Here is a 114,826-nt window from a genome sequence, read left to right on the forward strand (position 1 = left end):
GCAGGGGATTCCATCTATGACCGCACCCGAACCCGGTACGGACCGGCGCGAACGCCTGAAGGCACTGCGTGAAGCCGCTCTGCACCGCCCGGTGCTGGCACGTCATATTTCCGATGGATTCAATGGTCGTTGGTCGCGCCGCCAGTGGGTGCAGGCCAGCCTGTTCGCGACCATGGGCATGCTGGTGCTGGCGATCGTGCCGGGCTTCAGCCCGAGCAACGCCAAGCCGCTGCACGCCGCGCGCCAGTCGCTGGCGCTGGCCCTGCCGCCGCTGCCGATGGCGCGCGCGAAGGGCCAGATCGGCGACAGCTGGCAGCTGATCCGCGTCGACCGCGGCCAGACCCTGGGCGCGGTGTTCAAGCAGTTGAACATCCCGTCCTCGACCATGCAGCAGATTCTCGACCAGCCCGGCGCCAAGCAGGCGCTGACCCGGATGAAGCCGGGCACCGAGCTGGCCTTCGACATGCCGGTCAACGGCTCGCTGCGCAGCTTCCGCTACGACCGCGACGACAGCCATCAGGTCGAACTGAAGCTGGACGGCGGCAAGATCTACCAGAAGGTGATCGCGCGCCCGAGCGAAACCCGCACCGTGGTGCTCAGCGGCAAGGTCGGCTCTTCGTTGTTCCGTTCGGCGCGCAAGGTCGGCCTGACCCCGAACAACATCCGCACCCTCACCGACGACATCTTCAAATACGACATCGACTTCAACGAAGACGTCGGCGCCAACGACCGTTTCAGCGTGGTGGTCGAACAGACCTGGCGCGAAGGCGAGCTGGTCAACACCGGCCCGGTGCTGGCGGCCACCTTCACCAGCGACGGCAAACTGCACACCGGTTTCCGCTTCGAGCGCGACGGCAAGGCCGAGTACTTCACCGGCGACGGCCGCCCGCTGAAAAAGAGCTTCATCCGCATGCCGATTCCATACGCGCGCCTGAGCTCGGGCTTCGGCGCGCGCCGCCACCCGGTGCTGGGCCGCATGCGCATGCATAAGGGTGTGGACTATGCGGCCGGCAGCGGCACCCCGATCATGGCTGCCGGCGACGCGCGGGTGAAATCGGCCGGCTGGATGGGCGGCTACGGCAACGCGGTGGTGCTGGACCACGGCCGCGGCTACACCACGCTGTACGGGCACATGTCGCGCATCGGCAAGATCCGGCCGGGCCAGCGCATCGCCCAGGGCACAGTGATCGGCTATGTCGGCAGCACCGGCATGTCGACCGGCCCGCACCTGCACTACGAATTCCGCGTCAACGGCGTGCACCGCAACCCGCTGTCGATCACGATGCCGCCGCCGGAGCCGCTGAGCGGCGCCCCGCTGGCGCAGTTCCGCTCGCAGACCGGTGTGGCGCTGGCGCGCATCCGCCAAGTCGAGAACATCATCTACGCCGACGCCACTCCGACGGTCTCGCCGATGTCGCGCGCGCTGGCGCCCAAGAAGAAGACCAAGGCCTGAGGCCTGCAGTGCCCGAACCCGCCCACGCCCCCGCCGCGGGGCTGTTCGTCGGTTTGATCTCCGGTACCAGCGCCGACGGCATCGACGCCGCGCTGGTCCGCTTCGACGCTGACCGATCGCCGCATTGCGAGCTCGTGCTCGGGCGCACATACGCCTGGGCCGACGCGCTGCGCGCGCGCCTGGTGGTGCTGGGCCAGGGCGGCGACGCGCAGTCGCTGGAAGAGCTGGGAACCCTGGACGTGCAGATCGCCGAGGCCTTCGCCGAGGCGACGCTGGCGCTGTTGGCCGAGGCCGGGGTCGGCGCGGCCGATATCAACGCGATCGGCTCGCACGGCCAGACCGTGCGCCATCGTCCCGAGGGCGCCTACTACGACGGCCGCCATCCCTTCACCTGGCAGCTCGGCGACGGCCACGGCATCGCCGAGCGCTGCGGCATCGCCACGGTCGCGGACTTCCGCCGCCGCGACGTCGCCGCCGGCGGCCACGGCGCGCCGCTGGTGCCGGCCTTCCACGCGGCCCTGCTGCATTCGTCCGACGAGGACCGCGCGGTCCTGAATCTGGGCGGCATCGCCAACTACACCCTGCTGCCGGCGCACGGGCCGGTGCGCGGGTTCGACACCGGCCCGGCCAACTGCCTGATGGACGCCTGGCACCTGCTGCACCGCGGCGGCGCCTACGACGCCGACGGCGAGTACGCGGCCCAGGGCGAGCTGGACCCGGAGCTGCTGACGCGCCTGCTGGACGAGCCCTGGTTCGCGCTGGCGCCGCCCAAGAGCACCGGCCGCGAGCATTTCCACCTCGACTGGGTGCGCTCGCGCCTGAGCGGCGGCGAGCGCCCCGAGGACGTGCAGGCGACCCTGCTGGAACTGAGCGCGATCACCATCGCCGATGCCCTGCGCGCGCAGCAGCCCAACACCCGGCGGGTGCTGGTCTGCGGCGGCGGGGTACGCAATGCGCAGCTGCTGCGCGCGATCGGCGCGCAACTGCCCAATACGGTGATCGAATCGACCGCGGGCTACGGGCTGGATCCGGACTTCGTCGAAGCCATGGCCTTCGCCTGGCTGGCGCGGCAGACCCTGGCCGGGCTGCCCGGCAATGTGCCCAGCGTGACCGGCGCGCGCGGCCCGCGCGTGCTCGGGGTGGTTTACCCGCCCTGATTCTTGCCGGCCGGGACCTGGTCGATCAGCTGCTGCAGGTCGGCGTCGATCTGGCTGACGCCCCGGTGGCCCCACTCGCCCTCGTCGACCGGGCGCGGCGCACGCCCGATCAGCGAATACCCCGGATCGCTGGGCACGCTTTCCAAGGCCGCGATCGCGGCCTGCAGGGCATTGGCGTCGGTATCGCTGAAGCGCGCGGCCAGTTCGGTCTCGCAGGCGAACAGACCGTGCTCGAGCAGGTGCATCAGGGTCTGGTCCGGGGCCCAGTTGCGGGCCTCGGCGACCCGGCGGATGCGTTCGGCCAGCACCGGATCGATGTTGTGCAGGACGATATCGGTCATTTCCGCACTCTACCTCAGCAAACCCCCGCTTTTGTGCATGAACGTCGGCGAATCGTGAGCGCCGTCGCTCATGTTCAGGCCGCCGCCGGCGCCGCGACCGGACGCCGCATGACCAGTATCAGGCACAGCAGCAAGGCCGGGATGCCGATCAGAGCGGTGCCGATGAAGAACAGCGAATAGGCTTCCAGCAGGGTGCGCCCGGTTTCCAGGTGCTCCACCGCGACGCCGGACAGTCCCTTGAGGAATTTGCCGGGCATGGCATAGAAGGAACTGAGCAGGGCGTATTGGGTGGCGGTGTAGCCGACGCTGGTCAGGCTGGACATGTAGCCCACCAGGGCCACGCCGGCGTAGCCGTTGCTGAAGTTGTCGATCGCCATGACGATCGCGAACACGGTCGGATCGCTGCCGTGCATGGCCAGGTAGGCGTAGGCCAGATTGGAGCCGGGGCCTAACACCGCGCCCACCAGCAGGGTCGGCACGAAACCGAAGCGGATCGCGCTCAGGCCGGCGGCGGCGATGCCGACGATGGTGGCGACGGTGCCGACCGAACCGCGCACCGCGCCGACGGTTTCCTTGGCCAGGCCCAGGTCGGCGTAGAACGGGTTGGCCATCGGCCCGAACACGAAGTCGGGCAGCCGGTACAGGCTGATCGCCAGCAGCATCAGCAGCGCCCACTGCCCGTGGGTGCGCAGGAACATCAGCAAGGGCCCGACCACCGCGTCGAAGAAACGCAGCAGCGGCCCCACCAACGGCCGGGTCCAGGTCGCCTCGGGCACCGGCCTGCCGTCCTTGGGGCGGCGCATCAACAGCCATAGCGCCAGGGTCACGCCGACGGCGAACGCGGCGTCCTGATAGCCCCATGCGGCGTCCCAGAAATTGTGTTTGGCGACTTCGTACGCCACCGCGAGCACGCCGATCGCCAGCGCCGCGACCCAGCGCAGCACCATCGCGTCCGACACACCGAGCTTGGCCTGCTCGGGATCGACGATCTCCAGCACGGGCTGGGCGACCGAGCGGGTCGATTCGCGCGCCAGGAACACCGCGGCCATGCCCACGCCCAACAGCAGGGCCATGATCTCGTAGGACACCGCCCAGCCCACGCGCGCGGCCAGGATCAGGATCAGCGAATCGGTGACCAACAGCGCGGTGCGGTAGCCCAGCGCGCCGCTGGCGGTCAGCAGGCCCTGCTCCTCGTTGTTGTCGGCGCTCTCGATGCGCCAGGCGTCGATCACGATGTCCTGGGTCGCCGAGGCGAACGCCACCACCAGCGCCAGCACCCCGAATACCAGCAGGTGGTTCAGGGCCACCCCGCCCAGCATCAGCTGCCCTTTGTGCGGCTCGACCAGGGCCATGCCCAGCAGCGCGGCACTGGCGACGATCTGGGTCAGCAGCATCCAGCCGCGGCGACGGCCGAGCCAGCGCCCGAACAGCGGCGCGTCGGTCTTGTCGACCAGCGGCGCCCACAGGAATTTCAGCGAATAGGCCAGGCCGACCCAGGACAGGAAGCCGATCGTCGACAGCTCGATCGCGTTCTCGCGCATCCAGAACCCGAGCGTGTTGCCGACCAGGTAGATCGGAATGCCCGAGCTGAAGCCCAACAACAGCATCGCCAGCACCTTGGGCTCGCGCAGGCTTTTCAGCACCTGCCGCCAGCCGGGGCGCGGCTTCGCCGCTGCGGCCTCAGAGCTCATAGTCGACGATGAACGGCGCGTGGTCGGAGAAACGCGGTTCCTTCTGGATCGCGCAGGCGCGCAGGCGCTCGCGCAGGCCCGGCGTGGCCAGCTGGTAATCGATGCGCCAACCCACGTCGTTGCCGCGCGCGCCGCCGCGGTTGCTCCACCAGGTGTAGTCCTGGCCCTCGGGGCGCAGCGCGCGGTAGGTGTCGACCCAGCCGTCGTCGTCGGCGCACACGCCGTTCAGCCATTCGCGCTCGGGCGGCAGGCAGCCGGAATTCTTCTGGTTGCTGGTCCAGTTCTTGATGTCCAGGCGGCTGCGCACGATGTTCCAGTCACCGCACAGCACGTACTCGCGGCCGCTGCGCAGCCATTCGTCGAGCTTGGGCTTGAGCCAGTCCATCACCTCGAACTTGAAGCCCTGGCGCAGCTCGCCCGAGGAACCGGACGGGATGTAGAACGAGACCACGCTGAGGTTGCCGTAACGGGCCTCGATGTAGCGGCCTTCGTCGTCGAACGGCGCCCAACCCATCGCGGTGCGGACCTCGTCGGGCTCGCGCTTGGAATAGATGGCGACGCCGCTGTAGCCCTTCTTGGTGATCGCGTCGCGGAAATAGGCGCGGTAACCCTCGGGCAGAAAAGCCGGGCCGGTGAGCTGGTGCTCCTGGGCCTTGGTTTCCTGGATGCACAGCACGTCCGCGTTCTGGGTGCGGAACCAGTCGAAGAAACCCTTGGTGACCGCCGATCGCAGGCCGTTGGCGTTGAAGCTGATGATGCGCATGCGCACTCCCGAGCGTGATGCGGGCGATCATAGCAATGGCCCGGGCGCCGGTGGCCTATCATGCCGGCATGCCTCAAGCCCCTGCCGCGCCCGCGATCGTCCGCGTCGTCCCCGTCGACGACCGCCTGGCCGATGCGGTGCGCGCGCTGCAGGTGGCGCCCGAGCAACTGCAGTTCGTCGGCGACACCGCCTTCAACCTCGACGACACCCGCCGCGACCCCGACAGCGAGGCCATGGCGGTGCTGGCCGACGACGAGGTGGTCGGCTTCTACCGCCTGGATTTCCGTCCTGGCTCGGTCGGCGGGCGCGCCTTCGACGAGCCCAGCGTGGGCTTGCGCGCGGTGGTGATCGACCGCGAGCGCCAGGGTCGCGGCTACGGCGCGCGCGCCATGGACGCCTGCTGCGAGGACCTGCGCCAGCGCCACCCGCAACGCCGGCTGCTGGCGCTGACGGTCAACTGCCGCAACCTGGCCGCGATCGCCGCCTACCGGCGCTCGGGCTTCGTCGACACCGGCGAACTGTTCCTGGGCGGCGCCGCCGGCCCGCAGCACCTGATGCTGCGCCGGCTGCAGCCGCCCGTCACCGACTGAATCCAACGCCCCCACAAGCACGCCCCATGACCGACCACCGCACCCGCTTCCTCCAGCTCGCCCTGCGCGCCGACGCCCTGCGTTTCGGCGAGTTCACCCTCAAATCGGGGCGCAGCAGCCCGTATTTCTTCAACGCCGGCCGCTTCGACTCCGGCGCCGCGCTGGCCGAACTGGCCGGGTGCTACGCCGACGCCATCGACGCGCACGGCCTGGGCTTCGACCTGCTGTTCGGGCCGGCCTACAAGGGCATCCCGCTGGCGACCGCGCTGGCCTGCGAGTACGCCCGCCGCGGCCGCGACCTGCCGCTGGCGTTCAACCGCAAGGAAGCCAAGACCCATGGCGAGGGCGGCAGCCTGATCGGCTCGCCGCTGGCCGGGCGCCGGGTGCTGATCGTCGACGACGTGATCACCGCCGGCACCGCGATCCGCGAAGCGCTGGCGATCATCGCCGAAGCCGGCGGCAGCGCGGCCGGCATCGTGATCGCGCTGGACCGCCAGGAAGCCGTCGACCCGGCCACATCGCGACGCTCGGCGGCAGAAACTGTCGCAATCGAACAAGGCCTGCCGGTGATCGCGGTGGCCAGCCTGGCCGATCTGCTCGCCTTCACCGGCGAAAGCGCCGAATTCGGCGCCCAGCGCGCGCGTTTGCTCGACTACCGCGAGCGCTATGGCAGCCACGCCGGCGCCTGAATCCCGCCGATGCGCGTCTGGCCGGGTCCGCCCGGCCGGATGCGTTGATGAAATCGTGACGCCGGTTGCACGCGCGAGGTGCTGATATGGCCCAACTCTTGCGTCAGTTCTGTCCCATGACCCATGCATCGCGATGGCAGGGAGCCGACATGAACAAGATCCACTCGCTGCTGACCGGCGCCGTGCTGCTGGCGCTGACCGCCACCGTCGCGGTCGCCCAGGACGCGCCGAAGAAGAAGCTCTACTGCTGGAACGAAAACGGCCGCAAGGTCTGCGGCGACGCCCTGCCCGCCAGCGCGGTCGACAGCGCGCGCACCGAGTTCAGCGCCAAGAGCGGCCTGGCCACCGCCCAGGTCGGTCGCGCCCTGACCGCCGAGGAGCGTGCCGCCGCCGCCGCCCAGGCCGAGGCCGCGCGCATCGCCGCGATGGCCGACGAGGCCAAGGCCCGCCGCGACATCGCCATGGCCCAGTCCTACGCCACCGAGGCCGACCTGCGGCGCGCGTTCCAGGAACGCATCGCGGTGATGGACGAGACCGTGAAAGCCTCGCAGTTGGGCGTCGAAGGCCGCCGCCAGAGTCTGCTCAGCCTGCTGCGCAAAGCCGGCGAGCACGAACTCAGCGGCAAGCCCGTCGGTAGCGGCCTGTCCGAGAACATCCGCAACCAGCACGCCGAACTGCTGCGCCAGCAGAGCATCCTGGCCCAGCAGAAAGCCGAGCGCGCGACGATCGACGAGGATCTCAACGCGGCGCTGCAGCGCTACAACAGCATGAAGGCCGCCGAGGCGGCGCGCGCGGGCGGCTGACGTCTTCGATCCACATCGCATACACATACGGCCGGCGCAATGCCGGCCGTTTGGTTTTTGGCGCGGCAATTGAGACTCGTGAGGCCTAGGATTTGGCGACCACCGGAGCGTCAGGAGTCGCCCATGTCGCACAGCATCGATTCGACCACGAGCCCCCGGCGCCGCTCGCGTCGCCATGCCCTGGCAGCCGCGCTATTGCTGGCCTGCATCAGCCCGATGGCGATGGCCGCCGGCAACGACACGCCTGGGTTCGGCTTCAACTATTGGCCGCAGGACTACAAAGGCTGTGAGGATTTGACGGATGCCAATTGGCCGGTTGCGCAGCAGAAGATCGCTGCCGACCTCGATCTGATGAAAAGTCTGGGAGCGGACACGCTCCGGCTGAGCCTGTACATGGAAACAAGCGGCTACAAGCCAGGCATCAACGCAGTCACGGCACGGGATACTTGCAAGCACCTGCCCGACCTGCTGGACCTCATTGAGAGCGCCGGATTCAAGATCATAATCGCGTTCTCGAATACCTATCTGTACAGACACCAGAACGGCCAATACGACAACTGGGAGGACCCAACACTGGGCTACAACGCTCAGTCCGACGGCTATTTTTGGTTTGTGATGCGCTCCAAGGAATGGATCGACCGAATGGTCGACCTGGCAGGCAGGACTCGCAACTCGATTCTGTACTACGACATACAGAACGAGTACGACTCTCGGTCGGCGAATATCGACTATTACTTCCGCACGATCTACTCCGAGAGCACGATTCCGGATACCAAGCGCGGCATCTCGATACTGGAGATTAGCAAGGACGTCGATCCAACTCACTGGCCCAGCATCCCCAGCCAGCTGCAGGTACTGAATGGCTCGTTGGCCTACGTCGATTTCCACAGTTATCCGGTGATGCCTTCGCATCGGTGCCCACTACACTGGGACATCGAGTATGTGTACGACCACATCCGCAGCCGTTTCGCCGCGGGCACCACCGTATTGCTAGGGGAATTCGGGCGTGCGGCCATCGCGCAAAACGATCCTACCGACGACAGCGCCAATTACCCGGGAAATTGCCCGCGCCTGCCGTCGGAGCTGTCGCCCGAACGTTATTGGGACGAGCCCAGACAGCAAGCGACCGAGCTGGATCTGATCGGCCGATCCGGAACCAAGGGTATCCCCTACTACCTGCATTGGATGCTGTGGGACAACACCCCCAAACGTGCCGATTTCGCTCCGACCGATCCCGACCATCAGGTCTATGCCTATGGCTACTCGCCCCACGCCCCCAAGGACGTGCTCGGCGCCCTCGCCGAGCAGCGCGGCCTGATTCCGAACGCCGATTTCGAGAACGCGCCGCAGGTCGGCCAACTGCCGCAACTGTGGGACAAGGGCAGCTGGGGGCCGTCCAACAACGCGCCGCCCGTGTCGCTGTTCGTGTCCGGCGGCGCGAACACCGGCGAGGCGGCGACGCGCGATCACTATGCGCGCCTGCAAGCGCAGCAGGCCTGCGCGACCTGTGTGATCTGGATGCAGGCCGACGCCTTCGACATCGGCCCCGGCAAGCGCCTGCATTTCAACGCCTACCTGCGCTCCAATCTGGATCAGGTGCAGATGAAGCTGGTGCAGTACGACGCCAACTGGAATGTATTGGCCACCTATGCCGCGCCCGCGGTGACGCTGACAGGCTGGTCGTGGAACAACTACATGGTGCGCGCGCACGCGCTGGATCCTCCCAACGCGTCGGCCAGCCTCAGCACGACCACGGTGGCGGGAACGGCGCGGGTGATCCTGACCATCGGCGGCACGCCGGCCGCGGCGCCGGCCATTCTCGACGTCGATACGGTGTCGGTGGCCGCCGACTGAGGGCCGGTCGGCGCAAGCGGCCTGACGGTATCGTCGCGCCCAAACAAAACGACCGGCCTGGGCCGGTCGTTTTGCGTTTCAGGCTCGGCTGACGCCGCCCCTCATCAGAACGGCAGGTTGAGCGTGGGGTCCACCGCCAGCAGCTGCGAACGGAACGCCGCCTGGATGCGGCCCAGCGATTCGCGCGAGTCGGCGTCGAAGCGCAGCACCAGCACCGGGGTGGTGTTGGAGGCGCGCACCAGGCCCCAGCCGTCGGCGTAGTCCACGCGCAGGCCGTCGATGGTCGACAGGCGCGCGCCCTCGAACTGGGCCTGCTGCAGGAAACGGTCGACGAAGGTGTGCGGGTCGCCGTCGGGCGCGTCGACCTTGATCTCCGGCGTGGACACGCCGTCGGGCAGCGCGGACAGGGTTTCGCTGGCGCTTTGCGGACGCGCGGCCAGAATTTCGAGCAGGCGCGCGGCGGCGTAGATGCCGTCGTCGAAGCCGAACCAGCGCTCCTTGAAGAAGAAGTGGCCGCTCATCTCGCCGGCCAGCTCGGCGTCGGTCTCGCGCATCTTGGCCTTGATCAGCGAATGCCCGGTCTTCCACATCAGCGGGCTGCCGCCGTGGCGCAGGATCTGGCCGGGCAGGCGGCCGGTGCACTTGACGTCGTAGATGATCATCGCGCCGGGGTTGCGTTCCAGCACGTCGGCGGCGAACAGCATCAGCAGGCGGTCGGGGAAGATGTTCTGGCCGTCGCGGGTGACCACGCCCAGGCGGTCGCCGTCGCCGTCGAAGGCCACGCCCAGGTCGGCGTCCAGGCGCTGCACCATCTTGATCAGGTCGGCCAGGTTGTGCGGCTCGCTCGGGTCCGGATGGTGGTTGGGGAAGGTGCCGTCGATGTCGCAGTACAGCGGCGTGACCTCGGCGCCGATCGCGGTGAGCACGCGCGGGCCGATGTCGCCGGCCACGCCGTTGCCGGCGTCGACCACGACCTTGAGCGGGCGGTCGATCTGCACGTCGGAGGCGATGCGCTGGACGTAGTCCTCGCCGATGTCGCGCTCGGACAGCGAGCCCAGATCGCCCAGGTGCAGGCGGTCGTCGGCGATGCGCGCGTACAGATCGGTGATCGCGTCGCCGGACAGGGTTTCGCCGCCGACCACGATCTTGAAGCCGTTGTAGTCGGGCGGGTTGTGGCTGCCGGTGACCGAGATGCAGGAACCGGCGCGCAGGTGGTAGGCGCCGAAGTAGATCACCGGCGTCGGCGCCATGCCGATGTCGATCACGTTGCGGCCGGCCTTGCGCAGGCCGGCGATCAGGCCTTCGACCATGGCCGGGCCGGACAGGCGGCCGTCGCGGCCGACCACGATGTCGGTCAGGCCCTGCTCGTGCATCAGCGAACCGACCGAGTGGCCGATCAGCTCGGCGACGCCGGCGTCCAGGGTTTTGCCGACGATGCCGCGCACGTCGTAGGCGCGGAAGATGCTGCGGTCGATCGCGACCGCCTTGGTCGGCAGCGGCGATTTGACGTCGACCGGCAGTTCGATCGGCGGCGGCGCCGGCTGGTGCTCCATCGCTTCGGACAGGGTCTGCGACGGACCTTCTTCTTCGGCGACGACCGCGGCGCCGCGGCGCAGCTTGGGCGCGCGCCAGGCCAGCAGCGCCAACAGCGCCAGGATGGCGGCGGCGCCGAAGCAGCCGATCGCGCCCAGGCCCAGCGGGCCGCCGGCGATGTCGGGAATGGCGGCGGCGACGCGCAGGTCGCTGTCGGGAATCTTGGCCGCGAGCGCCTCGGCGCCGTCGGCGAGCGAGGCGTCGCCGCGCTCGATCACGCTATAGCCGCCCTGGCGCAGGGCGAGGTAGCTGTCGCTGGAGACCGAGGCGCCTTCGATGCCCTGGCTCACACGCTGCAGCGGCAGGCGCAGGAAGGCCACGCCGACCGCCTGCTGCCCGGCGCGCGCCGGCGCGGCCAGGGCCAGGCTGGGCTGGGCGCCGTCGCGCGCGATCCAGGCCACCGGCTTGTCGTTGGCGATCGCCGCTTCCATCGCGGCCAGACGGCCGTAGCCGCCCTTGGGCAGCGCGGCGTACTCGGCCGCCAGATCGCTGCGCAGGACCACCGCATCGCTGGCGCCAGGCCAGTCTTTTGCGAGTTCGCGCGCGGCCGCGGCCAGATCGCCCGCGCTCAGCGCGGTCTGCACCGGCGCCGAGGCCAGGCGTTCGTCCAGGCGCTTGAGTTCGCCGGCCAGGCCGGTCTTGGCCGCTTCGATCGCAGCGTCGCGCGCGCGCTCGATCCCGCTGCGGCGCGCGTTGTCGCGATGCTGCTGCCAGCCGCTCCAGGCGAACCAGGCCGCCAGCAGCGCGCACAGCACGATCGCGACCGAGCGCAGCGGTTTGAGTTGCTCGGCCGACAGCTTGGGCCGTTCCATCTTCAGATCCACCATCGTCCCGTCCCTTTGATCAGCGCACGCCGGTGTGGCCGAAGCCGCCGGCCCCGCGCGCACTGGATTCGAATTCGTCGACCACCTGCAGCGTCGCCCGTACGATCGGAAGCACGACCAACTGCGCGATGCGATCCCCCGGCTGCATCGTAAAAGCCTCGCGCCCGCGATTCCACACGCTGATCAGCAAAGGCCCCTGATAGTCCGCGTCGATCAGGCCGGTGCCGTTGCCCAGCACGATCCCGTTTTTGTGACCCAGGCCCGATCGCGGCAGGATCACCGCGCACAAGGTCGGGTCGCCAAGGTGGATGGCCAGGCCCGAGGGCACCAGCGCGGTATCGCCCGGATGCAGCACCAGCGACTGATCCAGCGCCGCGCGCAGGTCCAGGCCGGCGCTGGCGGCGGTGGCGTATTGCGGCAACGGCCATTCGTCGCCGAAGCGCGGGTCGAGGATCTTGAGTTCGAGAGTGTGGTTCATGCGGTCCGCAGGCGTTGCGCGATCAGGTCCAGCAGCTCGTCGGCCAGCCGGGTCTTGGGGGCGGGACCGAGCGCGCGTTCGCCGCCGGTCCAGTACACGGTCAGGGCGTTGTCGTCGCTCTCGAAGCCGCTGCCGGGCACGCCGACGCGATTGGCGGCGATCAGGTCCAGCTTTTTCTTTTCCAGCTTGCCGCGCGCGTAGCGTTCGACGTCGTCGGTCTCGGCGGCGAAGCCCACCACCAGGCGCGGGCGCGCGGCATGCACGGCGACCTCGGCCAGGATGTCGGGCGTGCGCACCAGTTCCAGCGCGAAGCGCGCTTCGTTCTTCTTGATCTTGCCCGGCGCGACCTGCGCAGGGGTGTAGTCGGCGACTGCGGCGGCGCCGACGTAGGCGTCGACCGGCAGGCCCGCCAGCACCGCCTCGCGCATCTGCGCAGCCGAACGCACGTCGGTGCGCGCGACCCCGGCGGGGGTGGGCAACGACACCGGGCCGGCGATCAGACTGACCTGCGCGCCGCGCCGCGCCGCGGCCTCGGCGATCGCGAAGCCCATCTTGCCGCTGCTGCGGTTGCCGATGAAACGCACCGGATCGATGTCCTCGTAGGTCGGACCGGCGCTGATCAGCAGGCGCAGGCCCTGCAGGCTGGCCGCGCTCATGCCGTCACCTGCGCTAGCGCGGCGACGATGTCGTCGGGCTCCATCAGGCGGCCGGGGCCGGATTCGGGCTCGGCCATCGGGCCGTCCATCGGCCCGAGCAGACGCACCCCGCGTTCGCGCAGGGTGGCGACGTTGGCCTGGGTGGCCGGATGCGCCCACATGCGGTGGTTCATCGCCGGCGCCACCGTCAGCGGCGCATCGGTGGCCAGGCACAGGGTGGTGATCAGGTCGTCGGCGAAGCCGTGCGCGAGCTTGGCGATCATGTCGGCGGTGGCCGGCGCGATCAGCACCCGCTGCGCCCAGCGCGCCAGTTCGATATGGCCCATCGAGGCTTCCGCCTGCGCGTCCCACAAGGAGGTACGCACCGGCTGGCCGGACAGGGCCTGGAAGGTCGCGGTACCGACGAAGCGGGTCGCGTTCTCGGTCATGGCCACGCGCACGTCGGCGCCGGCATCGCGCAGGCGGCGCACCAGCTCGGCGGCCTTGTAGGCGGCGATGCCGCCGCAGACGCAAAGCAGCACGTGCTGGCCTTGCAGGGTGGGTGGCGCGTCTAGTGCCATGTTCGGCTGAATGTCCTGGTGCGGCGGTGCGGCCCCGGCGTGGGCGGCGGCCCGTAAGGGAATTCCCACGCCGGAACGGGGCCCTAGCTTACCCGATGCATCCGTAACGCCCGATCGGCAGGCATCACGCTACGGAGCAAGCTGCGGCCATGCGTATCCAAGACTGGCCCAGCGCGGAACGGCCCCGCGAAAAACTCCTGGCACGAGGCGCCCGCTCGCTTTCGGACGCCGAACTGCTGGCGATCTTCCTCGGCTCGGGCCTGCGCGGCCACGACGCGGTCGCCACCGCGCGCGGCTTGCTGAACGCGCACGGCCCGCTGCGCGCCCTGCTCGAATGCAGCCCCACCCAGTTGCTGCAGCTGCCCGGCCTGGGCCCGGCACGCGCCTGCACCCTGGCGGCCGTGCTGGAGCTGGCCAACCGGCATCTGTCGGCCCAGCTGGAGCGCGGCGAGGCCCTGGCCGACCCCGGTGCGGCCGGCCGCTACTTCGCCCAGCGCCTGCGCGGGCTGTCGCACGAGGTGTTCGCGGCCCTGTTCCTGGACGCCAGCCACCGCGCGATCGCGTTCGAGGAGCTGTTCCGCGGCACCATCGACGGCGCCGAGGTGCACCCGCGCGAGGTGGTCCGGCGCGCGCTGGCGCACAACGCCGCGGCGGTGATCGTCGGCCACAACCACCCCAGCGGCAATCCCGAACCCAGCGGCGCCGACCGCGCCGTGACCGCGCGCCTGCGCCACGCCCTGGACCTGGTCGATATCCGCCTGCTCGACCACTTCGTGATCGCCGACGGGCCGCCGGTGTCGATGGCGGCGCGCGGCATGCTCTGAGGCCGCGCCGCAGCCGGCGCCGGCGGGCCGCGGCCGCGAACCTCGCGCCGGCGCGACGAGCTGCGTCGCGGCGGCGTTCGCGGCCCGCCCGCGGGGTCGCCCTCGCGTACAATGGCCGATCCGCAGCACCCCGCAGAATCCCCGTGAAAACCCATCTCCGCGCGCTGGTCGCGCAGGCCATCGATGCGTTGCGCGCCGCCGGCACCCTGCCGGCCGAGCTGGCGACGCCCGATTTCGTGATCGAACGTCCCAAGACCCGCGCCCAAGGCGACTTCTCGACCAACGCCGCGATGCTGTTGTCCAAGCCCGCGCGTGCCAATCCGCGCGAGATCGCGCAGAAGCTGGTCGATGCCCTGCCGGCCAACGGCGACATCGCCCGCGTCGAGATCGCCGGCCCCGGCTTCATCAACTTCCATGTCGCCGAGTCGGCCTGGCGTCGCCTGCTGGGCGAAGCGCTGGCCGCCGGCGCGAACTACGGCCGCAACGACAGCGGCGCCGGCCATCGCGCCGGCGTCGAGTACGTCTCGGCCAACCCGACCGGTCCGCTGCACGTCGGCCACGGTCGCGCCGCGGTGATCGGCGACTGCATCGCGCGCGTACTCGCCGCCAACGGCTGGAACGTGGCGCGCGAGTTCTACTACAACGACGCCGGCGTGCAGATCAACAACCTGGCGATCTCGACCCAGGCGCGCGCGCGCGGCATCGCCCCGGGCGAGCCAGGCTGGCCGGAAGACGGCTACCGCGGCGACTACATCGCCGATGTGGCCCGCGCCTATCTCGACGGCGCCACGGTCGAAGTCGACGGCCAGTCCGTGATCGGCGTCGGCGACATCGACAACCTCGACGCGATCCGCCGTTTCGCGGTGGCCTACCTGCGCCGCGAGCAGAACGGCGATCTCGCCGCCTATGGCGTCGGCTTCGACGTGTACTTCCTGGAAAGCTCGCTGTACGCCGACGACAAGGTCGAGGAGACCGTGCGCGAACTGATCGCGCACGGTCACACCTACGAAGAGGGCGGCGCGCTGTGGCTGCGCAGCACCGACTTCGGCGACGACAAGGACCGCGTGATGCGCAAGTCCGACGGCACCTACACCTACTTCGTGCCCGACGTCGCCTATCACCTCAGCAAGTGGCAACGCGGCTACGAGCGCGCGATCACCGAACTGGGCGCCGATCACCACGGCTCGCTCGCGCGCGTGCGCGCCGGCCTGCAGGCGCTGGACGCTGGCATTCCGCAAGGCTGGCCCGAATACGTGCTGCACCAGATGGTCACGGTGATGCGCGGCGGCGAGGAAGTGAAGTTGTCCAAACGCGCCGGCAGCTACCTGACCTTGCGCGATCTCATCGACGAGGCCGGCTGCGACGCGGTGCGCTGGTTCCTGATCGCGCGCAAGCCCGATTCGCAGCTGACCTTCGACATCGACCTGGCGCGCTCGCAGTCGATGGACAACCCGGTCTACTACGTGCAGGTCTCGCATGCGCGCATGTGCGGCCTGATGCGCCAGCTCAAGGAGCGCGGCTTGTCCTTCGACCTGACGCAGGGCCTGGCTCAGCCGCTGGATCTGGACGACGAGGCCGCGCACGAACTGGTGACGACCCTGTTGCGCTACCCCGATGTGGTGGCCGCGGCCGGGCGCGACCTCGAGCCGCACCAGATCGCGGTCTATCTGCTGGAATTGGCGCAGACCTTCCAGACGTATTACAACGACCACCAGTTCCTGGTCGACGACGACGCCGTGCGCAACGCGCGCCTGGCGCTGGCGACGGCGACGCGCCAGGTGCTGGCGAACGGTCTGGATCTGTTGGGCGTCAGCGCCCCCGAGGTGATGTAAGTGGCAGCACGACGTGGCAAATCGCAAGCGAAGCGCAACCAGGGCAACGGCGGCGGCCTGCCCGGCTGGGCCTGGGGCGTCATGGGCGTCCTGTTGGGCGTGGTGCTGATCCTGTCGGCGCCGAAATTCCTGAAGTCCGACGGCGACGGTTTCTTCCGACCCAAGCCCAATCCCGACGCCCAGCCCGCACCGGTCGCGGTGGCCGAGGACGAGACCGTCGCGCCCGACAACGACGCCGGTCCGGCCCAGGCCAAGCCCGCCGCCGACGCGCCCAAGCAAGGCCCCGAATACGACTTCTACACCCTGCTGCCGGGCAAGGAAGTGCCGCTGACCGACGCCGAGCTGGCCGCGACCGAGCGCGCCGAAGCCGCGCGCTTGGCCCAGCAGCAAAAGCAGGCCGCGCAGGCCGCCGCTGCCGCGCAGAACGGCACGGCGCCGGCCACGGCCGTCACGCCGGCCAACGCCACTGCCGCCAACAACGCCAGCGCCGCGCTGCCCAAGCCGGTCGATGCCGGCACCAGCGCGCCGGCCGCCAACAACGCCGCGGCCGCCACGACGCCGGCCGCGGCCACCGCCACCGCCAGCGCGGCCCCGGCGGTCGACGACGGCACGCGCTATCTGCTTCAGGCCGGCGCCTTCCAGGCCTCCGGCCAGGCCGAGGAAATGAAGGCCAAGATCGCCCTGCTGGGCCTGGGCGCACGCGTGGAATCGGCGCAGATCAGCGGCAAGACCGTGTACCGCGTGCGCATGGGGCCTTACGGCACCGCCAGCGATCTGGCCGAAGCCAAGCGCAAGCTCGCCAGTGGCGGCCTGCCGGGCATGGCCATCAAGGTCAAGTAAGCCGAATCGGCCGGCCGCCCAAGCGCGGCCGAATCGGCCTCTCGTCCCGCCCACGCGGGGACGACACCTCTGCCTCTTAGGATGCGGTGAGCCAAAGGCGAACCGCATCGTCGCGTAGCTGCGACCGACGACCGCGCCGCCCGCCCCGGCTTGTCTTCCCCTGCTTGTCCTCCCCCTTTGAAAAAGGGGGATCGAGAGGGATTTGCTCTTGACCGCCGCAGCCTCCCCACACGCACTCCGGCCCGCCTACCGCGACGACTCGGAAAAACGCACGCGCAGTAGCTGCGACCGACACCCGCTCCGCCGCCCCTGCTTGTCTTCCCCCTTTGAAAAAGGGGGATCGAGAGGGATTTGCTCTTGACCGCCGCAGCCTCCCCGCACGCACTCCAACCCACCCACCACGACGACTCGGAAAAACGCACGCGCAGTAGCTGCGACCGACACCCGCTCCGCCGCCCCTGCTTGTCTTCCCCCTTTGAAAAAGGGGGGACCGAGGGTGATTTGCTCTTGACCGCCGCAGCCTCCCCACACGCACTCCGACCCGCCCACCGCGACGACTCGGAAAAACGCACGCGCAGGCCACCGACCCGTCGGCAAGCGCGAGCGCGGTCACAGCCCGAACAGCGCGCGCTTTGCCTTGCATGCAGCCGAGGTAGACTCGCCCGGTTCCTGGCAGGGTGAAGCATGGACAAACGCGTACTTTTGGGCTGCATCGCCGCACTGTCGGTGCTGCTGCTGGGCGGTCTGGCCGCGCAATTGGCCGGTGCCAACAGCGAAGGCGGACAGATCCTGCACACGCCTCTGGGCCGGGTGCCGGTCGGCGACGTCTTGATGGTGCTGCTGGCGATGACGGTGGGCGGCGCGATCGCGCGGCGCAAATTCCGTGCGGTCGCGGTGCTGATGGTGTTGATCGTGTGGCTGTCGATCCTGACCGTGCTGGTGGCGATGATCGCCCCCGACAGCCCGCCGCCGATGGCCTCGCTGCCGGCGATGCTGAAGTACAACGGCGCGGCGATCGTGCTGAGTCTGTTGGCGGCCTGGCTGGGCGCCACGATCGGTGAGACCCTGGCCAATCGGCGCACCAAGGCCGCTGCGTCCTGAGCGTGGCGCCGCTGCCTCCTGTGGGAGTCGGCGCAACGCGCGCGACCGGTTTAGCCGTGCGATCCGCCGCGCTTGATCGCGATCAGCGCCGAAGTGTCGGACTCGCCCATTCCGCGTTCGATCAGCTCGGCGTAGTCGGCCAGGGCCTGGTCGATGACGGTGGTGCGGATGCCGCTGTCGCGCGCGATGCCTTGCACGATGCGCAGGTCCTTGAGCATGTGCGCGCACTTGAAGCCGGGCGCGAACTCGTCGCGCAGCATGGTCGCGCCGCGCTTGTCGAGGAACCAGTTGTTGGCCGCGCCGGCCAGCAGGGTCGGCAGCAGGCGCTCCGGGTCCAGGCCCAGCTTCTCGCCCAGCGCCAGGCCTTCGCAGACCGCCTCGTTGATGCCCGCGACCAATACCTGGTTGACCGCCTTGGTGGCCTGACCCGCGCCGGTGCCGCCCATGTGGCTGATGCGCGCGGCATAGGCCTCGATCGCCGGGCGCGCGCGCTCCAACACCTCGGCGTCGCCGCCGGCCATCACCGACAGCTTGCCGTTGCGCGCGCCTTCGACGCCGCCGGACACCGGCGCGTCGATGAAACCGATGTTGTGCGTGGCCAGCATCGCCGCGCAGCGACGCGCGGTTTCCACCGCCACCGTCGAATGGTCGACCACGATCGCACCGGCCTTGAGCACTTCGGCCAACGCGGCCACGTTCTCCAGCACGTCCGCGTCCAGCGATACGCACAGGGTGACCACGTCGCAATCGGCGAAGTTGGCCGCCGAGCGTGCCGCGCGCACGTCCAACTCCGCCGCCAATGCGTCGGCCTTGGCCTGGGTACGATTGCCGACCGCGGTCAGCAGCCCACGGTTGTGCACGTAACGCGCCATCGGCGCGCCCATCGCGCCCAGGCCTATGAATCCGACTTTCATTTCAACCTTCCGTCCCGTGAGGGTGTTCAGACCTGCCATTCGTAAATCGTGAGCCGCGACGCACCGGTCAGGTGCAGCGGATCGGTATGCGCTAGCGCGGTCGCCGCGTCCAGGTCCGGCGCCAGCAGCACGTAGGCGCCGCCGCTCTTGTCCGAGAACGCGCCCGAGCGCTCCAGCCGGCCTTGCGCGCGCAGCGCGGCGATGAACTCGCGGTGCGGCTCGATCGCGCCCGCATCGAAGCTAGGCCCACGCATCGCCAACACCAGATACTGCTTCATGTCCGCGCTCCCGCCGTCGTCACGCCAGCGGCGCGTCGCTGAGATAGGTGTAACCGGTCAAGCCGGTTTCCAGCGCCTCGTTCAGACGCTCGGACTCCTCGTCCGACAACCCGGCCGCGGCGACCTTGTCGCGGTAGGCCTGGCGCAGGTCGGACAACTGGTAGCCCACGTAATCCAGCATCACGTCGGTGGTGTCGCCGCGGCGCTGCTGGGCGATCCGGTAGCCGTCGCCGTCGACGCGCACTTCCATCGCGTCGGTATCGCCGAACAAGTTATGGATGTCGCCCAGGATCTCCTGATAGGCGCCGACCAGGAAGAAACCCAGCCGGTAGCTTTCGCCATGCTTGAGGCGATGCAGCGGCAGCGAGGTGTCCAGGCCTTCGTTCTCGACGTAGGTCTTGACCGTGCCGTCGGAGTCGCAGGTCATGTCGGCGAGGATGCCGCGGCGCTCCGGCGTTTCGTCCAGGCGCTCGATCGGCACGATCGGGAACACCTGGTCGATCGCCCACACGTCCGGAATCGACTCGAACACGGAGAAGTTGACGAAGTACTTGTCGACCAGGCGGTCGTTAAGCTCGTCCAACAGCTCGCGATGGCTTTTCTCGTCGTAGTTCAGGCGCTGCCGCACCGCATGCGCGATCGCGTAGAACAAGTCGTCGATGCGCGCGCGCTGGGTCAGATCGATCTGGCCCAGGGCGTACAGCGACAAGCCTTCGCTATGGTGGTGCTGAGCCTCGTGGAACAACTCCACGGCCGGGCGCCGATCGAGTTCGTCGTGGATCTCGCGCAGATGGCGCACCACCGCCGGCTCGTCGTCGTGCGAATCGGGGATGCGGCCTTCCGGCGCCTCCTCGACTTCCGACACGTTGGCCACCAGCACCGCATGGTGCGCGGTCATCGCGCGTCCGCATTCGGTGACCACCCGCGGCGGGGTCAGGCCGTGCTCGACGCAGGCCTCGGCCAGCGGCTGCACGATGCTGTTGGCGTACTGGCCGATGCCGTAGTTGATCGAGCAGTAGCCGCGCGAACGCGTGCCTTCGTAGTCGATGCCCAGGCCGCCGCCGACGTCCATGTAGCGCACCTTGGCGCCCAGCTTGGACAGCTCGACGAAGTAGCGCGTGGCCTCGCGCATGCCGTTGGCGATGTCGCGCACGTTGGAGATCTGCGAGCCCATGTGGAAATGCAGCAGCTGCAGGCAGTCGCTCATGCCGGCGTCGCGCAGCTTCTTCCACAGGTCCAGCACCTGCCGCGGCGACAGCCCGAACTTGGCCTTGTCGCCGCCGCTGTTCTGCCACTTGCCCGCGCCCAGCGAGGCCAGGCGCATGCGCACGCCCAGGCCGGGCTGCACGCCCAGGGCCTTGGCTTCCTCGATCACCAGCGCCAGCTCGGACGGCTTCTCGACCACGATGTAGGTCTCCAGCCCGAGCTTGCGGCCGATCAGGGCCAGGCGGATGTACTCGCGGTCCTTGTAGCCGTTGCACACGATCAAGCCGCCGGGTCGGCTCAGCGCCAGCACCGCCATCAGCTCGGGCTTGCTGCCCGCTTCCAGGCCGAAGCCTTCGCCGTGGTGCGAGGCCAGGGTGCCGGCCACGCCGCGGTGCTGGTTGACCTTGATCGGATAGACCGCGGTGTAGCCGCCGGCATAGTCCCACTCGGCCTGGGCTTGGGCGAAGGCGGCCTGCAGCTTGCCCAGGCGGTCGCCCAGGATGTCGGGGAAGCGCACCAGCACCGGCAGCTTGGCGCCGTTGGCGCGCGCGGCGTCGACCACGTCGGGCAGCGGAATCGCCGGCCCGCGCTCGCCGTGCGGCCGCACCACGATCCGCCCGGCCGTATCGACGTCGAAGTAGCCTTCGGACCAATGCGGGATCGAGTAGGTCTTGCGGGCCTGATCGAGCGACCAGTCGGACATCGGCGTGGCACCAGTGGGACGGAGAGGACGCGCATTCTACCGTCCCCATGCCTCGATCCCGGCCATCGCTGCCTGAACGGCCGCGAGGCGCCGCCAGCGGCTCAGGCGCGCAGGCCTCAAGCCCGCGTGTACACCAGCGTGCCCGGCATGGCCTTGATCCGCTTGGCCAGCGCGCGATGGCTGGATTCGTGCAGGGCGACGATGCTGCCGGGCAGCTCCAGGCCGTCGAGCACCTTCTGCAGCATCCCGCCCTCGGTCCAGGCCACGCCGCGCAGCGCCAGCAACACCAGGTAGTGCGGGATGCCGCTGTCGTCGCCCGCGATCTCCTTGCGCACGATCCAGGCCTGCTTGACCTTGCCCGAAGCCTGCAGGCCCACCGTGGCGATCCGCAGGGCCTCGGCATCCAGGCCGTGCTCGAGCAGGCGGTCCTTCTTGGGATCGACCTCCTCGCGCGCGAGCAAGGCGCCGTCGCGGCGCTGGTATAGCGCGCGCAGCCGCTTCGCCGCGGCCTCGAACGCAGCCTCGTCGCCGGCGCGGTGGTGGTGCTGCATCAGCACCTGCAGGCCCTGCTCGGTCAGGTCCGGGTCCAGCTCGATCGCGCGCTCCAGCAGGCCCACGCCTTCCGCGTCCTGGCGGTCGACCAATTGCGCGCCCAGGCGCGCCAGCACCAGGGCATCGTCCGGGCGCGCGGCCAGGGCGGCGCGATACAGCGGCACGGCGTCGGCGTCGGGGCGCAGGCGGTCGACCAGGACGGCGTACTCGCCCAGCTCGGCGCCGGCCAGCGCGTCGGCGCGCGCCTCCAGCTCGGCCAGGCGCGCATGGTCCTGGCCCAGCGCCTGGTGGCGCTGCTGCCAGGTCTCGGCGACGTGCTCGTGCCATTCGCGGCTGAAGCGCTCCTCCAGGGTCTGACACAGCGGCCCCAGCAGGGCCTCGGCGGCCGACTGCGCCGGCGCCGGCACCGCGGCCGGCGACTGGCCCAGGGCCTGCAAGCGCTGGGCCAGGGTCGGGTGGGTGTCCTCCAGACCGGGTTGTTCGTCCAGCAGCTCCTGCAGGATCGGCGCGTCGTCGGCGCCGACCGCGGCGAAGCTGCCGGCCATGTCGCGGTACAGCGCCTGCGGCGGCCGCGGCTGGGTCTCGACGCTGCGCTCCACGTCCGCCCAAAAATCGCGTTGCAGGCGCACGCTGCCCAGCCCCACGCGCTGCAGGGCCTGGGCCATGGTCGGCGCGCCGGTCACGCGCGCGGCGGTGGCGTCGGCGTCGTACTCCTGCGCGCGCGCCAGCACGAAGCTGTAGGCGTCGAAATAGGGCGCATACCAATTGAAGAAGCGCAGGAACAGCGCGCCCATGCGCGAACGGCGTTGCGACAACTCGCCCAGGAACCGGTTCCAACTGGCGCGCACCCGGTAGATCCAGCCGGCGAAACGGCCGTGGCCGCCGCCGAAATGGCCGAACTCGTGGGCGACCACCGCGGCGAACTGCTCGCGACTGAGCAACTGCATCAGCGGCAGGCCCAGCACCAGGTAATGGGTATGCCCGAACAGGCCCAGCGCGCGCGGCACACTGGCCGCGCCGGCGTTGAGATTGGGATCGATCAGGATCTGCTTGAGCGGCGGCGCCCCGGTCTGCGCGCGCAGGCGCTCGATCTCGGCGCGCAGCTCCGGCGCCTCGTTCGGGCCCAGGACGTAGCCGGTGGGCGGCTCGAACTTCACCCACAGCGCCTTGAGCACGAACCAGCCGAACGCGACCGGTATCCAGATCACCTTCAACAGCTTGAGCAGCAGGATCGGGCTGATCGCCAGCAAGGCCAGCACCAGGCCGAGCGACATGCCCAGCGCCAGCAGCACCGTGCCGCCCAGCACCGCGAACCCCAGGCCCGCCAACAGGGCCAACTTGAACTTGTAGCGTCCCGGCGCCTGCTGCGCCTCCCGCTCCAGGCGCTCGACCAGCCCCTGGTACCGCGCGACCGATGCCATCCTTGCAGCCCCCTGCTCCGCCCCCGTGTCTGCGGCCATTTTAGGCCAGGCCGGGCGCCTCACGCCCGGTCCGTTACAATGCCGCCCCCCGCCCTGGCGCAGCGCCCGCACGTCGTGGCGCAGCGCAGCCGTCATCCGCGACGGCTACCTTGGCAGGCGCGCCCCACTTCTTTTGGAATCACCCGCATGAGCAGCTCCGACACCTGGCATTACGAGAACTTCGAGCGCGCCGGCTCGGCCATCGGCTACCGCATCACCCGCAAGCTCGACGAGGTCCAATCACAGTTCCAGAAGATCGAGATCTTCGAGAGCACCGACTGGGGCAACCTCATGCTGATCGACGGCGCGATGATGCTGACCACGCGCGACAACTTCCTCTATCACGAGATGATGTCGCACCCGGCGCTGTTCACCCACGCCGCGCCCAAGAACGTGGTCATCATCGGCGGCGGCGACTGCGGCACCCTGCGCGAAGTGCTCAAGCACCCCGGCGTGGAAGAAGCCGTGCAGTGCGATATCGACGAGCAGGTCACGCGCATGGCCGAGAAGTGGTTCCCGGAACTGTGCGAGCGCAACGGCGACGCGCGCGCGCAGCTGTTGTTCGACGACGGCATCGCCTACATGGCCAACCGCGCGCCGGCCAGCGTCGACATCATCATCGTCGACTCCACCGACCCGGTCGGCCCGGCCGAGGGCCTGTTCAACAAGGCGTTCTACGAAAGCTGCTTCCGCGCGCTCAAGGACGACGGCATCCTGGTCCAGCAGTCGGAATCGCCGCTGGTCCTGCTGGACCTGATCAAGGAAATGCGCGCCGAGATGGGCAAGGCCGGCTTCTCCAGCTTCCAGACCCTGCCGTTCCCGCAGCCGTGCTACCCCACCGGCTGGTGGAGTTGCACCCTGGCGCGCAAACACGCCGACCAAGAGCGGGGCGGCTTCGCTTTCCGCGATGCCGACGCGCGCGGCAAGGGCTTCGACACCCTGTACTACAGCGCCGACATCCACCGCGGCGCGCAGAGCCTGCCGCCGTTCGTGGCCGCGGCCCTGGGCGAGGGCTGATCCGGCATCGGACGCGGCCCAGGCGAATGCCCGGCGCCGCGCCCGACACGCGACTGCACGGCGGCCTTCACGGCCGCCGCTTCGTTTCCGCTGGCCTCAGCGGAAGGCCGCCATCGTCGCCGCACGCGTGCGCATGACCCGCTCGTTGTCGCGGGTGCTGGTGCCCAGCGCCCGCGCCACGCCACCCACCGTGTAGGTCTGGTCGATCGTGGAGAAGTAGCCGATGCGCGGCTGCGGGTTCGAGTTCACCGCCATGATGGTGCGGAAGTTGCCGCTGCTATTGACGTAGCCATGGCCGTAGGAGAACGGCGTGGTGTTCGGATCGTTGTCGTGACGCGCGCCGAACAAGTGCGCCGCCTCGTGCACGAAGGTGTAGGTGCTGCAGGATTGGTTCTGCACGAAGAAGGCGGTGCTCGCGGTTGCGCCGATCGCGTCGGCCTGGCCGCACAGGCCGCCACCGGAGCCGTTGTTCAGACCGTCGCGGGTGACCAGCGCCACGATGTCCGCGGCGGTGTTGTTGCGCTCGGTGGTCGCATAGGTGTCGAACCAGCCGTCGCTGGTGTTTCGGATGCGCGCCACCAGCGTACCGGCCACGTCGCTGGACTGCGCCTGCGAGGTGAAGCGGACGCCGGCGCTTTCGAAGCGCAGCGCCAAGGCGTTGTTGGCGAATGCCGTGTTCGACTGGGCGATGAAGAAGGCCGCGCGATCGTTGGCCGAGTTCTGGCCGCCCAGCTCGGTGACGGCTTCCGGCGTGTAGACCTGCAGGATGCGGACGATGGTGTCGGCCAGCAGCGCGTTGGCCGCCGGACGAACGCCAGGGCCGCGATCCTGCTGCGGCGCCAGATCGACCCGGGCCGGGGTATCGTCCGCGCCCTCCAGGCTGGCCGGGTCGCGCTTGACCATGAACTGCTGCTTGCCGTCCTCCGAGGTCAGCACCTCGTACACCTCGCCGCTGGCGGCGATGATCTGCCCGGTCACGCGCTCGCCGCGTACCACGAACAAAGCGGTGGACGGCGGCGTGGCGCCGAGCTGCAACTGGCCGCCGGGCAGCAAGCGGTCGGCGCCCGACCAGACCACGTCGCCTTCGGCGGTGCGATACGACTTCGCCAGGCGCATGCGCAGGCGCGCGCCTTCCGGCATGCTCAAGCTCAACTCGCGCTGCGCACCGAGCAGCGCCTTGCGGTCGACGGACACCGAGGCCGCCCACAGCGCGGTCTTGTCGCGCAGCATGTTGTTGACGCTCGCCGGCGCCGCGGCCGCGGCCTTGGCGGAATGGGCCTGGAACAGTTCCGGTACCGCCGCCGACTGCGCATCGGCGACATTGACCGTGGCGGCGACCAAGCCGGCGATGGACATTACCAAAATAGCCTTCTGCATGTGGATCTCTCCTTGAACACAGCATTGAGTGTGGGCATCGAGGGCGACCGCGGCCGCCCGCCTCGTTCATAGCCGTATCGACGACCGCCGCCCGCGATAGCGCGGCCGTGTGAGGGCACGATCGAACCGCCTTGAACGGATTCGAGTTAGGCACGGCCCCCGCATCTGCAACAGATCGGAAACCCCTCATTTGCGTTTCGAACATGCAACGCGAATCACACATTCCGGCATCGAGAAATCGATGGCACACAAGATGTGTAGCAAGTGAGTGATTAGCGCGATTGCCCGCCCGGCATGAGCGCACTAGAACGAAGCCCGCGGCGATGCGGGGCTTTCCTTCAAAGCGCTAAGCTCACTTCATGCATGGCTTGATGGGTTTCGCTGCCTTGCTCGGTAGCGGTAGCGGTGGTGGCGGCGGCCATCCACTGGCGACGAAATCGCGGCCTGCGATCAGCGAGGTGTGCTCAAGCGCAATACGCCCATCCAAGACCTTGCGTACTTCAGCCATGTCAGCGTCGCCCTCCAGGGGCGGTGAAGCCCCCAGATGGATCACCGAGCCTTGGCTGGCCCACCAACCCGGCCGGGCGTCGGGCACGAACGCGACGTAGTAGTGACCGGTGTCCAGGCGGGTGCCGGCGCATACGCCGGTGTAGAAACGCATCTTCGGAGAGATGGCCGCGTTTCCACGCAAGACCTTCAGCACACGGATCTCGCCGTACACCGTTCCCTCCACCTCTTCGGGAGGCGCAGCCAGCCGCGATGCCGTCAGCTGGAACACGAACACTTGCTTGGCCTCGCGAGCCGCCACGCCGCTCAGCAGCGGCGCCGGCGTACAGGCCAATGCCGGCAGCGCGGCGCTCAGCATCGCGAGTGCAAGCCACCTCGCAGCGGTCATCGCATAGGCCACCGGTGGCTTCGACATCGCGTATCCCTGGGAATGTCCGGACGAGCGGTGCGCAATCGGCCTGACGTACGGCCGACGCATGAGCCGACTCTATCACCGCGCGGATTTCGTCTTCACCATCGCGCAGCGCATATACAAAATGAACTCCTCGCGCGCAGGAATGTGGCCGGTGGCGAACTGCTCGATTACCGCCGGGCGCAACTGCGCCGGATCCTCCGGCGAATCAGCGCCGCAGTACTGTGCGCGGACTTATCCGCCGCCACCGATCAAGCGCATCGCCGCAAGGTTGAGCGCATACCCGCCCACCGTCAGCAGCGCGAACAATACCGCCGCCAACACCAGCGGCTTGGCCCCCGCCTGGCGGATCGCGCCGATCTGCGTGCGCAGACCCAGCGCGGCCATCGCCATCGCCAACAGCGCGGTATCCAGCTGCACGATCGCCGCCACCCAGGCCGGCGGCAGCGGCAGCAGCGAGTGCAGGCCGCTGACTGCGATGAAGGCGAGCGCGAACCAGGGCAGGGCGAGCTTGGCGCGCGCGCCGTCGCCGCCGCGGCCGGCCATGCGCGCCGACAGCAGCAACAGGAAAGGCGCCAGCAGCATCACCCGCAGCATTTTCTCGATCACCGCCGTGGCCGCGGCGGTCTCACCGATCGCGCGGCCGGCCACCACCACTTGCGCCACTTCGTGCACGGTCGAGCCCACGTAAACGCCGTAGGCGTGCTCGCTCAAGCCCAGGTACGGGTACAGCCATGGGTAGACGAACATGCCAAGGGTGCCGAACACCACCACCGTGGCCACGGCCACCGATACCTGATGCGCGCGGGCGCGCAGCACCGGCTCGGTCGCCATCACCGCCGCCGCGCCGCAGATCGCACTGCCCGCGCCGATCAACATCGCCGTCTCGCGATCCAGCTTCAGCCAGCGCGTGCCCAGCCACACCGCTGTGGCGAACACCGACGCCACCACCACCGCATCCACCGCCAGGCCGGCGACGCCGACCGCGGCCAGATCGTGGAAGCCGACCCGGAACCCGTACAACACGATCCCCAGCCGCAGCAGCCGGCTGCGGCACAGGTCCACGCCGGGGCCGGCGACCGCGGCGATACGCGCGAAACCGGTGTTGCCCACCGCGATGCCGAGCACGATCGCCAGGGTCAGCGCGCTCAGGCCGAGCTCGCGCATGGGCGCCCATTCGGCCAGGCCCCAGGCCAAGGCCGCCAGCGCCGCGGCCAGCGCCAGGCCCGGGACCCAGCGCATCGCCGGTCGCGGCGCCGATGCCTCCACAACGGGGGATGGGGCAGCGGTTTCGTAGGCGGACGACACGGAACAGAACACTCCGGCGCCGGGCGCCTGGCGAAATCGACGCCACCTTAGACCCGCACGATGCTAGCGTCCAATGCATATTATTCGATAATCGATGAGCTGAACTCATACCTATGAACCTGCACCTGCTGCGCAGTTTCCTGACCGTGGTCAAGACCCAGAACTACTCGCGCGCGGCCGAGCTGCTGTTCGTAAGCCAGTCGGCGGTGTCCAAGGCGGTGCGCGAACTGGAGCATCAACTCGGCCTGCCGCTGCTGGAACGCGGCGGCGGCGACGGCAAGGCCCAGCGCGGCGTGGTGCTGACCGAACACGGCCGCGCCGTGTTCGAGCATGCGCGCGCGATCTTCGCCCTGGAACGCGCCGCCAGCGAGGACGTGCGCGATCGCCTCGAACTGCGTCAGGGCCGGCTGCGCATCGGTGCCAGCACCACGGTGGCCGCGTACTGGCTGCCGCGCAGCCTCGCCGCCTTCGTGCGCCGGCACCCGGCATTGGAGTTGGAATTGGTGGTCGGCAACACCGACGAGATCAGTCGCGCGCTGATCGACTGCCGCATCGATGTGGGCTATGTCGAGGGCGAAGTCGAGGATGCGCGTGTGGCGGCCACGCTATGGCGCACCGAACCTCTGCGCGTGGTCGCGTCCGCGGACGCCGAAGCCACGCCCGGACTGGGCCAGCGCGCAGGCGCGGCCGCGCTGGCCGCCCAGACCTGGCTGCTGCGCGAGCCCGGTTCGGGCACGCGCCAGGCCGCGCAGGCCTGGTTCGAGGCGCAGGGCTTCGCGCCCGCGCGCAGCATCGAAGTCGGCAGCAACGAGGCCATCGCGCGCGCGGTCGCAGCCGGCGCGGGCATCGCCTTGCTGCCGGAACCCGTGGTCGCCGACCTGCTGGCGATGGGCCGCCTGCGCGCGATCGCGCCGATCGGCCGCGCCGACGCCACCCGTCCGCTGTATCGGCTGGAGCTGGTCAATCGCCCGCAGGCGCCGGCTTTGCGCGCGTTTCTGGCGCTGGATGCGCAAGCGATCGCGGCACGATCGGGTCAGCGCAAGCCGGGCGCACGATAGATGCGCGGCGGCCGATGGCGCCTGCGTCATTCGACGCGCGGCATCCGCAAACGCGAGCCGCCTTACAAGGCGTCGCCGTCCATTTCGCCGGTGCGGATGCGCACCGCGCGCTCCAGATCCCAGACGAAGATCTTGCCGTCGCCGATCTTGCCGGTGCCGGCCGCCTTCATGATCGCCTCGACCACGCCGTCGACCTGCTCGTCGGTCACCGCGACCTCGAGCTTGATCTTGGGCAGGAAGTCGACCACATATTCGGCGCCGCGGTAGAGCTCGGTGTGACCCTTCTGGCGGCCGAAGCCCTTGACCTCGGTGGCGGTGATGCCGGCCACGCCCGCTTCGGCCAGGGCCTCGCGCACGTCGTCCAGCTTGAACGGCTTGATCACCGCCATGACCATCTTCATCGTCGCTCTCCGGTTCCTATCCGCGCACTTGGCGCGCCTCGTCTGGGCGGCAGCATAGCCGAGCCGCAGGCTGCGGCCCTATCCCGGCGGCGTTCACGCGGCCTTCGCCTGGGCGCACCCGAGGATGGGCTACCTCGCGCCCGCGTCCGCCGCCGTGGTGTAATGCCTCACCGCAATGTCGGATTTTTCTGACAGCGCGGCGCGGTCCGCACCGACGGCGCCGTCCCGGCCACGAGGCCATGCTGGCCACGTCCCCCGGATTGAGTCCCGACCCCGATGATCGACCTGAACCATATCGACGACCTCGCCCGCCGCCTCGGCTCGCTGCTGCCGCCGGGCGTGCGCGACGGCCGCGAGGAAATCCAGCAGAACTTCAAGGCTGTGCTGCAGAGTGGGCTGGCCAAGCTCGATCTGGTCACGCGCGAGGAGTTCGAAGTGCAGCGCGCGGTCCTGCTGCGCACGCGCGAGAAGCTGGACGAACTGCAGCGCACCGTGGCCGAGCTGGAAGCCCAGTTGGGTCAATCCGCACCGCCCCAGCACTGAGTCCACCCGCATGAATCTGGCGATCGCGCACAGCCGTGCGCGTACGGGCGTGCGTGCGCCCGCGGTACGGGTCGAGGTCCACCTCGCCGGGGGCCTGCCCGCGATGTCCATCGTCGGCCTGCCCGAGGCGGCGGTGCGCGAGGCCAAGGACCGCGTGCGCGCGGCGATCCAATGCGCGCAGTTCGAGTTCCCGGCGCGACGCATCACCGTCAACCTGGCTCCGGCCGACCTGCCCAAGGACGGCGGTCGCTACGACCTGGCGATCGCCTTGGGCATCCTCGCCGCCAGCGGACAGATTCCCCTGGAGGGGCTGGGCGAGTACGAATTCCTGGGCGAGCTGGGCCTGACCGGCGAGTTGCGCGCGGTCGACGGCGTGCTGCCGGCGGCGCTGGCCGCCGCCGACGCCGGACGCAAGCTGGTCGTGCCCGCCGACAACGGCGCTGAGGCCGCGCTGGCCAGCCGGGTCGAGGCCATGACCGCGCGCACCCTGCTGGAGGTCTGCGCCATGCTGTCGGCGCGCAAGGCGCTGCCGGCCGCGGTCGCGGTGGCCGCCACGCGCACGCCCGGACCGGACCTGGCCGACGTGCGCGGCCAGAGCCAGGCGCGCCGCGCGCTGGAGATCGCCGCCGCCGGCGGCCACCACCTGCTGCTGATCGGTCCGCCCGGCAGCGGCAAGACCCTGCTGGCCTCGCGCCTGTCCGGCCTGCTGCCGGAAGCCGACGAAGACGAGGCGCTGGAAGCGGCGGCCATCGCCTCGGTCAGCGGACGCGGCCTGGACCCGGCGCGCTGGCGCGAACGCCCGTTCCGCTCGCCTCACCACACCGCCAGCGCGGTCGCCCTGGTCGGCGGCGGCGCCGAACCGCGTCCGGGCGAGATCTCGCTCGCGCATCAAGGCGTGCTGTTCCTGGACGAACTGCCAACTATCCAGAGTTGGAGACAGGCGTCCATATCTCTGGAAATTACCACCTAAGTGGCTTGATTTTGTTGGTGATTCACGCACAAAAAAGGGCTTGAATCCGATCCACACCCTTCATTGGATGAAGGGACGCGGGAGGGCTCTGATCGAGCGTCCTTCATCGCGCGAAAGTTTGCGTAACTTTGGTCCGGAAGGATCCGTGCTGGGGTGGGTCGCATGAATACGCCCCCTGCGCCCTGCCACCGCTTCCCGAATCTGCCCTGTGCTCGACTCGGGGCTCGCTTCGCCTTCCGCCTTGCCCTCCTGATCAGGAGGCTGTCATGACGGCGCGCATTTACCGATGGCCCGGGGCGCTGGTGCCGCCCCCGTTGGCCCCGAGCCTGGGCCCGCCCACCTCGCCGCCGACCGGGGCCGGTCCAGTAGCGGTGCCCAAGCCACGCCGCAAACCCAAAGCGCCCGCGCTGCCGGCGGTGCCAACGCCTGCCCGCCCGCCCCGTGAACTGACCGAGCAAGAGCAGGCCCTGCAGGACAAGATGCTGCGGGCCTACTACGAGGGCCGGCGCCCGTCCCGCAACCATGCCAAGAGTTCGATCCAGAACGACCAGATCGCCGTGCGCCAGTTGCTGGCCTTCATCGGCCAGCCGCTATGGGAACTCACCGAAAACGACTTCGAGGTTTGGTCGGCCCACTTAGGCCTGACGAAAGGCGATGCGCCGCGTACGCAGCGACGCAAGCAGACCGCCATTGCCACATTAATGCGCTATCTGAGCCGCAACCTGGCCCTGCAGAACGAGGCGCGAGCCATGGGCGGAGAGCTTCGCGAAATCGCTCACAGCGAAAATCGCGTGGTCCACACCACCGACCAAGCGCCCAAACGCCATCGTCGCTACCTGAGCGCGATGGAGTTTCAAGAAGTAGTGCAGGTGCTGGATATGGCGATCGAGTTGGCCATTCGCTCTAAACCACGCTGCGTGCGAACCCTGCTTCGCGACAAGGCGATGTTCAACACCTACTACGCTTTCGGTTTACGCATGTCGGAAGGGCACGCTCTCAATGTAACGAGCTTCCGCGCCAACCCGGATATCCGTGAATTGGGTCGGTTCGGGTTTGCCGACGTGTACGGCAAAGGCAGCAACGGCAGCGGGCCACGGTTCCGCTCCATCCCGGCCATCAATCCGTCCATTCGCGAAGTACTGGAATGGTACTTGACTGTGGTGCGGCCGCTGTTCCCGCCGCGGGACCTGGAAGAGCCCGCCATGTGGCTGTCCGAACAGGGCACGCGTCTGTGCCGCTCGGAAATCGACACAAGGTTCAAACAATTGCTGCAGGTGTGCGGCATTGACCCCTCGACTATGTCCACGCACGGGCTGCGTCACATGTCGGTCTCCCACGAAGCCGAGGCCAATGTGCCGTTGCATTTCACTCAGCAACGGCATGGCCACGCCCATGCCTCCACCACTCAGGTCTACACGCATCTCCCCGAGGCCTTCATCCGTGATCGGGCTCGGCAATTGGTCAAGCAACACCTGAAAAAGAAGGAGTCGACATGATAGACCCGCCCTCTTCCCTGCCACGTGTGTTCTGGCGACTGCGTGAGGTCATGACCGAACGCGGCGTGCCCAGCGTGGCCGCCCTGCGTCGTCTTCTTAAAAACCACTACCCGTTCATCTCCGAGGTGCAGTTGGGACGAGTGGTAAATCACGTGCCCGAACGGATGAACATGGCGCTGTTGATTGCGCTGTGCCATGCACTGGAGTGCACACCGAGCGACCTCTTGCACTGGGGTACCTGCGTACCCGCCTCGCCTAACGACAAGCCGACACGTGCGCATAAACCGGCGCGTGAACCGTCCATGGAAGACATTGCGCGACTCAAGGGTCCGGCCTTCACGGTCTTCACCTCGGAGCGCAAGGAGAACGCATCATGAGTTCGCCTGATCAGTTCCGCGTGTCCTGCGGAAAGTGCCAAGCTCCGTTGGCCAAAGGCCAACGTATCTACTTAGGCGTAGTGTATTGCGGAGGCTGCTACCACAAGCACTTCATCCCCTCGACCTGCACACGGTGCGGCCGCTCTGCGCGCATCTTGAAAGATGAAGAACCGCACGCATGCCCCACGTGTCTACGTCATGCGCGCTGGGAAGGCAAGCCGTGCACCCGCTGCAAGCGGCCCATTCGCACGTTTGGTATCGAACTGGACGATGGGTGTCTGTTCTGTCTGTCCTGTAAGAAGTACGCGGTGCCGCCGCAGCTTTGCCCCGGCTGCAACGAGTTCAAACAGGATCTGGGGCGCGATGTGCGGCGGGGCGTCACCGAACCGGTATGCGGGCAGTGTCGTCACCGATTGGGCAAGGCGGAGAACTGCGCAGGCTGTCGCCGTCCGCGCTTCATCGCCGGCGAACGGGACGGCAAGAGGTTGTGCGCCAATTGCCTGCCCACCGGTACGCCGCCGATCGTTACCTGCAGCGATTGCCACAAGCCTAAGTTCCACTTCGGCAGTGGCCGCTGTGAGGACTGCGCGTGGCGCCGGATACACAGCCGGCTACTCACTCGGTTGTATGCACAGGTTCCGGCGGCCTGGGCGCGCGATCTGATGACCGAATACTACCAACTGCTGCGCGACCAGATCGCGCACGGCACCTTGAGCAAGAGCTTGCGCCATGACGTGGTCTTCTTCGCGGCGCTGTCGCCCCACTTCTCCTCGGCCGACGCCCTGACCGGCGTGCTGGTCGTGCGCAAGCTCGGCCATGAATTCCTGGCCCGGTACGGTCGGGTGATGTCCTTCCTCAACATCACCGGTTACATCACCACCTACCAGGATCCGGACTACGAACTGGAGTGGCACCTAAGCCGTATCCGGTCCTATACCGCTCGCGGTCCTGCGTGGTCGCACGCGGCCATGGACCGGTTCCTGTCCCATATGTTGCACAAGCGGGATCTGTCGCTGGATCGGTCCACACGCCGCACCGTTCCCATCAAACCGAAGTCGATGGAGTCGGCGGTCCGCGCCGCGGTGGCGTTCCTGACCTATGCCGCCGCCGAAGGCGCCACCAGTCTGCCGGAGGTCTCGCAGGAGCATTTGGAGCTTTTCCTGGGACGACACCGCAACTATCGTCTGCGCATCCGCGCCCTGGTGCGCTACCTGCGCCGGCACGAGCGTACGTTCCAGAAGCTGAGCGTGCCGGCAAGCAAGCACGAGTTTTCCCTCAAGCACGCCTTGTCCGATCAGGTCCGGCTTGATCTGATTGACACGTTGGGTCTGAGCACGACCATCGTGGATGTGCGTTGGTCGCTGGTCAGTCTGTTCGCCCTCATCTATGCCCAACCGGCGCACAAGAGCGTGGCACTGCCTCTGGAAGCGGTTCGCATGGGCGCCGAGGGGCTATACGAGGTGCGCTTTGCCAAGGTCTGGCTTCCCATGGATGAGGTCACGCACCCCTTATTGGCGCGCTGGTTGTCGATGCGACGGGAGAATTCCTGCTTTGAGCGCAACGATGAAAGCCTCTACCTGTTCCCGGGCCGGCAAGCGGGCTCGCACATCCGCTCGGACACCTTCACGAAATGGTTGACACCCAGGCGCCTGACCACGCGCGCCCTGGTCACCACGTCCTTGGTGCAATGGGCCATCGCCGATCCCGGCTCTCCCCGGATCCTGGTCGACGCGTTGGGCGTCAGTCGGGTGACAGCCACCACGTACTGCCAGCAACTGGGCATGCAGGTGCGCGCGCACACGCGACATGCCTTCGATACGAGGGCCTGACACATGTGGCACATCTACCTGCTTGAGTGCGTTGATGGCTCAACCTATACGGGTATCGCCACCGACGTCGATGCACGCTACCGTCTGCACGTCCTAGGGAGCGCGGCCCAATACACGCGGAATCACCCGCCTCGTGCTCTCATCGCCGCTCTACCGGTCGGCACGCGCGCGCAGGCAAGCCACCTTGAGAGGCGCATCAAACACTGGTCCAAGGCGCGAAAACTCGCCTTCTTCCAGCCGTATACCACTGATTGGCGATCGTACTGTTCATGCGCTCCGTCTGAACCGCTAGATTCCCCAGCACCCGAGTTGCGGGAACCCCTCAACCGACACACAGAGGCCGTGCAACGCGTCGCTACGACGCAAGCCGAGATCTGGGCAATTCTCCGACGGCGCGTGCCTTCGTTGACGCAATCCACGCTCCGCTGTGGACTCAGCGAGGACGATGCAGCGCGTTGGGCGTGCTTCTGGATCGATGAACTAGACGGATCCCCCGCCGATCTGATCGCACATGGCCACGCCGACAAAGTACTGGCCTATGTCCTGCGGGTTACGCATCAACTGTAGCCGACGTCGTTTATCGAAGAGCAAGGGCGCGACCGTTTCTTGCCGGCCCTGCACCTTCGGGCCCTGCGCAGGGCTGGCCCACGCCTGAGTCGACATCAAGCCGATAAACACGAACGTCATCAAGCGTCTCATGGATCCCTCAGATGGCAGCAGGTGCGACCACCCTGTCTACACCGTCGCCCGAAGCCCGCGCGTAGAGGGGGGCAGTATCAAGTGAAGAGCGATTGATGAGCACTACCCAGAGGTCGTATAAAGCCCGTGTTTGACCATCCAGCGATCAGGCAAGGAGCGGCCGTGGGGGACTGGGACTTTCTCTATGAGATGCGGGAGCGCGGATACAGCCCGCAGGACATCGCCGATGCTGCCAGTTGCGGCGCCGCCCCCTGGGAGTTGAAGTACATCGATCAGGAGTGGCTCGCCTCCGCGTTGGATGAGGACCCTGATGCCGAAAGAAACGACCTCCACCTCTCCCTCCCGTTTCAGAGCCGGGAAGGATTTCCGTACAGCGTCGTCAAGCAGACCGAGATCTTTCTGGATCTGGTGGACTGTGCCCAGCGCCACTTCGAAAACACGGGTCGTTATCTGCAGGTCTGGGGCGAGTTGGGAGAGATCTATGCCGAGATCAAGTTCGGCTTGCGCCGTCACGGCACCCACCAAGCTGGCTCAGACGGCACTATCGCCGGCAAGCGTGTCGAAGTGAAAACCATCTCACCAGAGAAGTCCTCCGATCGCGTACTGGTCAAGAGTCAGGGCGATTTTGAGCAACTGCTGATCGTGCGCATCGATCAGGACTTCCAGTTCAAGGGCAAACTTTTTGATCGAAGCGAACTCAACGGTGCCACCGGCAGGTTCCTCAGGGGACGGTTGGCAGACGATGGAAGGGGGGCTGAATGAGACAAGAGTGGTTCGAAATGCAAGCCGAGCCGCGCCTGGCCCATTCCCAGCAAGCCTGGATTCCGTACGGGTTGTCCTAGCGCGTCTTCTGAGCGCGCCTTGCCGATTTGGGGCTTGGCGCGGGACCGAGCCGCGATTCCCACTGCGCCACCAGCGTCGCCAAGGGAACCTCAAGGGCAGCGCAGTAATCGCGCACCTCCACGAGATCCAGTCGCTTGATCCCCAACTCCACATTGCTGACGTAGGTCTGCCCTCTGCCCAGACGCGTCGCGAACTGGGTCTGCGTTAGCCCTAAACCTTCCCGAAGCTCCCTTAAAACGGCAGCCAGTTCGAGATTTTCAGGGCGATACAGGCTTTTGGCCACGTCAGGACGTCCTCTATAGGGCGCCCTAACCTATTCGCCACATCCAGATACTCTGATACCCGGTATTCGGATATTCTGATAACGCTTATCTGCCAGGGATGAAGCTGGATGGAGACTCGCCACCGCCACTTTTTGTCTTCGCTGGTTCCAGCGCTCGCATCGATGCTATGGCTCACAGCCACCCCGAGCCATGCCCAGACTCTGTGGAAGGACACCCAAGCTGGGGCCTCGCTACGGACTATTCAGCAACAGTTTTCTGGGGCCGCCCACCCCACCTCTCCCACCATGCTGGCCGATGGCAGCCGGGAGTTATTGCGACTGCCCAACACCCCGGCTCAAGGCCACGCCTTCGATGCGTTGTTCTTCTTCAAGCAGGACAGACTGACCCAGGTCAGCTTGGAACTGCAGGAGAAGGGAGGTGCCGTCTTTGCCCTACAAACGTTCCGTGACTTGAAGAGTGCCTTCGACGCCAAGTACGGCGCACCGGATGATGAGCAGGACCAGACTTTCGATACAGCCACGGGAACCGCCACGTTTCGCTCCGCCTCTTGGCGTTCGGGCCGAACGCTGATCACGCTGTCCTATGCAACAGCAGCGGGAAAGCTAGTGGTCCTCAACGTGGCGTACCGACTGGCCGCAGAACGCAAGACGGACGATATCTAGGCGCCTAAGCGATAAGCGTCCCAAGATCTACTTGGAGGTCAAGCGATGCGCATGCGCTCCCGCAATAGCAACCCCGGGATTCTTGAGGAGCACTCACTGTCGCTCAACGATGTTGCCAGCATGTTGGACCTCACGCCGCAAGAACTCACCTCACTGCTGCGCAGGCCCTACAGCCTCATGCATCACCAGCCCATAGACGAGCCGTTTCAGCAGCGATTGGACGAGTTGGCCAGAGTGCTGAAACGGCTCCGTGAGCTCAGACCGGACCCGCTTGCGGCGGCTTTTCATTTCAAGAACACACCCATTGCCCTGCTACAGCATCGAACCCTGCTTGAGGCAGTCCGCGATGGCGATACTCTCAGCGCACTGCGCTACCTCCAATCCGTCTCCGGCGGACAGAACGGATAGCACTGTGATCGCAGATGTGGGTCAGCCATAGCAGACAGATTTCACTGGCTTTCCTGGCTGCGCTTGTACAGTTCGACGACCCAGGGAGAGTGGTGTCCTTTCTGAAAAACCAAGCACAGCTCTTTCCGAGGCCGTGTTACGCCCACATAAAACAGACGCCTGGCTTCTCGAAGAGATCTTTCGTTCTTCCTATCCCGCGCACTTGGCATATCTGATTCATTGACTCCGAACATGATGACGGCATCGAATTCTCTACCCTTAGCGCTATGCAATGTGCTCAAGGTCAAACGCCCGCTTTCATCTAGCCGGCCCGCGAACACATTCAAGGCCATATCCAGATTCTTGGCTGGATCGGTGCGCATGATCATCTCGGAACAAACATCCCACTCCTGATGCCGATTCCTCGCCACCGTCATCCAGGGGGCTATCAGCTCTTTATCAAGACGCTGTAGCCATTGGTGTGCTGTCTCGCCCCTGTCGATGCCATCCTGCAAAAAGGCCACCAGCTGAGCGGAAAGGATTCGCTCTTCTGGCTCGCTTGCTGGCCCTCCAAAGACGATCCCAAGCGCCTCTCGCAGAAGACGACTGTAGGCGGGATCGGCACCATGCCAGCCACCGGTGACCCACTGCGAGCACGCTTCGATCAGGCGCGCAAGGCGCGAGCTTCGCTTCACTAACGCGTTTCGATCTGTTCGCACGAAGGGAATGCCGGCGCCGTCCAGTGCCCCGGCCACTAGATCGCCCAGCCACGCGGCCTGATACAGAACTGCGATTTGCTCCATGCTGAAGCCGCGGCCCACCAAATCAGGTACAACGACTTGAGCGATGTGTTCAGCTTGAGCGTCATGACGCCCATCGACCTGGATGAACGATAACGTGCCATCGGGCGCTCCCTCCACGCCGCGATAGTCCCGCTCCTCCCCCAAAGCACCCAACGAGGCGCGAATAATCTTCACCCCGGATCGGTAGTTGAAGCGCAGTCTGATCGTCTTGACGTCGCTGCGCTGGGTCAGCGCTCGAAGGAGTTCGGGATCGGCCCCGGTGAAGCCATAAATAGACTGATCCGAGTCGCCAACCGCCAGCAATCGGATCCCGCCCTGGAAACACAGCAGCAGGACAAGCTCGTGAAGTGCGTACCCCAGGTCTTGATACTCGTCGACGAAGAGCACTGGAAACTTTGCTCGTATAGCCTCACGCACCCAGGTCTGTTCCTTGACTAGCCGGAATGCCAGAAGCGGCATATCATCGAAATCGATCAGTCCGCGCAGACGTAGTTCTGCCTCGTACTGCTCAATGAATCTGGCAAGGTCGGGATTCTTCCCCATCCACGCAGGAAGGCTGCGATCCACATCGCGGCGACGCTTCTGTTCAGCATATCGCCAGTGCTCATGCGGATCTCGACCGTCGTCAATGATCTTCTTGTGCGCGGCCTCCACCGCCGCGCGGCATTCCGCAGCCGTCGCGACGCGGAAGTTGCCATCAAGCAATCCCGGCACGCATCGGGCGTAGGGAGTAATGATCTGGGTGAGGGCGAAGCTGTGAACGGTACCAATGAAGGTTCTGTCTACGCTTGCTATGCCGAACCTCGCCAGCCGTGCTTCCAGCTCGGTCGCGCATTCGTTGTTATAGGTAATACAGGCAACGCCACGAGGGTCGACAACGTCTTCGGACAAAGCCCGCGCCATTGCCGTGGTTAGGGTCTTGGTCTTGCCGCTCCCGGGGCCTGCCAACACAACGCAATGGCCAGTCTCAAAGACCGCCTCGCGCTGCTCAGCGTTCTTGCTCAGTTCCGCGACTGCCCGCGCTAGCTCGGTAGGATTAGACACGCGCCGCCAGAAAATTGATGGCCGACGCAATGTAGGCTGGCGGTAGCAAGGTTGGCACCTTCTTCTCCAGTTTGGCACTGAGCCGGCCCTTGCCTATATCGGCGATCATCGCAAGCAGCTGGGTACTGTCGATAGCCAACGTGCCGACACGCCACGCCGCAATACGCGTCATACGCCGGGAGCCGAAGCCTTGCTCGCTCAGAATCTGCAACAGTGCTGCTTGCAGACCGGGTGTGTTGGCCATGACGACCTCGAAGGTATGCTCGTTCAAGAAGATGCCGGCCGTTGCCCAACTGGCACTGAAATCGGCAAAGCTCGCAGACTCCCAACCAGCGCGTTCTGCCGCTGTCAAAGGAGCCTTACCTGTTACCTCACAGTAGGCATCCCATATATGCAACGTCCTCGTTCTTCCTAGAGGTGCCTTCACACCATCCAGCGGGTCCCAATCCGTTATTACGGTGAAAGGCAGCCCCAGCCCACCCACTAGCTTCACGTACGGAACAAAATTGACGCCGGCGACGTTGCATACCGCGATACCTAGGCGATCAAGGTTCTTACCCATCGAGTCTGCAAACACTGGCACCAGCGTTTCCTCGGCATCACCCTCTACAAAGATCACGCCACGAGCGAACAGCAACTCTGAGCGTGTCGACGTAAGATAGTGTTCGATATCGTCGAGCTCATCCGCACCGATGGGCAGCTTGGCGAGCGAGTGGGCGGACGTCGCACCCTGGCTCGTACGCAGATTGACGATAGAACGCAGGGGCGCTGCGGCCGCGAGCGTGGGAGAGTGACTGGTGACGATCAGGGCCTGGGAATTGTCAGGATTGCTGAACAACTTGTTGAAGACGGAGCGTTGAAGCTGGGGATGTAGGTGTGCTTCAGGCTCCTCGATACAAAGAAGGGAAAAATTCCGTTCGTTCTTGTTTCTCCGCCAGACGAACTCTGCCAACTTCAATGCCAGTAGTGCGACATTAGCCGAACCGAGGCTGGCTTCGGAGATCCCTCGCTTACCATTATCGATGTACATGGCAATCGATCGGAACAGACGAAGAGGATCGGCGGCGGCAAAGCGCAAGCGGGCATCCACATCCTGCGCGGTTCCAGCCAGGTCTAGAATGCCCGCGCGCAACGCGTCTTCCAGCGCCTTGACGGAGGGGAAGCCCTCCATCTTCTTGGTCGCCGCTTCAAGATCTGTCGCGACCGTACCTAGCTGATCCGCACTGATCGTGGCGACGGCATCCTCCAGCAATGGCCTGAGAGGCGACGAGCGCCACGACGCAAGCTGACCTTCGGCGTCGCGCAAGGCGTCCAGCATGTCCAATGCGATCCGGCGGCGCACCCGAGATGGTATCGAGCGGGATTCGTCCTCGCCGCCAAAGACGATGTACTCGAAGTCTTCGCTGGACTGCGGCGGTCCGACAACCTCTGCCCGCTTGCGATAGACATAGCTCAGTCGAGCGATGCGCGGATCAGCGGCAGTACGGAAGTCCGTCAATAGAGCGACCAGCGCCGGATCGCTGTCGAAGTCGGCAAAGTCAACATGCACTTCAATCCGGGGATTCGTGGATAGATCGCAGCCGTCACAGAAATCAGAGAGCTTCAGCTGCCGCATGCTCTCGGGAATAGTGGGATCAAGCACCAATCGTATGGCAAGAAGCAGATTGCTTTTTCCGACGCGATTCTCGCCCAGTAAGACGACGTTGCCGGCAAGCGGGATATCGACCGCGGCAAAGTTCCTGAAATTTCGAATGCTCAGCTTCGCTAGGTGCACGCCATGTCTCCCTTTGGCCGGAACAAGATCCGCACTCATCCATCTCGATCATCTCGCGCGTTGACCCAACCGGAAGGCATATTTCCAGCAGGGCTATCGTCCTACTTCCCTGCTTCTTCCTTATCGGGCGCGTGCTTGGCTACCGCTTGGCGCAGCTCCAAACGAAAACGGGCACACGCGTCTAACCACTGGTGGTACGGCCACAATAATAGTCGGTAGTACCAGGGAAAGAGGATCTTTCTGAGCGGCGGGTCAAACCCAATCCGCTTGGCCAATCCGAGTTCCAAGACGCTGCGTCGTCGTGGGACAGGGTCTTCCGGAATCAGCTCGACGTCCTGCATCCAGAGCGACAGCATCTCCTTGAGCGGAACATGAAAGGAAATGTCGGAACCCTCGTAGCTGGAACAGTTGATCCCGCAAACTCGGCCTTTGTGATCGAAGACGGGTCCGCCGCTATTGGCACCGTAGATGGGCATATCCGACTGGAAGCATGGGAAGGGGAGCATCACCGTGTCCCGCGCTTCTGGATAATTGCCCGTTACATGCCCAAAGCCGACCCGAGCCATGTAACGCACGGCAAAGGTTTGGGAGGTTTCCAGAATCCGGCCCTCGCCCTCAAAACGGAACGTGGTAACGCCTGGATATCGCTCACCCGTGAACTCTTGTTCGGGCGACAGGAACGCGTGCGTATGCACGCGGGCACCACATGGCGGCTCCTCAAGTGTGAGCATGTGGGCAATCGTCGCCACGCCCTCCATGCCCTGCGGCGCTACCGTTTCAGTCAACGCCAGATCGAATCGGGTGTGCTTGTCGGTTCGCCTGAACGCCCTGCAGAGCAAGCGCCGGTCAGGAAGCGTCTGAACGGCGCAGATGGGACCGATATCCACACCATCGGGCCCGATGTTGTCGTCAATGACGTGCGCTGCGGTGAGCAGATGTCCGCTCGTAGTCAGCCAGATCCCGGTGCCAATCAGCTGTGCCGTCCCGTCAGGGCAGATCTTGAAGATGGGCGCCGTTCCCGCCAAGGGGTCATTGAGGGGTGGACCGCGCAGCTTTCCCGGGGGCATGCGAACGACCTCGTGATGTGTCGGCACTAGCGCTACATGAAGAGACGATACGGATAGACGTTTCCGGGCAAGTCCGGCACGTTGGCGATCGTGCGCGCCAGCCGCTGGGAGTAACGGATACTGACCGGCACGGGGTCATAGAGCGCGTCATTGTTCCAGTCCATCTTGGTCAGCGCCAAGGCTTCGTGTGCCATCAGCTCCAGCGCGCCTCTGCCGGCATGTCGAACCAAGTTGAGGGGCTTGGGGATGCTCTTCTTTCCCTGATAGTAGTTTCCCGTATTGGATACGCCGGGGGCATTGCCGGCGACCCAGATCAGGGCCGAATTTCCCGAGCGGACCACCATCGTCCCGCGCGGCACCGGGTACGCGGCAGCCTTGCTGAGGGGTTTTGACCGACCTGTAGGTAGTAGCCATACGCCTCGCCAGCACGAGGCAGCACTTACCTCGACACATTCGATGTCTGGAACGCCAGCCAGTGCGTCGAAGGCGCCCTCGATCTCTTCCTGCTTGAAGGCGGTGGTCTTGTGGATGACCAAGCGCTTGGGCAAATTGCCCGCGTTCCGGCCCTGATACAACTCCAAGCTTCGTGAAAGCACCGCGCGCATGTCATCCCGGGTCAGGAATGGATTACGTCGGGCTTCGGCTAAATCGGCAACGGGATCACGTGCTTCGAAAGCCACAAACTGCATGCCGCCGCCGTCCATATCGAACACCTGCGAGCAGCACGTGACGTAGTGGGCGTCACGCTGATCCCCTCGCAGCGCATAGGCTAAGCCAATGTAAGCCGTATCCTCGGGCACGCCCCTGAGAGGTGCCAGTTTCCATGGAGTGCCCGCTGCTTTGACATACAGCGCTGTCGCCAAGCGCCATGCGAGCGAGGCTTTGTACGGGAATGTGAATACTCTATCGTTAAGGACTTGCGTCGGAATGTTGTACTTGGCTCCTAGCGCCTTCAACGCATCGTGCGCATCAAAGTCCTGGGTTCTTGTTACCGGCAACCACGCGTCGGGAAAATGCACCAGCACAACGTCGAATTCATTGCGTAAGGCCTCCAGTCGCCGCAAGGCCGCATCCATCGCCCGGAAGAGCCTGGCCTGGGGGTCACCTGCACCGGGCAGCTGGCCCAGCGAATCCGGCCATTTGATGTGCGCAGCGGCCGGTGCAGCCTCCAGTTTCACCCGGAACAGGGCCTCAAAACCCGGATAAGGAGGCACGTATTCCGTACGATCACCCGGCTGATGGACGTTGCGCAAAGACTTCATAAGCGCACCGCGTCGCTTGAATGCGCTGTCGGGGCCGACCGTAGCGATTCGTACGCTGGCGGTGTATCCGCCAAAAGAGCCTTTTGAGTACGGGCCATAGTTGAGGAGCCCACGCAACGGATGCACATCGACCTGCGAACTGTCCGAAGACGAGAACGACAGCAACGGTTCGTCTAGCAAGGTAAAGGGCGGGAGCTTGGAAGCCAGAGCGGAACCAGCCATCACGTCGTCCTGTCGAAGTAGTCGTGGTGATGGCCAGGCCGGCTCCAGCCCGTGAACGGAGATAAGGTGAACCCGGCATCGATCCCGGCACCCTGCTCTAGACCAAACGCGCGCATGGTGCCGTCCCGCGTTGAAGTCAGAAGGTTGAACCAGGCATGGATGATGGCGGTCCACTCCTTGTTGCGCCGCAGAGCCCATCGCTCTCGGCGCCAGTCGCCGGCGGGATCTCCCCCTCGTCGGACGTACGCGACGCCAAGCACATCGTGCTCGGCCTCCGATGCAGAACTTGGCTGAGCCTCAGGCTGCACCTCTCGAGGGATATCAACGAATGTGTACGGCTCAAATCCGCACCACCACCGCTGCTCAATCCGCTCCAGCTTCAAGAAGATGCCCTCTTGAAAGGGATATCCCAGCTTGTCGACGGTTCCCGTCAAGGCACTGGCATAGGCCGTTCGCAACGGTGCAAGCAGACCGTTTCGCCTGCGCGTCCATTCCGCGTCATCCCCCTCCCGAGGCAATGACACGATCAACGAGTGACCTGAGCGTTTGAATCGAGGGATGATTGGCCTGTGACGCGACAATGCTTTAACCAACGCGTCATAGAGTAGACCAAGCGCCCAGCTGTCCCGTGTCGCATCCAGCTCCATCGTTCCAGCCAGCTTGGGCCCCAGCGGAGTCAGCGCCGCCAGTACGTCTTCGTCTTTGCCAAACACCGCCAGCTCTCGGCCGTTGGCAGCCACGATCGCCCGGCACCGCTGTGCTTTGAGCAGTTCTCGCACCGCGGGCGAGGTTGTAGCCTGGGCCAGCGTAATACGGCGTGCCACATTTGGCATCGACTCGACCAGTAGTGCCGAGTACCTGAGCACCGGGAAAGCCCTGGCTTCCGTCTCGGGCAGGTTCACGGCCACCAGACGCGGCTGCGTGCGGCTCTGCATCACGTGTTCCATGAGCTCAGGCACCAAGTCAACGTGCTTGATGACATCACCCGCCAATTCATCGAAGGTCTTGCATTCGACCACCGCGACATCGACGCCGGCCAGGTGCGCGTTTTCAAGGAACTGGGTTACGGCAGGCAGTAATCGGGAGGCCGATGATGTCACCCAATACAACCCATTGGGGAAGGGCGTCGTCTCTCGCAACACGGAACTCAATGCTTCCATAACCGAAGCATCGCGACCACTGTAGCCGACGAACACCATGCCAAAGCGCTTGCTGGCTTCGACCAACACATGCCGCATGCGTTCGTCTTGCCTCTCCAACTCCGAGTCGGTGTTCTTGATGGCTATGGATTGGTAATCGCCATGAAGTTTGGCGACCAGGGGCCAGTCAGATTCGTTAAGGCAGCGCATCGCCCGCTCACCCGAGTCGATGGCTGCCACCGTCGGACGGGCTTGGTCGGCCGCCGGAAGAAGTGTATTAGCGGCGAGCGCAGACTCCTCCACCAACGGGTCAAAGTTGGTGGTGAATACACAATCGACTTTCCGAGCTGCAATCAGACTGCCGAGTACCCGATGCCCAAAACAGGGCGTACCTTTGGAGATGGCGTCATCGATGTATTGCCGACGGTGCCTGGCGTGGGGATAAACCGCCTCAAACGCCGCTGCGTACTCAGTGGGATCTCCATCGGGCGGCAGCAACGAGGTTCGCTTGAAAAAGTCGTCAATGCGATCAATCCAGACCTGATCGGTCGGATCAATTTCGCGCTTGGACAAGTTGGTCTCGCGACAGAAAATCTGGGCCTTGAAGTCCCGGATCATTGCGTAGCCGGTGGGAATGCCCGAGGCAGCCGAGGCGCCCGCGCCTAGAAACCAGGCAACCAGATTGGGTCTCAATGCGAACGCGGTTGCGAATGCTCTGGCCGAAATGGTGGGAATCGAATACTCCACAGCTCTCCTTGCATCTTGGATAATGGCCTCGTCCTACGGCCGAGCTTTTTGCGGCTCAACCGCTACTGCCCAACATGGCGCTATTCCCCCTGCAAGCCTAAGCCACCGGCCTACCTAGGAGAGCCGAAGCCCTCGGGCACGGCACGTGATTGGCGTCAGGCCGCCGACAGGCGATGGCGTGCCCATAATCTTGGCAGTAGTAGCAGACCAAGGCCACGGCCCTCAATGACACACGATCGCGGCAGCGGTCCTCCAGACCAGGCTGCCCCGGGTCTGGGTTGGGACGATCGGAGCGTGCCGGGTCTATCCGCTCCACGCGGGTGATTGGCCATGCGGTCGATTGTGCCGGCGGCCTACGCTGTGCCACGCACACCATTGCCTGTCCGCTGAGCCCAGCGGGCCTCGGAGCCATGGCATCTGCGGGACGCATGCCCTCCAGGCACTCTCCCGAACTCACCAAAATCACAATAAATCGTTGATTTTATTTCGTTTTAGTATTCATTAGATCTGGGACGAATCCGCGGCATCCAGATCCTGAGTTACGGGTGACCCGCGCTGCGGGAGCTACGCGTACGCCGCCCTCGACCCTGCCCGATCCGAAGATCAACCGCGGGAATGCCCATGGCACACGAAGCCCAATGCTCTTGGGCTTGTTTGCAGTGCAACACGAACGGGTGCGAGCCCACCCGGCGCCAGGAACGCGGTAACGTAGGAACGGGGCAAGGTGGGCCCGGGACAAGACCGGGAACGGTGGCTTTTCCTAAGGGAGGAATCATGTCCGGATCGAATAGGCGTCGTCGAGGCGGCGGCGCTCCGGTAAGTCCATGCTCGACACTCACGTTTGACGCCACCGTCAATTCACCTCAAGCCACGGCACTGGCTACCCTCGCGGTGGGTGATGTGCTCGAGCTGACGCTAATGACCGGCGGACAGGGGGTGGCCGTGATGAAGAACGCAGCCATCGTGGGGACGTTAACCGGGATTCGCGTCGCGCAGATGATTAACTGCATGAATTCCGGGTTCGACTACAAAGCAATCGTCAGCACGCTCAATGGCGGACAGTGCGTAGTCCGGGTGGAGCTCTTGTGAGCATCGGCGTCATCGGTGGTGCTTACATCGAAGTGTGCTCTTACCCCCGCTCTACTGTGTACCGCGGAAGTGGTCTTCGAGCCGCCTGCGTGCTGGCAGGTTTGGGAGACGGCGTGGGCCTGTACACCGTTTTGGGACAACCACTGGCGGAAGACTTCGAGAAGATCGCCCAGATCAAGGGCATCGAGCTTCATGCTAGCAAGCGTGCACGGGATATCAGCTTCTACTACCAGCACCCGCTTGATCAACCAGAGATCGCGGCGGGAGATGAGCCGTTGACTCAGCCGCCACAGGTGCCCGTACTGGACAACGCACTGGTGTTCGGCATGATCGAGGGCCGGCCAGAGGTACACGCACAGGCAGTGGTCTATGACCCGCAGGATGGGGAGCACGCCCAGCCATTTGAAGCGAACGGGTCCACGGCCGAGCGCTTGGCCATCGTCGCCTCGCTATCGGAGGCGCGAGTCCTGTCCGGCGAGCAGACACCCGAGGACGCAGCCATTGCATTGCTGCGCGGCGGCGCGGAGGTGGTCATCGTCAAGTGCGGCATGCTTGGTGCTGTGCTTGCCACCTCGGACCAGCCACCTACCTGGATTCGAGCCTTTCCCACCGATTTAGTGTGGAAGATCGGATCCGGAGACGTCTTCTCAGCCGCGTTCGCCCACGCGTGGCTCCGAGAACGGGCACCTGCCCTTGAAGCGGCTTGGTTCGCCTCACGGTCGGTCGCCGAGTACGTCCGCACGCGCCGCGAGCGATTCAGTGATCAGGATTTGATCAGGCTGCGCCAGGAAGCCGCCGCCGCCGCACGCCCCCGAGGTCGACCCTTGGTGAATCCCAAGCCGGTTTACCTGGCAGGGCCCTTTTTCAGTACGGCCCAAACGTGGCTGATCGAGGAGGTGCGGGCCGCGCTGATGGACGCGGGCATGCAGGTCTTTTCTCCGATCCATGACATCGGCGAGGGGCCAGCACACGAGGTTGCCCCCGCAGACCTGCAGGCGATCGACCAGGCGGGGTTGGTGCTTGCACTGCTGGATGGCCTGGATGCCGGGACCCTGTTCGAGGTCGGCTATGCCCGGGCGCAAGGCATTCCGGTGGTGGGGATCGCCGAGTGTGTCGACGAACCCCAGCTGACCATGCTGCTGGGGTCTGGATGCATCATTCGCGACGATCTGTGCAGCGGGATCTACGAGGCCTGTTGGCAGCTCATCTGCGATGACTGAACTACTGCTGCTCTCCGGGGGCGTAGACTCCGCTGCCTTGGCGGTCCTGCATCGCCCCCAGGTGGCACTCACCGTGGACTATGGTCAACGTGCCGCACCGGGTGAGATCTCTGCCGCCCGTTCAATATGCGCAGAACTGGGGCTGCGCCACGACGTGATACACGCTCCCCTTGAGGGTTTAGGGTCTGGATTGATGGCCGGCGCTGAGCCATCGCCACTCTCAGAGCACGTTGAGTTCTGGCCCTTTCGCAACCAGCTGCTGTTGACCATTGGCGCCATGTACGCCGTGCGCCATGGCGTGAAGCGAGTACTGATTGGAACGGTGGCCACGGACATGCGACACCGGGATGGCTCTACTGACTTTCTCCGTCGCGCACACGATCTGATCCACGAACAGGAGGGCGGCATCGAAGTGCTGGCACCCGCCCTTCATGAGGATACGGCCACCTTGGTACGACGCGCCCAAGTTCCTCCCTCGATACTGGGCTGGACACATTCTTGCCATGCCGGCCCCTTGGCATGCGGTCAATGTCCCGGGTGCATCAAGCACTCCAATCTCATGGAAGAACTTGATTGGAACCGCTAACAGTCATTATTACGCCGCCAAACTGCTGCCCGGATGATGAGCTGCCAGCAACTGTAACGGCAGATCGCCGGCCTCGCGCATGCCATCCCAGATCAAACAATCCAAGGCTGCCGGACGCAGCCCCAAGGCAGCAGAGAAGCTGAGGAAACGCGCTTCCATCGACAAATAGTCTTTCTCCACCCGATCCTGTCGAGTGAACAAACCACAGAGCAAACCTGCACGGATAAGGTGGATGTCGAGAATAGCTACTTCGTCCGAATCGAAGACGTTGCGTACCACCCAACTGGCAGTCTTGTAGCCCACACCCGGCAACTGCATCAGTTGGTCTCGCGCAGCCCTACCGTGCGTATCCTCCAAGTGAAGCTGGCCTATACGCTCCATGGCCCCAGCCAGGAACTTAGCCTTCTGGTTCGGGTAGCGATAGCGCACCTGGCGCCCACCCACCTCCAGCGGCTCCAGCAACGTTTTAGCCCAGACCTCAGGGTTGGGTTCGCGCCTACCGATCAGTCCGGTTTGTTCGCAAGCCTCGAAGGCAGCTGTCGCAAGTTCGGCAGTAATCCCGAACCCGCCCAGCAGGCAGAACACCAGCTCGTCTACAAGCCCTTCGCGCGCCCGATAGCTGCTGGACCCGGTAGTCTCCATCTGCAGCATCCACGCCTGGCTGAGCCAATACGCGGGAGTGAATACCATCCAAGGATCGCCCCATTTGACCCCGGGCATCAGATCTTCATCAGCAGAGGGCATCAGCCGCTCCGCACCTACCGGCCCGATGGGCAATGCGACTTTCCGCATCATGCGGCCTCCTTCAGGCGCGACTGCAGCCAGTCCAGCAACGCGTGTTGCTCGGGAAGCGAAAGCGATTCGATTCGGTGCTCAAGGCGCGAGCGGCGGCGGGAGATCACCTCGCGTTCCCTGAAGGTGCGGCCAAGATGGCCTGGGTCGTGCAGGTGACTGGGGGGCTCGAAGTTGAACCAGACAATCTCCTCTCGCAGACCGTCGTGCGCCTTGGCCAGGAAGGCATGGCGATTCCAACTCTTCAAGGTCTGCTCATACAACGGAGAGGCATAACCAGAGATCATTACCCTGCATGGCTGTCGTTGAAGGGCTTCAAGCAGCGCCAAGTGATCTTGTTCTACGTAGTCGAAGCGATACACCCTTTCCCGCTTTCGCGTCGAAGGCAGGTAAGGCGGATCGGCGTAGATCAACGCCTCTTCTTCCAAAACATTGTTCGCAAGCCAGTCCAACGCATCGGCTTCAACAAGGTCAAATCCTAGCCACCCCTGCGCGCGCCATTGGGCCACCACCTCAGGATCGATCTCGATTCCGATCTGTCGCCGCGCCGCCTTCTTATGCCGCATGACCGCACCTCCCCCCAGATGGGTTTCCACATAAGTGGTGTGCTGAGGCATGAGATTGATCAGCTGGGGATAGCTTCGGCCTTTTCCACCGGGATAGCGCATGCGCAAAGCCTCGCCAAATCCGGCGATGAAGTCAAGCGCCGGCGGGCCGCCCATGCCCATGCCCGTGCCCATGCAGCCAGAAGAACCTCCGATCATTGCGGGTCGGATTAACCTGCAGGCTCACGAACCGCGCCGTGCTGACACAATGATTTCTTTGAGGGCTCGCTGGCAGCCGTCTTGCGATGGACGCCCTTGAACCCTATCCCTTGACGACGCTCCCCTACCCCAGGCTCCTCCTTACATGGCCGCCAAACCTCCCGCTCCCAAGGAACGCGAAGTCATCCACGCTCGTCGCATAGATGACCTTCCCGCGCGACTGCGCGCTGCCAACATCTCTGTCCCTGGTTGGGCCCACGGCCGCAACTCTGAAGACGCCGAGCTTTACGCCGTCATTCGGCTACTGGCCAGTCGACGCTACGGGATGAGCGAATTTCCACTCACGCTGAAGAAGCGTGAGCGACCAGACTTCGTCTTGGCATTGAATGACGTTGTCATCGGCATCGAGCACACCGAAGCGATCAGCCAGAACGATGCCAAGGCGGCGGCGCTGCGCGATGACGGCCACGGACCAAAGGTGTACTTCTCAAAACCGGCCTCCGTGAGCGAACCGCCCAAGACATCGAAGCAGCTCAAAGAAGAAATCCTCGCCGATGAAATGGGGGATGGCTGGGTTGGGGATTCGGCTGAGCGCGGCTGGGCGGAGGCAATGACGCACTTCGTCGAGAAGAAGATGACCTCCGCCCAGGGAGAGGGTTACACCCGATATCCGCATCTTTGGCTGTTGATCTACGACCACTGGCCCGCACCAGCCTTGGATTTGCACAAAGCCTTGCCCCTGCTTCGCACGCAGCTAGAAGCATGCTCGGCGTGGTCCATATTCGAGCGGGTCTTCATCCTCGACGAGGATCTCATCGTGGAACTCAATGAATCCACGGAAAATATTCACTGCGTCAATCACTCCGAATAAGGAGGTCGCCATGCGCACCATCAGCCTGGGCCGATTCAATGCACTGGCCGCCTATTGCCGATTCGGTCCCGCCATGTGGTTGATTGAAGAGTGCGAATGGCTCGAATCCGAGGACGGGCAAATGTTGGGGCTAGTCTTGCGCGATCGGCAAGATGGTGACTATCAAGGCGCCATCCTGGCCAAGGACGCGCGAGAGCGGTTCCGCTGGATCACGGGAACTCCATTTTTCGACGATATCGAGAGCACAAGAGCTGCGCTTTTTGCTGAAGCGCAGGCCATTGCTCCCCGCCTAGATGAGGAACGTCTGCAAGGCGACGAACAGGGCGACCCGGTGGACTTCTTTGCCGACCACATCGCTCGGGAACGCATGAACCCGAATTTCCTTTGCCTGATCGACGAGCCTGGCTACAGCCCAGCTCGCGAACTCATCGCGCCCATGATGCGCTGGTACGACGACGTTGATGGCAATTTCGTTGAGCAGTTCCAAAGCACCGGCTTCGATTCTCGGCTCCTGGAGTTGTACACATTTGCCTTGTTGGTGGAGAACGGATTCAGTATCGACCGCACGCAACCGGCTCCCGATTTTCTCTGCGAGGATGGAATCGGCCCGATAGCGATTGAGGTGACCACCGCCAATCCCACCCAAGATGACAGGGGCAACATCGTTCTGCCTCCAGAGATCAGAACCCCGGAAGATCACACTGCCTATATCAAGCAGTACGTGCCGATCAAATTTGGCAGTGCCCTGACGTCCAAGCTCCGCAAGCGCTACTGGGAACGACCCCACGTCGCAGGAAAGCCCCTAGTCTTCCTGGTGCAGGACTTCCACGCCCCCATGTCCATGACATTTTCACGATCCGGACTCACCATCTACCTCTATGGCTACGATCACGAATGGGAACGCGATGCTGACGGCCAGCTGGTCATTCTTCCTCGTCAAGTGCAAGAGCATCGGTGGCTGACAAAAACGATCCCCTCCAACTTCTTCGGCCTACCCGATGCTGAGCATGTGAGCGCCATCTTGTTCAACAGTGGCGCAACGCTGCCAAAGTTCAATCGGATCGGCTATGTGGCTGGATTTGGCACTAGGCAGGTCCGCATGATCCGGTCTGGCACGGCGGTGGCTCATGACCCGAATGCCACCGAGCCACTCCGGTTTACGTTCGATGTTGCCGATCCCCGATATGAGGAAACCTGGTCGGAAGGAATGGATGTATTCCACAATCCCCGCGCTCTCGTCCCCTTGCCACGGGAGCACTTCCCCCTGGCCGCCCATCATGTTCTTGAACCTGATGGTCAAGTCCGCACCACCACGCCACCATGGCAACCGTTGGCCTCAGTAACCCAGATCATCATGCCCGCAGACTGAGAGCGCCCAGGGTAGAGAGGCCTTTACTCGTAGAGCAGACCAGGAATGTCGACTTCTCGCCGCAACGGAACTGACGCTGTCTCGCCTCATTGGGTACTCGCAAAACTAGTGCCTCAGTGTCGCTGGAGAATTCTGTGCACTAGTCCGCAGAACCTCGTGATCGAATTTGATGGGCAAGCCCGCCAAGTAGATGCCGCGGCGATCCGTCATGAGGTAAAGGGCCGCTGGCTGCTTCGGCACATCGTAATCAAGACACCCTCGGGTACATACAAGCTGTATGGGCTCGGCGCGGCGTTACTCGATCTACTGAATCGCAGTCTGTCTGATTGGCGGGACATTGCCCGCAATGCCTATGCCGATGAACTTGCGCGACATGTTGTCACGCTGATGTCCGCATGGGATCGCCTACATCATTCCTTGACCAAAAATTGTTACCTTGCCGCGCATGAAAGAGCGCAACTCATCGAAGACCTCTCCCCTCAGCGCACAGTAGTTGAGAGCGGGCAAGCACTTCTGAAACGACCTTATGCAAAAGCGTTCTCTTCAGCACCCGCGCTTCAAGAAACGCTTGGTAAGCTTCAGCCCTATCTCGACAAGCCCGAAGCGGCCCTTAGCCGACGAAATCGGCAGTACGTGCTCCATGAGTTAGCACACTGGCGGCCGCTCTTTGATCATTGCGAAGAGCGACCACTAACCGACGAGCAGGCCATCGCGGCTATCACGCTTGAAGAGAACACGCTGCTTGTGGCGGCGGCGGGCTCAGGCAAAACCTCTACGATCGTAGGCAAGGTGATCTATCTCATTGCAAAGGGTATTGCTCGACCGGACGAGATCCTTTGCCTGACCTTCAACCGCAATGCGGCGGCCGAACTTCGGACGCGCATTCGCCAGCGCCTTACATTGCTTTCTGCGCCCGAAAGCCCGCTCCCGACAAATTTTCGGAATCTGCTGGTCAGGCAACTGGCAGGGGCCTCCGATGTCACTGCCAAGACCTTCCACGCCTTGGGCGTGTGGCTGGTCCAGTCACGCGAAGGGAGCAAACATCCCAACATCTCCACCGACGCTGAGAGCAGCGAGCGCTTGCAGCGCGCCATCAGGAACTGCCTAAAGAATCCGGACTTTTCCGCCAGATGGTGGCTCTTCCAATCCGTGTACCGGACGCCCGACCCCGAACCCTCGCGCTTTGCCTCGCAGGAGGATTACGACGCCTATTTACAAAAAATCCTTCGGCAAAAATCTCAGGCCGAGGGTGTCATTACCCTGGCGGATATCGCGCCGGTGAAGTCACTGGAGGAGCTACGCATCGCCAACTGGCTGTATGTGATGGGGGTTGATTTCGAATATGAAACTCCATTTGAAGAAGGCCGGAAACGGCTCACAAATGCTGCTCGCTGGCTTGTCGACTTTTCCTATAGGCTACGGGGACCCCATGCCATTGAACGGGTAGTCCATGAGCACTTCGCACTCGACGCCGATGGGAAAGCCCCCACCTTCTTCAAAGACCCCAAAGGCTACGCGGCCTCTGCCAAACAGAAGGCGGTCGCCCTGCGCGCCCTCGATAGCCGTCATTTTTGGACCACGAGCGCGCAATTCAGACGGGGCACGCTCTTTGACCACTTGACAGCTCACCTTGCTCAAGCTGGCATCCCGCTCCGTCCCCGCTCCGCTGATCAGATAGAGGCCAGGCTCACCGAGATTGGACAGCACGCTGATGATGAGGTGATCGTCAAAGCCGTATCCAACGTTCGTGCCAATGGCCTGAAGAGCACCGATCTGTCTAAGCGGTGTAAGTCCCAACCCGACCCTGCACGCGCGCAGCTGTTCCTCAGCCTGGTACTGCCCATTGCCGAGGAAATGAATCGGCTGATCTCAGAAGAAGGCCGAATGGACTACGACGAGATGATTCGGCGTGGCAACGAGTACCTCGAACAAGACCCCTCCCTCTCGCCGTTTCGAATCTTGCTCGTGGACGAGTTTCAGGACACCGCACCGGGTCGAGGCCGAATGCTGCGGAACTTGGTCGCCGGGAAGGAGGCAGCCAGAATCTTTGGCGTAGGCGATGACTGGCAAGCCATCAACCGTTTTGCCGGCGCCGACTTGGAACTGTTCCTTCAGTTCGGCCCATCCTTCAATCGACGGCCTGGCGCAGATGCACGATGTGACCTCAGCCAAACCTTCAGGACGAATCAAGGTATTGCCGATATTTCGTCGCGCTTTGTCCTGAAGAACAAGGAGCAACTCTCCAAAAGGGTAGAAGCTGCCGACAAGACAAACCTTCGCGTGATTGACGTAAGAACCTACTATAAGGCTTCAGACGTCATGGAGCTGATCACTTCTACACTGGAGACTTGGCTGACGGTGTTTCCCACCAACGCGAAACCCACCGTTATGATCTTGGGCCGCTACAGCGCGGACTTGATTTCCGGCATCAGCAAGGCCCAGATTGACGCCTTGTGGAACGATTACCAGTCACGGATTAGCGTGGTGAACAACTCGCTCTACACCACCATGCACCGATCCAAGGGACTTCAAGCCGACCATGTGTTGATCTTGGGGATGTATAACGTCTACCACGACTTCTTTTGTTTCCCCAGTGAAATCGAAGAGGATCCACTGAACGACCTGACTCGTCCTCAAAGCCGGGACTTTCGGGATGCCGAGGAGCGCAGACTTTTCTATGTCGCGATGACGCGCGCCAAAAGTTCTGTCACGCTACTTTCCCATGAAGGCCACATGTCGCGATATGTGCAGGAGCTTATTCGCGAGAATCGTGAAGGCAGCGTTATCTACAACGGTTCTCCTGACCTGCCACCATGCTGCCCAAGCTGCACCATTGGCGTCGTGCTAAAAAGGTTCAACGCACAGAAGAAGAAGACATTCTACGCCTGCAGCAACCGGCATGGATGCGGAAGAATGTGGGCTCAGATATCTCAAACTCGCCACTGAGCATCGTTCGACCTCCAGGAGGCGGTGGTCACGTCCGGCCGCGCCAACTGGTTTGGATCTGCAGACCAACGCTTCTGCGCCGATGGATCCCTCGACATCGCCCATCACACCGACGGCGGTTGTAGCTAGTGACTTTCGTCCATCCCGCTCGAGACCCTAGGCGATTCGCCGGATGCCAAGGCAGAACGCCCCATCGGCTTTTCGCGCCATCCTTCTTCAGATGAAGGTCGCTGCCGTCGGCGTTTGTCCGTTATGGACAACCGTCCACAGAGCTTTCGTGTCCACTGGTCCATTGTGTTCTTGCAGGCGTAGATTCTCGACCTGAGACGCCCTATGCGTCCCATCCCTCGCAAGTCAGGCAGATAAGGTTGCAGCCATGACCATAGAAGGCACCTCAGGCCAGGGACAAACCCTTCACCGATCTTTGGACAGTTCCAGTCCGAATGGGACCGGCGCGCGCTGGAAGTGCTGCGCGAGCCGCTGGAGTCGGGCGTGGTCACGATCTCGCGCGCCGCGCGCAGCAGCGAATTCCCCGCGCGCTTCCAGCTGGTCGCCGCCATGAACCCCTGCCCCTGCGGTTGGGCCGGCGATCGCAGCGGCCGCTGCCATTGCGGCATCGACGCGATCCGTCGCTATCGCGCACGCGTGTCCGGGCCGATGCTGGACCGGATCGACCTGCACATCGAAGTGCCGCGCCTGATGCCCACCGAGCTGCGCGCCGACGCCCCGCCCAGCGAATCCAGCGCCGAGGTGCGCGCCCGCGTCGCCCACGCGCGCGAATTGCAGCGCAGTCGCGCCGGCAAGGTCAACGCGCAACTGACCCAGGCCGAAACCTCGGCCACCTGCCGCCTGGAGGATCGCGACTACAACCTGCTCGAACGCGCGGTGGAAAGCCTGCAACTATCGGCGCGCTCGGCCCACCGCATCCTGCGCGTGGCGCGCACCATCGCCGACCTGGCCGGCAGCCCGCGCATCCACAGCGCGCACCTCACCGAGGCGATCGGCTACCGTCGCGCGGAGCGTGGGTCGGCGATGCAGGCCGCATGAGAGGCGGCTTCGCCGGCGGACCGCGATCTGCGTCGCTCGGTGCGGGGCGGCGTAAAGGGCCGCTCGCGACGATCGGTCTGCACATCGCGCCGTTCGCCTAGAGCAGCGGCGCTACCGCAGCCTTCTGGCCCGGACGGCGAAAGACAACGCGCGCTCGTCAGCGGGGCCGCGACGCTCGTTGCACGGCATCCGCCGCCAAAGCCTGCGCCAGGGCGGCCACCGCTTGTGTGCCGCGTCCGCCCGCGGCGAGCTCGATCAGGAACGCAGCGCCGGTCAGCGCCCACAGCACGTCGACCAGATCGTCGGCCGCGCCGGCGCGCACGTCCATGCGCTCGACCAGCACGCGCAACACGCGGCGGCGGCGTTCGTTGCGCTCGCTCAATCCTTGCTTGAGCTCGGGATCGCTCGCGGCCGCGGCCAGCAAGGGGGCCATCACCGTGCGTCCGTCGACGAAGAACTCGCAGAACACCAGCACCACCTGGGCCAGCGCGGCCTGCGGGTCCGGCATTGCCATGGCCGCGGCGATGCGCTGCAGACCGCCGCTCACGGCGAGGTCGTCGAACACCGCTTCGAGCAGGGCGCGACGCGAGCCGAACTGGTGATAGACGGTCAGGCGGGTCACGCCGGCGCGCTTGGCCACCGCCTCCAGCGAGAAGCCGCCCAGACCCTCGTCGCCGGCCAGCAAGTCGCGCGCGGCGGCGACCACGCGTTCGCGTTTCTGCGCGGCGGCGGCGGCTCGCTGAGGGCTGTGGTACGGGCGCGGCGGTTCGGGGCTGTCCGGTTTCATGGGCGAAGCAGGGACGGTCAGCCCGCATCCTGCCCCAGAAGGTGCGGGCACGGCAGCTTGTTTATTAACTATACAATATGTACAGTTAATATTCGAACCGTCGCAGGAATCCCCCATGAGCCTCGCATTCGTCGTCGTCGCCGTCGCCTTGCATGTGCTGTCCAGCCTCTTCTGGGCCGGCACCACGTTCGCCTTGAGTCGCAGTGGTGGATTGGGCCTGGACGCCCTGCGCAGGCCGCAGATGGCGGCCGCGACGGCGGCCATCCTCAGCGGGATCGCGCTGTGGGCCTTGCTACATCGCGGCGGCGACGGCAGGGCCGAGCACGTGCTGGCGACCGGCGCGGCGGCGGCGCTGATCGCCGCACTGATCCAGTTCGGTTTGCTGCGCGGCGGGCGTGCGCTAAGTGGCCAGCGCGTGGCCGCGGGCCTGCTGGCTGTCGCGGCGCTGTGCATGGCGGTGGCCCGCTATGTCTGAGACCGCAGCCAACGACAGCTCAGCACCGCTGCTCGATCATTTGATCCTGCGCGTCGCAGATACCCAGGCATCGCTGCGCTTCTATCGCGAAGTGCTCGGCTTCGAGCGCGACCGCAACGCGTCCTGCGCGATCCGGATCAACGCCCACTGCATCGTCGACCTGCTGCAGCAATCCGCGCCGGAGCGCCAGCACCTGGCCTTCGCCTTCGATCGGCGCGGCTTCGACCAGGTGCTGGCGCGTCTGCGCGAGCGCGGCCTGGCCTACGGCGGCGCGCCCTTCGCGCGCGACGGCAACGCCGACGCGCTGGCCCATGGCGCGCGCGGATGGGCGCGCTCCTTGTATTTCTACGATCCGGACGGACACAACCTGGAGCTGCGTTGCTACACCGAAGCGGCGTCCGCTGCGGGAGCGCAGGCATGACCGCGCACGAGAGCGAGGCCCGCTATCCGGACCTGCGCGGCAAGCTCGCCGTGGTCACCGGCGGTTCGCGCGGCATCGGCGCGGCCACCTGCCACGCGCTCGCGCGCCAAGGGGTGCGGGTCTATGTCAACGGCCGCGACGGTGCCGCGATCGAAGCGGTGGTGGCATCGATACGCGCGGCCGGCGGCACGGCGAGCGGCGCGCCCGCCGATTGCTCGCAGTTGGCGGAGCTAGAACGCTTGCGCGACCGCATCGCCGCCGAAGCCGGCGCGCCGGACTATCTGCTCGCGTTCGCCGGCGGCGGCAGCGGGCGGCCGATGCCGGTACAGGACATCAGCGAACAGGACTGGCGCTCCAGCCTGGACCACAACCTCAGCTCGACCTTCTTCACCGTCAAGAGCTTCCTGCCCGGCATGCTCGAACGCGGCAGCGGCGCGATCCTGACCATGGCCTCGGCCGGCGGCCGCATCGCTTCCGGCGCGCCGGCGGGTTACGGCGCGGCCAAAGCCGGCGGCGTCATGCTCAGCCGCCATCTCGCGCACGAGCTCGGCCCGCAAGGGATCCGGGTGAATTGCATTTCGCCCTCGGCGGTGTTGACCGAGCGCACCCGCAACACCATCCCGTCCGAGCGCCAGCGGGACATGCGCGCCGGCTTTCCGCTGGGCCGCTTGGGCGAGCCGGAGGACATCGCCTCGGCCGCGTTGTTCCTGCTGTCGGACGCCTCGTCCTGGATCACCGGCGTGGTGTTGGACGTGGCCGGCGGGCGCGTGATGTTGTGAACCGACAACACGGCGCGCGATCCCGAGCCGAATCGCGCGGTCGCATCCCATCATCGCCACGCGCATCGGCGATCGATGGCGCACTCGCACGCAGCGCCAGGATTCAAAGCCTCGGCGCGAAATACAGCGCCATTCCCACGCCCGCCTGCCAATCGACGCTATCCGCATCCAGTCCGCGCAGGAACGACACGTCGAACTGCAAGCGTGGCGTCGCCGCCCAGGTCAGACCACCGCCCGCCACGCGCTGGCGCTGGGCGCCGCTACCGATGCCGGCTTCGACATAGCCGGCGACCCGTTCGGACACCTTGAATCCATAGCTCGGCGAGAACAGCCAGCCATCGCCGTCGCCCCAACTGCGGTCCAGGTACAAAGCGACGCTGCGATCGTTCAGCAGGTCCCACGCCGCGGTGATGCCCAAATCGTAAACATGGCCGCCATCGCCCACAGGGGCTTGGCCGACAGGCAGCGACGCGGTCGCCAGCACGCCTACGGAAAAGGCATCGCCGCCTGTGCTGGGCACCCATTTCAGGCCGAGCCGGCCATCGCCGCCGCCGTGTTGGCTGGTGCGCGCACCGAGGCCGCGCCGACGCACGCCGCCGTAGCTGTCCGCACCCAGTTGCAGTTCGACGGTTTCGGCCAGCCCGAAACGCAGCAAGGTGTCGGCGACCCAGGTACGCGTGCGCACCCCCTCGCTGTCGTCCCAGCTGGCGTCGGGCAATCCCTGTTCCCAGGCGATGCCGCCGCGCGGCAGGGTATCGGTTCCGAAGGCGATGCCCGGGCGGTCGAAGCCGGGCGCATCGTCGGCCCGGACCGGCGCAGCGACGGCGAGGCCCAGGAGGCACCAAGCGCTGGCCAGCATGAGGTCGAAGCGCTTCATCGCGGCTCGATGACCAAGTCGTAGCGGATGTTGCCCTTATAACACCCGCGGCACCGACCGCCACCGGGCCTATCCTGAAGATCGCAACGAAACAGGCGTGTATCAGGCCGCCTATCGGAGCATCGAGCGCCACACCGATAGCGCCTACGCAGCGCGAGCGGATGCGCTAGCCATCGGCGCAAGCGCCGCCCTGTCGATCGCAGGCGGGACCGCGCGCTCATCCGTCCGCGGTAATGCGGACAGGGCCGGGCGCCCCGTCCCCACCTTCGCCAGAGCCACGCCACATCGGCGCCCACCGCGGGCGAGCGCGACCATCATCGCCCTGCGCACAGGCCGGCGGATCCGCAACGAAAACGGGCGGCCAGCGGCCGCCCGTTCAAGCTGCGTGCGCGCCTGAGTTCAGTTGCTCTTGCAGTCCGCGCAGGCGCCGCGGGCATCCATGCGATTGCGCGCGGCATCGCGCTCCTCGCGCATCTGCGCGACGGTCTTGCAGACGCGCTCCTTGCGCGTGCTGCCCAGGATCGGGCGGCGCTCGCAGACCATGCGCTCGTCGTCGGTCTGGTTGATCGCCGCTTCGATCCACTCCAGCGCATTGAAGACTTCGGTCTTCTGCGCTTCGTTGAGATCGTTGGTGGATTGCTTGCCGTCGAGCAGGCGCAGCACTTCGCCCTGCTTGTTCAGCAGTTGCGAACGGGTGTCGGCGGAGAGGTCCTTGTAGCGGCCGGTGCGCGCTTCGACGCCGCTGCGGATCTCGGCCTGCTGGCTGCGAATGGACTCGACCTGCAGCACGTTGCGGTCGACCGAAGCGAACGCCAGCGGCGCCGCCAGCAAGCCGCCTAGGATGAGGGCCATCATTGCTTTCTTCATCGACATGGGTACGGTCCGTGGGCTTTCGGGGCCACCGAACATACTTTGCCGAATCTGCCGTGTCGACTGCCTACAGGCACATTTTTTCAGTTATGCGCCGAGTCGAATATGCGCGTAGCCGCACCGGTTGGGGCCGCTCTATTCGGCCCCGGGAGAGACGTGCAGGAGGCGCCAGGCCCGCCTGCACGCAGTCGGCATCAACGCCGATTCTGAACGTCGGCCCGGTCCAGCTCGTCGCGAGCGGCCTCGCGGGCCTCGCGCTCTTGCGCCACGGTCCGGCAGACCCGGGTAATGCGGGTGCTGCCGATGGTTTTCTCGCGCTTGCAGACCATGCGCTCGTCCTCGGCGTTGTTGATCGCGGCTTCGATCCACTCCAGGCGGTTGAACACCTGCACCTGCTGTTCCTGGCTCAGGTCGCCGGAGCTGTTCTTGCCTTCGATCATGGCCAGGACTTCGGCCTGCTTGGACAACAGCTCGCTGCGGGTGCTCGCCGGCATGTCCTTGTAGCGCCCGCGCTGGGCGATCACGTCGTCGTGGATCTGCTTTTGCTGAGCGGTGATGGCCGAGATCGCCAACGGCGGACGGGGCGCCACGTCACTCGCGGCCGCAGCCGTGGACGCCAGTAATACCGCCGCAAAAATCAAACCACGCATGAACTTCGCTCCCCGCGCACCCGGTTATTCGGAACGAATCACGCTAGCGGGCTTACCAGCCGCTGTCGATTGGCAATATTTACGCAAAAACAGTGGATTGAACGCACAAGAATCGGGCAGACACGCGACGCCGGAGCGCTCGCCCGTCGCCCCAGGTCCGCTTCAGATTTCCTGGCCGCCGACCTGACGCGGGCGCCGATCCAGGTTGCGGTTCGCGCTTTCCTTTGCCTTGCGCTCGTCGGCCACCGTGCGGCAGGTGCGCACCATGCGATTGCTGCCCAGGGTTCGCTCGAGCCGGCAGATCATGCGCTCTTCTTCGGTGTCGTTGACGGCGGCTTCGATCCATTCCAGGCGATTGAACACTTCCACCTGCTCGCGCCGGCTGAGATCGGCCGTGCTGGCCTTGTCTTCCACCAGACTCAGGATCTCGACCTGCTTGGACAACAGTTCGGCGCGGGTCGCCAAGGGCAACTGGCCGTAGCGGCCGCGGCGGGCGACGTCGTCGGCGCGGATCTGCTTTTGCTGCTCCACGATCGCCAGGATCGGCAGCGGCGGAGGCGACTGCGCCTGCTCGCCGGCGACGGCGGTGGACGCCGCCCACAGTAAGGTCCAACTGGCCAATGCACGCATCGCCGTCCCCGAAGTCGGTGCCCACAGCCGGGCTGCGCCCACTTTAGCGATGCCGACGGCGGCGGTCGATGGTCTGGCGCCGTTCGCGCGCAGCCCCGGCCCGCGAGGCCCCGATCGGACAGACCTGGCCCGGCGCTCGCGCTGCGCCACTACGGACCGGATACCAGTCGCGAGTAACGAGTTGTCAGTAACGAGCAACCAGTGGCTGGCCACTCGTTACTCGTTACAGGCTCTACTGCCGCACTTCGCGATTATCCAAGCGATCGCGGGTGGCTTCGCGCTCGGCGCGCATCTGGCCGGCGGTCTTGCACACGCGCTCCTTGCGGGTGCTGCCCAGCACCGGGCGGCGCTCGCAGATCATGCGCTCGTCGTCGGCCTTGTTGATGGCCGCCTCGATCCATTCCAGGGTGTTGAAGACGTCCGTCTTCTGGTCTTCGTTGAGGTCCTGGGTCGACTGCTTGCCCTGCATCAGCTGGAACAGGTGATCCTGCTTGGCCAGCAATTCGCCGCGGGTGCCCACCGACATGTCCTTGTAACGGCCGTTGCCGGCCTGGACCGCGGTGCGGATTTCGGTCTGCTGGGAACGGATCGATTCGAACTGCAGCACGCCGCGATCGACCGACGCGAACGCGACCGGGGCCATCAGCAACAGCGACAAGGCCCAAACACGGAACTTCATGGCTCGACTCCTGGGGTACGGATAGCTGGATTGCGAGCGACCGACGTTACGCGCGCAAAATGTGAGCTTCAACCTTAATCGAACGCCGGCACAGCGTCGGATCGGGCATGCCGATTCCGACTAAAACCTAATATCGTCATGGGCTTAGCGCTAAGGACATCGGCGCCCGAGGCGCAGGACCGGCGCCCCCTGAGCGCCACGCCGATGCGATCAACCGTGCCCGACCTGCGCCGAACCGTGGCCGGCAGGCGGGCGCCGCTGCGTGGGCCAGGCCAGGAAACGACCGGCCCGACCTGGCCCGCATTCAGGACCCACCGGCGTCGGCCACGGCCCTGAGGAGCCCTCGGGCAGCGCCGGCCATCCCCGCTAGGACGGCCAGACCGCCCCGCCCGGGTCGAACTCGGCGGTGCGCCGTTCGGCCGCGCGCCAGCCGAAGCCGCAGACCGCCAGCGGACCTTCCTGCAGCGGGTCCAGGCCGAACGCGCGCTCGATGTCGACCTCGTTGATCGCGCAGGTCACGAACGCGCCCAAGCCCAGCTCGGTCGCGCTCAGGTACAGGGTCTGCGAAAGGTGGCCGCTGTCCAGCACCAGCGCGCGGTAGGCCTTGGCATGGTGGCGGTACTTCCAGAAGCAGCGCGCGTAACGCGGCGTCAGCACCGCCAGCGCGTGCGCATCGGCGAACCAGTGCTGGCCGGCGAGCGCGCGCAAGGCGAATGCCGACAGCGCTTCGTCCGGCGCCGGCAAGGGCTCCAGCGCGTGCGCGACCGGGTGGTAGTGATACAGCCCGGGCGTCACGTCCTCGACGTTTTGCACGACCAGATAGGCCTCGGTGGGGTGCAGGCCGCCGGCCGAGGGCGTGTGCTTTTTCAGGAAAACCGCGTCGTCGTGGGTGCGCAGCTGGGCCTGGGCGGCGAACGTGCGTTGCAACATGTGCGCGAACAGGACCTGCGGCAACGGCCGTTCACGATCGAAATTTCGGCAGGTGGCGCGACGCGCGAGCAAGGCGTCGAACGCGTCGGGCGCGATTTCCGGCAAGGCGATGCGCGACTGCGGCGCGACCCGTTCGTGCACCGGCGGCGGCGGCGCGCCGAGTTTGTCGAGCAGGCCGGACACGGTGGTCATGTCCTTGGCCTCCATGTCGGCGACGCCGTCCACGCCGTCCCAGCGCGCCTGCCGATGCAGCAGCGCCGACGCCGGCCACCAATGGCCATCGCGCACGGCCTGATCGCGCGCGCGGTGCGCGCCATCGGCCGCGTCCTCATCGATCAGCAGGCCGACCTCGAGCAAACGCGCCAAGGCGTCGGCCGGCGCCGCGGCCAACGTCTCGGCCGAACTCCACTCGCCCGGACTGACGCCGCCCAGCAATTCGCGCTCGTCGGCGTCGATCTCGACTTCGCCCTCCAGATGCGCCGCCAGGGCCAGCCAACGTCGGCTGCGCCGCAGTCCGGCGCCGCCGCTGAGCAGGGATCGCAGATCGAAGCCGATCTCCTCGCGCGGTTCCAGGAACACCACCGCGCATCGCCGCACCCGCATATTCAGCTCCCGCGCCGCATTTTTTACGGAGTTTGAGGTTGTCCCGTACGTGGGACAAGGATAGATTCGTCGCCTATCGGGGCCGCAACAGGCTCTGCTAGGGGGAGTACCGATGGGCAACGACAACACCAAGGGGCATCCGCCTCTGGATCCGAAGGTCGCCGACAAGCTGCTCGACAAGCTCGGCAACGACGATCATTTCCGCGAACTGTTCGTTCAGGATCCGGCGGCCGCGCTGGGCCGGGTCGGGCTGGCGCCCGCACAGACCAAGGCCGCGCTATCGGACACGAGCTGCATGATGGTGGCGAATATCGCCCCCAAGGAAGAAATCCAGGCCTCGCGGGACGAGCTGCGCAGCTACCTGACGTCGCAGGACACCCACACGGTGGTTCACTGCTTCGAAGCGGGCAGCGTCGCGTCCAGCCTGCGCATCAAGTAAGGCGGCAAGGTCTCGCTCGCCCAGGCGCGGCGGAAGGCTTCGGCTTCCCGTCGCGCTTCGTCCGGGCGACCGAGACTGACCAGGCGTTCGGCCGCGTCCAGCGGCGCCAGGCTGGCGTCGGCCACGCTCATCGACTGCAGGGCCTGACCGCCCAACGGTTCGATATAGGCCAGGCCGCGGTGCGCGGCCAGCCAGCGGTCCTGCTTCAGCGCTTCCTCGGCCTTGCCGGCGTCGCGCAGCGCGTCGCGCAAGGCGACGCGCAACTGGAACGGCTCGCTGCCGTCGACTTCGCGCGACAGCAGCGCAACCGCCTCGGCGGGCTTGCCGGACAGCCGCAGCTGTTCGGCCTTGGCCACGCTCAGCAACTTGATCGCGCCGGCATGGCCGGACTCCTCGGCCATCGCGCTCAACTTCGGCAGCAGGCGCTCGCCGATCGCGCGATCGCCGCTGCGCTGGCCCAGCCGCACCGCGGCCAGGGCCATCACCAATAGATCGTCGCGGTCGGCCTGGCCGGCCGGGTTGGCGGCGTCGGCGACGATCGCATCGGCGAGCGCGGCGATCTTGGCCGGCGGCACCGATTGGGGATCGCGCAGCAGATCGGTCCAGTAGTCGGCGATCGCGAACGGATAGCGCAACAGCGGGTTGGCGTCGCGCGCGGCCGCGGCGGCGCGGTCGGCGCTGCGCTGGGCGTCGCCGAGGCGGCCTTGGTCCAACGGAATCGAGATGCGTTCGAACTCGTTGACCAGCGCGCCCAGGCTGCGGTCGTTGGCGGGCAGCGCGGCCAGGACCTTCTCGGCCTCGGGATAGCGGCGCAGGGTCGCCAGCGCGGCGGCGTGGCGGCGGGTGGGCGGATATTGGCCGGCGGTTTCGGCCTGCTTGAAGCTTTCCAGCGCCTGCGCCGGGCGCTCCTGGGCCAGGTAGACGCGGCCCTTGAGCTCCATGGCGATGTCGCGCAGAGCGTTCTGCGGCGCGGCGAACGCCTGCGCGCCGCGCAGCGCGGCGTCGTAGCGGCCGGACGTGAAATCGAACCAGGCCAAGCGGCTCTGGCCGGCGTAGTAGTCCGGATACAGGCCGGCCAGCAGCTTCCACTTGGGCGCGGCGCGGCGCGAGGGCTGCGGGCCGAATTCGGCCGCCCAGGCGTCCAGGTACAAGGCGTCGCGCGCGGGCAGGTGCTCGCGCAGGGCCAGCGCGCGCTTGAGCGAGGGCTGGGCGGCCGCGTTGTCGGCGTTGCTCACATACACGCGCATCACGCCCATGTGGGCGAGGGCGAAGTTCGGGTCCAGCTCCAGCGCGCGCTGGAAGTACTGCAGCGCTTCCGGGAACTGGCGCTTGGCGTAGGCCTTGGTGCCCAGCGCGTAGGCACGCAGGGCGTCGAGATTCTTGGTGGTCACCTGCGGCAACGGCGCGGAGTCGTTGTCGATCGACTTCAGCGCCTCGCCCAACTTGTTGCGCAAGCTGGCGGTGACCTGATCGATCGAGGACAGCGCCGAGCCGGCGCCGACGCCGTCGACGGACTCGGCGTAGACCGTCGTCTGAGTATGCGGATCGACCACCTCGGCGCTCACCCGCACGCGGCCGCCGACTTCGGCCACCGTCGGCAGGATCACCGCGCGCGCGCCGTCGCGCAGCGCGATCTCGGAGGCGACCGAACGATCGAGGAAGGTGTCGGACTTGCGCTGCATGCGCGCCAGGGTGTCGCGCGCCTTGAGGTCGGACAGCACGTTGACGTAGCGCGACTGCTCCAGGCTGATCCGGAACGCCTGCTCCAGCGAATCGTCGAGCACGCTCTGGCCGGTGAGGTTGCGCAGGTCGCCCACCACCACCCAGTCGCGCTCGTTGAAGGCGATCGCCGGCTGCGGCTTGGTCACGAACCACACGCCCACGCCGATCGCGGCCAACACCGCGACCTCGGCCGCGAGCGCGGCCGGGCGCCGCCACAGCGGCACGTCGCGCCAGGCCTTGGGCGAGTTCGGCGGCGCGCGCAACGGCGCGATGCCGGGCTCGCCGACTTCGTAGATCTCCTGCGAATCGGGCACGCCCTTGAAGCGCCAGCGCCCGTAGGACTTCCACAACAGCTGCTGGCCGCGTTCGCCCAGCTCGCGCGCGGCGCGGTGCGCCAGCGGTTCGGCCACCGCCGACAGCAGGATCTGGCCGGGGCGCGCCATCGCCATCAGGCGACCGGCCATGGGCTTGGCCAGGCCTTCGACTTCCAGCGGCTTGGCGCCGACCTTGACCGCCTCGTCGCTGTTGCGCCAGGTCAGCACCTCGCCCACGTGCAGGCCGGCGCGCGCGAGCAGGGTCTGCTTGCGCTCGCGTCCGATCTCGCGCAGGCTGCGCTCGTAATCCAATGCGAAACCCAGGCCGTCGATCGGGCGTTCGAACAACAGCAACAAGCCGTCGGAACGGTCGATCAGGCGACCGCGCCATTGCTGCTGCAACTGCAGCACCAGGCGGTCGTGTTCGCGGAACAGTTCCGCCGCGGGGCCGTCGCCGAGGCGTTCGACCAGGGTGGTCGAATCGCACAGGTCGGTCAGCAGCAGGGTGCGCAGCTGCGGCGCTTCCGGGTGAGGGCGGTGGGCATCATTCATCGCGACGGCATCCTTGTTCGTTCGCGTGCGCCGGTCAGACCGGTTCCAGGGCCGCGTCTTGCCAATGCACGCGGTTGCCGCCCTTGCGTTTGGCTTGATACAGCGCTTCGTCGGCGCGCGCGTACCAGTCGTTCCAATCCGCGCGCGGGTCGACCATGCAGGCGCCGACGCTGACCGGACAGATGGTCGGCGGCGACTGCGGCATCAACATCAGGTTCTGGGTGGTGGCGACGATGAACTCGGCGAAACGCATCACGTCGTGGGCGTGCCCGGCCGAGACCAGCAGGCAGAATTCGTCGCCGCCCAGGCGGCAGGCGATGTCGTCGGGGCCGGCCACCGAACGCATGATGTTGGCCACGCTCTGCAGCACGCGATCGCCGGCCAGGTGGCCGTGGTCGTCGTTGACCTGCTTGAAGCGGTCGCAGTCCACCAGCACCAGGCCCAGGGTCTGCGGCATGCCCAGCGCGCGCGCTTCCTGCAGGTGCAGGGTGAGGCCGCGGCGGTTGTACAGGCCGGTGAGCTCGTCGGTGCGGACCAACTCTTCGGTCTGATTGAGTTGGTGGGTGGTCGCGTACAGGCTGTCGAGGGCGGCCTCGAGATCCTGGTTGCGACGGCGCAGGCGCCGGATCAGGCCCTGCTCGTTGAGCACCACGCGCATGATCGCGCGGCGCAGGAAATGGCAGACCAGACCGGCGTTGCGGTCGACCAGGCGCTGGAATTCCTCGTGACGCAGTTCGATCAACAGGCCGGGGCCGGCGACGATGGCGTCGGCGCTGCGCGCGTGATCGCCGATCAGCAGGCCGAGTTCGCCGAAGAATTCGCGCGGGCCGAGGCGCTTGGTGACCAGGTCGTCGCCGAAGTCGAGATCGATCGCGCCGCGCGCGACCACGAACATGGTGGTGCCCAGTTCGCCGCGACGGAACAGCACCTGGCCGGCCTCGACGTGACGCGGGCGACCCAGTTCGGCGAACAGTTCGAATTCCGCTTGGCTAAGCGCTGCCGTCGCCGCTTCGTTAGGCGCCGGTATCGGATCCGAATTGAACTGACCGCCCGTCATGGTCGGCGCAGCACCATCGCGATTCATCCCACGACCCCCGGATCCCCGGCTCCTTCAGAGGCTGGAGAGGCAGGATAGCACCTCACCTGAACAGCAAACGTCCTGGCCAGGGGAAGTCGGTCACCGCGCGCGTCGCCGGTCGGGCCGGGCGCGGGCCACCGTGCCCATCGGGTAGACCCCGATCGCCGGATTAAGCCGGACCCGCCGCCGCGACGCGCCCGGCCCCCTCGCCGGTCGCGCCGCGCGGCCGCATTCAGGCGGCGACCTTGTCCTGCTGGAACTGCTCTTCCTCGGTCGAGCCCTTGAGCGCGACGGTCGAGGACTGCCCGCCCTGGATGGTCTGGGTGACCGCGTCGAAATAGCCGGTACCGACCTCGCGCTGGTGCTTGACCGCGGTGAAGCCCTTTTCGGCGGCGGCGAACTCGGCCTCCTGCAGCTCCACGAAGGCGCTCATCTGACGACGCGCGTAGCCGTGGGCGAGGTTGAACATGCCGTAGTTCAGGCTGTGGAAGCCGGCCAGGGTGATGAACTGGAACTTGTAGCCGTAGCCGGCGATCTCCTTCTGGAACTTGGCGATCGTGGCGTCGTCCAGGTTCTTCTTCCAGTTGAAGCTGGGCGAGCAGTTGTAGGCCAGCAGCTTGCCCGGGAACTTGGCGTGGATGGCTTCGGCGAACTTGCGCGCGAACTCCAGATCCGGCTTGCCGGTCTCGCACCAGACCAGGTCGGCATAGGGCGCGTAAGCCAGGCCGCGGCTGATCGCCTGGTCCAGGCCGTTACGGGTCTTGTAGAAACCCTCGTTGGTGCGCTCGCCGGTGGTGAAGGGCTGATCGTTGGGATCGATATCGGCGGTGAGCAGGTCGGCCGCTTCGGCGTCGGTGCGCGCCACGATCAGGGTCGGCACGCCCATCACGTCGGCGGCCAGGCGCGCGGCGACCAGCTTCTCGACCGCCTCGCGGGTCGGCACCAGGACCTTGCCGCCCATATGGCCGCACTTCTTGACCGAAGCCAGCTGGTCCTCGAAATGCACGCCCGAGGCGCCGGCCTCGATCATGCCCTTCATCAGTTCGAAGGCGTTGAGCACGCCGCCGAAGCCGGCTTCGGCATCGGCCACGATCGGCTGCAGGAAGTCGATGTCGCCGGTGCCCTCCGCGCACTGGATCTGATCGGCGCGCAGCAGGGTGTTGTTGATGCGGCGCACGACCTGCGGCACCGAGTTGGCCGGGTACAGCGACTGGTCGGGGTACATCTCGCCGGCGATGTTGGCGTCGGCGGCGACCTGCCAGCCCGACAGGTAGATCGCCTTGAGGCCGGCCTTGACCTGCTGCATGGCCTGGTTGCCGGTCAGCGCGCCCAGCGCGTTGACGAAGTCCTCGGTGTGGAGCGAGTTCCACAGCTTGGCGGCGCCGAGCTTGGCGATGCTGTGCTCGACCGGGACCGTGCCGCGCAGCCGCACCACGTCCTCGGCCGAATACGGCCGGGTGATGCCGGCCCAGCGCGGATTGCTGGCCCAGTCGTTGCGGAGTTGCTCGGCGGTCGGCAGGTGGCTCATGACTTCGTTCCTTGCGTATGGGTCGTGGGGTGAGGCGCGAGTAAGGGTGGGACGCGGTAGGTGGAGCTAGGCGAGGCAAGTTGCTTTCTGTGGGAGCGACGTAAGCCGCGATCGCCCTCCGGTGCAGTTGCGTCGGCGGGCGGAACTCAATCGCGGCTTACGCCGCGCCCACAGACGCCGCCAAGTCGGGCAAGCGGCTCAGTCGATGCGTTGATAAGCCGGCAGGGTCAAGAACTCCTCCAGCGTGTCGGCGTGGGTGAGCTGGTCGAGCATCGCGATCGCCTCGCCCAGGCGCTGCGCGCCGGGCAGGTTCATGCGCTCGGCGAGCTTGCTGGGCAGACCGATCAGGGCGCGTTCGAGCAGGGCGAAATCGACCGGCGTGCCGTCGTCCAGGTGCAGGCCGGAGGCGTGCAGCCACTGCCACAACTGGGTGCGCGCGATCTCGGCGGTGGCCGCGTCCTCCATCAGCCAATGGATCGGCACGCAGCCGTTGCCGTCCAGCCAGGCGGCCAGATAGCGCACGCAGACCTCGACGTTGCCCTCGAAGCCGGCGCGCGTGATCGTGCCCAGCGAGGGCTTGATCAGATCGTCGCGGATCACCAGCACGTCGTCGCGCAGCACGTGCTGCTGATGCGGGCCGGGCATGCGCTCGTCGAAGATGCGCATCGCCAGCGGAATCAGCGCCGGATGCGCGACCCAGGTGCCGTCGTGGCCGGCGGTGACCTCGCGCAGCTTGTCGGCGCGCACCTTGGCCAGCGCGGCCTCGTTGGCGGCCTCGTCGCCGCTGATCGGAATCTGCGCGGCCATGCCGCCCATCGCGTGCGCGCCGCGCTTGTGGCAGGTCTGGATCAGCAGTTCCGAATACGCACGCAGGAACGGCTGCAGCATCGTCACCTGGCCGCGCTCGGGCAGGACCTTGTCGCGATGCGCGCGGAAGGTCTTGAGGTAGGAGAACACGTAGTCCCAGCGGCCGCAGTTGAGGCCGGCGATGCGCGTGCGCAGCGCATGCAGGATCTCGTCCATCTCGAACACCGCCGGCAGGGTCTCGATCAGCACCGTGACCTTGATCTGGCCGGCGCTCAGGCCCAGCGCCTGCTCGACGCGGTCCAGCGCCTCGTTCCACAGCTGCGCCTCTTCCATCGACTGCAGCTTGGGCAGGTAGAAATAGGGTCCGCGATCCTTCGCGGCCAGCGCCTGCGCATTGTGGAAAGCGAACAGGCCCAGGTCGAACAGGCTGGCGGAGATCGGCGCGCCGTCGATCAGCAGGTGCTTCTCGTCCAGGTGCCAGCCGCGCGGCCGCACCATCAGCACCGCCTGCTGCTCGAAGGGCTTGAGGGTGTAGTGCTTGCTGCCGTCCGGCGCCATCCAGTCCAGGGTGCCGGCCACAGCCTTCCTCAGCGCGCGCTGGCCGGTCAGCAGGTTGGACCAGGTCGGCGCGGTGCTGTCCTCGAAGTCGGCCATGAAGACCTTGGCGCCCGAGTTGAGGGCGTTGATGACCATCTTCGGATCGACCGGGCCGGTGATCTCGACGCGGCGGTCCAGCAGCGCCGCCGGCAGCGGCGCGACCCGCCACTGGCCGCTGCGGATCGCGGCGGTGTCGGCACGGAAATCCGGCAGGCCGCCGGCGTCGAAGAACGCCTGGCGCTCGCGGCGCGCGGCCAGGCGGGCCTGGCGAGCCGGTTCGAAGCGGCGGTGCAGGTCGGCCAGGAAGGCCAGAGCCGCGGGCGTGAGCAGCTGCTCCTGCCCGGCCAGGCTGGCCGTCAACTCGATCCCGTGCGTCTCCTGGCGTTGCGCCATCACTGCCGACATGCCCTGCTCCTACGCCTCTAGCGTGTTTCGTTAGGGCTCCGACCATGCGCTGGCGTCTTGTATTTGACAATCAAGTTTTTTCAATGCATATCATTTGAAAAACTTATATATGTCTTCCCAGTGACCACGAAGCGTGCCGCCAGCCCCCGTTTTGCGTACAAGGGCGACCGCCTGAAGCCGCTGCGGGCGTTCTGCCAGACCGCCCGCCTGGGCTCGGTCTCACGCGCGGCTGAGGCGCTCTACCTCAGCCAGCCGGCGGTGACCCTACAACTGCAGGCCTTGGAGCGCGATCTGGGGGTGCGCCTGCTCGAGCGCAGCGGCCGCCGGCTCAGCCTGACCCGCGAGGGCCAGGAGCTGTACGAACTCGCGCGCCCGCTGGTCGAGGGCCTGGACGGCCTGGACGGGGCGTTTCGCGAGCGCGTGCGCGGGCTGGACGGCGGCGAGCTCAACGTCGCCGCCGGCAGCTCGACCATCCTGTACCTGCTGCCCAGGATCGTCGAAGCCTTCCGCGCCGCCCATCCGGACGTGCGCCTGAGCCTGCACAACGTCACCGGCGCCGGCGGTCTGGACCTGCTGCGCTCGGACGCGGTCGATCTGGCGGTGGGCTCGATGCTGGACGTGCCCGGCGACCTCAGCTACGCCCCGGTCTACCGCTTCGAGCCCATGCTGATCACCCCGCGCGACCACCCGCTCGCGCTCAAGCCCGACCTCAGCCTGCAGGACCTCTCGCCCTACGGCCTGATCCTGCCGCCGCAGCGCCTGACCACCTACCGCATGGTCGACCTGGTGTTCCAGCAGAACCGGGTGCCGTACACGGTCGCGCTGGAAGTCGGCGGTTGGGAGGTGATCAAGCAGTACGTGGCGATGGGCCTGGGCATCAGCATCGTCACCGCGATCTGCCTGACCGACGCTGACCGCTCGCGCCTGAGCGCGCGCTCGCTGGCCGACTACTTCCCCTCGCGCAGCTACGGCGTGGTGGTGCGCAAGGGCAAATACCTATCGCCGCAGGCGCGCGCGTTCACCGAATTGATCCAGCCGGATCTGTTTTTCCGCGGCGATTACTACGCGACGGGGCAGTCGGATCGTTGAGGGCCCCGGGCCGCGCACGCGGTTGCGGCATCGCGACGATGCGGTTCGCCTGCGGCTCACCGCATCCTACGGTCGAGGCGAATAGCGCTGGCGTTCGAGCCGCGCTCTAAAGTCAGCGGGCCCCGCCTTCGCGGGGATGACGGGCAACAGTGAGCGCAAGAACGACAGCGACAGCACGATGCAGGGGAACAAGAGGCAAAGGCGCTAGCGCGGCCGCCGCGGCCTGCGAAACCGCTTCGGCAAAAACGCCACCGCCGCCGCCAGTTCCACGAACGCCATCGCGTAGCGCACCGGCGCCACCAGCAAGGCCTTGCCCAAGGCCGCCGCCTGGCCTTCGCGCGACACCGCGGCCAACACCAGCGCCGTGGCCAGAATTTCCGCCGCCACCACTCCGCCCAACCACCACCAGCGCCCGCTGAAAGCCAACCACAGCAGCAGCAGCGGATACGCCAGGCGCTCGGCCGCCATCAGAAACAGCGCCCAGCCGATCGGCCGCCCGTACTCGTGGGTAAGGCGCTCGCCGAACGGCTGCCGATACGCCTCGCGCACCCGCCGCTGCTCGGTCGCCACGCGCGGGCGCGGGCGCAGCCAGCGCCGCCAGGCCTTGAACGGCGTCAGCAACAGCCCGTTGAACTCGCGACAGCCGCGCAGGAACGCGGCGGCCTGGCGGAAGCTCTGCCGCGGCAGACGATCCAGCGGCGGCTGCTCGGTATGCGCCAGCGCGCCGAACAACTGCACGTTGCGATAGCCCTCCTGCGCCAGCGCCAGGGCGATGAACACATCCTCCGCGCCGTCGAGCTGATCGCCATGGACCGGCTCGTAGCGATCGAACAGATCCTTGATGTAGCGCCGGCGATAGGCGATCGCATTGCCGCGCGGCACCACCACGCCGCCGAACAGCGCCATCTGGCCGCGGTTGATGAAACACTGCTGCAGCAGACAACTGGTTTCGCGATGGACGTCGCCCAGCCATTGCAGACCGCGCCGCAACCGGCCGCGACGCGCGCGCGGATCGCGATAAGCCTCGCCGTGCAGCCAACGCTGGAACGCCGGCGAACGCTCCAGCGCGCGCCGGTGCTCGCCGCGCATCGGCTGCACCACGCCGCAGACGCTGGCGATACCGACGCCTTCGTAGAGCTCGCGCACGCAGCGCTCGATGTAGTCCGCCGAATGCAGCAGAGTGTCGCCGTCGAGCACGAACTCGACATCGGCGTCGGATTCGCGCGCCTGGCGCTTGATCGTGGGCCCGCGTCCGATCGACCACATGCGTTCGATCACGCGCAGGGACAAACCGTTGGCGGCGGCGAACTCGCGGGCGATCGCGGCGGTGCCGTCGCGCTCGATGCCGCCGTCGTCGACCAGTACCACGCTGCGCGGTTGCAGGGTCTGGGCCAGCAGGGCCGCCAGGCAATGGGCGATGTCGTGCTGCTGCAGGCGCGCGGGAATCACCACGTCGACCACCGCCTGACGCCAGTCTTCCACCGGCGTGGGTACGGTCTCTTCGGCGCCGCGCCACAGCCCGACCGCACTAAGCAGACCGTTGGGGCTAAGCGCGAACCAAGGCAAGGCGGGCACCGGCCACCTCCCGCACGCGGACGCGGACCGCGCCCGACAACTCCGCATGCGCGGCGATCGTGGCCTCCGCCACTCCCCCTAGCGACATCCTGCCCGGCACGACCGACCTCCTGCCTGATCGGGAACCCGCGCCACCCCCCGCGACGCGCAGCCCCGTAACGAAGCTACACGCAAAACGCGGGCGAAACTGGCCGCCGATCCGGCCTGGGTGTCGCGCCCGATCGCCGGCTCGACCAGTCGTGTGCAGTTTTAGCGCAGCGAGTGCGCTTACGGCGTGCCGTGGTGCTTGCCCTGCCAGGGCCGGTACCAGGCCCGGATCCGCGCCAGATCGGCGTTCATGTCCTCGCCCAGCCAGAACGGCTCGCCGATGCCGATGACCTTGTCGGGGTAATGAAAATACGCCGGCAGCACCGGCACATCGGCGGCCTTGGCGATCTTCCAGAAGCCCGCCTTCCAGCGGTCCACCGGCTTGCGCGTGCCCTCCGGCGCCAGCCCGAACCAGAACCGCTCGGCGTTGCGGATCATCGCCGCGGCCTGTTCGACCACGCCGTGGGCGGCGCTGCGGTCGACCGGGATCACGCCCAGGTAGCGCAGCAGCGCACCCAGCAGCGGCACCTTGAACAGCGAATCCTTGCCCAGGATCTTGATGTCCAGCCCCATCGCGGCCTTGGCCGCGAAGCCCCAGACGCCGTCCCAGTTGGACGAATGCGGCGCGCCGATCAGCACCAGCTTGGGAATGTCGGGGAAAGCCCCGACCATGCGCCAGCCGCCCAGCCGCAGCACGCTGCGGCCGATCCAGCGGGTCAGGCGGTTGGAGCGCACCCGCGGTGCGTTCGGCGGCAGCGGCAGCACTACGTCGTCGGCGGTCGTCGGCATGCGGTCTCCGTCAGTCCCAATCGCGCGTGGCGCGGCCGCGCTTGACCGTGCTGCGCTCGCGCTTGGCCCCCAGCCGGCGTTCTTTCGAGGCGCGGCTGGGGCGGGTGGCGATGCGCGGCTTGGGCGCGTGCAGGCCGCTTTCGATGAAGGCGGCCAGGCGCTCGCGGGCATCGTCGCGGTTGCGCTCCTGGGTGCGGAAACGCTGCGCGCTGATCACCAGCACGCCGTCGCCGGTCACGCGGCGGTCGCGCTTGGCGAGCAGGCGCTCGCGCACCGGCTCGGGCAGCGACGGCGACTGCGCCACGTCGAAGCGCAGCTCCACCGCGGTCGCGACCTTGTTGACGTTTTGCCCGCCGGGCCCGGTCGAACGCACGAAGCGCTCGACCAGTTCCTGCTCGGGTATGGTGATTTCAGGATCGGCCATTGCGTCCCTCCGGCCCCGATTGTAGACGGGAGCGATGATAGTGCGGGCCTGTGGCCGGACGTTGACGCCGCCTGCACCCGCCGCCGACCATGCGGTTCCCATCAAGGAGGATCGCCCCCGATGAAGTCCTATGCCCTCGCCCTGGCCCTGATGCTGGCCTCGCCGCTGGCCGCCCTGGCCGCGCCGCCCAGCGACGCCCAAGTGTCGCGCCTGCTCGAGGTCATGCGCGCGCGCCAGACCGTGGAGACCATGCTGCCGCAGATCGAAGCCTCGCAGCAGCAGATGGCCGAACAGATGATGGCCGGCCGCGAGATCACGCCCGCCGAACGCGAGCGCTTGAACAGCGTGATCGCCCGTTCCAGCGCGCAGCTGCGCAAGGGCCTGGCCTGGGACAAGCTGGAACCGATCTACCGCGACATCTACCGCGACACCTTCGACGGCCAGGACACCGACGCCCTGATCGCGTTCTACGCCAGCCCGACCGGCCAGCGCCTGCTCGACAAGATGCCGGCGCTGATGCAGAACACCATGAGCGCGATGCAGAAACTGGTGGTGCCGATGATGCAGGAACTGCAGCAGGAGATCGAAGCCGAAGCGCGCAACGACGCGGTCAAGCGCAAGAGCGCCGGCGCCGAAACCAAGTAAGCCCGGCCCGCGCCGCGCCTGCCCTCATCCGGCCGGCGCGGCCTGCTCGAACAGCGCCAGCGCCTTGGCCAGCTCGCGGTCCGGCGGCGCGGTGGCGACGATGCGCGCGCCGCTGACCGGATGCAGGAAGGCCAGGCGCTGCGCATGCAGCAGCATGCGATGGATGCCCATCATGCGGAAGGCGCGGTTGTGGCGGCCGTCGCCGTGGCTGGTGTCACCGATCAGGTGATGCGAGACGTGCTTGAGATGACGCCGGATCTGGCGAAAGCGCCCGGTCTCCGGCTGCGCCAGCAGCAGCGCGTAGCGCGAGGTCTCGAAACCGCCGGACGGATGCGCGAGCTCGCAGCTGCCCAGGCGCCGGAAGCGCGTGATCGCGGGCTTCTTCTGCGGCTTGCCCGGCCCGCCGTCCAGCGCGTAGTCGATGGTGAACGCATCCTCCGGCCAGCCGCGGCAGACCGCCAGATAGTCCTTCTCGAACTCGCGCGACATCAGCACCTTGCCCAGCGCCGAGGCCACCTCGCGCTCGAACGCCAACAGCAGGCAGCCGCTGGTGGCGCGGTCCAGGCGGTGGACCAGGAACACCGGCCGCCCGAACTGCTGGCGCAGGCGGTCGGCGACGAAATCGGTCTCGCCGCGCGCCAGCGCGCTGTCGTGCACCATCAGCCCCGCCGGCTTGTCGATGATCGCCAGGCTGTCGTCGGCGTACAGCACCGGCAGTTCGGCGGGCGCCTCCAGGGAACTGTAGGTTTCGGACATGCTCTATGGCACAGGCGGTAGGGAGCTCAGCGGGTATTTTCGTCTATAGCAGCTCCAGCCACACGCTTTCCCCCGGCATCACTTCCAGGACACCCCATGCGATCGTTCCAGCCGCCTTACCGACCGGCCTGGTCTCACCTGGCCTCGGCCCTGACCCTGGCCTGGGCGCTGGCCCTGCCCGCGCGGGCGGCCGAACCCTCGCTCGCGCCACCCAAGGGCGTCGCCGCCGGCCCCTGCGTGGAAGGCATCTGCGAGTACACCCTGGGCAACGGCCTGCGCGTGCTGCTGTTCCCGGACGCCAGCAAACCCACGGTGACGGTCAACCTGACCTACCAGGTCGGCTCCATGCACGAGAACTACGGCGAGACCGGCATGGCCCACCTGCTGGAGCACCTGCTGTTCAAGGGCACGCCGACCCACAGCGACATCCCGGCCGAGATGAAGAAGCGCGGCATCGGCTTCAACGGCACCACCAATGTCGACCGCACCAACTATTACGCCTCGTTCCCGGCCAACGACGACACCCTGCGCTGGCTGCTGGGCATGGAAGCCGACCGCATGGTCAATTCCAACGTCGCCAAGAAGGACCTCGACAGCGAGATGACCGTGGTCCGCAACGAGATGGAGAAGAACGAGAATAGCCCCAACGGCGTGCTCGCCCAGCGCGTGCGGTCCACCGCCTATCTCTGGCACAACTACGGCCACAGCACGATCGGCGCGCGCAGCGATGTCGAAGGCGTGCCGATCGAACGCCTGCAGGCCTTCTACAAAAGCTGGTACCGCCCCGATAACGCGACCCTGATCGTGGCCGGCCGCATCGACCCAGCCAAGACCTTGAACGAGATCGCGCAGGCCTTCGCGCCGGTCGCGCGGCCCAAGACCGGCTTGCGCGCGTTCTACACCGCCGACCCCACCCAGGACGGCGAGCGCAGCGTGACGGTGCGCCGCAGCGGCGATATCCAGTTGGTGATGGCGGCCTACCACGTGCCCGCCGAAACCCACCCCGACAGCGCCGCGCTGGGCCTGCTCGCCAATATTCTGGATTACGTGCCGGGCGGTCGCCTGCACAAGCAGCTGGTCGAAACCAAGCTGGCCGCGGGCGCCAGCGCGGGCGCCGACAGCCTGCGCGATCCGGGCCTGATGACGGCGATGATCGGGCTGCCGCGCGACGGCGATGCGGCCAAGGCCGAGGCCGCGCTGTTGACGCAGCTGGAAAACATCGCCGCCACGCCGATCACCCAAGCCGAGCTCGACGCCGCCAAGCAACGCATCCGCAACGGTTACGAACTGGGCTACACCAACGTCAACGCGGTCGCGCTGGGCCTGTCGGAGGCGATCGCGGCCGGCGACTGGCGCCTGTACTTCCTGCGTCGCGACGCGTTCGAGAAAGTCGGCCTGGACGACGTCAACCGCGTCGCGCGCGACTACCTCAAACCCAGCAACCGCACCCTGGGCCGCTTCGTGCCCACCGACCGCGCCGATCGCGCCGAGATCGCCGCCGCGCCCGCGGCCGCGACCGTGCTGCAGGGCTACACCGGCAAGGCCGCGGTGGCCGCGGGCGAACAGTTCGATCCCACGCCGGCCAACATCCAGGCGCGCACCGAAACCTTCACCCTCGGCGACGGCCTGCGCGTGGCCCTGCTGCCGAAGAAGACCCGCGGCGAAACCGTGGTGTTGAGCGCGCGTTTCCGCTTCGGCGACGCGGATTCGCTCAAGGGCCGCGCGGCCGCCGGCAACGTCGCCGGCTCGCTGATCATGCGCGGCGCCGCCGGGCTCAGCCGCGAGCAGATCGACCAGCGCTTCGAAGCCTTGAAGACCGAGGCCGGCATCGGCGGCGGCCTGCAGAGCGCGAGCATCGGCATGACCACGCGCCGCACCCAGCTCGCCGAGGCGTTGGCGCTGGCGGTGCAGATCCTGCGCAAGCCCGAGTACCCGCAAAGCGAGTTCGAGCAGTTCCGACTGCAGGCGATCACCGGGCTGGAGGCCGCGCGCAAGGAGCCCAGCACCATCGCCGGCATGGCCATGTCGCAGTACTTCGATCCCTGGCCGGAAGGCCACCCGCTGCGCTGGCGCAGCCTGGATCAGTCGATCGCCGACCTGAAGGCGCTCAAGGTCGAGGACCTGCGCGCCTTCCATCGCGATTTCTACGGCAGCGCCGAAGGCGAGATCAGCGTGGTCGGCGATTTCGATCCGGTCGCGCTCAAAGCGCAGTTGCAGAGTCTGTTCCTGGATTGGCGCACGCCGCACGCGTACGCGCCCATCCCCACCCACTACAGCGCGCTCGCCGCGCGACGCGAGCGCTTCGAGACCCCCGACAAGGCCAACGGCGTGCTGCTCGCGCGCGGCAACCTCTCGCTCAACGACCGCGATCCCGACTATCCGGCCCTGATGGTCGCCAATTACATCTTCGGCGGCGGCGGCAAGTCGCGTCTGTACGATCGCATCCGCCAGAAGGACGGACTCAGCTACGGTGTGGGCAGCAACCTCGACGCCGACGCCAGCCGGGTCGGCCGCGACGACGCCGGCAGCCTGCTGATCCAGGCCATCGCCGCGCCGCAAAACCTGGACAAGACCGAGGCGGCCATGCGCGAGGAGTACGCGCGCTGGATCCGCGACGGCGTCGGCGCCGACGAGCTGCGCGATGCGGTCGCCGGCCTGCTGACCCAGCGCGCGCAGGGACGCGAATCCGACGGCGCGATCGCCGGCATCCTGGCCAGCAATCTGTCCCTGGATCGCGACATGGGGTTTCAGGCGGGCATCGACGCGCGCTTGAAGGCGCTGACGCCGGACGAGGTGAATGCGGCGATCCGCAAGCATTTCAAGCCCGGGATGCTCAGCGTGTATATGGCGGGGGATTTCGATGCGGCGGCGAAGCCGGCGGCGGCGGCGGCGGTAGCGAAGCCTTGACCGGCGCTCGCAAGTAAGCGCAAAAGCAAATCCCCCCTAGCCCCCCTTTTGCAAAGGGGGGAACGGCAAGAGCCGTGCGCTTCGCTCGTCTTCCCCCTTTGTAAAAGGGGGATTGAGGGGGATTTGCTTTCCGCCCGGACCGCGTAGCGCCTAAGCGCTACGCCGCGGCCACGCCGCCAGCAGCGCCCACAAACCGCCGATGCCGGCGATCCACGACGAGGCCGGGATCGACCAGAAGCGCGGGCCGCCGGCTTCCAGGCCGTACAGCACCGCCGCCACGATCAACAGGCCGGTGCCCAGGATCGCCGCGACCGTGCGCCGCTGCGCGTCCTTCACCGTGCGCGTGAGTTCGGCCAGGTCCTGCGAACGCATGCGCAGCTCGTGGCCGCCGCTGACCTGCTGGGTCAGCCAGGCGTGCAGCAGGCGCGGCATCTCGGGCGCGTGCGTGACCAGCTCGGGCAGGCGCTTGCGGAATTCCGCGGCCAGGCGCTGCGGGCTGTAGCGTTCGACCAGGATGCGTTGCAGCACCGGCCGCGCCACCGCCCAGATATCGAGCTTGGGATCGAGCAGGCGGCCCACGCCTTCGATGTTGAGCAGGGTCTTCTGCAGCAGGATCAGCTGCGGCTGCAGGGTCAGCTCGTAGCGCTGCGCGGTGCGGAACAGTTTGACCAGCACCTCGGCCAGCGAGATTTCGCTGAGCGGGCGGGTGAAATAGGGCTCGCAGACCGCGCGCGTGGCCGCTTCGAGTTCGTCGATGCGAATATGCGCGGGCATCCAGCCGGCCTGCACGTGCAGCTCGGCGATGCGGCGGTAGTCGCGGTTGAAGATCGCCATGAAGTTCTCGGCGAGGTAGTACTGATCCTCGTCGGACAGCTGGCCCATGATGCCGAAGTCCAGGGCGATGAAGCGCGGGTTGCTCTTGCGCTTGGGATCGCTGTCGACCCAGATGTTGCCGGCGTGGGCGTCGGCATGGAAGAAGTTGTCGCGGAACACCTGGGTGTAGAACACCCGCACGCCCTTGGCCGCCAGCGCGCTGCGGTCGATGCCGGCGGCGTCGAGCGCGGCGATGTCGTCGGACGGAATGCCGTACACGCGCTCCAGGGTCAGTGCGCGCTCGGCGGTATGCGACCAGATCACCTCGGGCACGTAGAGGTCTTCGCTGTCCTTCCAGAACCGGCGCAGCACGCTGGCGTTGGCGCCCTCGCGTTGCAGGTCCAGCTCGGCGGCCAGGGTGCTCTCGATCTCGGCCACGATCTCGCGCGGACGGATCTTGTCGGCGCTGGGATGGGCGCGGTCGACCACGCTGGCGATGGTCTTGAGCAGGGCGATGTCGCCGGCGATCTGCTTCTCGATGTTGGGGCGCAGCACCTTGACCACGACCTCGCGGCCGCCGGGCAGGATCGCCGCGTGCACCTGGGCGATCGAGGCCGAGGCCAGCGGGGTGGTGTCGAAGGCCTCGAAGGCCTCGGCGATGCCGCGCTCCAGGGCGGTCTCGACGATCGCGCGCGCGGCCTCGCCATCGAAGGGTTTGACCCGGTCCTGCAGCAGCGCCAGTTCGATCGCCACGTCCGGCGGCACCAGGTCGCGACGGGTGGACAGGATCTGGCCGAATTTGACGAAGATCGGGCCCAACTCCTGCAGCACCAGACGCAGACGCGCGCCGCGCGACATCGCCGCGATCTCGGCCGAGGCGCGCGGCACGAACGGACGCGCGAGCTTGAGCCAGCGCTCGGCCGGGGTGCCGTCGAGCAGGTCGTCGAGCCGGTAACGCAGCAGGACCCGGCCGATGCGCCAGGCGCGCAGCGCCGACTTCATGCGTCGCTCCGTGCGGCGATGCGCTCGCGCAGGCGCGCGACGCGTACGCTCGCGCGCTCGACGCCGTCGCGCACCGCGTCGACGTCGTCGTGGAAGGCGTTGAGTTCGTCGCGCGCGACCACGTCGCGGGATTCCTCGGTGACGAATTCGGCCGCGTTCTGGGCGAAGGCACCGGCCGCGCCACGTGCGTGGCGCAGCCCGCCGGCGATCGCGTTGGCGATCTGCACGCCCATCACGTCGCCGAACACGCCGGTCAGCGAGCCCTGCCAATCCGGATCGAAGCGCTCGGCCAGGCGCTGCAGGCGGCGGGCGAGATCGGCATCGCCCTCGATGCGCAGCTTGCCCACCGGCGGAGCGTCGTCGTTGCGCAGGAACGGCAGTTGCGAGACCAGGCCCGCCAGGGTGCTGCGCACCGACAGATCGGGTTCGACCGCGGCCTCGACCGGGCCTACCCGCAGGCGGTCGCCTTCGACGCGTACCTGCACCGCCAGCGGCGGCGCTGCCAGATGCAGGGCGACGCGACGACCGTCCAGCGCGCGCAGCGCGTCGCGCGTATCGGGGTCCAGCGCCAGCGCGCGATTGAGCGCGGCTTCCAGCGCGCCGCCTGCGTAGGTCTTCAGTATGGACGGGAACAAGCTATCGGCGGAGGTGTTCATGCCGTCATTGTAGCCCCCGGCCCGGCGGGCCCGAGACGGCGGCGTCCCGGCCCGTGGGCGGGCCGGGACGGGCATGTTCAGCGCCGGCCGATCGGCGGGCTCAGACCTTGCGACCGCGCAGCAGCGAGATGATGGCCAGGATCACGAAGACGACGAACAGGATCCAGGCGATGTTGGTGGCGGCGCCGGCGATGCCGCTGAAGCCCAGGACCGCGGCGACGATGGCGATGATGAAGAAGATGACGGCGTAACTGAGCATGGAGATCTCCTAAGGAGGCCCTGCATCAGGCAGGACCGAGGGTGTGCCCCGATCCTGCTGAGTCGCCGGTGCTCAGGCGGTGACGACGCCCGTTTACGTGCAGGCGGCCTTCAGCCGGGTGAGGCCCTCGTGAAAGCTGACCCGCGGTACGTAGCCGAAATCGCGGGTCGCCGGCGCCATGTCGTACCAGTGCGAGGTCGCCAGCTGTTCGGCCAGGAAGCGCGTCATCGGCGGCTCGCCCTTCAGCGGCAGCGCATGCCACAGGCCTTCGCAGACCGCGCCGATCGCATAGGCGGCGCCGAACGGCAGGGTCTTGTCGACCTGCGGCGCGCCGACCGCGGCGAGCAGCCCGTTGAGGGTCTCGCGCATGGTCTTGGGCTCGCCGTTGCTGATGAAGTAGGCGCGGCCCGCGCAGGCCGCGCCCGGCGCCAGATGATCGAAGGCGTCGAAATGCGCCTGCGCGGCGTTGTCGATGTAGGTGGTGTCGACCTTGTTGTAGCCGTCGCCGACGAAGCGCAGACGGCCGGCCCTGGCGCGCGCGACCAGACGCGGCAGCAACTGGTTGTCGCCCACGCCCCAGATCAGGCGCGGGCGCAGCGCCACGGTCGCCAGCGTGGGCGCGTTCGCGGCCAGCACCGCTTTCTCGGCGATGGTCTTGGTGGTCGCGTACGGGGCCTTGAAGCCTTCGCCGTAGGGCACGTCGTCGGCGGTGCCGCCTTCGACCGGATGGGTCGCGCGGTGGGTGACGCTGGGCGTGGAGGTATAGACCAGGCGCCCGATCGCATGCGTGCGGCAAGCGGCGAGCACGTGCTCGGTACCGACCACGTTGGCCTGGTGATAGCTGTCGTAGCTGCCCCAGGCGCCGGCCTTGGCGGCGTTGTGGAACACCGCATCGCAACCGCGCGCGGCCGCGATCACCGCCTCGCGATCGGCCAGATCGCCCTGGATCTGGATCACGCCCAGCGCGTCCAGGGCCGGATAGTGGCCGCGGTTGTAACTGACGACCTCATAGCCGCGCTCGACCAGGCCGCGGCACAGGGCCTGGCCGAGAAAACCGCCGCCGCCGGTGACCAGTACCCTCATCTCCACGCTCCCTCTTTGGCGGCCCAGATCGCGAGCTTCTCGCGACCGATCTTGGCGTTGTGGCGGATGTCGACCGGAAAGCGCGGATGGCGCAGGAAATCGGCGATATCCGCGGTATGCGCATGCGCCGCGCCGATCGCGCGCAGCGCGCGCTCGATCGCGGGCCAGTCGCGCGCGAGCACGCCCTCGGCCAGCTCCACGCACAGCACCGGCCGTTGCGCGCCGGCGGCGCCTACGCCGACCAGGGCGGTGCGCCGTACCTGCGGGTGGGCGTTGAACACCGGCTCGACCTGTTCGGTGTACAGCGGGCCCCGTGCGGTTTCGACGCGATGGGTCTTGCGGCCGCAGAACCACAAGCGGCCCTGGTCGTCGAAGTAGCCCAGATCGCCCATGCGATGGACCACGCGCTCGCTGCCGTCGTCCAGGGTTTCGCGGATCTTGGCGATGCGGGTCGCGGCTTCGCGATTGAAATAGCTGTCGGTGGCGGTCGGGCCGGCCACGGTGATCTCGCCCACTTCGCCGGCCGCGAGCATGCGCGCGTCCGACCACTGCGCGATCGGCGCGTCGTCGATGGCGATGATGCGGATCTCGTTGGGCGCGACCGCATGGCCGACGCAGGTGCCGGCGCCGGCCTCGGTGGCCGCGCGCGTGGACTGCAGTTCGCGGCCTTCGATCACCGCCACCGGCAGGCACTCGGTGGCGCCGTAGGGCGTCCACAGCTGGGCGTCCTCGGGCAGCAGCGCGCGCAACGCCGCGACCGTATCGGGCGGCACCGGCGCGCCAGCCGAGGTCACGCGCTTGAGACCGGTCAGCGGCGCGCCGTGCTTGACCAGCACCGCCATCAGCGCGGGCGAACCGAACAGCTGGTCGACGCCGTAGCGCGCGATCGCATCGTGCAGCTTGCGCGGATCGGCCTGCGCGGGCCGGGTCGGGTCCATGTCGGGAATGATCGAGGTCAGGCCCAGCGCCGGATCGAACAACGCGAACGGCGGGAAGGTCGGCAGGTCGACGCCGCCGGGCACGATGCCGAAGGCCTGGCCCATCATTTCGATCTGGGCGACGAAATGGCGGTGGCGGTAGACCACGCCCTTGGGCACGCCGGTGGAGCCGCTGGTGAACAGGATCGCGGCGACGTCGTCGGGGCGCGTGTCGGCGAGCTGGCAGCCCGCGCCGGCGCCTTCGCGCTCGACTTCGGCCAGGGTCGCATCGGCGAGCCAGGCGCGGCGACCGGTGGTGATGCGGATGCGCGCGGTCCTGGCCCAACGCAGGATCACCCGCGCGACATGCGCGAGCGGAATGCCGATGAAGGCCTCCGGCAGCGCTTCGTCCAGGCATTGGCGCAGCGCGCGCTTGTCGATGCCCGGGTCCACCAGCACCGGCACCGCGCCGGCCTTGAACAGGGCGAACATCAGCAGGAAAAACTCCGGCGAGGGCCGCACCATGATCACGGTGCGGGTGCCGCGCACGATGCCGCGCTTGGCCAGCCCGGCCGCGATCGCGTCGCTGCGCGCATCGAGTTCGGCGTAGGTCAGGACCTGGTCGTAACGCGGCAGGCCGTTGGCATCGCGCGTGCCGGGGCAGCGCATCGCCACGCGCTCGGGCGCCTCGGCGGCGCGGCGCGGCAGGGAGGCGGCGATGTTGCAGGGCGCGACGGGCGCGCGCGCGGCGGTGTCCGCCGCGGAGGGTTCGTTGCTCATGCGTGGATTGTAGGGGGTCTGGGCGGATCCGAGCCGCCGTATCGCCCCTACAGAAGGCGAGCGCAGCGCACGCCGCCGACGCAATCAGCCGATCGGATGGCCGTCGAGGAAGGCGCGGATCTCCGGCACCAGCACGGCGGCCTTGTCTTCCAGCACGTAGTGGCCGGCGTCCTCGAAAGCGTGCACCTGCGCCTGCGGCAGCGCGTCGGTGAAGCCCTTGAGGAAATGGTGATCGAACACGAAATCGCGCAGCCCCCAGCCGATGAAGGCCGGACGGTCGGCGTACTCGGGCAGCTTGCGGCCCATGGCCTGCACCAGCGGCCAGGCGGCGTCGCCCTCGGCCAGCGGAATGTCCTGCACGAAGCGCGAGGTCGCGATGCGATTGGCCCAGGAGTCGTACGGCGCCAGATAGGCGCGGCGCACCGCGCGCGGCATCGGCGAAACCACGCCCACGCGCGCGGCACTGCCGGCGAAGGCGTTGAGGCCGCGGATCAGGCCGGTGCCGATCGCCGAGTCGCGGCCCAGGCGCAGGCGCTTGGGCAAGGGCTTGGCCGACGGCAACGGAAAGGCGCCGGTGTTGGTGATCACCAGGCGCTTGATCTGATCGGAATGCTTCAGGCCCCAACCGAAACCGATGCCGCCGCCCCAGTCGTGCACCGCCAGGGTGATCGGGCCGTCGATGCGCAGGTACTGCAGCAGGCGTTCGACGTCGTCGATGCGCGACTGCAGGGTGTAGGTGTAGCGGTCGTCGCGCGGCTTGTCGGACAAGCCCATGCCGACATGGTCGGGCACGATGCAGCGGTAGCGATCGCGCAGGCCCAGCACCAGCTTGCGCCAGTAATAGCTCCACGAGGGGTTGCCGTGCAGCATCACCACGACCTCGCCGTCCTTGGGCCCCTGGTCGAGGTAGCTCATCGCGATGCCCGGACGGACCTCGAAACGTTGCGGCTGGAACGGGTAGTCGGGGAGATCGCGGATCGACGTCATCGGTGGCTCGTGCGGCGCCCACGCGAGAGCGCGGGCCGGGCGGACAGGGGCGCCATTATCGGTCGCATTGCGGCGGCGCGGGGGATTTCGGGCGCGAAAAGACCCGATTCGCCTTGCCCTGGGGCAGGAGCGGCGTAAGCCGCGACCCGGCGCCAGCAGCCAAGGCGGTCGCGGCTTACGCCGCTCCTACCCCGAGGCGGAGCTCAGTAGCCCTGCGCGAACTTGCCCCACAGGGCCTCGAAGCGGCCGGCGAAGCTGCGCACCAGCGCGGGGTCGTCGGTCACCACCAGGTTCTCTTCGTTGCCGGTGCTGGCGCTGCGGGTCCAGTTGAAGCTGCCGTTGGCGAGCGTGCGGCCGTCGAACACGGCGAACTTGTGGTGCATGTGGAAGGGGCTGTCGTCGATCCGCACGTTCACGCCCTGCTCGCGCAGGCGGGCGATGTCGCTGCCGTCGTCGTAGCGCTTGTCGTTGTCGGTGAGCAAGCGCACCGTCACCCCGCGCCGGTGGCAATCCAGGATCGCCTCGGTGATGCGGTCGTCGGAGATGGTGTAGACGCAGATGTCCAGGCTGCGGCGCGCGCCGATGCACATCGCGCGCAGCTTGCGCAGGCAGTCGTCGCCGGGGGTGAAATGGGCGCTGGACTCGATGCTGGGCGCGGCCCCGACCACGTCCAGGGTGCGCACCACCTGTTCCAGCCAGCGCAGCGCGTCCAGCGATTCGGCCGGACGCTCCACGATCAGTTCGCGCGCCATGTCGAAGGCGCGGTTGCGCAGGTAACGCACGCGTTCGGGGTCCAGGCGCGCGCCCAATTCGCGCAGCTCGAATTTCTCGTCGTTGTCGAGACGGCGGTCGGCCGCGCTTTCGCGCAATGCGCGGTCCAACTCGCTGTAGTCGACGGTCCCCATCAGCGCGGCGTGCGCTCGTTGAGGCGGTCGGCGAAGTCGGCCAGCGCGCGCTGCAGCTGCAACTGCTGCTCGGTCGCATGCTGGACGTGCGCCGTCGCGACCGCGCCGCGCTCGCCCATGTGCTGGATCGCTTCGACCAGACGCGCCTGCCACTGCGCCTGCTGCTCGGCGCCATCGCCAAGGCGGCCGATCAGCGGCCCCAGCGCGGCCTCGAGCGCGGCGCGCAAGCCGTCCAGCAGCGCCTGCGGATCGGGCTCGGCGGCCGGCGCCGGCGCGGGCGGACGATTCGCGGCGCGCTCCAGCAGGGCCACGATCTGCGGCCAAGGTGCCTCCACCGGCTCGGGTTTCGGCGCCTCGGCCGCCGGCGCCGGCGTGTCCAGCGCGCGCACCCCCTCGACCAGATCGGCCAGCTGCGCGACCACGCGCCCGCCGACGTCGGCGTCGGAGGCGCCCATGGCCTTGTTGCGCAGGAAGTCGCGCTTGATCTGCGCCCAGCGCTCGGCCTGGGCCGCGTCCAGGGTGCCGCGCAACTCGCCCAGCTTGAGCAGATTCTCCTCGGCGCCCGCGGTCAGCAGCTGCGCCTCGCCCAGGTAGTGATCGGCGATCAGCTGCTGCAGCTCGGCCTCGTTCATCACCGGCGAGATCTTCTCGGCCAGCTTGTTCATGTTGCGATAGCTGCCCTGCAGCTTGAACGGCGGTTCGACCCGGTACTGCGCGGCCTGGGCTGCGCTGGCGATGTACTGCTGATTGACCCGGTAGACCACGTCGCGCACCTGCATCAAACGCTGCAGGGTGGCGACGATCTCGTTGATCTCGGCGCCGCCGTAGGCGTGGCTGAGTTCGTTGGCCGAGAACGCGCGGCCGGCGGCCTTGTCGACGAAACGGTACAGGTCGGCCAGCTCGCGCGTGGCCAGCGGCGCCAGCACCGGATTCGAGGTCAGGCTGTTCTCGAGGTAGCTGAGCTTGAATGCGTCCTCCATGCCGCCGAGCACGTCGCCGAGGTTGTAGATGTCGGCGCGGTTGGCCAACATGTCCGGAATCTTGAACACCTCGCCGGACTCGGTGTACGGGTTGCCGGCCATGACCACGCAGAACTTCTTGCCGCGCAGGTCGTAGGTGCGGGTGCGGCCCTTCCACACGCCTTCGATGCGGCGCGTGCCGTCGCACAGCGAGATGAATTTCTGCAGGAACTCGGGATGGGTGTGCTGGATGTCGTCGACATACAGCATCACGTTGTTGCCCATCTCCAAGGCCAGGTTGAGCTTCTCCAGCTCCTGGCGCGAGGTCGCATCCGGCGCGCGCGCCGGATCCAGCGAACGCACCTCGTGGCCCAGCGCGGGGCCGTTGATCTTCATGAAGATCAGGCCCAGGCGGTGCGCCACGTATTCCATCAGCGTGGTTTTGCCGTAGCCGGGCGGCGAGATCATCATCAGCAGACCCATCAGATCGCTGCGCTTGCCCTCGCCTACCGTGCCCATCTGCTTGGCCAGGTTGTCGCCGATCACGCCCAGGTAGACGTCGTTGATGAGCTTGTTGCGCACGAACGAACTCAGCGGGCGCGCCTTGAACTCCGATAGCCGCAGCGCCTCGCGCTCGCGCGCGACGGTTTCCTGGCGCAGGGCCTGGTAGCGGCGCACGCCCGGCAGGAAGCGCTCGCGGTGCGCGCGCAAGCGGGCGTGGAAGTCGTCCACGCCCAGGTCCAGGCGCTGCGCCTGGACGCGCGGGTGTTCGCCGAGCAGGCCTTCGATCGACGCGCGCAGCTCGACTTCGCTGACCCGGTGCGGCACGCGCTCGTCCAGCAGCAACAAGGCCACCGCTTCGCGCGCGTAGCCGGCCAGGGCCGCGTGCGCGGGCTCGCGGCACAGCGCGTCGAACCAGTTCGCCGCCAGCGTCCAGCGCGCGGGCAGGCGATCGCCGAGGCGGCGCAGGGTCTGCACGAAGCCGTCCCACATGCGCGCGGCGGTCAGGCGCTCCTGCAAGGTCTTGAGCAGGGCCTGGGCGTATTTGCTGAAGGCGAACTGGACGTGCTCGGCCGACAGCTCGGTCACCAGATAGTCGGCGGCGTGCGCACACGAGGCCGGATCCAGATCCAGCGGTTGCGCCTGCAGGAAGGCGCGCATCGCCGCCTCGACTTCGGCGCGCAGGGCCAGCAGACCGGCGTCGCTGCCGAACAGGCGCTGGATGTCGCGGGCGGTGCGCGCGCGCTCCGGCCATTGCGCGGCGTCCTCGCCGGTCATGACCTGGCTCCAGAACACGCTGGCGAACGCGCGCGCATCCGCGCTGTACGCCAAGGTGCCGGCGCTGTCGGCCAACGGGATCAGCGCCTGCAGGATCAAGCTGGCGTCGTGATCGTGGATGCCCTTCTCGTAGCCCTCGCGATACCGCGGCGCGGCGAAGTCGCGCACGCTGCGCGCCAGGGCCTCCGGCTGCGCCAGCTGCTGGCGCAACGCGTCCATGCTCAAGCCTTCGCCGTTGGCCGCGGCGGCTTCCAGCACCAAGCCGGCCAGATACTCGGCGCGGTACAGCGTGGGCGATTCGGAATCCAGCACGACCTGCCAGTACTCACGCAGGGCATCGAAGGCCTCGTCGCGCAGCGGCTCCAGGAAGTCGGTGCCGGTCAGGTGCAGGGCCAGCCCGTCCTCGCGCGGCAGCAGGGTCAGGTCCAGCTCCTGGGTGTTGACGCTGAAGCGGTGGCGCGGGCCGAGTTTGATGACTTCGCCGCCGGCCTCGAACAGGTCGCTGCGGTCGCGCAGCGCGCGCACCGCCTGGTCGCGCGCGCCCTTCAGGCGGGCTTCGACGTCGTCGGCCTTGACGCTGTCCTTGAGCGTGCGCAGGCGCTCGGCCAGTTCGCGCAGCTTGAGGATCAGCGGATCGCCGGCGAAGAAGGCATTGAGCTCGTCGGCGTTTTCGAAGCGCGCGGTGCGCCGGCCCAGGCCTTCAAGGATGCGGGTGGCCGCATCCAGCACCGACTGCGCCTTGCGCTGGCGGTCGTCCAGCAGCGCCTGCTTGTGGGTCTCGAAGGTCTCAAGCAGCTCCTCGCGCTTGCTGAGGATGTCGTTGAGGAAGTTCTCGTGCTCGCCGAACTGGCTCTCCAGTTCTTCCAGCTGCACCATCAGGCGCGACAGCTGCTCGTCGCACTTTTCCGGATCGCGCGCCAGCGCGAGCGCGCTGGCCACGCCCTGGCCGAACAGGGTGAACTGGGCGCCGAACTGGGCCACGGTCTCGGCCGAACCCAGGCCCTTGCGGCGCAGATCGGCGCGCGCCTTGGCCTGGTTGAGGCGGGCGTAGATGCCGGAGATGGCCTCGACGATGCGGGTGCGCTGGGTCGCGTCGTCCACGCGCAGCGTCGCCATCAGCTGCGACAGCATGTCCAGGTCGCCGGACATGGCCTGCATCTGCTTCAGCGGCACCTCCAGCTGGGCCACGCTGGTCGCCTGCTGGGCCTGCGCGTCCAGCGCCTGCAGGCGCTCGGCGTAGGGCAGCAGGGCTTTGTCGCCGGACAGGAAGGCGCCGGTGGCCGCGGCCACACGCTCCTGCGCGGCCAGCAATTCGGTCTCCATCGCGTCGATCGCGGCGACGTCGATATAGCGGTATTCGCGGATGGTCAGCAGGTGCCCGCGCTGGGCGGCGATGCCGTTGAGCGCGTCGACGTGCTGCTGCACGGTGTCCCAGCCGTCGGGCAGCAGCGAATCCAGCAATGCCTTGTGGCGGCTCTGGCCCTCGCGCATCGCACGCTCGGACTGGCTGCGGATGCCCTCGACCTTTTCGTACTCGTCGATCACCGACTCGCTGGTCGCGGCGATCTCGCGCAACACCGAGGCGGCGTCGCCGCCCTTGGGGTCGCCCAGCCAATGGTGGATGTCGAACAGGCGGTGGGTGGCCTGGCTGAGCTGGCTGTAGCGCTGCACCGAGACTTCGGTGGCGTCGATCTCGCGGCACAGGCTGAGCAGGTCGGAGATGCCGCGCACCAGCTCGGCGTTGCCGATCCGGCCCATGAAGCTGTTGCCCGCGGGCTGGCGCGCGGCGTGTTCGTCGCTGGAGAACGGGGTCCGCCAGACCTGCATCGGGTGGACCCGGGTCGGCTCCTCGCTCTCTGCGGTGAACACCACCATGCGCCCGTCTTCGTAGCGGGCGTGGCCGTGCGCGTACACCGGCGTCTGCAACCGGCGTTCGATCATGTTGTAGGTGAACAAGGCCGAGCGGCCGGCCTGCGGCTCGTAAAAGACGTACAGCACGTCCTCGCCGTTGGGCGAACGGATCGCGCGCTGGAAGCGCATGCCGTCCATGGCCGAGTCGAAGGTCTTGTACTCGCCGTTTTGCAGGTAGTAGCCGCCCGGGAACACGATGCCATGGTCCTCGGGCAGCTGCACGCAGGCCAGCCCGATCGCATCGATGCGCTGGACCTTGCGGGTCAGGGTGTTGAACACCAGATGCCGCCACTGCTCCTCGCGGTACGGCAGCACGCGCAGCAGGATCAGGCTGCCGACGCGCGCGAACTCGACCTGGGCGTCGTCCAGCGACTGGGTGCGGTCGGCGACCGGCTCGCGGTAGATGCCCAGGCCGTCCTGGGTGTTGTTCTCGATCTTGACCGTGAGGTCGCCGCCGACGGTTTCGACGAACACGCTGTCGAGGATGTTCAGATGCGGGTGGCGGCCCTCGACCGCCATCTCGCGGGTGGCGCGGGTCCATTCGAAGTCGAACGGCGCCGGCAGCGCGATGTCGCGCTCGCCACGGTTGTCGATGTAGCGGACCTGGCCGTCGGCCTCGACCGACCAGCGGAACACGCGCACGTCGTCCAGGCGCTCGCCGATCTGGAACGCGGCCAGCAGCTTGCCGTCGCGCGCCTCCAGCTGCAGCAGACGGGTGTTCTTGTAGTAGGCGTAGAGCTCGCGGAAATCCTGCGGGAAGCTGCCGGCGGCCAGGAAGCTGCCGGCCAGGTCCACCGCCTCGACGTCGTAGCCCTCGGCGGTCTCGACCAGCCGATGCAGCGAGAACACGTCCTCGACGCGGGTTTCCTTCTTCAGACCGATGAAGACGTTGTAGCCGAACAGCAGGCAGTCGCCGACCTGGACGATGTCGCGCGCGACGCAATTGTTCTCGGTGCGGATGCGCATCCGCCCGGCCACGTCCATCCGGCTGCTGCCGAACTCGGTCAGGCGCTGGGCGTTGAGCGCATCGGCGATCGCGCGCAGACGCGCGCCTTGTTCGCCCAGGCGCTTGCGCAGCACCTCGTAGGCGCCGCCCTGGGCGACCGCCTGGTCGAGAATGGCTTCGGCGGCCGATGCGTCCGGCGCCTGCGGCTTGGTTTCCGACATCTTCGCTTCCTTTTGGCGGGAGTCGGGAATGGGAAATCGGGAATCACTCGAGCCGACGCGATCCAGCGCCGGCTCAGCTCCGATACCCATTCCTATTCCCTGTTACCGATTCCCAATTCCCGGCTTGCCGCGTCAGGACGCCAGCGAAGCGCCGTCGCCGGACTTGCCAGGCTTGTCGCCCTGCAGCGACAGCAGCTTCTGCAGCACGTCCTGCACGATCGGGCTCTTGCCGGCCACGCCTTCGATCGCCTTGCCCACCGACAGCGCCTTGGCGAAGGAATTGAAGAACTCGCCTTCGCCGCCGACGATGTCGATGTTGGCCTTGCTGAGCGCGGCGGCCAGCACGTCGGCCTGCTCCTTGGCGACTTCCTTGTTGGCCTCGATCGACGCGATCGCCTGCTCGAAGCTCTTCTCCAGCTGCATGCGAAATTCTTCGTGAGCGCGCGCGGTGTCGCTGAGCGCATCCAGGGCGCCGAACTTCTGCGCCAGGCCCTCGGCCTCGGACTTGAACTTCTGCAGCAGCACTTCGGCTTCCGACAGGCCCAGGTCCTTCGTCGCCTTGGCCTTGGCCGCGCCCAGCTGTTCGTCGCCACGGGCCTGCGCGAACAGGTTCTCTTCCAGCACCTTGGCGTCGGCCAGGCCCTGCTTCTGCTTGGCGTCGGCATGCGCTTCGATCACGCGCGCTTCGGCCAGGCCTTCCTTCTCGATCGCACTGGCGGTGACTTCGCGCACGCGCGCGTCGGCCAGGCCGGGCGCGGCGCGCTCGGCCTCGATGCCCTCGGCCATGCGCTTCTTGGCCTCGGACTGCTTGCCGGCCGCGTCCAGCTCGGCCTGCGCCAGCGTGGTGATCTCCACCGCCTTGTGCTTGGACGCGGCCTCGTCGGCCTCGGCCTGCTTGACCAGCCGCACCAGCTCTTCTTCGGCCACGGCCTGGGCATTCAGCACGGTGACCTGCTTGGCGCGGTCGGCTTCGGACACGGCGCGCACTTCCTTGATGCGCTCCTCTTCCTGGGCCACGGTCTTCTCGACCGCGATACGCTCGCGGATCACGTTGGCGATGTCCTTGCGCTGCTCTTCCAGCGCCTTTTCCTTGTCGATCTTCTGCAGTTCGACTTCGCGCTCGCGCGAGACGATTTCCAGATCCTTGGCTCGGGTGACCTTTTCGACCTCGATCACGACCGCGCGCTGGCGGTTCTGCTGCGCGACTTCGACTTCGCGCATGCGGTTCTCTTCGCGGATGTCCAGCTGCTCCTGCACGCCGATGCGCGCCTGCTCGGCCTTGAGCCGCTCTTCCTCGCGCACCTTGGCGGTCTCGGCTTCCTCGCGCGCCTTGATGGTCTCGATCTCGCGCTTCTGGCGCGCCTCGGCGTCGGCCTGCTGGCGTTCCAGCGCCAGCATCGCCTCGCGGGTCTCGACGTTCTTCTTGGTGATCGCCAGTTGCTCGTTGCGCTCGAGCTCGTTGGTGATCACGTTCTGGGTGGCGGTCAGCTCGGTGATCTTGCGGATGCCTTCGGCGTCGAGGATGTTGTTCGGGTCCAGCGAGTCCTTGGGCGTCTGCTCCAGATAGTCGATCGCCACGTCCTCCAGCAGGTAGCCGTTGAGGTCGTTGCCGATGGTCTCCAGCACGCGGTCGCGGAAGTCCTGGCGGTTCTCGAACAGGTCGGTGAACTCGAACTTCTTGCCCACCGTCTTCAGCGCCTCGGAGAACTTGGCGTTGAACAGCTCGTTGACCGCGCCGCGGTCGGAGGCGCGCTCGGTGCCCACGGCCTTGGCGACCTTGAGCACGTCCTGCTGGGTCTCGTTGACGCGCAGGTAGAAGGCCACGGTGATGTCCGCGCGCATGTTGTCCTTGCAGATCAGGCCGTCCTTGCCGCGGCGGTCGACCTCCAGGGTGATCAAGGAGATCTGCATCAGCTCCTTCTTGTAGATCACCGGGTAGACCAGCGCGCCGGTGAAATGCACCTTCGGGGTCGCCGACAGGTCGTTCACGATCAAGGCCGTGCCCTGCGGCACCTTGATGTAGAAGGCTTTGAACAGGCCAAAGAAGCCGAAGATCGCGACCATGACCGCGCCCGCGATCATCAGCCCCGGCAGGATGATTTCAAGACTCATTTCAGATTCCCCTTTGACCCAATCAATTCGATAACGGATGACGACCGAGCGCGCGGCGGAGGGCCGACGCGGCTGCTACGGCCCGTTGAACTCGTCTTCGCCGATCACGCGATAGGCGTTCTGCTCGGCGAAGTATTCGATTAGCACCACGCGGTCGCCGCGCTTGAAGCGATCGGCAACGTCGTCGCGCACTTGCAGGATCAGGCCGGCACCGCCGTCCTCGACGCTGGCGCTGCCCATGCTCGCGGTCACCGTGGGGCTGCGCACGATCGCCAGCTGCCCCAGCAACGGACGCGCCGGCAACGGCTTGAGCTGGGCGAAGAAGCGCCGCAACGGGCGCAACGCAATGCCGCTCAGAAACACCGAGGCGATCAGCGCGCCGGCCATGGTCGCCACGCCCAGCACGGTATGCATCCAGTTCCCGGGCAGGTGGCGCAGCACCAGGTACTCGGCGAAATAGGTCAGGAACCAGCTGAAGAACACCAGCGCGGTGAACACCACGGTCAGCGGAATGCCACCCAGGCCCAAACGCATCAGGGGACCGGTGACGCCACTGAGCCCGCCGCCATCGCCGCCTGCGGCATCGGCCCCTTCGGCGCCGATGCCGAACACGCCATCGAGGATGTCCAGGTCGATCAGGCCGGTGGCGGCGATCAGCCAGTACAGCACCACCATCATCATCAGCAGGCTGAAGATGACGGTCGGGAACGACCATACGATCTGCAGGAACACGAACACACCCTTCTCCCCGTTTGTGCCACCACCCCGCGCGCGTCGCCCCGACGCGCGCTGCACCTACCTTACCCGGCCGGCGCCAGCGCGCGCGGGCAGGATCAACCCGCGCTCTTCTGCTTCAACCGCTCCAGCACCGAATCCGCGCTGGTGGCGTCGGCGATGATGCCGGCCTCGCGCAGCTTGGTGTCCAGTGCGTCCTGGCCCTCATCCTTGGCCAATTCGGCCGCCGCGTCCATGCGCGCGCCGCGCTCGGCCTGCTTGAGCTTGATCCGCTCCAGCGATTCCACCGCGGTCTGCATGCGGCTCTGCGAGCCGGCGTAGCGATGGGCGACGGTGGCCTGGGCGCGCTGCACGCTTTCCGTGGCCTTGACCGTGTCCAGCTGCTGCTTGAGGCGGCGGATGTTGCCCTCGGCTTGCAGGATCGCCTTGCGCAGGTCGACGATGCTGGACGCGAACTGCCGCACCTGATGCTCGTCGGCGTCGCGGCTGCCTTCGAGCAGGGCGATCTTGGCCGCGACCTCGCGCGCCAGCGATTCGTCGCCGGCTTCCAATGCCTTCATCGCGTAGGCCTCGTATTCGGCGACCTTGTCGCGCGAGCTGGCCAGACGGTCCTCGGCCAGCTTGTGCTTGGCCATGATCTCGGCCAGCGCTTCCTTGGAACGACGCAGCTCCAGGTCGGAGTCGCGGATTTCCTGGTCGAGGATGCGCAGCGCCTGCCCGTCGACCAGCGACTCGCCGACTTCGTTGGCGCCGCCGCGCAGGGCGGTCAACAGCTTGCTCCAGATGTTCATCGTCTCGTCTCCTGGCCCGGCCGCGTTACGCGGCCTGACGCAGCTGGGGTTCGTAGGCTTCGGTGGCCTTGATCACGTTGTCGGCCAGGGTCTCGATCTCGAACAGCACGTTCGACAGCGAGGAACCGGCGCTGAGCGCACCGAACATGATGTAGACCCGCTCGCCGTCGGCGAGGGTCTCGATGCCGACCGTGGACAGCGGGAACATCTTGTGGGTGCGCAGGACTTCGTCGTTGAACGCCGCCGAGTCGCGCACCTGCGCCACCGGCCACAGCAAGGCCTCGACCACGATCTGTTCGCCGACCACGGCCATGAACAGCGGCAGGTCGCCGTATTCGGACATCGTCACGTGCAAGCCCGGCTCGGCGCCGTCGATCAGTTCGATCTGGGACTCGCCATTGCGGAACTCTTCGGTCGCCGACAGGGCCTCGTACAGGGCCGTCGCCGTCCAGGTCTTCGATTCGCTCATTCCACTCTCCTTATCGGGTCGTGCCGGCGACGGGCCCATCGTCCCGCGCGGCTGACGCATGCGCTTTTCGACCGCCATCAGTTCGTCGCCGAACTCCGGCAGGATCCACACCTCCTTCTTGACCAGCCCCTTCTGCCGCAGGCGTTCGCGGTGCAGGCGCTGGTAGTAGGCGGAGGATTTGCGTTCCATGGAGCGCACGTTATCGCATCACATGTAACGACTTCAAGTGCTCACATGTGATGTTCCGACGAACGGCAGCGCCACACCGAAGCCGGCGCTAAATTCGATTAAAAACAGTGGGTTGCCGACACGAAGGCGAAGATGCGGCTACACCGGACCGCCCTCGGACGGTCGCGGTGTGCCCGTTGGTCGAACGCCCTGATGGCCCCGGCACGCAGGACGTGCCGGGAGCGCCTCAGCCCAGACGGCGCGCGCCCAGGGTCTGCTGCTCCTGAGCCAGGGCCAGCGCGCGGTCCTGGCTGAGTTGCTCCTGGCCCACCCGCTCAAGCCGGCGCTGCGACTCGGCCACCGGGGTGCGCGCGGCCTCCTGCAGCGCGGTTGCGCTGACCCGGTGGCCAGGGTCGTCGAGGCGCCCCTGCACCGCGATCAGATTGCCGTTGAGATCCGGGCCGCCATGCTGGGCGTCGCGGCTGAAGACCAAGTGGTCGATGCCGGTCATGCGCGCGCGGCACGCGTCCACCGCCACGCCCATCGCGGTGCGCTGCAGTTCTTCGTTGCCGACCTGCTTGCCGTGACGCTCGTACAGCGATTCCACCTGGCCCAGCGCCTCGCGGTACATCGGATGCTCGGGCGCGGCCTCGCTGCGCTGGCCGGTGCTGCGCTCGCCCGGCGCGGTCACCGGCGCGTCGTTGGCGGGCACGCCGCCGCCCAGCACCTCGCGCGTACCGCCACCGGGATTCGCGCCCAGGGTGATGCCGAGGTTGCCGCTTTCGAATTCCTTGACCGTGACCGTGGCGCCGGCCTGATCGGTGATGCGCAGGTCGGTGCCTTGCAGCTGGTAGGTGTAGAGACCGTCGGCGCTGCGGTAGGTGTTTTCGGGATCGCCCTCGTTGCGCACGCCGCCGCTGAGCACGCGCCCGCCCCAACGCACTTCGCCGACCTTGTCGCTGTCGAGCACGGTGTCGCCGTCGCCGACCACGTAGGTGTCGCGGCCCTGCCCGCCTTCGAGACGGTCGCGGCCGGCGCCGCCGATCAGGATGTCGTCGCCGCGCGCGCCGCGCAGGGTATCGTCGCCGCCCTCGCCGATCAGCAGGTCGTTGCTAGACACCTCGGCGCCGTTGCGTGTGCGGCGCGCGTCCAGGGTGGCGGCGTGCTCGGCGTTGACCGCGACGGTGGCGGTGTTGCGGCCGGGATCGAGGTAGATCGCGCCGGCCTCGAAGGATTCGTTGGTGAGGCGATCGGCCAGATCCGGATGCTCGCGACGCAGATCGGTGAGCAGGGCGTCGCGCGCCGGCGCCAACGCCTCGCGGATGGTCTGGACCTCGCCGTAGTCGGCGGTGATGTTGCTGAAGTCGCGGTTGGCCTGGTCGATCATGTTGCGGCCTTCATTGCGGCCGTCGATGGATTCGCCCCAGTTGCGCTCGTCGCGCACGATGCGGTCGCGGTGCAGCTGGAAGCTGCGGTAGACGTCGCGCGCTTCGGCGGCGTCGACGTTGGCCGGATCGTCGTACAGGCCGAACAGCTGGCCCTCCATGTAGCGGCGCTTGCGCAGGCCGGCCTCGGACGGCGCGTGCGAGCCCCAGGAGTTGTAGCGCAGCTCGAACCAGGCCTCGGCGCGATCGCCGGCTTCGACGGCGTCGCGGAACGGTTCCATGTTGCGGTTGTAGGAGCCGACGCCGCGGTTGTAGACCACCGACACCGCGGCCGCCTTCTCGCGCGACATCGGCATGTCCAAGGCGTTGACCGGCGCCTCGTATTCGGGAATCGAGGCCTCCAGCAGGCGATCGGCCTGCGCCGCATCGAGCGTGCGCGGGAAGGTCAGGCCCAGGCGGGTGCGGTCGGCGGCCGGGGCCTCGTCGATGCGCTGCAGCAGCTCGCGCTCGCCGCGGGTCAGCTCGATACCCGAGCGCTCCCAGATCTCGACGTTGTTGGACCGGTTGAAGGTGTAGCCGTAGCCGATGGTGGCGCGGTCGTCGCCGACGTCCTGCGAACGCGCGTGCAGCGACTCGGTGATCTTGACCAGCCGTTTGATCAGTTCGTTGTATTGCTCTTGGGTCAGCTCGTTGTAATCCATGACGCTCTCGCTCCTGGTGATCCGCCCTTCCTGGGGCGTGGGTAATTCCGATGTGAACCGCGTTGGTTCACATCAGATCGGCGTAATCCCCGATCTGGTCGCACACGGTCTTGGGCGGGTCGGCCAGCTCGACCACGCGCTGGGCCTTCGGGTCCTTGCCCTTGCTGGCGCCGACGATGCCGTAGACCAGGTAATAGCGGCCGTCGCGCTCGATCAGGCCGAAGCGCGACAACTCGCTGAAGGCGTAGCGGCCGCCGTCGGCGCGCTCGACCGAGAATTCGCATTCGGAGTAGCTGCCGGCGCCGCATTCGGCGGACAGCGATTTGAGGCCGTGGCGGCCGTCGAAATCGAAGCGGGAGTTGAGGCCGCCCTCGTCGGAGCCGCCGCTGGCGGCGATGCGCACGCGTTCGTACTCGCCAGAGGCCTTCCAGGCACGCACCTGCGCGCACAGATCGGCGGACGCGCCGGCCTTGCCGACGCCCTCTTTATCCACAGCCGGCGCGGTCGACGCGCAGGCGGCCAACAGCGGCAACAACACCCAAGCAGCAGCCTGACGCATGCCTCTTCCTTGTGCGGAACGCAGGCGGTCAGAGTGCGGCAGGCGTGCGTGAAAGTTCAACCTCGGCCGGGCGGGTTCGCGGCAGGGCGTGCGCCGCGATCCGCCGGGCCGGTTGCGGGGCTCAGGCGATCCCGTGCAAACGGCGCGCCTCGGCGATCCGGGTCTTCACGGTCGCATCCAGCTCGCCCAGTTCGGCTTGCTTGAAGATGTTGCCGAGCACGCGCTTCTCGTCGTCGTCGATGCTCTGGTCGCGTAGGGCCAGCGCCAGCAGCTTGTCGAATTCCTGGGCATCGAGTTCGCCGTCGTTGGTGAATACCGGGATCGAGGCCAGGGCGATTTCGAGGTGACTCTTGGGGGTCGTCATGGGCAGTCCTGTGCTGGGTGCGATAAGAAAGCCGATGCTAGCGCGGCGCACATGAAGATTTCGATCAGGCCGGCGCGCGCGGCGCCGCCAAAGAAAAAGCCCGCGCTGGCTAGCGCGGGCTTTCCTGGCACAACGCGCGTGTCGCCGCGCGCATTTGTCGTGCTTACCAGACCACTTCGGCCATCGAGCAGTTCAGGCCCGAACCGATGCCGAGCAGGGCCACGCGGTCGCCCTTCTTCAGGCGGCCCATCTCGCGCAGCTTGCTCAGCACGATCGGCACCGAGGCCGGGCCGATGTTGCCGTGCTCGTTGAAGATGGTCAGGACCTTCTTCGGGTCGATGCCGAAGGCCTTGATGAAGGCCTGGGTGTGGACCTGGCTGACCTGATGGATCACGAACTCGTCGAGTTCGTCGGCGACCCAGCCCAATGCGCCGATCGCGGCGATCCAGGTGCGCTGGGCGAGCTTGAGGCCCTCGGTCAGCAGCATCTTGGTGTCGGTGACCATGCGGTCGAGGTTGCCGCGGCACAGGCTGTTCCACTGCGTGGCCGCGCGGGTGACGCCGCCGCGGTAACGCGGCGCGCCCGGCGCGAGTTCGGAACGCGCCATCACCATGGCCGCGGCGCCGCAGCCCAGGGTCAGGGTGGCCAGCTCGTTGCGGAACTGCTCGGCGGTGGCGTCGGGCGAGGTCAGGCGCTCGAGGGTCTTCTCGTAGGCCAGGCCGGCGGTCTCGCCGTCCACGACCAGGGCGTAGTCGATCTCGCCGCGCTCGATCATGCGCGCGGCGATGTCCATGCCGTTGATGAAGGCCAGGCAGGCGTTGGCGACGTCGAAGTTCTGGCAGTGCTCGGACAGGCCGAGGTTGCCGCTGACGATGCTGGCGGTGGACGGCTCGAGGTAGTCGCGGCTGACCGAGGTGTTGACCAGCAGGCCGACGCGGTCGGGTTCGATGCCGGCATCGGCCAGCGCCTTCACGCCGGCCAGGGTGGCGGCATCGGAGGCGAGCATGTCGCCGTCCCACAGTCGGCGCGCGTGGATGCCGGCGATGTCCTTGAGCACATCGGCCTTGATACCGAGCCGGTCGAGCGTCGGCTTGAGGCGTTCGTTGATCTCGTCCGAACTCAGACGACGCGGGGCGTCGATGTGGGCGAGACCGGCGATGGCGACATGTTGGAACAGCATGGGCGGCGAACCGTGAGCGGAAACACGAAAGATTAACGGGTTCCAGCCCGCCCTGCATTAAATGGTGTCGCCCCGGCCGGCGAACGGGTGCCGGCGCCTGAAGCGTTCAGGACGTGCCTAGGGGCACTTAAAGCACGCTAAAGCCGCTGGAACGGGCCTTAGCGGCCCTTAATCCGGCCCCCAGGGGGTCGAGGCCCGGGCCTCAGCCGCCGACCGGGTAGGTCTTGGCGGACTCGGCCGGGGCCGCGGCCGGCCGACCGGCGGTAGGCGCCTGGCCGCCGCAGCGGTAGGCCGCGTAGCGCTGCTCGCCGTTGGCGGGCGGGGCCAGCGGCTGGATGGTGTCGGCCTGCAGGCCCGGCGCCTCGTTGCGGGCCAGGGTTTCCAGCTCCTCGCTCACGCGCAGGGCGTTGCGTTCGTAGAAGGCCACCGAGTCCTTGACCGAGACCGCGACTTCGCCGCGCTTCTCGCAGGCCGGCGCGGCGCCGCCGCTGAGCACGCGCACCGCGGACGCGCCCGGAGCCATCTGCACCCAGGTGCAGCCGCCGAGGACCAGGGCGGCGAACAGGGAAGCGGCGAGCGGACGATTCATGCGGAGCTCCGGTGCGGGCGTCGTGGATGACGCGCATTCTGGCCGGGTATGCGTGAATTTGGGAGGACTGGTGATGCGGGGGGCGCTGCGACCGCTCTTCACGCTTGTTTGCTGTCCCTTCTCCCGCTGACGGGAGAAGGTGCCCGGAGGGCGGATGAGGGCGCGCGAATCGCAAGCGGCGGCGCTAGCTTGATGCTGCGCGTGCCCTCACCCCACCCCCTCTCCCGCACGCGGGAGAGGGGCTAAAGCAAAAATGCGGCGGATGAGGGCAGCGGCACGCCCTTACTTCTGCTTAGGCTTACCGTCCGCATCCACCGACTGCACTTCGCCCAGCTTCAGATCGCGGATCGGCTGCTCAATCTTCGACAAGTCGCCGACCACCACCCAGGTGACCGCGGCCGGGTCGATGGTCTTGGCCGCGGCCTGCGCCAGCGCCGGGGTCATCGCATCGTTGCGGGCCTTGTACTGGACGATGTAGTCGTCCGGACGGCCGTAGCGCAGATTGCCGGCGACCTGGCCCAGCACCGCGTTCGCGGTCTCGTAGGCGCCGGGCAGGCTGAGGGTGTTGCTGGCGCGGATCTTGGCCACCTCGGCCTCGGTGATCGGGGTCTGGCCGCTGGTGAAGGCGTCGATCTCGCGCTTGAGCTCCTTGATCGAATCCACGGTCTTGTCGCTCTGCACCGCCGCCGAGGCGATCCACGGACGCTGGCCCTTGGTGTTGCTGGCGCCGCTGTAGGAACCGTAGGCCCAGTGCTTGTCCTCGCGCAGGTTCATGTTGAGGCGCGAGCTGAACTCGCCGCCGAGCACGCCGTTGGCGAAGTCGAAATCGATCGAACCGGCGTCCGAGGTCGGCGGCACCACTTCGCCGACGTAAAGGTTGGACTGGATCGCGCCGGGCTGGTCGACCAGGAACACACGCGGCGCCTTCGGGCGCGGCACCGTCGCCACTTCAGGCAGCGCGGGCGCGTTCGGCGCCGGCTTCCAATCGCCGAAACGCTTTTCCAGCTGCGGCACGATGTCCTTGAGGCTGGTGTCGCCGACCACGACGATGCGCACCTTGTCCGGCTGCAGCCAGTCGCGATGGAAGGCGACCAGATCGTCGCGGGTCAGTGAGGCGATCGAGGCCTCGGTGCCGCTGCCGGTGAAGGGAATCGCGTAGGCGTGGCCGGCGCCGTACAGCAGCGGCGGCAGCACGCGCAGGGCCGCGGTCTGCGGACGCGCCTTCTCCTGCTTGATGCCGGCCAGCCAGGTCGCGCGCACGCGCTCGATCTCGGCAGCGTCGAAGCGCGGACGGCGGACCACATCGGCGAACAGATCCAGCGACGGATCCAGCTTGTCCTTCAGCGCCGACAGGCTGATCGAGGCGCTGTCCAGGCTGGCGCCGGCGCCGAGCTCGGCGCCCAGGGCCTCCTTGCGCGCGGCCAGCTGCAGCGCACCGTAGTCGCCGGCGCCCTCGTCCAGCATCGACATGGCGAAGCTGGCCGTGCCCAGCTTGCGGCCCTGGTCGGCGGTGTAGCCGCCCGGGAATTCCATCAACAGCTGCACCACCGGAATTTCGTGGCGCTCCACCAGCACCACTTCCATGCCGTTGGACAGCTTGCCGCGCTGCGGGGTCGGGAAGCTCAGCGCCGGGAAGGTCTGGGTGACCGGCACGCCGGTGCTGCGGTCGACGTCGGACTTGACGGTCTTGAACTTGGGATCCGGCGCGGGCACCGCGGCCGGCGCGCTGGCGGGCGCCGCGGCGGCGGTTTCCGGCAGCGACGAAGCCGGCTTGTCGCTGGGCTGCACGACCAGAGTGTGCGAGCCCACGCCCAGCCACTTCTGGCCGGCCGCGCGCACGCTTTCCGGGGTCGCGGCCATCAGGGTTTCCAGCTCTTCGCGGTAGCAGTCGGGCTTGCCGCTGTAGACAGCGCATTCGGCCAGCACGTCGGACTTGCCGCCGAAGCCGCCGATGCGCTCGATGCCGCGCACGAAGTCGGCGCGGATCGCGGTCTTGGCCTGATCCAGTTCCTCGGCGGTCGGGCCCTGGGTCAGCAGACGCTGCAGTTCCTCGTCGACGATCTTCTCGACCTTGGCCGAGTCCACGCCTTCCTTGACCGTGGTGGTGATGAAGAAGGTGCCGCTGATCTCGCTGTTCCAGACCGAGGTGCCGACGTTATCGGCCAGCTTGTCCTGGTGGACCAGGCGCGTGTCCAGGCGCGAGGACGCGCTGCCGCCCAGCACCTGGCTCAGCAGGGTCAGCAGGGTCGAATCCTTGCTGCCGTTCTCGGCCACCGGCCAAGCGCGGTACACGCGCACCTGCGGCACGCGGTCGGGCACCGTCTCGCGGGTGTCCTGGGCGCGCTTGGGAATGTTGGTCGGCATGTCCTTGAGGGTGGCGCTGGCGGGGATGTCGCCGAAGTAGCGCAGGGCCTTTTCCTTGGCCGTCTTCAGATCGATATCGCCGGCCAGCACCAGCACCGCGTTGTTGGGGCCGTACCAGCTGCGGAACCAGGTCTTGACGTCGTCCAGCGAGGCCGCGTCGAGGTCGGCCATCGAGCCGATGGTCTGCCAGTGGTAGGGGTGCCCGACCGGGTACAGGGCCTCGAACATCTTGGCGTTGATGCGGCGGCCGTAGGGCTGGTTCTCGCCCTGGCGCTTCTCGTTCTGGACCACGCCGCGCTGCTCGTCCAGGGTCTTCTGGTCGATCGCGCCGAGCAGGTGGCCCATGCGGTCGGACTCCATCCACAGCGCCATGTCCAGCGCGGTGGTGGGCACGTTCTGGAAGTAGTTGGTGCGGTCCTGGTTGGTGGTGCCGTTCTGATCGGTCACGCCGACCAGTTCGAACGGCGCGAAGAACTCGCCCTTGTGGTTCTCCGAGCCCTGGAACATCAGGTGCTCGAACAGATGCGCGAAGCCGGTGCGGCCGGGCTGCTCGTTCTTGCTGCCCACGTGGTACCACAGGTTGACCGCGACGATCGGCGCCTTGCGGTCGGTGTGCACGATCACGCGCAGGCCGTTGGGCAGGGTGAACTCCTCGTACGGGATCGCGACCGAGGCCTTGGGCGCGGCGGCGTACGCGGGCACCGACGCAGCGACGCCACCGCCCAGCACGGCGGTCAGGGCGAGAGCGAGGGCGGCGGCGCGCGGGCGGGCGCGGGACGTCGGCGAGATCGGGGACATGTGCAGCTCCTGGGTACGGTCGGATGGTTGCGAATGAAGGGATTACGCGCGGACGAGGCCGGCGCAGGACCCTGCATCCTAGTCGCGGCGGGCGGCCGTGAGCACTAGGCCACAAGTTAGGTAGGGGGTCGGGACGGACCTGCGTTACCCGTTTTTTGTGCCTGTACGTGCCCAGACCCGGCCCTGCGGGGAGCCAGCCCCGCATAATGCGCGCATGTTCGACGTCATCCTGTACCAGCCCGAGATCCCGCCCAACACCGGCAACGTGATCCGCCTGTGCGCCAACACCGGCGCGCGCCTGCATCTGATCGCGCCGCTGGGCTTCGGCCTGGAAGACAAACAGCTCAAGCGCGCCGGCCTGGACTACCACGAGTACGCCACGCTGCGCGTTCACGACAGCCTGGACGCGGCGCTGGCGGCGATCGCCCAGGACCAGGGCGTGCCGCCGCGCTTGTTCGCACTGAGCACGCGCGGGCGCACCCGCCACGATCGCCCGGCCTATCGCGCCGGCGATGCCTTCCTGTTCGGCCCGGAAACCCGCGGCCTGCCCGGCGAAGTATTGGAGGGCGTGCCCGAAGCGCAGCGCCTGCGTCTGCCGATGCGCCCGGAGAACCGCAGCCTGAACCTGTCCAACGCGGTCGCGGTGGTGGTGTTCGAGGCCTGGCGTCAGCTCGCTTACGCCGGCGGCGAATAAGCCCGGCCACCGCGGCGGCCGTGCACCGCCCCGGTGCCGCGACGCCACTTAGACTTTGGTCGTAGACGCAGGCGTTGCGCAACGCGGTTCCACTACGCGCTGCCGTGCGCGCGTCCGCTTGCGCGGCGGCGCGGCGATGTTGTGGATAGAGCGCAGAAAAACCCGAGCCGTCGGGCGATCTGCGCCGAATCGATCCATCGCGATCGCAGCATAGTGAGAGCCGCCGCATGAACGAACAGGTTTCGAACCCCCACGCGCCGCCCGGCATGCAGATCATGCGCAGCGCATACACCGTCACCACCACCATCGACCGCCTGGTGGCGATGGTCGAACAGCGCGGGCTGCGCGTGTACGCGCGCATCGACCACGCCCGCATCGCCGACGGCTGCGGCCTGCGCATGCCACCGACCCAGCTGCTGCTGTTCGGCAATCCGCTGGCCTCGTCGGTGGCGATGCTGGAACAGCCGACCCTGGCGATCGATCTGCCGATGAAGGTACTGGCCTGGCGTCACGACGACGGCCACACCCGCGTGGGCTATCTCGACTTGGATTGGATGGCCGACCGGCATGCCTTGCCGGAAGCGCAGCGCGACATCACCCAGGCGGTGAACCAAAGCCTGCGCGCGCTGGTACGCGCGGCCGCCTCGCGCGAAGTGTCCTTGCGCGTATGCCCGGTGCCGGAGCCGCGGCCGCGCCGTCTGGCGGCGGTGGGCTAAATCGGCGTCGATTCTCTCAGGCCGTTCGTGCAACCAGCAGAGGCTGATCTGGGTGTCAGGCTAATGTGGGACTGTGGGCGTCCTTGTTCGCTGTGCAAGCTCACGCTGAAGCTCCCAGCATTCACGATTATCCCGCCCGCCCAACTCGAAGCAACGAGACAAGGCCGCTGAGAGCCGCCCATCCCTGTCCGAAATGGATAGCGGCTGCAGTTGCGCGAACTCCAGCAACAAAGTCACATTGATGGTGAGATTGCCTGTTTGGACCGCCTCTGCAAGAAGTAGCGGCCCAACACGCGTGCCGTTCTTGTCCAACAAATAGTCGAATCGCGAGGACGACGGCCGCCGATGCTCCAGTTCCCAGACGACTATTCGAACCTGAATGTCTGGCGGCAGCGTCTGAAACTGGGTTCGCGCCTGCTCCACGCTCATACCCTCCAACTTCCGCAGTTCCCTTGGCATCCCGTCTGAACATGCAGACACAGAGATGACGGCGAGGCACAAAGAAAGGATCGCAACTTTCATATTCTGCATCCGCGACTAGCAACACGCCCTCATCTTGTTCCATATGGTGCCCACCTAGAGCGGGCCCGTTTCATGAGGCCAGCATCTCGGGGCTGTCGTGCTCGCGCAGCCGGAAAAGTCTGAATCGGATGTCAGGCTAGTATGGAATTGTGGGTGTCCTTGTTCGCTGCTGCCGCCGACTTCTTTAGTTCGGCATCACTCGCCCTGAACTTCATAGACCCAATCAGGAAACGAATCATAGACCGCGTAGTGCAGCAAGAACCTGCTGACCTCCTCCTTCGTTGGAACATAGGCACCAAATAATTCCGCCGCTTCCTGCGCGGAAATTGAACCTATTACGTAGTGAAAACCAGCAGCCGTAACAGACGTAGGGGTACTAAAATCAGCATCCAGCGGACCTATTTGAGCAATTGAATCAGGCAGAAACGGCTTCTTTGCAAAAATCGCGTGATCATCAGGCATTTCGATAATCATCGAAAGCGCTTCATTGAGATCAATATTTTTCACCATACGTTCCCCCAACTCACGATAACCGCCTACACGGTTGGGATGAAGATTAGACCGCTGCCGCCCAGAGCAGCCGACTATAGGCGGAACTGTGGGTGTCCTCGTTTCCGGCGCTCGTTTCCGGCGCGCTCTAGAACACAACTGCTTGCCCGCTAGCGCGCCTGCTTTCCTTTAGGAAGAACTCACCATTTCGAACGCTTCAGTTGCAGTCCACAAGCAGCTTCTCCTGCGTCAGGATCTTTTCCAGATCGCCCAGCTGCGGACTTGAGAGCATTACAAGAACCGGGCCTTGTCGATCACCCCTGTTATAGCCCCACAGAACCTTGTCGCGATTATCGCTGCGCTCAACTCCAAGAAGCTTAAAGCCGCTCACCGCGTCATTGCCGGTACGCTTCGCTTTGTGCGAGAAGCGCGGATGGCCACCGATTTCAACATTGACGATCTCCTTGTTGAAAGTCAGAACGCCCTCATCATAGTCAATCCATTCCTTGTGATTCGCATACACCAGCCCAGGAGAGTCAACAATGCATACACGATAGCGCTTACTCAATAGGACGCTGCCCTGTTCGCTGCACGCAACCAACAGCAACAGGCTTGCCACTATCACCAATACTTTACTGGCATCCGCAGCCATATTTGATCGCCTCATTTCCAAGCAACTAAGACAAGCAACTAAGGACACCCATAGACCTTTCGCCTGCGGCCAGTCTTCGGCACTGCCGAGAAGGTCATGAGAAATTAGGTTCATCGGGCCAAGCGCACTGTCTCAAACAAATGCAGGTGATTGCTCATCACGGCATAAGCATAAATGGCGATGGCAAAGCACTCAGCCAGCAACGAAGCAACTAAGGACACCCATAGACCTCTGGCCCGCGACTAGCGGTCGGCACTGCCGCGAAGGACGCGAGAAGTAAGTTCCATCAGGCCAAGCGCACTGCCAAAACGCTAGAAGAGGATATCTTGTACGGCCTGGATGCCTCTAGCAGCGGGCACGAGGGGCGGAGCAGCTACGAAATACCCGAGACCAGCTTGGCCGCGATGCCGACGCCTTTAAGCCAGCGTTGATTCAGACGCCGCGCTATCTCCAGCATGCCCTGAATTTCGCCGACCACACGCCAGTAACCCGAGCCAATAGACTTCTGTGGAACTGTGGGTGTCCTTGCCCCGCTACGTCCTTGCCCCGCTACGTCCTTGCCCCGCTACGCGAAGCTCAGTTCCCCGTCTGCTGCCCGATCCATAGCCGATTGCCGTCGGGATCTTCGACACGGAACTCGCTCATGCCGTAGAAGGGATGACTGATCGAAGGCACATCCAAGCCGCGCTTTCGCACGTCGCGGTGGTAGGCGAAGATGTCGTCTGGATACAGGTAGATCACCGAGGTGCGTGGCGCGTCCGGCGGCTGGTTGATCGATTCGCCCACCATCAACCGGCACCCGTCCAACACCAGCATCGCCCAACGCCATTCGTCGTTGCGCTTTTCCACCGCGAAGCCGAGCTTGGCGTAGAACTCCACGCTGGTCGGCATATGGCGGACCGGCAGCATCGGGACTACCCGCATCATCTTCACCTCTTCTATTTGCCTAGTCGTCGGCGGGAACGCCGGCCTGTAGTGCGCGCGTGGCAGCCGCTGTTGACAGCTGCAGGGCAACGGCGAGTTCCTGCGCACTGCACTTGGCGTCACCCAGCAACCACGCTACTACCGGCGAGAACAGACCATCGGCGAGCCCATGTGCGGCGAGGCGCACGGGAATGCGCAGACGGCTGCGCTGTGCCGGGGACAGCGTGTTCTCCACGTGCATGACCAGCGTGTGCCGGACAATACGTAGCGCTGCGCCCTGGAATAGGCTGCGTGCGAGTGCACGGTTCTGCCAGAAGTGTTCCAGGATCGCGCACACCTTGTTGACGTCCGCCTGCCTACCGACCAGATTGGCCAGCGTCTGGAACGGCCCTTCCAAGCTGGCGGCAAGCAGCTCGTCCTTGTTGCGGAAGTGTTCGTAGAACGTCGAGCGGCTGACGCCCGATCGTGTCAGCACATCGCCGACGCGGATCTCGTGGTAGCGCTGGTTGAGCACCAGCGAGAAGAACGCCGCCATCAGGTCCTGGCGTGTGCGCCGCCTACGGGGATCTTCGTTTGGCTCAAGCAGTGTCATGGGCGGGATCATCCCACGAACCCTGCCGGACATTGGGCCGCGATTGTCCGGAAACCCGCCACGATCGCATCGCTAGCCTATACGCTCTTCTTTGCAGGGGCACCGCATGACCACGACCTCATCCCGCACGCAAGGCGCCCTGCTCTCCGGCGTGACGCTGATCGCCAGCGGGGTGCTGGCGCCGCTCATCATGGCCTTCCATCCCACCGCACAAGGCGCCGACGTGGCGGCGCGGCTCACCAGCCTCACGGAGATCTCCTCGCTCAGCCGGCACGTGCATCTGGCGATGATCGTATGCATCGTCGCGCTCTGGCTGTCGCTGGCCCACCTCGCTCGGCGTTGGCCAGGCAACGGCTGGGTGTGGGCTGCGGTCCGCCTCTACGCGCTGGGCGCCGTCGCCATGCTGGGCGCGGCGTTGATCAGCGGCTTCCTCATCAGTGACTACCTGCAGCGCGTCCTGCCGCTGATCCCGCGCGCCGAGGACGCACTGCCTTCGGTGCTGCTCGCCTTCTCCGCCAATCAGGTGCTGGCGGGATTCGGCACGCTCGGCATGTTGGGCGGCATCGTACTGTGGTCTGCTGCGATGCTGCGCCAATCCGGTCGGCTGGCGATCGCGTGCAGCGCCTACGGCATGATCGCGGGTCTGATGTGCCTGATCGGCTACATCACAGGATTGATTTCACTCCACGCCCCCGGCATGACCTTTGTGGTCGTCGCACAAAGTCTCTGGTACTGCCTGCTGGGCCTGTGGGTCGTGCGGGCTTCGCAGAATGTCACGACGACGACATCCCACGATGGCGACCGCCGCGCCTGATGCCTGGCCCACCTTCGCCCGATCCGCGGAGCCCCATCATGCTCGTTCCCTACTCTCCCACATGGCCGCTCGTCTTCCAGGATCTCCGGCAGGAACTGCTGCCGGCTTTCGCCGGCGTGCCCATCGAGATCATGCATGTCGGCAGTACCTCGGTGCCCGGCCTGGCGGCCAAGCCGGTCATCGACCTCCTGCTGGGCGCGCCGACACTCGCCAAGATCGAGGCCCGCATCGCGGACATCGTGAGCCTGGGCTACACCTACCGGCCGCACTACGAGGCAGCGATCCCTCGGCGCCGCTACTTCGTCAAAGACATCACGGGCGACCTGCGCATCCACCTGCATTGCGTCGAACAAGGTGGCCGACTCTGGCGGGAACATCTCCACTTCCGCGACCTACTGCGCGACGACGACGCCCGTCGATCCGAGTACGAAGCCCTGAAACGACGGCTGGCTATCGTGCACGCCGACGACAAGGCTGCTTATACGTTGGAGAAGGGTGTCTACATTCGATCTCTGTTGTCTTCCCTGGAGGACCAGCGCTTCCAACAGTGTGGGAAAACAACTAAGAAACAACTAAGGACACCCATAGACCTCTCGCCCACGACTAGCGGTCGACACTGCCGCGAAGGCTGCGAGAAGTAAGTACCATCAGACTAAGCGCACCTAACGGGAGGCACGAGGGATGGAGCAGCATGAAACGCCCTAAGCGAGCTTGGCCGCGACGCCGACACCTTTGAGCCAACGTTGACCCAGACGCTGCGCTATCTCCAGCAGATCCTGAACTTCACCGACCGCACGCCAGTAGCCCGAGCCAATCGACTTCATCCGTGCCACCCAGCGATCGGGCCGCGCATCGAACTTCGCCAGCACGCTCGGTGCACTTAGAGCAATGGAACCTCGTTTGCCTGGGCGAACCTGTTTTTCAGTCCACTCCAGTAGCGCCAGATACTCACCCAGTCGAATCGGCAGACAGGCCACCGAAGAGCCCGCAACTGGCTGCAGCATTGCCTTAGTCGCATCGTGGCTCACGCCCCTCAGTCGTACGTGCGCGCTGGTGTGATGCAACTGGGCCAGATCGTCCGCCATGCCTGCGCGGATGGGATTCAGATCGACATAGGCCATGGCGGCTAGCACCGCGCGATCGTCGCAGAGAACTTGCGCTTTGTATCGCCCCTCCCAGAACCGCCCCTTGCAATCGTCTTCGGTATTGGCCGCGCGAGCGATCGGCTCCGCCAGACAGCGCATTAGCCAGGACAGGTCCCCGAGGCGAGCACGGGCAGCCGACATACGCGTTGGGTCAGCCATCAACGCATCGCGCTTGCGCTCATGGGCTGCAGGAGTGCCCTCACGGGGTGGAAACAGTCGTATCCAGCGCGCCGCCACTTCGGCATCCGTCCATTGCTGTGCAAGGGCCGGCTCCAACTGCACGACCAAATGCAGATGGTTGCTCATCACGGCATAAGCATGAATGGCGATGGCAAAGCACTCAGCCAGCAATGCCAATCGCTGTTCGACCCAAACCTTCCGATGCTCGAAAGATCGACCAGTGTAGCGATCAACTCCACACAGGAACGCTCGACGCACGCAGCGCTGTACGCAATGAAACGTACCGGCCTGGCCGGGCGGGATTAGCGAAGAGCGGGCCTGTGTCATGGGGCCAGCATCTCGCGTCTGTCGTGCTTGCGCAGCCAGAAAAGTCTGAATCGGATGTCAGGCTAGTGTGGAACTGTGGGTGTCCTTGTTCGCTAGAAAGATCGACCGGTGTAACGATCAACTCCACACAGGAACACTCGACGCACGCAGCGCTGTACGCAATGAAACGGCCGGCCTGGCCGTGCGGGATTAGCGAAGAGCGGGCCTGTGTCATGAGGCCAGCATCTCGGGTCTGTCGTGCTTGCGCAGCCAGAAAAATCTGAATCGGATGTCAGGCTAGTGTGGAACTGTGGATGTCCTTGTTCGAACCCTCCTTGTTTCCTTGTTCGAACCCTCCTTGTTCGAACCCTTGCTCGAACTCTTTCTCTTACATTCTTCAATCTGCTATTTTCTAAGGCGAACACAGCCGCCTTTGTTTCCAAAGTATGGGGGCTTCACGTTAAAGTTGCTGGAACAGCGACTCCCAACATCGTACTGCACTCTTTTGTACTCAAAACCATACCGCTCTTTTAATTTACCCAACGCACAGGCCGCTTTGGCTTCAGACGCACCAACACACTTCTCTCCATGCTTGCTCAGCAATGCGACCGCCCACCCACCTCTGCGCTCTCTATACTGATCATTCGCGTCGAAGTAGTAGAACATCAGAAAAACAGCGTCCCAAGCCGCAGCACTCCGCTTCGTTTTGACGGTCACCTCTTGACACCAATCTCCGCCACAGAACTCGATATTTCGAGCCGCCCCATAGGTTGGCCAGTACTTCTGTTCGCTAAAGTCACTCCTGAGAATTGATTGCGAAGACAGGTCCGAATTCCCACTTGCATTCGCGCCCACAGCAACAAGCGCAATCAACGCAAGCTGGATGGCTAGTACATTTTTTCTCAACATACTCAGCGCCTCAATGAAGGAACCCCATCACCAGGGTTCGTTGAAAGATGCCAATGATCCGGCGCATGACGAAGTCCGTTCGTAAATCCACAACCTGCCGCGCAATCCTTAACCGTCTGGTTCGGTTTCCGACATAGATTTCGATTTGAATTGCACCCAAAATCGCATGCCGTACCCCCGGGGTGATTCTTACCCGAATGATGAGGTGCGCCCTCGCTACCACCCGTAATCGTCAATTGCATATTGAGACAACTCTGGAGACATAAAATATTCTTGTGCAACCCGGGAACGGTCAGAATTGTAGTGTCGTTCTTCTTATAGCGCACGGTGTAGCTGTACGGCGAGGATCGATCTGGGTTATTTGAGTAACCAGGCCCAATCTGCGGCCCGGCCCCTCCAAATAAGCCAAGTGCGTCCGTAGAGTCCAAGGGCCGTCCTTCAACATAACTGAAAACAGATACGCCTCCGACAAGTCCAATCGGATCAGATTGCACATACCGCCCACTCCCCGCATCGTAGTCCCGAAAGTAGTTGTAATTCAGCCCAGTAGCCGCGTCATACCGCTGCCCCGGGAACCGCATGTCGAGCACGAAGTCCGTGCTGTCCAGGTCCGGGTCCTGATTCGGCGGATCTTTGCCGAACGCCTCGCCCTGTAGCGCCCAGGTCCAGATCGCGACGTCGCGGCTGCGGTCGATGACGGCACGCGGGGTGCCCAGGTGGTCGGGCTCGATGTAGTGCAGTTTCTGGTTGGCACCCGCGCCGGCCAGCAGGCCGACCGGGAGGTCGTCCAGCCAGATCGCTTGTTGCAGGGCCGCGCCGTTGTGGTCGTAGTCGCCCAGCCAGCGGCCCGACTCGTCGTAGACGGTGTAGGTGTTCACGGCCGGGGTGCCGCCGCTGCCATCGGGGTTGCCGGTAACCGCCGGGATGGTCGAGAGCACGCGTTCGCCCAGGGCGTTGTAGGCGTAGCTGCGTAGCATGGTGCCGTTTTGCGACACGCTGTTCATGCGGTCGTCTTCGGCGTAGTTGAACTGCTTGAGCGCGCCGCCGATGGCCGTGGTGTTGCCCACGCCGTCGTAGCTGCGCACGACGCTGCCCACCGAACTCAGGCGATGGTTGCTGCCGGGGTAAGCGAAGTTGGTGGTGATACCGCCGTGCAGCAGGCTGGTGCGGTTGCCGGTGGCGTCGTAGGTGTAGGTCTCGATCGGGATACTGCTGACACCATCGCGCAGGATGGTCAGACGACCAAGGTTGTCGTAGTCGTAGCGGGCCAGGAACGCGCTCTGCAGGCCGTCCTTGAGCTCGCTGAGCTGACCGGCGGCGTCGTAGCCGTAGTGCAGCGACAGGCCGCCGCTGGCGTTGTCCTGGATCGTAGCGGGCCGATAGTCGAGATCGTGCTGACGCGCCAGGGTGCGGCCGTTGCCGTAGACCCAGCCGACCGCCGGGCCGAATGGAGCGTAGCCGGCCTGATTGAGCAGCACCGTGCGGCTACCGCCGTTCGGGGTCACGCCAACTTCGGTGATGCGGCCCTGAGCGTTACGTACGTAGTCGACGACGGCGCCGTCGGGGTAGCTGATCGACTTCACATCGCCCGCAGCGGTGTAGGTGTAGTCGACCATAAAGAACCGGCCACCGACGATCTGCATCTTGGTTTCGACCTGGCCGAAGCGGTCGTAGCAGTAGCGCATCGCGGCGCCGAAGTTCTTGTTCGTGCCGGTCATGCGGCCCTGCGCGAACGCTGGGTCGCCGCCGCAGCCGGTGTTGAAGGTGTCGTAGTGATAGACGATGTCGTTGCCGCCGCTGGTGGCCAGCATCGAGACCGAGGTCAGGCGATTGAGCGCGTCGTAATCGTAGGTGTGCGCCTGGGCATCGTTAGCGTCGAGGCGGCTGTCCAGATTGCCCGCGCTGTCGTAGCCGTACTGGGTCAGCCCGGTATCCGGACTGGTGAGCTGGGTCACCTCACCGAACCCGTTGTAGCTGTAGTTCGTCTGCAGCCCCTTGGGGTCGGTCACGCGGGTGACGTTGTCGAGCGCGTCGTAGAGGTAGCCGGTTTCCGCGGCGATGCCGCCCGGGTCCTGCACGGTGCGCGAGACGCGGTTGAGCGGGTCGTAGTCGTGGTCGACCACGCGGCTGAGCGGGTCGGTGACCAGGTTGGGGTTGCCGTCGGCGTCGTAGGTGGTGCCGGTGATGTGGTTGCCGGCGTCCTTGTACTGGGTTTGCTCGCCCAGGCTGTTGTAGAAACGCGACAGCTGCCGGCGCAGCACTGCGCCACTGTCCTTGGTCTCTTCCTTGATGCGGTTGCCGGCCTTGTCCAAGGTGTAGTGAATGGTGTTGCCGGCGTTGTCGGTGACGTCGGTCAGGCGCTGCGCTGCGTCGTAGGCAAAAGTGATGTAGCTGCCGTCAGGCTGGGTCAGGCGCTGGACCAGGCCGGTAGGTTCGTAAATCGCGCTGGTAATGCGGTCGTC

General features: G+C 66.4%; 96 protein-coding genes and 4 pseudogenes (1 of these 100 cut by a window edge). 37 read left to right on the forward strand and 63 right to left on the reverse strand.

Features of this window, described 5'->3' with window-relative positions:
• Nucleotides 1-16: 16 nt before the first annotated feature.
• A complete protein-coding gene (locus ASD69_RS08495; protein ID WP_056176775.1) occupies nt 17-1,453 on the forward strand; it encodes a peptidoglycan DD-metalloendopeptidase family protein in 1,437 nt (478 codons plus the stop codon).
• A gap of 8 nt (nt 1,454-1,461) precedes the next feature.
• Nucleotides 1,462-2,610 (forward strand): anhydro-N-acetylmuramic acid kinase, encoded by a 1,149-nt coding sequence (locus tag ASD69_RS08500; protein WP_056176778.1) that lies wholly within the window; start codon nt 1,462-1,464, stop codon nt 2,608-2,610.
• 122 nt (nt 2,611-2,732) lie between these two features.
• Here the strand turns inward: ASD69_RS08500 and ASD69_RS08505 are convergent.
• The 3 genes and pseudogenes from ASD69_RS08505 to ASD69_RS08515 form a co-directional block, all read right to left on the reverse strand.
• Nucleotides 2,733-2,951, reverse strand: a pseudogene (locus tag ASD69_RS08505) (hypothetical protein); the annotation flags it as partial.
• Nucleotides 2,952-3,025: 74 nt separating this feature from the next.
• Nucleotides 3,026-4,594 (reverse strand): MFS transporter, encoded by a 1,569-nt coding sequence (locus ASD69_RS08510; RefSeq protein ID WP_235567188.1) that lies wholly within the window; start codon nt 4,592-4,594, stop codon nt 3,026-3,028.
• Between the two features lie 37 nt (nt 4,595-4,631).
• Nucleotides 4,632-5,405 carry an exodeoxyribonuclease III gene (locus ASD69_RS08515; protein ID WP_056176786.1) on the reverse strand — a complete coding sequence of 258 codons (774 nt, stop codon included), beginning with the start codon at nt 5,403-5,405 and terminating at the stop codon, nt 4,632-4,634.
• A 68-nt stretch (nt 5,406-5,473) separates the two neighbouring features.
• Here ASD69_RS08515 and ASD69_RS08520 point away from each other — a divergent pair, with 68 nt between their 5' ends.
• The 4 genes from ASD69_RS08520 to ASD69_RS08535 all read left to right on the forward strand — a co-directional run bounded on the left by ASD69_RS08520 (nt 5,474) and on the right by ASD69_RS08535 (nt 9,341).
• Nucleotides 5,474-5,995: a GNAT family N-acetyltransferase gene (locus ASD69_RS08520; RefSeq protein ID WP_157489597.1), complete on the forward strand. Its 522-nt coding sequence runs from the start codon at nt 5,474-5,476 to the stop codon at nt 5,993-5,995.
• A 26-nt stretch (nt 5,996-6,021) separates the two neighbouring features.
• On the forward strand, nt 6,022-6,684 hold the full coding sequence (pyrE, locus tag ASD69_RS08525) for an orotate phosphoribosyltransferase (protein ID WP_056176792.1): 663 nt from the start codon (nt 6,022-6,024) through the stop codon (nt 6,682-6,684).
• A 149-nt stretch (nt 6,685-6,833) separates the two neighbouring features.
• Nucleotides 6,834-7,487 (forward strand): hypothetical protein, encoded by a 654-nt coding sequence (locus ASD69_RS08530; protein ID WP_056176795.1) that lies wholly within the window; start codon nt 6,834-6,836, stop codon nt 7,485-7,487.
• Between the two features lie 123 nt (nt 7,488-7,610).
• A complete protein-coding gene (locus tag ASD69_RS08535; RefSeq protein WP_056176800.1) occupies nt 7,611-9,341 on the forward strand; it encodes a cellulase family glycosylhydrolase in 1,731 nt (576 codons plus the stop codon).
• A 104-nt stretch (nt 9,342-9,445) separates the two neighbouring features.
• Here the strand turns inward: ASD69_RS08535 and ASD69_RS08540 are convergent, their stop codons facing one another.
• From ASD69_RS08540 to coaBC, 3 genes and pseudogenes are all read right to left on the reverse strand, one after another.
• Nucleotides 9,446-11,761 carry a phosphomannomutase/phosphoglucomutase gene (locus ASD69_RS08540; protein WP_235567189.1) on the reverse strand — a complete coding sequence of 772 codons (2,316 nt, stop codon included), beginning with the start codon at nt 11,759-11,761 and terminating at the stop codon, nt 9,446-9,448.
• A gap of 16 nt (nt 11,762-11,777) precedes the next feature.
• The gene (dut, locus tag ASD69_RS08545; RefSeq protein ID WP_056176804.1) at nt 11,778-12,236 is read right to left on the reverse strand and encodes a dUTP diphosphatase; all 459 of its coding nucleotides are present in this window, start codon (nt 12,234-12,236) and stop codon (nt 11,778-11,780) included.
• Nucleotides 12,233-13,452 (reverse strand): annotated as a pseudogene (gene coaBC / locus ASD69_RS08550) (bifunctional phosphopantothenoylcysteine decarboxylase/phosphopantothenate--cysteine ligase CoaBC). The gene dut and the pseudogene coaBC overlap by 4 nt, the downstream one beginning before the upstream one ends.
• Before the next feature lie 149 nt (nt 13,453-13,601).
• On the opposite strand from coaBC, the gene radC reads away from it, so the two are divergent.
• The 4 genes from radC (at nt 13,602) to ASD69_RS08570 (ending at nt 18,049) form a co-directional block, all read left to right on the forward strand.
• A complete protein-coding gene (radC, locus tag ASD69_RS08555) occupies nt 13,602-14,276 on the forward strand; it encodes a DNA repair protein RadC (RefSeq protein ID WP_056176807.1) in 675 nt (224 codons plus the stop codon).
• A 143-nt stretch (nt 14,277-14,419) separates the two neighbouring features.
• The gene (gene argS / locus ASD69_RS08560; RefSeq protein WP_056176812.1) at nt 14,420-16,108 is read left to right on the forward strand and encodes an arginine--tRNA ligase; all 1,689 of its coding nucleotides are present in this window, start codon (nt 14,420-14,422) and stop codon (nt 16,106-16,108) included.
• Entirely contained in the window at nt 16,109-16,948 is an 840-nt protein-coding gene (locus ASD69_RS08565; protein WP_056176815.1) for an SPOR domain-containing protein, read from the forward strand.
• A gap of 684 nt (nt 16,949-17,632) precedes the next feature.
• Nucleotides 17,633-18,049: a hypothetical protein gene (locus tag ASD69_RS08570; protein WP_157489599.1), complete on the forward strand. Its 417-nt coding sequence runs from the start codon at nt 17,633-17,635 to the stop codon at nt 18,047-18,049.
• Nucleotides 18,050-18,099: 50 nt separating this feature from the next.
• On the opposite strand, the gene ASD69_RS08575 is transcribed toward ASD69_RS08570, so the two are convergent.
• From ASD69_RS08575 to ASD69_RS08590, 4 genes are all read right to left on the reverse strand, one after another.
• A complete protein-coding gene (locus tag ASD69_RS08575; protein WP_056176820.1) occupies nt 18,100-18,963 on the reverse strand; it encodes an NAD(P)-dependent oxidoreductase in 864 nt (287 codons plus the stop codon).
• Nucleotides 18,964-18,989: 26 nt separating this feature from the next.
• Nucleotides 18,990-19,241 (reverse strand): YciI family protein, encoded by a 252-nt coding sequence (locus ASD69_RS08580; protein ID WP_056176823.1) that lies wholly within the window; start codon nt 19,239-19,241, stop codon nt 18,990-18,992.
• A 19-nt stretch (nt 19,242-19,260) separates the two neighbouring features.
• Entirely contained in the window at nt 19,261-21,150 is a 1,890-nt protein-coding gene (speA, locus tag ASD69_RS08585) for an arginine decarboxylase (protein ID WP_056176826.1), read from the reverse strand.
• A 116-nt stretch (nt 21,151-21,266) separates the two neighbouring features.
• Nucleotides 21,267-23,123 carry a M48 family metallopeptidase gene (locus ASD69_RS08590; RefSeq protein ID WP_056176829.1) on the reverse strand — a complete coding sequence of 619 codons (1,857 nt, stop codon included), beginning with the start codon at nt 23,121-23,123 and terminating at the stop codon, nt 21,267-21,269.
• A gap of 186 nt (nt 23,124-23,309) precedes the next feature.
• On the opposite strand from ASD69_RS08590, the gene speE reads away from it, so the two are divergent.
• Nucleotides 23,310-24,179: a polyamine aminopropyltransferase gene (gene speE, locus ASD69_RS08595; RefSeq protein WP_056176832.1), complete on the forward strand. Its 870-nt coding sequence runs from the start codon at nt 23,310-23,312 to the stop codon at nt 24,177-24,179.
• Nucleotides 24,180-24,275: 96 nt separating this feature from the next.
• On the opposite strand, the gene ASD69_RS08600 is transcribed toward speE, so the two are convergent.
• The 3 genes from ASD69_RS08600 to ASD69_RS08610 form a co-directional block, all read right to left on the reverse strand.
• A complete protein-coding gene (locus ASD69_RS08600) occupies nt 24,276-25,556 on the reverse strand; it encodes a M12 family metallo-peptidase (protein ID WP_082576370.1) in 1,281 nt (426 codons plus the stop codon).
• Between the two features lie 352 nt (nt 25,557-25,908).
• Nucleotides 25,909-26,478 carry a hypothetical protein gene (locus tag ASD69_RS08605; RefSeq protein WP_056176838.1) on the reverse strand — a complete coding sequence of 190 codons (570 nt, stop codon included), beginning with the start codon at nt 26,476-26,478 and terminating at the stop codon, nt 25,909-25,911.
• A gap of 231 nt (nt 26,479-26,709) precedes the next feature.
• Nucleotides 26,710-27,717 (reverse strand): YeiH family protein, encoded by a 1,008-nt coding sequence (locus ASD69_RS08610; protein WP_157499116.1) that lies wholly within the window; start codon nt 27,715-27,717, stop codon nt 26,710-26,712.
• 179 nt (nt 27,718-27,896) lie between these two features.
• Between ASD69_RS08610 and ASD69_RS08615 the strand changes: the two genes are divergently transcribed.
• Nucleotides 27,897-28,841: a LysR family transcriptional regulator gene (locus ASD69_RS08615; RefSeq protein WP_056176844.1), complete on the forward strand. Its 945-nt coding sequence runs from the start codon at nt 27,897-27,899 to the stop codon at nt 28,839-28,841.
• A 62-nt stretch (nt 28,842-28,903) separates the two neighbouring features.
• Here the strand turns inward: ASD69_RS08615 and ASD69_RS08620 are convergent, their stop codons facing one another.
• Nucleotides 28,904-29,242: a P-II family nitrogen regulator gene (locus tag ASD69_RS08620; protein WP_056176848.1), complete on the reverse strand. Its 339-nt coding sequence runs from the start codon at nt 29,240-29,242 to the stop codon at nt 28,904-28,906.
• Between the two features lie 276 nt (nt 29,243-29,518).
• Here ASD69_RS08620 and ASD69_RS08625 point away from each other — a divergent pair, with 276 nt between their 5' ends.
• The 5 genes and pseudogenes from ASD69_RS08625 (at nt 29,519) to ASD69_RS08640 (ending at nt 34,457) form a co-directional block, all read left to right on the forward strand.
• Nucleotides 29,519-29,785, forward strand: a complete 267-nt coding sequence (locus tag ASD69_RS08625; RefSeq protein ID WP_056176850.1) for an accessory factor UbiK family protein — start codon at nt 29,519-29,521, stop codon at nt 29,783-29,785.
• 10 nt (nt 29,786-29,795) lie between these two features.
• A pseudogene (locus tag ASD69_RS08630) lies at nt 29,796-30,746 on the forward strand (YifB family Mg chelatase-like AAA ATPase); the annotation flags it as partial.
• A gap of 275 nt (nt 30,747-31,021) precedes the next feature.
• The gene (locus ASD69_RS08635; RefSeq protein WP_082576372.1) at nt 31,022-32,251 is read left to right on the forward strand and encodes a tyrosine-type recombinase/integrase; all 1,230 of its coding nucleotides are present in this window, start codon (nt 31,022-31,024) and stop codon (nt 32,249-32,251) included.
• On the forward strand, nt 32,248-32,628 hold the full coding sequence (locus tag ASD69_RS21215) for a helix-turn-helix transcriptional regulator (RefSeq protein WP_082576373.1): 381 nt from the start codon (nt 32,248-32,250) through the stop codon (nt 32,626-32,628). The genes ASD69_RS08635 and ASD69_RS21215 overlap by 4 nt, the downstream gene beginning before the upstream one ends.
• Nucleotides 32,629-32,783: 155 nt before the next feature.
• Nucleotides 32,784-34,457, forward strand: a complete 1,674-nt coding sequence (locus ASD69_RS08640) for a hypothetical protein (protein WP_157499117.1) — start codon at nt 32,784-32,786, stop codon at nt 34,455-34,457.
• 480 nt (nt 34,458-34,937) lie between these two features.
• On the opposite strand, the gene ASD69_RS22215 is transcribed toward ASD69_RS08640, so the two are convergent.
• Nucleotides 34,938-35,144 (reverse strand): hypothetical protein, encoded by a 207-nt coding sequence (locus ASD69_RS22215; protein ID WP_056176860.1) that lies wholly within the window; start codon nt 35,142-35,144, stop codon nt 34,938-34,940.
• Between the two features lie 174 nt (nt 35,145-35,318).
• On the opposite strand from ASD69_RS22215, the gene ASD69_RS08650 reads away from it, so the two are divergent.
• Nucleotides 35,319-35,918: a hypothetical protein gene (locus tag ASD69_RS08650; RefSeq protein WP_056176861.1), complete on the forward strand. Its 600-nt coding sequence runs from the start codon at nt 35,319-35,321 to the stop codon at nt 35,916-35,918.
• A gap of 76 nt (nt 35,919-35,994) precedes the next feature.
• Here ASD69_RS08650 and ASD69_RS21225 read toward each other — a convergent pair whose 3' ends face one another.
• Nucleotides 35,995-36,282: a helix-turn-helix transcriptional regulator gene (locus tag ASD69_RS21225; protein WP_082576375.1), complete on the reverse strand. Its 288-nt coding sequence runs from the start codon at nt 36,280-36,282 to the stop codon at nt 35,995-35,997.
• A 108-nt stretch (nt 36,283-36,390) separates the two neighbouring features.
• On the opposite strand from ASD69_RS21225, the gene ASD69_RS08655 reads away from it, so the two are divergent.
• Both ASD69_RS08655 and ASD69_RS08660 read left to right on the forward strand, forming a co-directional pair.
• Nucleotides 36,391-36,945 (forward strand): hypothetical protein, encoded by a 555-nt coding sequence (locus ASD69_RS08655; protein WP_157499118.1) that lies wholly within the window; start codon nt 36,391-36,393, stop codon nt 36,943-36,945.
• 45 nt (nt 36,946-36,990) lie between these two features.
• Entirely contained in the window at nt 36,991-37,353 is a 363-nt protein-coding gene (locus tag ASD69_RS08660) for a hypothetical protein (protein ID WP_056176866.1), read from the forward strand.
• 41 nt (nt 37,354-37,394) lie between these two features.
• On the opposite strand, the gene ASD69_RS08665 is transcribed toward ASD69_RS08660, so the two are convergent.
• From ASD69_RS08665 to ASD69_RS08685, 5 genes are all read right to left on the reverse strand, one after another.
• Nucleotides 37,395-39,179, reverse strand: a complete 1,785-nt coding sequence (locus ASD69_RS08665; RefSeq protein WP_056176871.1) for an ATP-dependent helicase — start codon at nt 39,177-39,179, stop codon at nt 37,395-37,397.
• Nucleotides 39,172-40,953, reverse strand: coding sequence for an AAA family ATPase (locus tag ASD69_RS08670; protein ID WP_056179675.1), 1,782 nt, complete (start codon nt 40,951-40,953; stop codon nt 39,172-39,174). The genes ASD69_RS08665 and ASD69_RS08670 overlap by 8 nt, the downstream gene beginning before the upstream one ends.
• 101 nt (nt 40,954-41,054) lie before the next feature.
• Nucleotides 41,055-42,020 carry a serine protease gene (locus ASD69_RS08675; RefSeq protein ID WP_056176874.1) on the reverse strand — a complete coding sequence of 322 codons (966 nt, stop codon included), beginning with the start codon at nt 42,018-42,020 and terminating at the stop codon, nt 41,055-41,057.
• Nucleotides 42,021-42,052: 32 nt separating this feature from the next.
• Nucleotides 42,053-43,504, reverse strand: a complete 1,452-nt coding sequence (locus ASD69_RS08680) for a hypothetical protein (RefSeq protein WP_056176878.1) — start codon at nt 43,502-43,504, stop codon at nt 42,053-42,055.
• Nucleotides 43,504-45,390 (reverse strand): SIR2 family protein, encoded by a 1,887-nt coding sequence (locus tag ASD69_RS08685; protein ID WP_235567190.1) that lies wholly within the window; start codon nt 45,388-45,390, stop codon nt 43,504-43,506. The genes ASD69_RS08680 and ASD69_RS08685 overlap by 1 nt, the downstream gene beginning before the upstream one ends.
• 774 nt (nt 45,391-46,164) lie before the next feature.
• On the opposite strand from ASD69_RS08685, the gene ASD69_RS21845 reads away from it, so the two are divergent.
• Nucleotides 46,165-46,479 carry a hypothetical protein gene (locus ASD69_RS21845; protein ID WP_157499119.1) on the forward strand — a complete coding sequence of 105 codons (315 nt, stop codon included), beginning with the start codon at nt 46,165-46,167 and terminating at the stop codon, nt 46,477-46,479.
• A 113-nt stretch (nt 46,480-46,592) separates the two neighbouring features.
• Nucleotides 46,593-47,699: a PfkB family carbohydrate kinase gene (locus tag ASD69_RS08695; protein ID WP_200943971.1), complete on the forward strand. Its 1,107-nt coding sequence runs from the start codon at nt 46,593-46,595 to the stop codon at nt 47,697-47,699.
• Between the two features lie 595 nt (nt 47,700-48,294).
• Here ASD69_RS08695 and ASD69_RS08705 read toward each other — a convergent pair.
• Together ASD69_RS08705 and ASD69_RS08710 are read right to left on the reverse strand one after the other, a co-directional pair.
• On the reverse strand, nt 48,295-49,080 hold the full coding sequence (locus ASD69_RS08705; protein ID WP_157499120.1) for an 8-oxoguanine DNA glycosylase: 786 nt from the start codon (nt 49,078-49,080) through the stop codon (nt 48,295-48,297).
• Nucleotides 49,077-49,817: a DNA adenine methylase gene (locus ASD69_RS08710; protein ID WP_200943972.1), complete on the reverse strand. Its 741-nt coding sequence runs from the start codon at nt 49,815-49,817 to the stop codon at nt 49,077-49,079. The genes ASD69_RS08705 and ASD69_RS08710 overlap by 4 nt, the downstream gene beginning before the upstream one ends.
• Nucleotides 49,818-49,986: 169 nt before the next feature.
• On the opposite strand from ASD69_RS08710, the gene ASD69_RS08715 reads away from it, so the two are divergent.
• From ASD69_RS08715 to ASD69_RS08730, 4 genes and pseudogenes are all read left to right on the forward strand, one after another.
• On the forward strand, nt 49,987-50,712 hold the full coding sequence (locus ASD69_RS08715; protein WP_157499121.1) for a hypothetical protein: 726 nt from the start codon (nt 49,987-49,989) through the stop codon (nt 50,710-50,712).
• Between the two features lie 10 nt (nt 50,713-50,722).
• Nucleotides 50,723-52,081 (forward strand): hypothetical protein, encoded by a 1,359-nt coding sequence (locus ASD69_RS08720; RefSeq protein WP_082576378.1) that lies wholly within the window; start codon nt 50,723-50,725, stop codon nt 52,079-52,081.
• 156 nt (nt 52,082-52,237) lie between these two features.
• The gene (locus ASD69_RS08725; RefSeq protein ID WP_162250632.1) at nt 52,238-55,027 is read left to right on the forward strand and encodes a UvrD-helicase domain-containing protein; all 2,790 of its coding nucleotides are present in this window, start codon (nt 52,238-52,240) and stop codon (nt 55,025-55,027) included.
• A 441-nt stretch (nt 55,028-55,468) separates the two neighbouring features.
• Nucleotides 55,469-56,074, forward strand: a pseudogene (locus ASD69_RS08730) (ATP-binding protein); the annotation flags it as partial.
• 157 nt (nt 56,075-56,231) lie between these two features.
• On the opposite strand, the gene ASD69_RS08735 reads toward ASD69_RS08730, so the two are convergent.
• A complete protein-coding gene (locus ASD69_RS08735; RefSeq protein ID WP_056176897.1) occupies nt 56,232-56,861 on the reverse strand; it encodes a TetR/AcrR family transcriptional regulator in 630 nt (209 codons plus the stop codon).
• Between the two features lie 115 nt (nt 56,862-56,976).
• Here ASD69_RS08735 and ASD69_RS08740 point away from each other — a divergent pair, with 115 nt between their 5' ends.
• Genes ASD69_RS08740 through ASD69_RS08750 form a run of 3 tightly spaced genes read left to right on the forward strand, consistent with a single transcriptional unit; the run spans nt 56,977 to nt 58,536 of the window.
• Nucleotides 56,977-57,336 carry a hypothetical protein gene (locus tag ASD69_RS08740; RefSeq protein WP_056176900.1) on the forward strand — a complete coding sequence of 120 codons (360 nt, stop codon included), beginning with the start codon at nt 56,977-56,979 and terminating at the stop codon, nt 57,334-57,336.
• Nucleotides 57,329-57,757, forward strand: coding sequence for a VOC family protein (locus tag ASD69_RS08745; protein ID WP_082576382.1), 429 nt, complete (start codon nt 57,329-57,331; stop codon nt 57,755-57,757). The genes ASD69_RS08740 and ASD69_RS08745 overlap by 8 nt, the downstream gene beginning before the upstream one ends.
• On the forward strand, nt 57,754-58,536 hold the full coding sequence (locus ASD69_RS08750; protein WP_056176905.1) for an SDR family NAD(P)-dependent oxidoreductase: 783 nt from the start codon (nt 57,754-57,756) through the stop codon (nt 58,534-58,536). Before ASD69_RS08745 ends, ASD69_RS08750 begins: the two co-directional genes overlap by 4 nt.
• 103 nt (nt 58,537-58,639) lie before the next feature.
• On the opposite strand, the gene ASD69_RS08755 is transcribed toward ASD69_RS08750, so the two are convergent.
• The 6 genes from ASD69_RS08755 to ASD69_RS08780 all read right to left on the reverse strand — a co-directional run bounded on the left by ASD69_RS08755 (nt 58,640) and on the right by ASD69_RS08780 (nt 63,775).
• Nucleotides 58,640-59,413 (reverse strand): transporter, encoded by a 774-nt coding sequence (locus ASD69_RS08755; protein ID WP_056176908.1) that lies wholly within the window; start codon nt 59,411-59,413, stop codon nt 58,640-58,642.
• 399 nt (nt 59,414-59,812) lie between these two features.
• Nucleotides 59,813-60,265: a hypothetical protein gene (locus ASD69_RS08760; protein WP_157489600.1), complete on the reverse strand. Its 453-nt coding sequence runs from the start codon at nt 60,263-60,265 to the stop codon at nt 59,813-59,815.
• A gap of 212 nt (nt 60,266-60,477) precedes the next feature.
• Nucleotides 60,478-60,873 carry a hypothetical protein gene (locus ASD69_RS08765; RefSeq protein ID WP_056176915.1) on the reverse strand — a complete coding sequence of 132 codons (396 nt, stop codon included), beginning with the start codon at nt 60,871-60,873 and terminating at the stop codon, nt 60,478-60,480.
• 222 nt (nt 60,874-61,095) lie between these two features.
• Nucleotides 61,096-61,563, reverse strand: coding sequence for a hypothetical protein (locus ASD69_RS08770; protein ID WP_157489602.1), 468 nt, complete (start codon nt 61,561-61,563; stop codon nt 61,096-61,098).
• A gap of 232 nt (nt 61,564-61,795) precedes the next feature.
• Entirely contained in the window at nt 61,796-62,242 is a 447-nt protein-coding gene (locus tag ASD69_RS08775) for a hypothetical protein (protein WP_056176921.1), read from the reverse strand.
• Nucleotides 62,243-62,608: 366 nt separating this feature from the next.
• Nucleotides 62,609-63,775, reverse strand: coding sequence for a putative peptide maturation dehydrogenase (locus tag ASD69_RS08780; RefSeq protein WP_056176924.1), 1,167 nt, complete (start codon nt 63,773-63,775; stop codon nt 62,609-62,611).
• A gap of 112 nt (nt 63,776-63,887) precedes the next feature.
• Here ASD69_RS08780 and ASD69_RS08785 point away from each other — a divergent pair, with 112 nt between their 5' ends.
• The gene (locus ASD69_RS08785) at nt 63,888-64,214 is read left to right on the forward strand and encodes an NHLP-related RiPP peptide (protein ID WP_056176927.1); all 327 of its coding nucleotides are present in this window, start codon (nt 63,888-63,890) and stop codon (nt 64,212-64,214) included.
• Here the strand turns inward: ASD69_RS08785 and ASD69_RS08790 are convergent.
• The 4 genes from ASD69_RS08790 to aceB form a co-directional block, all read right to left on the reverse strand.
• The gene (locus tag ASD69_RS08790; RefSeq protein WP_056176930.1) at nt 64,166-66,802 is read right to left on the reverse strand and encodes a putative peptide modification system cyclase; all 2,637 of its coding nucleotides are present in this window, start codon (nt 66,800-66,802) and stop codon (nt 64,166-64,168) included. The genes ASD69_RS08785 and ASD69_RS08790 overlap by 49 nt on opposite strands.
• 34 nt (nt 66,803-66,836) lie before the next feature.
• Complete coding sequence (locus ASD69_RS08795) at nt 66,837-67,859, reverse strand: GGDEF domain-containing protein (RefSeq protein ID WP_235567224.1); 1,023 nt, start codon at nt 67,857-67,859, stop codon at nt 66,837-66,839.
• Nucleotides 67,860-68,112: 253 nt separating this feature from the next.
• On the reverse strand, nt 68,113-69,408 hold the full coding sequence (aceA, locus tag ASD69_RS08800) for an isocitrate lyase (RefSeq protein WP_056176935.1): 1,296 nt from the start codon (nt 69,406-69,408) through the stop codon (nt 68,113-68,115).
• Nucleotides 69,409-69,606: 198 nt separating this feature from the next.
• Complete coding sequence (gene aceB / locus ASD69_RS08805) at nt 69,607-71,217, reverse strand: malate synthase A (RefSeq protein WP_056176938.1); 1,611 nt, start codon at nt 71,215-71,217, stop codon at nt 69,607-69,609.
• A gap of 120 nt (nt 71,218-71,337) precedes the next feature.
• On the opposite strand from aceB, the gene ASD69_RS08810 reads away from it, so the two are divergent.
• Nucleotides 71,338-72,306: a LysR family transcriptional regulator gene (locus ASD69_RS08810; protein ID WP_056176942.1), complete on the forward strand. Its 969-nt coding sequence runs from the start codon at nt 71,338-71,340 to the stop codon at nt 72,304-72,306.
• 204 nt (nt 72,307-72,510) lie between these two features.
• Here the strand turns inward: ASD69_RS08810 and ASD69_RS08815 are convergent, their stop codons facing one another.
• The 3 genes from ASD69_RS08815 to arfB all read right to left on the reverse strand — a co-directional run bounded on the left by ASD69_RS08815 (nt 72,511) and on the right by arfB (nt 75,181).
• Nucleotides 72,511-73,881 carry a glycosyltransferase gene (locus ASD69_RS08815; RefSeq protein ID WP_162250633.1) on the reverse strand — a complete coding sequence of 457 codons (1,371 nt, stop codon included), beginning with the start codon at nt 73,879-73,881 and terminating at the stop codon, nt 72,511-72,513.
• Nucleotides 73,882-74,148: 267 nt separating this feature from the next.
• Nucleotides 74,149-74,757 (reverse strand): lysophospholipid acyltransferase family protein, encoded by a 609-nt coding sequence (locus tag ASD69_RS08820; RefSeq protein WP_056176948.1) that lies wholly within the window; start codon nt 74,755-74,757, stop codon nt 74,149-74,151.
• A gap of 10 nt (nt 74,758-74,767) precedes the next feature.
• The gene (gene arfB, locus ASD69_RS08825; RefSeq protein WP_056176951.1) at nt 74,768-75,181 is read right to left on the reverse strand and encodes an alternative ribosome rescue aminoacyl-tRNA hydrolase ArfB; all 414 of its coding nucleotides are present in this window, start codon (nt 75,179-75,181) and stop codon (nt 74,768-74,770) included.
• A 120-nt stretch (nt 75,182-75,301) separates the two neighbouring features.
• Between arfB and ASD69_RS08830 the strand changes: the two genes are divergently transcribed.
• Nucleotides 75,302-75,826 (forward strand): DUF2059 domain-containing protein, encoded by a 525-nt coding sequence (locus ASD69_RS08830; RefSeq protein ID WP_056176953.1) that lies wholly within the window; start codon nt 75,302-75,304, stop codon nt 75,824-75,826.
• Between the two features lie 24 nt (nt 75,827-75,850).
• On the opposite strand, the gene ASD69_RS08835 is transcribed toward ASD69_RS08830, so the two are convergent.
• Nucleotides 75,851-76,582: a pseudouridine synthase gene (locus ASD69_RS08835; RefSeq protein WP_056176956.1), complete on the reverse strand. Its 732-nt coding sequence runs from the start codon at nt 76,580-76,582 to the stop codon at nt 75,851-75,853.
• A gap of 96 nt (nt 76,583-76,678) precedes the next feature.
• On the opposite strand from ASD69_RS08835, the gene ASD69_RS08840 reads away from it, so the two are divergent.
• Nucleotides 76,679-79,489 (forward strand): pitrilysin family protein, encoded by a 2,811-nt coding sequence (locus ASD69_RS08840; protein ID WP_056176958.1) that lies wholly within the window; start codon nt 76,679-76,681, stop codon nt 79,487-79,489.
• A 150-nt stretch (nt 79,490-79,639) separates the two neighbouring features.
• Here the strand turns inward: ASD69_RS08840 and ubiB are convergent, their stop codons facing one another.
• The 18 genes from ubiB to ASD69_RS08925 all read right to left on the reverse strand — a co-directional run bounded on the left by ubiB (nt 79,640) and on the right by ASD69_RS08925 (nt 104,421).
• Nucleotides 79,640-81,304 (reverse strand): ubiquinone biosynthesis regulatory protein kinase UbiB, encoded by a 1,665-nt coding sequence (gene ubiB, locus ASD69_RS08845; RefSeq protein ID WP_056176961.1) that lies wholly within the window; start codon nt 81,302-81,304, stop codon nt 79,640-79,642.
• Nucleotides 81,301-81,960, reverse strand: a complete 660-nt coding sequence (locus tag ASD69_RS08850; protein WP_056176964.1) for an SCP2 sterol-binding domain-containing protein — start codon at nt 81,958-81,960, stop codon at nt 81,301-81,303. The genes ubiB and ASD69_RS08850 overlap by 4 nt, the downstream gene beginning before the upstream one ends.
• Nucleotides 81,961-82,060: 100 nt before the next feature.
• Nucleotides 82,061-82,219 carry a DUF1328 domain-containing protein gene (locus ASD69_RS21235; RefSeq protein ID WP_082576384.1) on the reverse strand — a complete coding sequence of 53 codons (159 nt, stop codon included), beginning with the start codon at nt 82,217-82,219 and terminating at the stop codon, nt 82,061-82,063.
• Between the two features lie 93 nt (nt 82,220-82,312).
• Nucleotides 82,313-83,302 (reverse strand): 2-alkyl-3-oxoalkanoate reductase, encoded by a 990-nt coding sequence (gene oleD, locus ASD69_RS08855; protein WP_056176967.1) that lies wholly within the window; start codon nt 83,300-83,302, stop codon nt 82,313-82,315.
• Nucleotides 83,299-84,999, reverse strand: coding sequence for an olefin beta-lactone synthetase (oleC, locus tag ASD69_RS08860; protein ID WP_056176970.1), 1,701 nt, complete (start codon nt 84,997-84,999; stop codon nt 83,299-83,301). The genes oleD and oleC overlap by 4 nt, the downstream gene beginning before the upstream one ends.
• Before the next feature lie 84 nt (nt 85,000-85,083).
• On the reverse strand, nt 85,084-85,977 hold the full coding sequence (locus tag ASD69_RS08865; RefSeq protein WP_200944001.1) for an alpha/beta fold hydrolase: 894 nt from the start codon (nt 85,975-85,977) through the stop codon (nt 85,084-85,086).
• 212 nt (nt 85,978-86,189) lie between these two features.
• Nucleotides 86,190-86,891: a phospholipase D-like domain-containing protein gene (locus ASD69_RS08870; protein ID WP_056176977.1), complete on the reverse strand. Its 702-nt coding sequence runs from the start codon at nt 86,889-86,891 to the stop codon at nt 86,190-86,192.
• On the reverse strand, nt 86,891-92,206 hold the full coding sequence (locus ASD69_RS08875) for a DNA repair ATPase (protein WP_082576385.1): 5,316 nt from the start codon (nt 92,204-92,206) through the stop codon (nt 86,891-86,893). Before ASD69_RS08875 ends, ASD69_RS08870 begins: the two co-directional genes overlap by 1 nt.
• Nucleotides 92,207-92,338: 132 nt before the next feature.
• On the reverse strand, nt 92,339-94,318 hold the full coding sequence (locus ASD69_RS08880; RefSeq protein WP_056176981.1) for a flotillin family protein: 1,980 nt from the start codon (nt 94,316-94,318) through the stop codon (nt 92,339-92,341).
• Nucleotides 94,319-94,393: 75 nt separating this feature from the next.
• A complete protein-coding gene (locus ASD69_RS08885) occupies nt 94,394-95,050 on the reverse strand; it encodes a hypothetical protein (RefSeq protein ID WP_157499122.1) in 657 nt (218 codons plus the stop codon).
• 101 nt (nt 95,051-95,151) lie between these two features.
• Nucleotides 95,152-95,844, reverse strand: coding sequence for a PspA/IM30 family protein (locus ASD69_RS08890; protein ID WP_056176987.1), 693 nt, complete (start codon nt 95,842-95,844; stop codon nt 95,152-95,154).
• Nucleotides 95,845-95,869: 25 nt separating this feature from the next.
• A complete protein-coding gene (locus tag ASD69_RS08895) occupies nt 95,870-96,502 on the reverse strand; it encodes a YjfI family protein (RefSeq protein WP_056176991.1) in 633 nt (210 codons plus the stop codon).
• A 226-nt stretch (nt 96,503-96,728) separates the two neighbouring features.
• Nucleotides 96,729-98,567 carry an XVIPCD domain-containing protein gene (locus tag ASD69_RS22935; RefSeq protein WP_056176993.1) on the reverse strand — a complete coding sequence of 613 codons (1,839 nt, stop codon included), beginning with the start codon at nt 98,565-98,567 and terminating at the stop codon, nt 96,729-96,731.
• 67 nt (nt 98,568-98,634) lie between these two features.
• Complete coding sequence (locus tag ASD69_RS22680; protein ID WP_235567191.1) at nt 98,635-99,126, reverse strand: hypothetical protein; 492 nt, start codon at nt 99,124-99,126, stop codon at nt 98,635-98,637.
• A 121-nt stretch (nt 99,127-99,247) separates the two neighbouring features.
• Nucleotides 99,248-99,490 (reverse strand): hypothetical protein, encoded by a 243-nt coding sequence (locus tag ASD69_RS08910; protein ID WP_056176996.1) that lies wholly within the window; start codon nt 99,488-99,490, stop codon nt 99,248-99,250.
• A gap of 163 nt (nt 99,491-99,653) precedes the next feature.
• Nucleotides 99,654-100,670: a 3-oxoacyl-ACP synthase III gene (locus ASD69_RS08915; protein WP_056177001.1), complete on the reverse strand. Its 1,017-nt coding sequence runs from the start codon at nt 100,668-100,670 to the stop codon at nt 99,654-99,656.
• Between the two features lie 202 nt (nt 100,671-100,872).
• Nucleotides 100,873-101,259 carry a DUF4156 domain-containing protein gene (locus tag ASD69_RS08920; RefSeq protein ID WP_082576386.1) on the reverse strand — a complete coding sequence of 129 codons (387 nt, stop codon included), beginning with the start codon at nt 101,257-101,259 and terminating at the stop codon, nt 100,873-100,875.
• A gap of 282 nt (nt 101,260-101,541) precedes the next feature.
• Nucleotides 101,542-104,421 carry a pitrilysin family protein gene (locus tag ASD69_RS08925; protein ID WP_056177004.1) on the reverse strand — a complete coding sequence of 960 codons (2,880 nt, stop codon included), beginning with the start codon at nt 104,419-104,421 and terminating at the stop codon, nt 101,542-101,544.
• Nucleotides 104,422-104,635: 214 nt separating this feature from the next.
• Between ASD69_RS08925 and ASD69_RS08930 the strand changes: the two genes are divergently transcribed.
• Together ASD69_RS08930 and ASD69_RS08935 are read left to right on the forward strand one after the other, a co-directional pair.
• Nucleotides 104,636-105,115, forward strand: a complete 480-nt coding sequence (locus ASD69_RS08930; RefSeq protein ID WP_056177006.1) for a tRNA (cytidine(34)-2'-O)-methyltransferase — start codon at nt 104,636-104,638, stop codon at nt 105,113-105,115.
• Nucleotides 105,116-105,342: 227 nt separating this feature from the next.
• Nucleotides 105,343-105,831: a DUF302 domain-containing protein gene (locus ASD69_RS08935; RefSeq protein WP_056177011.1), complete on the forward strand. Its 489-nt coding sequence runs from the start codon at nt 105,343-105,345 to the stop codon at nt 105,829-105,831.
• 60 nt (nt 105,832-105,891) lie between these two features.
• Here ASD69_RS08935 and ASD69_RS21850 read toward each other — a convergent pair whose 3' ends face one another.
• The 5 genes from ASD69_RS21850 to ASD69_RS08950 form a co-directional block, all read right to left on the reverse strand.
• Nucleotides 105,892-106,353: a hypothetical protein gene (locus ASD69_RS21850; RefSeq protein WP_157499123.1), complete on the reverse strand. Its 462-nt coding sequence runs from the start codon at nt 106,351-106,353 to the stop codon at nt 105,892-105,894.
• A 195-nt stretch (nt 106,354-106,548) separates the two neighbouring features.
• Entirely contained in the window at nt 106,549-106,860 is a 312-nt protein-coding gene (locus ASD69_RS21855; RefSeq protein ID WP_157499124.1) for a hypothetical protein, read from the reverse strand.
• Nucleotides 106,861-107,059: 199 nt separating this feature from the next.
• The gene (locus ASD69_RS08940) at nt 107,060-107,494 is read right to left on the reverse strand and encodes a hypothetical protein (protein ID WP_056177012.1); all 435 of its coding nucleotides are present in this window, start codon (nt 107,492-107,494) and stop codon (nt 107,060-107,062) included.
• A gap of 576 nt (nt 107,495-108,070) precedes the next feature.
• Complete coding sequence (locus tag ASD69_RS08945; protein WP_082576387.1) at nt 108,071-108,421, reverse strand: VOC family protein; 351 nt, start codon at nt 108,419-108,421, stop codon at nt 108,071-108,073.
• 19 nt (nt 108,422-108,440) lie between these two features.
• Entirely contained in the window at nt 108,441-109,010 is a 570-nt protein-coding gene (locus ASD69_RS08950) for a TetR/AcrR family transcriptional regulator (RefSeq protein ID WP_162250634.1), read from the reverse strand.
• Between the two features lie 106 nt (nt 109,011-109,116).
• Here ASD69_RS08950 and ASD69_RS08955 point away from each other — a divergent pair, with 106 nt between their 5' ends.
• Both ASD69_RS08955 and ASD69_RS08960 read left to right on the forward strand, forming a co-directional pair.
• Entirely contained in the window at nt 109,117-109,824 is a 708-nt protein-coding gene (locus tag ASD69_RS08955) for a hypothetical protein (RefSeq protein ID WP_056177021.1), read from the forward strand.
• A gap of 38 nt (nt 109,825-109,862) precedes the next feature.
• Nucleotides 109,863-110,465 (forward strand): GrpB family protein, encoded by a 603-nt coding sequence (locus ASD69_RS08960; protein ID WP_056177023.1) that lies wholly within the window; start codon nt 109,863-109,865, stop codon nt 110,463-110,465.
• A 60-nt stretch (nt 110,466-110,525) separates the two neighbouring features.
• On the opposite strand, the gene ASD69_RS08965 is transcribed toward ASD69_RS08960, so the two are convergent.
• Together ASD69_RS08965 and ASD69_RS08970 are read right to left on the reverse strand one after the other, a co-directional pair.
• Nucleotides 110,526-111,476, reverse strand: coding sequence for a transposase (locus tag ASD69_RS08965; RefSeq protein WP_162250635.1), 951 nt, complete (start codon nt 111,474-111,476; stop codon nt 110,526-110,528).
• 890 nt (nt 111,477-112,366) lie between these two features.
• On the reverse strand, nt 112,367-114,826 hold the 3' portion of the coding sequence (locus tag ASD69_RS08970) for an RHS repeat-associated core domain-containing protein (RefSeq protein ID WP_056177030.1). Its footprint extends 2,250 nt past the window's final position; 2,460 of the gene's 4,710 nt are visible here — the last part of the coding sequence; its start codon lies beyond the right edge, outside the window; it ends in the stop codon at nt 112,367-112,369.

The sequence above is a fragment of the Lysobacter sp. Root604 genome, from assembly GCF_001427505.1.
Classification (GTDB): Bacteria; Pseudomonadota; Gammaproteobacteria; order Xanthomonadales; family Xanthomonadaceae; genus Lysobacter.

What these genes read in the sequence shown, in the direction of transcription:
- ASD69_RS08495 (WP_056176775.1), top strand. Translation starts at nt 17, where the DNA reads ATGACCGCACCCGAACCCGGTACGGACCGGCGCGAACGCCTGAAGGCA.
- ASD69_RS08515 (WP_056176786.1), bottom strand. Translation starts at nt 5,405, where the DNA reads ATGCGCATCATCAGCTTCAACGCCAACGGCCTGCGATCGGCGGTCACC.
- ASD69_RS08520 (WP_157489597.1), top strand. Translation starts at nt 5,474, where the DNA reads ATGCCTCAAGCCCCTGCCGCGCCCGCGATCGTCCGCGTCGTCCCCGTC.
- pyrE (WP_056176792.1), top strand. Translation starts at nt 6,022, where the DNA reads ATGACCGACCACCGCACCCGCTTCCTCCAGCTCGCCCTGCGCGCCGAC.
- ASD69_RS08530 (WP_056176795.1), top strand. Translation starts at nt 6,834, where the DNA reads ATGAACAAGATCCACTCGCTGCTGACCGGCGCCGTGCTGCTGGCGCTG.
- ASD69_RS08535 (WP_056176800.1), top strand. Translation starts at nt 7,611, where the DNA reads ATGTCGCACAGCATCGATTCGACCACGAGCCCCCGGCGCCGCTCGCGT.
- ASD69_RS08540 (WP_235567189.1), bottom strand. Translation starts at nt 11,761, where the DNA reads ATGGTGGATCTGAAGATGGAACGGCCCAAGCTGTCGGCCGAGCAACTC.
- dut (WP_056176804.1), bottom strand. Translation starts at nt 12,236, where the DNA reads ATGAACCACACTCTCGAACTCAAGATCCTCGACCCGCGCTTCGGCGAC.
- radC (WP_056176807.1), top strand. Translation starts at nt 13,602, where the DNA reads ATGCGTATCCAAGACTGGCCCAGCGCGGAACGGCCCCGCGAAAAACTC.
- ASD69_RS08570 (WP_157489599.1), top strand. Translation starts at nt 17,633, where the DNA reads ATGGACAAACGCGTACTTTTGGGCTGCATCGCCGCACTGTCGGTGCTG.
- ASD69_RS08575 (WP_056176820.1), bottom strand. Translation starts at nt 18,963, where the DNA reads ATGAAAGTCGGATTCATAGGCCTGGGCGCGATGGGCGCGCCGATGGCG.
- ASD69_RS08580 (WP_056176823.1), bottom strand. Translation starts at nt 19,241, where the DNA reads ATGAAGCAGTATCTGGTGTTGGCGATGCGTGGGCCTAGCTTCGATGCG.
- speA (WP_056176826.1), bottom strand. Translation starts at nt 21,150, where the DNA reads ATGTCCGACTGGTCGCTCGATCAGGCCCGCAAGACCTACTCGATCCCG.
- ASD69_RS08590 (WP_056176829.1), bottom strand. Translation starts at nt 23,123, where the DNA reads ATGGCATCGGTCGCGCGGTACCAGGGGCTGGTCGAGCGCCTGGAGCGG.
- speE (WP_056176832.1), top strand. Translation starts at nt 23,310, where the DNA reads ATGAGCAGCTCCGACACCTGGCATTACGAGAACTTCGAGCGCGCCGGC.
- ASD69_RS08600 (WP_082576370.1), bottom strand. Translation starts at nt 25,556, where the DNA reads ATGCAGAAGGCTATTTTGGTAATGTCCATCGCCGGCTTGGTCGCCGCC.
- ASD69_RS08605 (WP_056176838.1), bottom strand. Translation starts at nt 26,478, where the DNA reads ATGTCGAAGCCACCGGTGGCCTATGCGATGACCGCTGCGAGGTGGCTT.
- ASD69_RS08610 (WP_157499116.1), bottom strand. Translation starts at nt 27,717, where the DNA reads ATGCGCTGGGTCCCGGGCCTGGCGCTGGCCGCGGCGCTGGCGGCCTTG.
- ASD69_RS08615 (WP_056176844.1), top strand. Translation starts at nt 27,897, where the DNA reads ATGAACCTGCACCTGCTGCGCAGTTTCCTGACCGTGGTCAAGACCCAG.
- ASD69_RS08620 (WP_056176848.1), bottom strand. Translation starts at nt 29,242, where the DNA reads ATGAAGATGGTCATGGCGGTGATCAAGCCGTTCAAGCTGGACGACGTG.
- ASD69_RS08625 (WP_056176850.1), top strand. Translation starts at nt 29,519, where the DNA reads ATGATCGACCTGAACCATATCGACGACCTCGCCCGCCGCCTCGGCTCG.
- ASD69_RS08635 (WP_082576372.1), top strand. Translation starts at nt 31,022, where the DNA reads ATGACGGCGCGCATTTACCGATGGCCCGGGGCGCTGGTGCCGCCCCCG.
- ASD69_RS21215 (WP_082576373.1), top strand. Translation starts at nt 32,248, where the DNA reads ATGATAGACCCGCCCTCTTCCCTGCCACGTGTGTTCTGGCGACTGCGT.
- ASD69_RS22215 (WP_056176860.1), bottom strand. Translation starts at nt 35,144, where the DNA reads ATGACGTTCGTGTTTATCGGCTTGATGTCGACTCAGGCGTGGGCCAGC.
- ASD69_RS08655 (WP_157499118.1), top strand. Translation starts at nt 36,391, where the DNA reads ATGGAGACTCGCCACCGCCACTTTTTGTCTTCGCTGGTTCCAGCGCTC.
- ASD69_RS08660 (WP_056176866.1), top strand. Translation starts at nt 36,991, where the DNA reads ATGCGCATGCGCTCCCGCAATAGCAACCCCGGGATTCTTGAGGAGCAC.
- ASD69_RS08675 (WP_056176874.1), bottom strand. Translation starts at nt 42,020, where the DNA reads ATGCCCCCGGGAAAGCTGCGCGGTCCACCCCTCAATGACCCCTTGGCG.
- ASD69_RS08680 (WP_056176878.1), bottom strand. Translation starts at nt 43,504, where the DNA reads ATGGCTGGTTCCGCTCTGGCTTCCAAGCTCCCGCCCTTTACCTTGCTA.
- ASD69_RS21845 (WP_157499119.1), top strand. Translation starts at nt 46,165, where the DNA reads ATGTCCGGATCGAATAGGCGTCGTCGAGGCGGCGGCGCTCCGGTAAGT.
- ASD69_RS08705 (WP_157499120.1), bottom strand. Translation starts at nt 49,080, where the DNA reads ATGATGCGGAAAGTCGCATTGCCCATCGGGCCGGTAGGTGCGGAGCGG.
- ASD69_RS08710 (WP_200943972.1), bottom strand. Translation starts at nt 49,817, where the DNA reads ATGGGCACGGGCATGGGCATGGGCGGCCCGCCGGCGCTTGACTTCATC.
- ASD69_RS08715 (WP_157499121.1), top strand. Translation starts at nt 49,987, where the DNA reads ATGGCCGCCAAACCTCCCGCTCCCAAGGAACGCGAAGTCATCCACGCT.
- ASD69_RS08720 (WP_082576378.1), top strand. Translation starts at nt 50,723, where the DNA reads ATGCGCACCATCAGCCTGGGCCGATTCAATGCACTGGCCGCCTATTGC.
- ASD69_RS08735 (WP_056176897.1), bottom strand. Translation starts at nt 56,861, where the DNA reads ATGAAACCGGACAGCCCCGAACCGCCGCGCCCGTACCACAGCCCTCAG.
- ASD69_RS08740 (WP_056176900.1), top strand. Translation starts at nt 56,977, where the DNA reads ATGAGCCTCGCATTCGTCGTCGTCGCCGTCGCCTTGCATGTGCTGTCC.
- ASD69_RS08745 (WP_082576382.1), top strand. Translation starts at nt 57,329, where the DNA reads ATGTCTGAGACCGCAGCCAACGACAGCTCAGCACCGCTGCTCGATCAT.
- ASD69_RS08750 (WP_056176905.1), top strand. Translation starts at nt 57,754, where the DNA reads ATGACCGCGCACGAGAGCGAGGCCCGCTATCCGGACCTGCGCGGCAAG.
- ASD69_RS08755 (WP_056176908.1), bottom strand. Translation starts at nt 59,413, where the DNA reads ATGAAGCGCTTCGACCTCATGCTGGCCAGCGCTTGGTGCCTCCTGGGC.
- ASD69_RS08760 (WP_157489600.1), bottom strand. Translation starts at nt 60,265, where the DNA reads ATGGCCCTCATCCTAGGCGGCTTGCTGGCGGCGCCGCTGGCGTTCGCT.
- ASD69_RS08770 (WP_157489602.1), bottom strand. Translation starts at nt 61,563, where the DNA reads ATGCGTGCATTGGCCAGTTGGACCTTACTGTGGGCGGCGTCCACCGCC.
- ASD69_RS08775 (WP_056176921.1), bottom strand. Translation starts at nt 62,242, where the DNA reads ATGAAGTTCCGTGTTTGGGCCTTGTCGCTGTTGCTGATGGCCCCGGTC.
- ASD69_RS08780 (WP_056176924.1), bottom strand. Translation starts at nt 63,775, where the DNA reads ATGCGGGTGCGGCGATGCGCGGTGGTGTTCCTGGAACCGCGCGAGGAG.
- ASD69_RS08785 (WP_056176927.1), top strand. Translation starts at nt 63,888, where the DNA reads ATGGGCAACGACAACACCAAGGGGCATCCGCCTCTGGATCCGAAGGTC.
- ASD69_RS08790 (WP_056176930.1), bottom strand. Translation starts at nt 66,802, where the DNA reads ATGAATGATGCCCACCGCCCTCACCCGGAAGCGCCGCAGCTGCGCACC.
- ASD69_RS08795 (WP_235567224.1), bottom strand. Translation starts at nt 67,859, where the DNA reads ATGACGGGCGGTCAGTTCAATTCGGATCCGATACCGGCGCCTAACGAA.
- aceA (WP_056176935.1), bottom strand. Translation starts at nt 69,408, where the DNA reads ATGAGCCACCTGCCGACCGCCGAGCAACTCCGCAACGACTGGGCCAGC.
- aceB (WP_056176938.1), bottom strand. Translation starts at nt 71,217, where the DNA reads ATGTCGGCAGTGATGGCGCAACGCCAGGAGACGCACGGGATCGAGTTG.
- ASD69_RS08820 (WP_056176948.1), bottom strand. Translation starts at nt 74,757, where the DNA reads ATGCCGACGACCGCCGACGACGTAGTGCTGCCGCTGCCGCCGAACGCA.
- arfB (WP_056176951.1), bottom strand. Translation starts at nt 75,181, where the DNA reads ATGGCCGATCCTGAAATCACCATACCCGAGCAGGAACTGGTCGAGCGC.
- ASD69_RS08830 (WP_056176953.1), top strand. Translation starts at nt 75,302, where the DNA reads ATGAAGTCCTATGCCCTCGCCCTGGCCCTGATGCTGGCCTCGCCGCTG.
- ASD69_RS08835 (WP_056176956.1), bottom strand. Translation starts at nt 76,582, where the DNA reads ATGTCCGAAACCTACAGTTCCCTGGAGGCGCCCGCCGAACTGCCGGTG.
- ASD69_RS08840 (WP_056176958.1), top strand. Translation starts at nt 76,679, where the DNA reads ATGCGATCGTTCCAGCCGCCTTACCGACCGGCCTGGTCTCACCTGGCC.
- ubiB (WP_056176961.1), bottom strand. Translation starts at nt 81,304, where the DNA reads ATGAAGTCGGCGCTGCGCGCCTGGCGCATCGGCCGGGTCCTGCTGCGT.
- ASD69_RS08850 (WP_056176964.1), bottom strand. Translation starts at nt 81,960, where the DNA reads ATGAACACCTCCGCCGATAGCTTGTTCCCGTCCATACTGAAGACCTAC.
- ASD69_RS21235 (WP_082576384.1), bottom strand. Translation starts at nt 82,219, where the DNA reads ATGCTCAGTTACGCCGTCATCTTCTTCATCATCGCCATCGTCGCCGCG.
- oleD (WP_056176967.1), bottom strand. Translation starts at nt 83,302, where the DNA reads ATGAGGGTACTGGTCACCGGCGGCGGCGGTTTTCTCGGCCAGGCCCTG.
- oleC (WP_056176970.1), bottom strand. Translation starts at nt 84,999, where the DNA reads ATGAGCAACGAACCCTCCGCGGCGGACACCGCCGCGCGCGCGCCCGTC.
- ASD69_RS08870 (WP_056176977.1), bottom strand. Translation starts at nt 86,891, where the DNA reads ATGGGGACCGTCGACTACAGCGAGTTGGACCGCGCATTGCGCGAAAGC.
- ASD69_RS08875 (WP_082576385.1), bottom strand. Translation starts at nt 92,206, where the DNA reads ATGTCGGAAACCAAGCCGCAGGCGCCGGACGCATCGGCCGCCGAAGCC.
- ASD69_RS08880 (WP_056176981.1), bottom strand. Translation starts at nt 94,318, where the DNA reads ATGAGTCTTGAAATCATCCTGCCGGGGCTGATGATCGCGGGCGCGGTC.
- ASD69_RS08890 (WP_056176987.1), bottom strand. Translation starts at nt 95,844, where the DNA reads ATGAACATCTGGAGCAAGCTGTTGACCGCCCTGCGCGGCGGCGCCAAC.
- ASD69_RS08895 (WP_056176991.1), bottom strand. Translation starts at nt 96,502, where the DNA reads ATGGAACGCAAATCCTCCGCCTACTACCAGCGCCTGCACCGCGAACGC.
- ASD69_RS22935 (WP_056176993.1), bottom strand. Translation starts at nt 98,567, where the DNA reads ATGGATTACAACGAGCTGACCCAAGAGCAATACAACGAACTGATCAAA.
- ASD69_RS22680 (WP_235567191.1), bottom strand. Translation starts at nt 99,126, where the DNA reads ATGCGTCAGGCTGCTGCTTGGGTGTTGTTGCCGCTGTTGGCCGCCTGC.
- ASD69_RS08910 (WP_056176996.1), bottom strand. Translation starts at nt 99,490, where the DNA reads ATGACGACCCCCAAGAGTCACCTCGAAATCGCCCTGGCCTCGATCCCG.
- ASD69_RS08915 (WP_056177001.1), bottom strand. Translation starts at nt 100,670, where the DNA reads ATGCTGTTCCAACATGTCGCCATCGCCGGTCTCGCCCACATCGACGCC.
- ASD69_RS08920 (WP_082576386.1), bottom strand. Translation starts at nt 101,259, where the DNA reads ATGAATCGTCCGCTCGCCGCTTCCCTGTTCGCCGCCCTGGTCCTCGGC.
- ASD69_RS08925 (WP_056177004.1), bottom strand. Translation starts at nt 104,421, where the DNA reads ATGTCCCCGATCTCGCCGACGTCCCGCGCCCGCCCGCGCGCCGCCGCC.
- ASD69_RS08930 (WP_056177006.1), top strand. Translation starts at nt 104,636, where the DNA reads ATGTTCGACGTCATCCTGTACCAGCCCGAGATCCCGCCCAACACCGGC.
- ASD69_RS08935 (WP_056177011.1), top strand. Translation starts at nt 105,343, where the DNA reads ATGAACGAACAGGTTTCGAACCCCCACGCGCCGCCCGGCATGCAGATC.
- ASD69_RS21850 (WP_157499123.1), bottom strand. Translation starts at nt 106,353, where the DNA reads ATGAAAGTTGCGATCCTTTCTTTGTGCCTCGCCGTCATCTCTGTGTCT.
- ASD69_RS08940 (WP_056177012.1), bottom strand. Translation starts at nt 107,494, where the DNA reads ATGGCTGCGGATGCCAGTAAAGTATTGGTGATAGTGGCAAGCCTGTTG.
- ASD69_RS08945 (WP_082576387.1), bottom strand. Translation starts at nt 108,421, where the DNA reads ATGATGCGGGTAGTCCCGATGCTGCCGGTCCGCCATATGCCGACCAGC.
- ASD69_RS08950 (WP_162250634.1), bottom strand. Translation starts at nt 109,010, where the DNA reads ATGACACTGCTTGAGCCAAACGAAGATCCCCGTAGGCGGCGCACACGC.
- ASD69_RS08955 (WP_056177021.1), top strand. Translation starts at nt 109,117, where the DNA reads ATGACCACGACCTCATCCCGCACGCAAGGCGCCCTGCTCTCCGGCGTG.
- ASD69_RS08960 (WP_056177023.1), top strand. Translation starts at nt 109,863, where the DNA reads ATGCTCGTTCCCTACTCTCCCACATGGCCGCTCGTCTTCCAGGATCTC.
- ASD69_RS08965 (WP_162250635.1), bottom strand. Translation starts at nt 111,476, where the DNA reads ATGACACAGGCCCGCTCTTCGCTAATCCCGCCCGGCCAGGCCGGTACG.